100 protein-coding genes and 1 other RNA gene (2 of these 101 running past the window's edge) are annotated in these 115,343 nt (G+C 63.8%); 55 read left to right on the top strand and 46 right to left on the bottom strand.

The window, feature by feature from the left end:
- Positions 1-626, bottom strand: the 5' portion of a protein-coding gene (locus NCR35_RS12015; protein ID WP_250534512.1) for a GlxA family transcriptional regulator. It extends 457 nt beyond the left edge of the window; 626 of the gene's 1,083 nt are visible here — the first part of the coding sequence; it begins with the start codon at positions 624-626; its stop codon lies off the left edge, out of view.
- 281 nt (positions 627-907) lie between these two features.
- Here NCR35_RS12015 and galU point away from each other — a divergent pair, with 281 nt between their 5' ends.
- Positions 908-1,852 carry a UTP--glucose-1-phosphate uridylyltransferase GalU gene (gene galU, locus NCR35_RS12010; RefSeq protein ID WP_250534511.1) on the top strand — a complete coding sequence of 315 codons (945 nt, stop codon included), beginning with the start codon at positions 908-910 and terminating at the stop codon, positions 1,850-1,852.
- 77 nt (positions 1,853-1,929) lie between these two features.
- On the opposite strand, the gene NCR35_RS12005 is transcribed toward galU, so the two are convergent.
- Together NCR35_RS12005 and NCR35_RS12000 are read right to left on the bottom strand one after the other, a co-directional pair.
- Positions 1,930-2,382: a GDP-mannose mannosyl hydrolase gene (locus NCR35_RS12005; protein ID WP_250534721.1), complete on the bottom strand. Its 453-nt coding sequence runs from the start codon at positions 2,380-2,382 to the stop codon at positions 1,930-1,932.
- A gap of 162 nt (positions 2,383-2,544) precedes the next feature.
- A complete protein-coding gene (locus NCR35_RS12000; RefSeq protein ID WP_250534510.1) occupies positions 2,545-4,500 on the bottom strand; it encodes a hypothetical protein in 1,956 nt (651 codons plus the stop codon).
- Between the two features lie 1,145 nt (positions 4,501-5,645).
- Between NCR35_RS12000 and NCR35_RS11995 the strand changes: the two genes are divergently transcribed.
- From NCR35_RS11995 to NCR35_RS11955, 9 genes are all read left to right on the top strand, one after another.
- On the top strand, positions 5,646-6,638 hold the full coding sequence (locus NCR35_RS11995) for a GlxA family transcriptional regulator (RefSeq protein ID WP_250534509.1): 993 nt from the start codon (positions 5,646-5,648) through the stop codon (positions 6,636-6,638).
- Positions 6,639-6,901: 263 nt separating this feature from the next.
- Entirely contained in the window at positions 6,902-8,362 is a 1,461-nt protein-coding gene (locus NCR35_RS11990) for a mannose-1-phosphate guanylyltransferase/mannose-6-phosphate isomerase (RefSeq protein ID WP_250534508.1), read from the top strand.
- A gap of 119 nt (positions 8,363-8,481) precedes the next feature.
- A complete protein-coding gene (locus tag NCR35_RS11985; RefSeq protein WP_250534507.1) occupies positions 8,482-9,861 on the top strand; it encodes an undecaprenyl-phosphate glucose phosphotransferase in 1,380 nt (459 codons plus the stop codon).
- A gap of 50 nt (positions 9,862-9,911) precedes the next feature.
- Positions 9,912-11,066 carry a polysaccharide biosynthesis/export family protein gene (locus NCR35_RS11980; protein ID WP_244849144.1) on the top strand — a complete coding sequence of 385 codons (1,155 nt, stop codon included), beginning with the start codon at positions 9,912-9,914 and terminating at the stop codon, positions 11,064-11,066.
- Positions 11,067-11,168: 102 nt separating this feature from the next.
- Positions 11,169-13,397: a polysaccharide biosynthesis tyrosine autokinase gene (locus NCR35_RS11975; protein WP_250534506.1), complete on the top strand. Its 2,229-nt coding sequence runs from the start codon at positions 11,169-11,171 to the stop codon at positions 13,395-13,397.
- Positions 13,398-13,473: 76 nt separating this feature from the next.
- A complete protein-coding gene (gene gmd, locus NCR35_RS11970) occupies positions 13,474-14,592 on the top strand; it encodes a GDP-mannose 4,6-dehydratase (RefSeq protein ID WP_244847060.1) in 1,119 nt (372 codons plus the stop codon).
- Between the two features lie 3 nt (positions 14,593-14,595).
- Entirely contained in the window at positions 14,596-15,552 is a 957-nt protein-coding gene (locus tag NCR35_RS11965) for a GDP-L-fucose synthase family protein (RefSeq protein ID WP_206466804.1), read from the top strand.
- A 32-nt stretch (positions 15,553-15,584) separates the two neighbouring features.
- A complete protein-coding gene (locus NCR35_RS11960) occupies positions 15,585-16,724 on the top strand; it encodes a glycosyltransferase family 4 protein (RefSeq protein WP_244847059.1) in 1,140 nt (379 codons plus the stop codon).
- 171 nt (positions 16,725-16,895) lie between these two features.
- On the top strand, positions 16,896-18,212 hold the full coding sequence (locus NCR35_RS11955) for a glycosyltransferase WbuB (RefSeq protein ID WP_250534505.1): 1,317 nt from the start codon (positions 16,896-16,898) through the stop codon (positions 18,210-18,212).
- Positions 18,213-18,273: 61 nt separating this feature from the next.
- Here the strand turns inward: NCR35_RS11955 and NCR35_RS11950 are convergent, their stop codons facing one another.
- The gene (locus tag NCR35_RS11950; protein WP_175944728.1) at positions 18,274-18,744 is read right to left on the bottom strand and encodes a hypothetical protein; all 471 of its coding nucleotides are present in this window, start codon (positions 18,742-18,744) and stop codon (positions 18,274-18,276) included.
- A gap of 327 nt (positions 18,745-19,071) precedes the next feature.
- On the opposite strand from NCR35_RS11950, the gene NCR35_RS11945 reads away from it, so the two are divergent.
- The 3 genes from NCR35_RS11945 to NCR35_RS11935 all read left to right on the top strand — a co-directional run bounded on the left by NCR35_RS11945 (position 19,072) and on the right by NCR35_RS11935 (position 22,096).
- Entirely contained in the window at positions 19,072-19,704 is a 633-nt protein-coding gene (locus NCR35_RS11945; RefSeq protein WP_244847055.1) for a DapH/DapD/GlmU-related protein, read from the top strand.
- A 99-nt stretch (positions 19,705-19,803) separates the two neighbouring features.
- Positions 19,804-21,525: an FAD-dependent oxidoreductase gene (locus NCR35_RS11940; protein WP_250534504.1), complete on the top strand. Its 1,722-nt coding sequence runs from the start codon at positions 19,804-19,806 to the stop codon at positions 21,523-21,525.
- A gap of 121 nt (positions 21,526-21,646) precedes the next feature.
- Positions 21,647-22,096 (top strand): hypothetical protein, encoded by a 450-nt coding sequence (locus NCR35_RS11935; RefSeq protein ID WP_250534503.1) that lies wholly within the window; start codon positions 21,647-21,649, stop codon positions 22,094-22,096.
- Here NCR35_RS11935 and NCR35_RS11930 read toward each other — a convergent pair.
- Positions 22,093-23,298 carry a glycosyltransferase gene (locus NCR35_RS11930; RefSeq protein ID WP_250534502.1) on the bottom strand — a complete coding sequence of 402 codons (1,206 nt, stop codon included), beginning with the start codon at positions 23,296-23,298 and terminating at the stop codon, positions 22,093-22,095. The genes NCR35_RS11935 and NCR35_RS11930 overlap by 4 nt on opposite strands.
- 56 nt (positions 23,299-23,354) lie before the next feature.
- Positions 23,355-24,833 (bottom strand): hypothetical protein, encoded by a 1,479-nt coding sequence (locus NCR35_RS11925; RefSeq protein WP_250534501.1) that lies wholly within the window; start codon positions 24,831-24,833, stop codon positions 23,355-23,357.
- A 513-nt stretch (positions 24,834-25,346) separates the two neighbouring features.
- Here NCR35_RS11925 and NCR35_RS11920 point away from each other — a divergent pair.
- Positions 25,347-26,501 carry an acyltransferase family protein gene (locus tag NCR35_RS11920; protein ID WP_244847050.1) on the top strand — a complete coding sequence of 385 codons (1,155 nt, stop codon included), beginning with the start codon at positions 25,347-25,349 and terminating at the stop codon, positions 26,499-26,501.
- Positions 26,502-26,584: 83 nt separating this feature from the next.
- Here the strand turns inward: NCR35_RS11920 and NCR35_RS11915 are convergent, their stop codons facing one another.
- On the bottom strand, positions 26,585-27,766 hold the full coding sequence (locus NCR35_RS11915) for a glycosyltransferase (RefSeq protein WP_250534500.1): 1,182 nt from the start codon (positions 27,764-27,766) through the stop codon (positions 26,585-26,587).
- A 372-nt stretch (positions 27,767-28,138) separates the two neighbouring features.
- Here NCR35_RS11915 and NCR35_RS11910 point away from each other — a divergent pair, with 372 nt between their 5' ends.
- The 3 genes from NCR35_RS11910 (at position 28,139) to NCR35_RS11900 (ending at position 31,280) form a co-directional block, all read left to right on the top strand.
- Entirely contained in the window at positions 28,139-29,386 is a 1,248-nt protein-coding gene (locus tag NCR35_RS11910; RefSeq protein WP_250534499.1) for an oligosaccharide flippase family protein, read from the top strand.
- A gap of 1 nt (position 29,387) precedes the next feature.
- Positions 29,388-30,470 carry a glycosyltransferase gene (locus NCR35_RS11905; RefSeq protein WP_250534498.1) on the top strand — a complete coding sequence of 361 codons (1,083 nt, stop codon included), beginning with the start codon at positions 29,388-29,390 and terminating at the stop codon, positions 30,468-30,470.
- Positions 30,471-30,584: 114 nt separating this feature from the next.
- Complete coding sequence (locus tag NCR35_RS11900; RefSeq protein ID WP_250534497.1) at positions 30,585-31,280, top strand: dienelactone hydrolase family protein; 696 nt, start codon at positions 30,585-30,587, stop codon at positions 31,278-31,280.
- Between the two features lie 58 nt (positions 31,281-31,338).
- On the opposite strand, the gene NCR35_RS11895 is transcribed toward NCR35_RS11900, so the two are convergent.
- From NCR35_RS11895 to NCR35_RS11875, 5 genes are all read right to left on the bottom strand, one after another.
- Positions 31,339-32,448 carry an MraY family glycosyltransferase gene (locus NCR35_RS11895; protein ID WP_250534496.1) on the bottom strand — a complete coding sequence of 370 codons (1,110 nt, stop codon included), beginning with the start codon at positions 32,446-32,448 and terminating at the stop codon, positions 31,339-31,341.
- A gap of 70 nt (positions 32,449-32,518) precedes the next feature.
- Positions 32,519-33,577: a UDP-glucose 4-epimerase GalE gene (gene galE / locus NCR35_RS11890; RefSeq protein ID WP_250534495.1), complete on the bottom strand. Its 1,059-nt coding sequence runs from the start codon at positions 33,575-33,577 to the stop codon at positions 32,519-32,521.
- Between the two features lie 21 nt (positions 33,578-33,598).
- Positions 33,599-34,738, bottom strand: coding sequence for a glycosyltransferase family 4 protein (locus NCR35_RS11885; RefSeq protein ID WP_250534494.1), 1,140 nt, complete (start codon positions 34,736-34,738; stop codon positions 33,599-33,601).
- A gap of 37 nt (positions 34,739-34,775) precedes the next feature.
- Complete coding sequence (locus NCR35_RS11880) at positions 34,776-35,582, bottom strand: glycosyltransferase (RefSeq protein ID WP_250534493.1); 807 nt, start codon at positions 35,580-35,582, stop codon at positions 34,776-34,778.
- The gene (locus NCR35_RS11875) at positions 35,579-36,841 is read right to left on the bottom strand and encodes an oligosaccharide flippase family protein (protein WP_250534492.1); all 1,263 of its coding nucleotides are present in this window, start codon (positions 36,839-36,841) and stop codon (positions 35,579-35,581) included. The genes NCR35_RS11880 and NCR35_RS11875 overlap by 4 nt, the downstream gene beginning before the upstream one ends.
- A 455-nt stretch (positions 36,842-37,296) precedes the next feature.
- On the opposite strand from NCR35_RS11875, the gene NCR35_RS11870 reads away from it, so the two are divergent.
- Entirely contained in the window at positions 37,297-38,697 is a 1,401-nt protein-coding gene (locus NCR35_RS11870; protein ID WP_250534491.1) for a phosphomannomutase/phosphoglucomutase, read from the top strand.
- A gap of 52 nt (positions 38,698-38,749) precedes the next feature.
- Here NCR35_RS11870 and NCR35_RS11865 read toward each other — a convergent pair whose 3' ends face one another.
- Positions 38,750-39,181, bottom strand: a complete 432-nt coding sequence (locus NCR35_RS11865) for a DUF29 domain-containing protein (protein ID WP_250534490.1) — start codon at positions 39,179-39,181, stop codon at positions 38,750-38,752.
- Between the two features lie 180 nt (positions 39,182-39,361).
- Between NCR35_RS11865 and waaC the strand changes: the two genes are divergently transcribed.
- From waaC to NCR35_RS11845, 4 genes are all read left to right on the top strand, one after another.
- Positions 39,362-40,357 carry a lipopolysaccharide heptosyltransferase I gene (waaC, locus tag NCR35_RS11860; protein ID WP_250534489.1) on the top strand — a complete coding sequence of 332 codons (996 nt, stop codon included), beginning with the start codon at positions 39,362-39,364 and terminating at the stop codon, positions 40,355-40,357.
- A 56-nt stretch (positions 40,358-40,413) separates the two neighbouring features.
- Positions 40,414-41,298 carry a Kdo hydroxylase KdoO gene (gene kdoO, locus NCR35_RS11855; RefSeq protein ID WP_250534488.1) on the top strand — a complete coding sequence of 295 codons (885 nt, stop codon included), beginning with the start codon at positions 40,414-40,416 and terminating at the stop codon, positions 41,296-41,298.
- A gap of 50 nt (positions 41,299-41,348) precedes the next feature.
- A complete protein-coding gene (gene waaA, locus NCR35_RS11850; RefSeq protein WP_250534720.1) occupies positions 41,349-42,698 on the top strand; it encodes a lipid IV(A) 3-deoxy-D-manno-octulosonic acid transferase in 1,350 nt (449 codons plus the stop codon).
- A 130-nt stretch (positions 42,699-42,828) separates the two neighbouring features.
- A complete protein-coding gene (locus NCR35_RS11845; protein ID WP_250534487.1) occupies positions 42,829-43,011 on the top strand; it encodes a hypothetical protein in 183 nt (60 codons plus the stop codon).
- An 88-nt stretch (positions 43,012-43,099) separates the two neighbouring features.
- Here the strand turns inward: NCR35_RS11845 and ureG are convergent, their stop codons facing one another.
- The 16 genes from ureG to urtA all read right to left on the bottom strand — a co-directional run bounded on the left by ureG (position 43,100) and on the right by urtA (position 57,192).
- Positions 43,100-43,750: an urease accessory protein UreG gene (ureG, locus tag NCR35_RS11840; protein ID WP_175944705.1), complete on the bottom strand. Its 651-nt coding sequence runs from the start codon at positions 43,748-43,750 to the stop codon at positions 43,100-43,102.
- Between the two features lie 25 nt (positions 43,751-43,775).
- Complete coding sequence (locus NCR35_RS11835) at positions 43,776-44,456, bottom strand: urease accessory protein UreF (protein ID WP_250534719.1); 681 nt, start codon at positions 44,454-44,456, stop codon at positions 43,776-43,778.
- Complete coding sequence (ureE, locus tag NCR35_RS11830) at positions 44,443-45,039, bottom strand: urease accessory protein UreE (RefSeq protein ID WP_250534486.1); 597 nt, start codon at positions 45,037-45,039, stop codon at positions 44,443-44,445. The genes NCR35_RS11835 and ureE overlap by 14 nt, the downstream gene beginning before the upstream one ends.
- Positions 45,040-45,046: 7 nt before the next feature.
- Positions 45,047-46,753, bottom strand: coding sequence for an urease subunit alpha (gene ureC, locus NCR35_RS11825; protein WP_206466785.1), 1,707 nt, complete (start codon positions 46,751-46,753; stop codon positions 45,047-45,049).
- A 16-nt stretch (positions 46,754-46,769) separates the two neighbouring features.
- On the bottom strand, positions 46,770-47,075 hold the full coding sequence (locus NCR35_RS11820; protein ID WP_206466784.1) for an urease subunit beta: 306 nt from the start codon (positions 47,073-47,075) through the stop codon (positions 46,770-46,772).
- 10 nt (positions 47,076-47,085) lie between these two features.
- A complete protein-coding gene (locus NCR35_RS11815; protein ID WP_008342482.1) occupies positions 47,086-47,388 on the bottom strand; it encodes an urease subunit gamma in 303 nt (100 codons plus the stop codon).
- 89 nt (positions 47,389-47,477) lie between these two features.
- Positions 47,478-48,197: an amino acid ABC transporter ATP-binding protein gene (locus NCR35_RS11810; protein WP_250534485.1), complete on the bottom strand. Its 720-nt coding sequence runs from the start codon at positions 48,195-48,197 to the stop codon at positions 47,478-47,480.
- A complete protein-coding gene (locus NCR35_RS11805; RefSeq protein WP_244847024.1) occupies positions 48,184-48,834 on the bottom strand; it encodes an amino acid ABC transporter permease in 651 nt (216 codons plus the stop codon). Before NCR35_RS11805 ends, NCR35_RS11810 begins: the two co-directional genes overlap by 14 nt.
- Positions 48,831-49,520, bottom strand: coding sequence for an amino acid ABC transporter permease (locus tag NCR35_RS11800; RefSeq protein WP_250534484.1), 690 nt, complete (start codon positions 49,518-49,520; stop codon positions 48,831-48,833). Before NCR35_RS11800 ends, NCR35_RS11805 begins: the two co-directional genes overlap by 4 nt.
- A gap of 18 nt (positions 49,521-49,538) precedes the next feature.
- Positions 49,539-50,336, bottom strand: a complete 798-nt coding sequence (locus tag NCR35_RS11795; RefSeq protein ID WP_250534483.1) for a transporter substrate-binding domain-containing protein — start codon at positions 50,334-50,336, stop codon at positions 49,539-49,541.
- Between the two features lie 175 nt (positions 50,337-50,511).
- Positions 50,512-51,372, bottom strand: a complete 861-nt coding sequence (locus tag NCR35_RS11790; protein ID WP_250534482.1) for an urease accessory protein UreD — start codon at positions 51,370-51,372, stop codon at positions 50,512-50,514.
- 29 nt (positions 51,373-51,401) lie between these two features.
- A complete protein-coding gene (gene urtE / locus NCR35_RS11785) occupies positions 51,402-52,094 on the bottom strand; it encodes an urea ABC transporter ATP-binding subunit UrtE (protein ID WP_250534481.1) in 693 nt (230 codons plus the stop codon).
- 15 nt (positions 52,095-52,109) lie between these two features.
- A complete protein-coding gene (gene urtD / locus NCR35_RS11780; RefSeq protein WP_250534479.1) occupies positions 52,110-52,994 on the bottom strand; it encodes an urea ABC transporter ATP-binding protein UrtD in 885 nt (294 codons plus the stop codon).
- A complete protein-coding gene (urtC, locus tag NCR35_RS11775; protein WP_250534478.1) occupies positions 52,991-54,181 on the bottom strand; it encodes an urea ABC transporter permease subunit UrtC in 1,191 nt (396 codons plus the stop codon). Before urtC ends, urtD begins: the two co-directional genes overlap by 4 nt.
- A 3-nt stretch (positions 54,182-54,184) precedes the next feature.
- Positions 54,185-55,801, bottom strand: a complete 1,617-nt coding sequence (gene urtB / locus NCR35_RS11770) for an urea ABC transporter permease subunit UrtB (RefSeq protein ID WP_250534477.1) — start codon at positions 55,799-55,801, stop codon at positions 54,185-54,187.
- An 83-nt stretch (positions 55,802-55,884) separates the two neighbouring features.
- Positions 55,885-57,192, bottom strand: coding sequence for an urea ABC transporter substrate-binding protein (gene urtA, locus NCR35_RS11765; protein WP_250534476.1), 1,308 nt, complete (start codon positions 57,190-57,192; stop codon positions 55,885-55,887).
- 461 nt (positions 57,193-57,653) lie between these two features.
- Here urtA and NCR35_RS11760 point away from each other — a divergent pair, with 461 nt between their 5' ends.
- Positions 57,654-58,034, top strand: a complete 381-nt coding sequence (locus NCR35_RS11760) for an aggregation-promoting factor C-terminal-like domain-containing protein (RefSeq protein ID WP_250534475.1) — start codon at positions 57,654-57,656, stop codon at positions 58,032-58,034.
- Positions 58,035-58,036: 2 nt separating this feature from the next.
- A complete protein-coding gene (locus tag NCR35_RS11755) occupies positions 58,037-58,513 on the top strand; it encodes a hypothetical protein (protein ID WP_250534473.1) in 477 nt (158 codons plus the stop codon).
- Between the two features lie 79 nt (positions 58,514-58,592).
- Here NCR35_RS11755 and NCR35_RS11750 read toward each other — a convergent pair whose 3' ends face one another.
- Together NCR35_RS11750 and NCR35_RS11745 are read right to left on the bottom strand one after the other, a co-directional pair.
- Positions 58,593-59,369: an SDR family oxidoreductase gene (locus NCR35_RS11750; protein WP_250534472.1), complete on the bottom strand. Its 777-nt coding sequence runs from the start codon at positions 59,367-59,369 to the stop codon at positions 58,593-58,595.
- 11 nt (positions 59,370-59,380) lie between these two features.
- On the bottom strand, positions 59,381-60,820 hold the full coding sequence (locus tag NCR35_RS11745) for an aldehyde dehydrogenase family protein (RefSeq protein ID WP_250534718.1): 1,440 nt from the start codon (positions 60,818-60,820) through the stop codon (positions 59,381-59,383).
- Between the two features lie 190 nt (positions 60,821-61,010).
- Between NCR35_RS11745 and ppa the strand changes: the two genes are divergently transcribed.
- Complete coding sequence (ppa, locus tag NCR35_RS11740; protein WP_175944678.1) at positions 61,011-61,538, top strand: inorganic diphosphatase; 528 nt, start codon at positions 61,011-61,013, stop codon at positions 61,536-61,538.
- A 96-nt stretch (positions 61,539-61,634) separates the two neighbouring features.
- Here the strand turns inward: ppa and NCR35_RS11735 are convergent, their stop codons facing one another.
- Positions 61,635-61,919 (bottom strand): GIY-YIG nuclease family protein, encoded by a 285-nt coding sequence (locus NCR35_RS11735; protein WP_250534471.1) that lies wholly within the window; start codon positions 61,917-61,919, stop codon positions 61,635-61,637.
- 149 nt (positions 61,920-62,068) lie between these two features.
- Here NCR35_RS11735 and NCR35_RS11730 point away from each other — a divergent pair, with 149 nt between their 5' ends.
- The 5 genes from NCR35_RS11730 to NCR35_RS11710 all read left to right on the top strand — a co-directional run bounded on the left by NCR35_RS11730 (position 62,069) and on the right by NCR35_RS11710 (position 69,257).
- Entirely contained in the window at positions 62,069-63,211 is a 1,143-nt protein-coding gene (locus NCR35_RS11730) for a GNAT family N-acetyltransferase (RefSeq protein ID WP_250534470.1), read from the top strand.
- A 69-nt stretch (positions 63,212-63,280) separates the two neighbouring features.
- Complete coding sequence (locus NCR35_RS11725) at positions 63,281-65,335, top strand: NAD(+) synthase (RefSeq protein WP_250534469.1); 2,055 nt, start codon at positions 63,281-63,283, stop codon at positions 65,333-65,335.
- 119 nt (positions 65,336-65,454) lie between these two features.
- The gene (glnK, locus tag NCR35_RS11720; protein WP_008342452.1) at positions 65,455-65,793 is read left to right on the top strand and encodes a P-II family nitrogen regulator; all 339 of its coding nucleotides are present in this window, start codon (positions 65,455-65,457) and stop codon (positions 65,791-65,793) included.
- Between the two features lie 117 nt (positions 65,794-65,910).
- Positions 65,911-67,668 carry a cation:proton antiporter gene (locus tag NCR35_RS11715; RefSeq protein ID WP_250534468.1) on the top strand — a complete coding sequence of 586 codons (1,758 nt, stop codon included), beginning with the start codon at positions 65,911-65,913 and terminating at the stop codon, positions 67,666-67,668.
- Positions 67,669-67,817: 149 nt separating this feature from the next.
- Positions 67,818-69,257, top strand: a complete 1,440-nt coding sequence (locus tag NCR35_RS11710) for a gamma-glutamyl-gamma-aminobutyrate hydrolase family protein (protein WP_250534467.1) — start codon at positions 67,818-67,820, stop codon at positions 69,255-69,257.
- Between the two features lie 73 nt (positions 69,258-69,330).
- Here the strand turns inward: NCR35_RS11710 and NCR35_RS11705 are convergent, their stop codons facing one another.
- From NCR35_RS11705 to NCR35_RS11695, 3 genes are all read right to left on the bottom strand, one after another.
- Positions 69,331-70,023 carry a DUF2968 domain-containing protein gene (locus tag NCR35_RS11705; protein ID WP_250534466.1) on the bottom strand — a complete coding sequence of 231 codons (693 nt, stop codon included), beginning with the start codon at positions 70,021-70,023 and terminating at the stop codon, positions 69,331-69,333.
- A gap of 47 nt (positions 70,024-70,070) precedes the next feature.
- Positions 70,071-71,075 carry a hypothetical protein gene (locus NCR35_RS11700; protein WP_250534465.1) on the bottom strand — a complete coding sequence of 335 codons (1,005 nt, stop codon included), beginning with the start codon at positions 71,073-71,075 and terminating at the stop codon, positions 70,071-70,073.
- A 235-nt stretch (positions 71,076-71,310) separates the two neighbouring features.
- Entirely contained in the window at positions 71,311-71,805 is a 495-nt protein-coding gene (locus NCR35_RS11695; RefSeq protein WP_250534464.1) for a GNAT family N-acetyltransferase, read from the bottom strand.
- Positions 71,806-72,017: 212 nt separating this feature from the next.
- On the opposite strand from NCR35_RS11695, the gene NCR35_RS11690 reads away from it, so the two are divergent.
- A complete protein-coding gene (locus tag NCR35_RS11690) occupies positions 72,018-73,313 on the top strand; it encodes an MFS transporter (RefSeq protein WP_248320320.1) in 1,296 nt (431 codons plus the stop codon).
- Between the two features lie 75 nt (positions 73,314-73,388).
- Here NCR35_RS11690 and NCR35_RS11685 read toward each other — a convergent pair whose 3' ends face one another.
- Positions 73,389-75,239, bottom strand: coding sequence for a tetratricopeptide repeat protein (locus NCR35_RS11685; protein WP_250534463.1), 1,851 nt, complete (start codon positions 75,237-75,239; stop codon positions 73,389-73,391).
- 116 nt (positions 75,240-75,355) lie between these two features.
- Here NCR35_RS11685 and NCR35_RS11680 point away from each other — a divergent pair, with 116 nt between their 5' ends.
- Genes NCR35_RS11680 through NCR35_RS11670 form a run of 3 tightly spaced genes read left to right on the top strand, consistent with a single transcriptional unit; the run spans position 75,356 to position 78,549 of the window.
- Complete coding sequence (locus tag NCR35_RS11680; protein ID WP_244847000.1) at positions 75,356-75,706, top strand: ArsR/SmtB family transcription factor; 351 nt, start codon at positions 75,356-75,358, stop codon at positions 75,704-75,706.
- Between the two features lie 25 nt (positions 75,707-75,731).
- Positions 75,732-76,772 (top strand): cation diffusion facilitator family transporter, encoded by a 1,041-nt coding sequence (locus tag NCR35_RS11675; RefSeq protein WP_250534462.1) that lies wholly within the window; start codon positions 75,732-75,734, stop codon positions 76,770-76,772.
- Positions 76,773-76,815: 43 nt separating this feature from the next.
- Positions 76,816-78,549, top strand: a complete 1,734-nt coding sequence (locus tag NCR35_RS11670) for an FAD-dependent monooxygenase (protein WP_250534461.1) — start codon at positions 76,816-76,818, stop codon at positions 78,547-78,549.
- Between the two features lie 83 nt (positions 78,550-78,632).
- Here NCR35_RS11670 and NCR35_RS11665 read toward each other — a convergent pair whose 3' ends face one another.
- Genes NCR35_RS11665 through NCR35_RS11650 form a run of 4 tightly spaced genes read right to left on the bottom strand, consistent with a single transcriptional unit; the run spans position 78,633 to position 83,876 of the window.
- The gene (locus NCR35_RS11665; RefSeq protein ID WP_248320315.1) at positions 78,633-78,878 is read right to left on the bottom strand and encodes a formate dehydrogenase subunit delta; all 246 of its coding nucleotides are present in this window, start codon (positions 78,876-78,878) and stop codon (positions 78,633-78,635) included.
- Positions 78,879-78,881: 3 nt separating this feature from the next.
- Positions 78,882-81,809, bottom strand: coding sequence for a formate dehydrogenase subunit alpha (fdhF, locus tag NCR35_RS11660; protein ID WP_250534460.1), 2,928 nt, complete (start codon positions 81,807-81,809; stop codon positions 78,882-78,884).
- A gap of 28 nt (positions 81,810-81,837) precedes the next feature.
- Positions 81,838-83,394: a formate dehydrogenase beta subunit gene (locus tag NCR35_RS11655; protein WP_250534459.1), complete on the bottom strand. Its 1,557-nt coding sequence runs from the start codon at positions 83,392-83,394 to the stop codon at positions 81,838-81,840.
- Positions 83,391-83,876: an NAD(P)H-dependent oxidoreductase subunit E gene (locus NCR35_RS11650; RefSeq protein WP_250534458.1), complete on the bottom strand. Its 486-nt coding sequence runs from the start codon at positions 83,874-83,876 to the stop codon at positions 83,391-83,393. The genes NCR35_RS11655 and NCR35_RS11650 overlap by 4 nt, the downstream gene beginning before the upstream one ends.
- Positions 83,877-84,002: 126 nt before the next feature.
- On the opposite strand from NCR35_RS11650, the gene NCR35_RS11645 reads away from it, so the two are divergent.
- The 3 genes from NCR35_RS11645 (at position 84,003) to NCR35_RS11635 (ending at position 86,972) form a co-directional block, all read left to right on the top strand.
- Positions 84,003-85,073 carry a substrate-binding domain-containing protein gene (locus NCR35_RS11645; RefSeq protein WP_250534457.1) on the top strand — a complete coding sequence of 357 codons (1,071 nt, stop codon included), beginning with the start codon at positions 84,003-84,005 and terminating at the stop codon, positions 85,071-85,073.
- A 150-nt stretch (positions 85,074-85,223) separates the two neighbouring features.
- Positions 85,224-85,493, top strand: a complete 270-nt coding sequence (locus NCR35_RS11640; protein ID WP_159836746.1) for a hypothetical protein — start codon at positions 85,224-85,226, stop codon at positions 85,491-85,493.
- A 402-nt stretch (positions 85,494-85,895) separates the two neighbouring features.
- Positions 85,896-86,972 (top strand): glycosyltransferase family 4 protein, encoded by a 1,077-nt coding sequence (locus NCR35_RS11635; protein ID WP_250534456.1) that lies wholly within the window; start codon positions 85,896-85,898, stop codon positions 86,970-86,972.
- 436 nt (positions 86,973-87,408) lie between these two features.
- On the opposite strand, the gene NCR35_RS11630 is transcribed toward NCR35_RS11635, so the two are convergent.
- The 5 genes from NCR35_RS11630 to ompA all read right to left on the bottom strand — a co-directional run bounded on the left by NCR35_RS11630 (position 87,409) and on the right by ompA (position 93,138).
- A complete protein-coding gene (locus NCR35_RS11630) occupies positions 87,409-89,823 on the bottom strand; it encodes an FG-GAP-like repeat-containing protein (RefSeq protein ID WP_250534455.1) in 2,415 nt (804 codons plus the stop codon).
- A gap of 554 nt (positions 89,824-90,377) precedes the next feature.
- Positions 90,378-90,735: a transfer-messenger RNA gene (ssrA, locus tag NCR35_RS11625) on the bottom strand.
- 86 nt (positions 90,736-90,821) lie between these two features.
- Positions 90,822-91,586: a phosphoglycolate phosphatase gene (gene gph / locus NCR35_RS11620; protein ID WP_250534454.1), complete on the bottom strand. Its 765-nt coding sequence runs from the start codon at positions 91,584-91,586 to the stop codon at positions 90,822-90,824.
- A 4-nt stretch (positions 91,587-91,590) separates the two neighbouring features.
- On the bottom strand, positions 91,591-92,289 hold the full coding sequence (gene ubiG / locus NCR35_RS11615) for a bifunctional 2-polyprenyl-6-hydroxyphenol methylase/3-demethylubiquinol 3-O-methyltransferase UbiG (RefSeq protein ID WP_250534453.1): 699 nt from the start codon (positions 92,287-92,289) through the stop codon (positions 91,591-91,593).
- Positions 92,290-92,472: 183 nt separating this feature from the next.
- Positions 92,473-93,138 (bottom strand): outer membrane protein OmpA, encoded by a 666-nt coding sequence (gene ompA, locus NCR35_RS11610; RefSeq protein ID WP_159836740.1) that lies wholly within the window; start codon positions 93,136-93,138, stop codon positions 92,473-92,475.
- Positions 93,139-93,799: 661 nt separating this feature from the next.
- Between ompA and gyrA the strand changes: the two genes are divergently transcribed.
- The 16 genes from gyrA (at position 93,800) to cysM (ending at position 111,873) form a co-directional block, all read left to right on the top strand.
- Complete coding sequence (gene gyrA / locus NCR35_RS11605; RefSeq protein WP_250534452.1) at positions 93,800-96,463, top strand: DNA gyrase subunit A; 2,664 nt, start codon at positions 93,800-93,802, stop codon at positions 96,461-96,463.
- A gap of 177 nt (positions 96,464-96,640) precedes the next feature.
- Positions 96,641-97,249 carry a DUF2059 domain-containing protein gene (locus NCR35_RS11600; RefSeq protein WP_159838093.1) on the top strand — a complete coding sequence of 203 codons (609 nt, stop codon included), beginning with the start codon at positions 96,641-96,643 and terminating at the stop codon, positions 97,247-97,249.
- Between the two features lie 181 nt (positions 97,250-97,430).
- Positions 97,431-98,513 (top strand): 3-phosphoserine/phosphohydroxythreonine transaminase, encoded by a 1,083-nt coding sequence (gene serC / locus NCR35_RS11595; RefSeq protein ID WP_250534451.1) that lies wholly within the window; start codon positions 97,431-97,433, stop codon positions 98,511-98,513.
- Positions 98,514-98,557: 44 nt separating this feature from the next.
- Positions 98,558-99,640 (top strand): prephenate dehydratase, encoded by a 1,083-nt coding sequence (gene pheA, locus NCR35_RS11590; protein ID WP_250534450.1) that lies wholly within the window; start codon positions 98,558-98,560, stop codon positions 99,638-99,640.
- A 60-nt stretch (positions 99,641-99,700) separates the two neighbouring features.
- Entirely contained in the window at positions 99,701-100,627 is a 927-nt protein-coding gene (locus tag NCR35_RS11585; RefSeq protein WP_250534449.1) for a prephenate dehydrogenase, read from the top strand.
- Between the two features lie 17 nt (positions 100,628-100,644).
- Positions 100,645-101,949, top strand: coding sequence for a 3-phosphoshikimate 1-carboxyvinyltransferase (gene aroA / locus NCR35_RS11580; protein WP_250534448.1), 1,305 nt, complete (start codon positions 100,645-100,647; stop codon positions 101,947-101,949).
- A gap of 58 nt (positions 101,950-102,007) precedes the next feature.
- Positions 102,008-102,688, top strand: a complete 681-nt coding sequence (gene cmk / locus NCR35_RS11575) for a (d)CMP kinase (protein WP_175944621.1) — start codon at positions 102,008-102,010, stop codon at positions 102,686-102,688.
- Positions 102,689-102,842: 154 nt separating this feature from the next.
- Complete coding sequence (rpsA, locus tag NCR35_RS11570; protein WP_175944619.1) at positions 102,843-104,576, top strand: 30S ribosomal protein S1; 1,734 nt, start codon at positions 102,843-102,845, stop codon at positions 104,574-104,576.
- A gap of 22 nt (positions 104,577-104,598) precedes the next feature.
- Complete coding sequence (locus NCR35_RS11565) at positions 104,599-104,928, top strand: integration host factor subunit beta (RefSeq protein ID WP_008342376.1); 330 nt, start codon at positions 104,599-104,601, stop codon at positions 104,926-104,928.
- A 306-nt stretch (positions 104,929-105,234) separates the two neighbouring features.
- Entirely contained in the window at positions 105,235-105,528 is a 294-nt protein-coding gene (locus NCR35_RS11560; RefSeq protein ID WP_250534717.1) for a LapA family protein, read from the top strand.
- 78 nt (positions 105,529-105,606) lie between these two features.
- Positions 105,607-106,782 carry a lipopolysaccharide assembly protein LapB gene (gene lapB / locus NCR35_RS11555; RefSeq protein ID WP_244846981.1) on the top strand — a complete coding sequence of 392 codons (1,176 nt, stop codon included), beginning with the start codon at positions 105,607-105,609 and terminating at the stop codon, positions 106,780-106,782.
- Positions 106,783-106,857: 75 nt separating this feature from the next.
- Entirely contained in the window at positions 106,858-108,261 is a 1,404-nt protein-coding gene (locus tag NCR35_RS11550; protein ID WP_250534447.1) for a UDP-glucose dehydrogenase family protein, read from the top strand.
- Complete coding sequence (gene rfaE1 / locus NCR35_RS11545; RefSeq protein ID WP_250534446.1) at positions 108,227-109,204, top strand: D-glycero-beta-D-manno-heptose-7-phosphate kinase; 978 nt, start codon at positions 108,227-108,229, stop codon at positions 109,202-109,204. The genes NCR35_RS11550 and rfaE1 overlap by 35 nt, the downstream gene beginning before the upstream one ends.
- Before the next feature lie 6 nt (positions 109,205-109,210).
- On the top strand, positions 109,211-110,203 hold the full coding sequence (gene rfaD / locus NCR35_RS11540; RefSeq protein ID WP_250534445.1) for an ADP-glyceromanno-heptose 6-epimerase: 993 nt from the start codon (positions 109,211-109,213) through the stop codon (positions 110,201-110,203).
- A gap of 74 nt (positions 110,204-110,277) precedes the next feature.
- Complete coding sequence (locus tag NCR35_RS11535; protein ID WP_250534444.1) at positions 110,278-110,682, top strand: ComEA family DNA-binding protein; 405 nt, start codon at positions 110,278-110,280, stop codon at positions 110,680-110,682.
- Positions 110,683-110,970: 288 nt separating this feature from the next.
- Positions 110,971-111,873, top strand: a complete 903-nt coding sequence (gene cysM, locus NCR35_RS11530) for a cysteine synthase CysM (RefSeq protein WP_244846976.1) — start codon at positions 110,971-110,973, stop codon at positions 111,871-111,873.
- Positions 111,874-111,927: 54 nt separating this feature from the next.
- Here cysM and mltB read toward each other — a convergent pair whose 3' ends face one another.
- A complete protein-coding gene (mltB, locus tag NCR35_RS11525) occupies positions 111,928-113,085 on the bottom strand; it encodes a lytic murein transglycosylase B (RefSeq protein ID WP_250534443.1) in 1,158 nt (385 codons plus the stop codon).
- 294 nt (positions 113,086-113,379) lie between these two features.
- Between mltB and NCR35_RS11520 the strand changes: the two genes are divergently transcribed.
- The gene (locus NCR35_RS11520) at positions 113,380-114,303 is read left to right on the top strand and encodes a histone deacetylase family protein (protein ID WP_250534442.1); all 924 of its coding nucleotides are present in this window, start codon (positions 113,380-113,382) and stop codon (positions 114,301-114,303) included.
- Positions 114,304-114,987: 684 nt separating this feature from the next.
- A protein-coding gene (locus tag NCR35_RS11515) for a methionine ABC transporter ATP-binding protein (RefSeq protein ID WP_248320294.1) crosses the window boundary here: on the top strand, positions 114,988-115,343 show its 5' portion. It continues 679 nt past the right edge of the window; 356 of the gene's 1,035 nt are visible here — the first part of the coding sequence; the start codon lies at positions 114,988-114,990; its stop codon lies beyond the right edge, outside the window.

Below are 115,343 nucleotides of genomic sequence, written 5' to 3'. Positions count from 1 at the left end.
AGGGCCGCGGCGATCGGGCCTTTCGGATCGTCGAGCGTGAGCGTCTGCTCGGCGATGCACAGCGCATTCGATAACGCCGGCGACAGCGCCGACGACAATGCCTGCGCGCCCGGCTCTTCGTTGAAATCGAGCGATCGATTTTGCAGCGTCAAATTCGCCGCCGCAAGAATATGCGCGCCTTCGCCGATGGCCTTGATGAACGGAATCTTGGGCGCGACGCGGCCCAACTGCTTTCTCAGGAGCGCGTCCTGGCGAGCCACCCGCGCGCCCGCGCCGCCTGCGATGAAAAGCGCATCGCAGTCGTTCATCCAGCGCGCTTCGATGCTTTCGGTCCAGATGCGCATCGAGCAGCTGCTTGCAATGCTGCCCCCCATGCTTGACACGAACTGCAGCGAATAGTTCGGCGTACGCTGCGGGAAAGCGTGCGGCTCCCCACGTTCGACGCCGGCCGCGGGCAGGCGCACTTCATTCGCGAGCGAAAAGACCTCGGAGATCGAACTGACTTCGACGAGCGAGAAGTCCTCGAAGATCAGAATGCCTATCCGCTTTGCCGTGTCGGCGGACGGCGCATGACGTTCGGGCGAGCGCACCGCTTCGAGCCTGCCCGTACCACTGGCGTACATCATCGACTTTCTCCCTTTTTCCCTTTCATCCCCTTTGTTCGCGAAAGAACGTCGAAAGCGGGAAAAGTAAGCACACATGCGACGCACTATACGCGGCAGCCAACAGTCGCCGCGCCGCCAGTCTGAAAATGACGATGTGTTGGCAGATGATTTCGATATCGGACGAATAAGCTGATGCCACTCGTGTCGTCTGATGAAATCGGGCGATTGCGACTCTACGAAGAGGCGGCCGGTGCTCACACGGCGGCGCGCTGCCTCGTACAACAATTCAACAAGGTGAGCCGATGCTAAAAGTGCGCAAGGCGGTATTTCCGGTGGCGGGCCTCGGCACGCGATTCCTTCCTGCAACGAAGGCGAGCCCGAAGGAAATGCTTCCGGTGGTGGACAAGCCACTGATTCAATACGCGGTCGAAGAAGCGATGGCCGCAGGTATCACCGAGATGATCTTCGTGACCGGGCGCAGCAAGCGCGCGATCGAAGATCACTTCGACAAGTCGTATGAAATCGAAGCCGAGCTCGAAGCGCGTGGCAAGGAAAAGCTGCTCGAACTCGTGCGCGGCATTCTGCCGAGCCATGTGACCTGCATGTACGTGCGTCAGGCCGAAGCGCTCGGTCTCGGCCACGCGGTGCTGTGCGCGGAGAAGCTCGTCGGCGACGAGCCGTTCGCCGTGGTGCTGGCGGACGACCTGCTCGACGGCCAGCCGCCGGTGCTCGCGCAGATGGTCGAGGTGTTCGATCACTACCATTCGTCGGTGATCGGCGTCGAGGAGATCGACCGCAAGGATTCGCGCTCGTACGGCGTGATCGAAGGCAAGCCGTGGGACGACGGCCTCTTCAAGCTCTCGCGCGTGGTCGAAAAGCCGGACCCCGCAGTCGCGCCGTCGAACTTCGGCGTGGTCGGCCGCTATGTGCTGATGCCGCGCATCTTCGAATTCCTGCGTTCGCAGAAGCCGGGCGCAGGCGGCGAAATTCAGTTGACCGATGGAATCGAGACGCTGCTTTCGCAAGAGCAAGTGCTGGCGTACCGGTATCGCGGCAAGCGCTTCGATTGCGGCAGCAAGCTCGGCTATCTGAAGGCGACCGTCGAATTCGCGCTGCGCCACCCCGAAGTGCGCGACGAATTCTCGGAGTATCTGCGCTCGCAGTTCGCACCGGCGCCGGCTCCGGTGATCGAGCCGCTCGAGATCGAATCCGGTGATGCGGAAGACGAACTTCCTGTCGATGCCTAAGCCGTGTTGAATACGCTTCGAGGCGCTGATCGCGCCTCGAAGCGGTTATGCAGTTGCCACGCAGTTACCCCACTCAGTTACCTGAAATACGCCTTCGTGTTCTCATGCACGTCTTCGCGTGCCAGCAGTTCATCCGCGAGTAGCCACTCGTATCCGCTATGCTGATCGAACCGTCCGATCGGCACCGAACCACTCAAGCTCATTGCGTAAGCCAGCACGATGTAATGCGTGCCGAACCCCGGCGTTCCCGCAAAATTGTCGTCGTAGCGATGCTCGAAGACGCCATAGAATCGCGCGGACGATCGCTCCGCACTCGCGACACCCAGTTCGTTATGCACGATGCGCCTGAAGGCCGCATCGAGCGATTCGTCCTTCGCGATCCGTCCGCCCGGAACGAACCACGTTTCCTGCGCGGGCCGGTTACGCCGCTGTCCGACTAGCACCCGCCGGTTGCCGTCGGTCACGATCAGATCGATCGAAACGAGCGGCGCGAGCCGTACCACTGTCATGAAATCCGCTTCGCTCAACATCGCCATTGCGTTGGTCATTTGCTTTAATCGTTATGAATGTTGTTGCCGGTCCCCGCTGAACCGTCTCAGCCCGGCGCGAACAGTGTAGCGTGAGGGTGCATGCGGCAGGCCGCCGCAGCACTGGTATTAAACGACTAAAGATCGCTTAGTCGTGCCATGGACTTATTGGCCGACATAACCCACTGGTTTCGTGACGTTCGCGCGCATGACATCGGCGTTGGTGGAGACGACGTAGACCGGCGCTTCGGTCAGCTTGAGCGCCACGCGGCCGTCGCTATACGGCATCGTCGATGCGTTGCCCATCATGTCGAACACGGTCACCGTTCCGGACTTACCCGGCGCATCCACGGCGAGGCTGTAGTCGACCGCATGCGTCGCGTCGAAACCGTTCGCGCCGGGCCACGACGCGTTGCTGTGCGTCCAGAGCGCCGTGACCACCTTGCCGCCATTGAGCCGCTGGAACGCATACGCATACACGCCCTTGGGCGTGCCGTTGAGATAGCCGAGCGTCGTCGTGCCGTCGATGATGCGCGTCATCGCGGCCACGGCCATCGCGGCCGGCTTTGGGCTGATGAGCTTCTGACCGAATCCGCCTTGCGCGTTGACGAGATCGAAGAACACGCCGTAGCCCACCTCGGGCGGATCGGCGGCATAGAAGACGAAGCTCACGTCCGCGCCTTCGCCGAGCAGCATCAGATGCGTGCGCGCGAGCACTGCGCCCTGCGCGTACAGCACGTTCCAGTTCGGCGTGTTGGGCCCGTACTTGCTGCCGATGTCGTAGCTCACGCCCGTCTCCGTGACGAAGAGCTTCGCGCCCGGCTTCACGACTTCGCTCATCGTGCGGCGCAGTTCGCGCATGGCGGCGGGCATCGCTTTGGCGGCGGTCGCCGGGTTCGCATCGAAGCGTTCCGGCGGATGGGACGGCGACGTGCCCACGTCGTAATAGCCATGCGCACTCACGCCATCCAGATACTTGCCGATGCCGAGCGGCGCGAGACGCTTGAGCCACGCCGCATTCGACGCGAGATTCGAAAGCGTCAGGCCCATCACGACGGCGTTCGGATCGCCCGCGTGAATGGCTTCGTGCGTGGCCTTGTACATCGCGACGAGATTGGCGTCGGAATCGCGCCACGGCAAGCCGCCTTCATAGTCCGGCTCCCACGTCACCTGATAGTAGTTGTGCGACTGTCGCGGGAACCAGCGTTTCTGCACCGCGTTCGATTCTTCGCCGACGCGCTTCATGTAGTCGCGGTACGCATCGAGCGATGCGGGCGCGTAGCTGTGCGTGGTCGTCTTCGTCGGGCTCGCCCATGCGGGAATGCCGTCGAGCTGAATGAGGCGCAACAGATCGCCGGGTTTGAAGAAGGGCGCGAGATTGTCCTTGGATGCATCGAACGTGTTCGGCCCTTTTTCCTCCGTCATGTACCAGTTGCGGTTGTCGTTGACCCACGTGAGGCCGAGGTCCGGATACAGCGGGCGATAGCCGTCGCCCGAGCAGCATCCTTCGCCCGGCTTCAGATACGCCGCGCCCTGGCCGCCGAAGCGATGCTCGTCCGGATGCGCGAACGTCACGGCAGGCAGCGCCGTCGACACGTCCGGCAGCACGCCGAACGTGGCGATGCCGGCGGGCCGCGTGCCGCGCATCGGCAACGCCTGCTTGCCCGATTCGAGCGACGCGCTCACCGCGAAGTAGCCCGACGCGCGAGACCTGCACATGAGCGTGACGGTCGCGGCTCTCGCATCGACGGCGAAGCGGCCGCTTGCCTTCACCGTGTTCCAAGCATCGCGGATCTGCCAGTTCACCGTGTCGGCGGATGAGGCGCGCGTCGTGATCGCAATGCGCAGCGGCGCATCGAGCGGGAACATGCGCGTGCCGTCGCTGCCGGGCGTATCGGCTTCGATGATGGCGGCATTCGCGCTCGTGGCGGCAGCCGCGCTGACCGGCGATCCAGGCCCTTCGCAGCGGAACGTAGGCGTATCGGACGCCGTGCGTTGCACCGCGACGGCGGGCAGTTCGCGCGACGGTGCTTCGTCGGAAGCCGCCTTGTCGCAGCCGGTGATCGTCAAGAGGGCGGCGCTGGCTATGGTCAGGCGACGCATACGCGGATATGGGTTCATGGTACGAACGTTCGGGTGATGAGCGCGGCAAGGCGCGATGTGGGCCAACGATGGCGCGCGCGACCCTGCGCGACCGTGCGCGCACGCACGCGCGGATGCCCTTCGTCCGATGAATGCGTCACGCGAAGAAACACAGGTTCGCTTCGCCGCCGCGCGACAGTTCAGAATTGAAACAGGACATCCGCGACGTCATTAATGCGCTTGGCGAAAATGTCGGAAAACCTGACCGATGAATTCTTGCGCGATGGTCGGCCTTCGAATTCCTTTCGAGCTTGCGCCATCCCTCGTACGAACTCACCGCTTTCACCCGACGATTAGATGCTAACCATGAGCATCGGTATCTAATGCGCTTTCCCTGCGCCGCCGCAAACAACTAGCAATTGGCGGAAATGTCCGAAGGGCGAAGGCCCGCGTGCGCGCTGGTCGCGGGCCTGCGCGCGCGGTCCGCAGCGCAACATCGGCCCCGATTTTAAGCCAGCGGATTATGTCGCTTAATAATTAATCCGCCGGCATTTTAACGAGCGATCGCTTTTAGTTTCCGTTGGAATTATCCAAACGAAGTGGAGTTAATCGATTCTTTGAAATCCCATTAAATGCCTTGCACGGAAATTGGAATCGACATCCAACCGCTTCCCTGCGCATGAACCAGGATTTGCCGATTAGCGCTGTACATCGGCTCGTTGCGTTGTCGACCGATGTTTCACGAATGAATCAGTTTTGCCGGCCGCGAGACATCGCGCAATTAGCCGCAAACCCGCTCAGGGCCGGCCGGAGCGGGTTTGCGGCCGGGTCGGTGTCCCATCGCACAGAAGACTATTTACACCGCATCAAAGAATCGTGTAACCGTTTGTATGAGGAATCGGCAATTCTTTTCCGATCCGCTTTGATAAGCGCGGTCATCCTGATTCGAAGCGGGTTATCAATGTGCGCTCACCCTCATAACCGGACAGGTTTTGTGGTTCAGGCGCGAAAATCAGTCCACAAATAATCTTTGTCTGCTTATTATTCACACCAGCGGACCGATTCCGCCAACGTCTCGTTCCCATCGGTCACGGCAACCCGGCGAAGTTCGGGAAACGCCTTGATGCAACGCAATGGCCGAGTAACTCTTCCGCACCCTGGAAACAAAGCTGCAGAGGATGACCATGCCTTACGCCACACTCGAACCCGCTGTGATGGGTTGGACGCCTCCCTCGACGCGACCGTCGCAGGTCGAGGTCAAACGCATCGCGATACTGCTGTTCGACGGATTCTCGCTTTTGGGCGCGGGAATCGTCGCTGAAGTTTTTCACATGGCAAACGAACTCTCGTCGTTGAAGACGCGCGCCGAATGCACCTATGACGTGCGATTCCTGTCGGTCGAAGGCGGCAACGTGGCCTGCGCCTCGTCGGTACGCGTCTCGACCGACGGACTCGACGCGCGCCATTACGGCGGCTTCGACGCGCTCTTCGTCGCGGGCGGCCGCGGCGCCGAAGAAGCGGCGAAGGACGAGCGCATCGTCGAATGGGTGCGCCGCATGAATTCGAAGACCACGGTCGTCAAGGCGATCTCCGAAGGCCGCAAGGTGCTGGAAGCAGCGGGCATCGGCGGCGATGCTCAGGCGCGCTACGGCAACGCGATGATCCAGCTGCGCGACGACGCGTCCGCCGACGGCGGCGACCGCTATGAGTCGATGAAGGGCGCGCTCATGCTCGTGAAGCGCGATCTCGGCCTCGACGTATCGCGCAGTGTCGCCGAACGCCTGATGCCGGGCTCGGCTGCGAAGCTCGTGTCGATTCTCGGCGACAGCGGCGCGGCCTCCGCGGGCGACAAGATTCGCGCGGCGGCGCGCTGGCTCCAGGACAACTGCGAGCGGCCCATCTCCGTGGTCGATGCCGCGCAGGTCGCCGCCATGAGCGAGCGCAACTTCCTGCGCCGCTTCAAGATCGAGATGGGCATCACGCCATCGGACTATTTGCTTCAGGCACGCCTCGCCGTCACCTGCGCGCTGCTCACCGACTCTGAACTGCCGGTGGACAAGATCGCGCGGCGCAGCGGCATGGGCAACGGCGATAGGCTCGCCAAGATTTTCCGCAAGCGTCTTCTGATCTCGCCGACCGAATACCGGATGCAGAGCCGTCGCGAAGCCAACGGCTAAAGCGCGGCACGGCATGGCAGGAGACAGAAGGTCGAAGGTACAAGAATGCGCGCCGCCTTGTGTGTGATAGCGGACAGGGGTGGCGCAAAGCGTCGAACATTTGGCCGGACCATCTTGGTCCGCGGGCCAATCATTCTCGGGCGGCCAGTGATACACAGCGCCGCGCACACGAACATGCAGGCAGGAGTCCTACGATGAGTAATGAGGCACGCACGGAAGGTGAGGTGATGGTAGGTAGGAGCGGTGAGGAGGCAGGCTCGGCCATGACGGCCGAGCCGTGCCGCCGGATCGTGCCGGTCATTCTCGCCGGCGGCTCGGGCACGCGCCTGTGGCCGATGTCCCGTGAGCAGTTTCCGAAGCAGTTGATCGGCATTGTCGGCCGCGACTCGCTTCTGCAAGCGACCGTTTCGCGCATGAAAGGCTTCAAGGGCGGCTTCGATGTCAGCGCCGAGCCGATCATCGTATGCGGCGAAGAGCATCGCTTCACGACGGAAGAGCAGACGCGCGAAAGCGGCGTGACGGCGCAGATCATCGTCGAGCCCGCGCGCCGCGATACGGCGCCGGCGCTCACGCTCGCCGCGCTCGCCGCATGCAAGGACGGCCGCGACGCGATCATGGTGGCGATGCCCGCCGATCACTCCATCGCGGACATCCCGGCGCTGCATCGCGCGATCGAGATCGCGGCGGGGTACGCGGAGCGCGGCATGATCGCGACGCTCGGCATTCCGCCGACGCGCCCCGATACCGGCTTCGGCTATATCCGTCTCGGCGATGCGCTCGAAGACGGCGCGCATCGGATCCAGCGCTTCGTCGAGAAGCCGGCCGCCGAAGTCGCCGCGCAATACGTCGCAGCGGGCACGTACTGGTGGAACAGCGGCATTTTCGTGGTGCGCGCGAGCGTGTGGCTTGCGGCGCTGCAAGCGCTCAACGCCGACATGCACGCGGCCTGCTGCGCGGCCCTGAGCGAAGGCAAGGAAGACGGCAAGTTCTTCCGTCCGAACGCGGGCGAGTTCGGCCGCGCGCCGTCCGATTCCATCGACTATGCAGTGATGGAGCACATCGGCACGGCGAACGCGCCGTTCGAAGGCGTGGTCGTGCCGCTCGTCGCGGGCTGGTCCGACCTTGGCTCGTGGGACGCCGTGTGGGACGCGATGGACAAGGACGACTCGGGCAACGTGGCGAGCGGCCGCGTGGTGTTCGAAGGCGCGACCTCCAGCTATGCGCGCTCGGAAGGCGGACGCCTCGTCGCTTGCGTGGGCACGACCAACATCATCGTCGTCGAAACGGATGACGCGGTGCTCGTCGCGGACCGTTCGCGCGTGCAGGACATCAAGGGCCTCGTCGCTCGCATCCGCGAACAGCATGCGCCCGAAGCGGACACGCATCGCAAGGTGCGCCGCCCGTGGGGCTTCTACGATTCCATTGAGCATGGCGACCGCTTCCAGGTGAAGCGCATCGTCGTGGCGCCGGGCGCGCGCCTGTCGCTGCAGATGCATCACCACCGCGCGGAACACTGGATCGTCGTGTCCGGCACGGCGCTCGTCACGCGCGGCGAAGAAGAGTTCCTCCTGAGCGAGAACGAATCCACGTTCATTCCGCTCGGCGTGCGCCATCGTCTGGAGAACCCGGGCAAGGTGCCGCTCGAAATGATCGAAGTGCAGTCGGGCAGCTATCTCGGCGAGGACGACATCGTGCGTTTCGACGACAAGTACGGCCGCAACTGAGTAGCGCTTCGGGGGCAGTGAGACAGCTTTCTTGCAACGGCGGGCAACACACCAAGACCGGCATGCGAGGAGGAGACACAGGTAGTTCTTCAGCAAGTTGAATCGTTCGGGGAAGAGACATGCGCGATTTACAAGGGTTGCTCGCGCGCCTGTTCGACGTCGCCATGATCGTCGGCGGCGCGGCGGTGGCGTCGCAGATCAGGTTCGAGTACATAGAGGCACATGCGCATTCGGCAGCGTTCGTCGCGTTCGCGGCGGCGTTTTCGCTTGCGCTGTTTCCGGGCTTCGGCGTCTATGAATCATGGCGCGGCCGCAGCAAGGTGATGCTCGCCTGCCAGGTGTCGCTCGGCTGGCTGGTCGTGCAGGGCTGCGCGCTTGCGCTGATGTTCTCGCTGCACCGCCTCGACTACGTGTCGCGCCTCTGGTTCGCCTACTGGACGGCGGTATCGGGCGGGCTCATGATCGCGGGGCGGCTCGCCATGCACGTCGTGCTGGCGCGCATGCGCAACGCGGGCATGAACCTGCATCAGGTGGCGATCGTGGGTTGCGGCAGGCATGGCAACTCCATCGCGAAGAAGCTGGACCGCGCGAAGAACTCCGGCTTTCGTGTGACCGCCGCGCTGAACGTCGCGCCGGAAGCGGGCCGGCTCAACGCGCGCGTTCCGGTGTACGAAGACTACGACGCGTTCGTGAACTTCGTGCGCACGCAGAACGTGCATGAGGTGTGGCTCGCGTTGCCGCTGTCGGAGGAGCGCACCATCCTGCGCTTCGTGAACGAGTTCCGCGACGATCTCGTCAACGTGCGATTCCTTCCGGATGTGCGCAGTCTCGCGCTCTTCGAAGCGGGCGTGACCGATCTGCTCGGCGAAACGGCGATCAATCTCGTGGCTTCGCCGCTGTCGCAAAGCGCGCTGCTGCAGAAGGAGATCTTCGACCGTCTGTTCGCACTCCTTGCGATCATCGCCGTGTCGCCGTTGCTGATCGCCATCGCCATTGCGATCAAGCTCACGTCGCGCGGACCGGTGTTCTTCAAGCAACGCCGCAAGGGCGCGGATGGCCGCGTCTTCAAGATCTACAAGTTCCGTTCCATGCGTGTGCATACGGAACAGGCCGGCGTGCTTCGCCAGGCCACGCGCAACGATCCGCGCGTGACCCGTGTGGGAGCATTTCTGCGCCGTACCAGCCTCGACGAGCTACCGCAGTTCTTCAACGTTCTGCTCGGCGACATGTCCGTTGTGGGCCCGCGTCCGCACGCACTGGAGCATGACGACCTGTATCAGAAGGTCGTGTCGGGGTATATCCATCGTTACCGGATCAAGCCGGGCATCACCGGCTGGGCCCAGGTCAACGGCTTTCGCGGGGAAACTGATCTGATTGAAAAAATGGAAGGACGCGTCGCTCACGATTTGTACTACCTCGGTAACTGGTCGTTCGGACTCGATATGAGAATCATCGCCGCTACGATCTTCAAGGGACTACGCCACACCAACGCATATTGATGCAGGGGACGACCATCATGCACAACCAACAACAACCGGGCACCACATCCATGGCCGCCAATACGAACGTGTCGGGCGTCTTCCGGCTCTCGAGCCTGGCAGCGGCCGCTTCACTCTGCGTCATCTTCGCGGGCTGCGCGCTCGCACCGGGCATGCACATGGACAAGCCCGCCGCGCTCACCGAAACGTCCAACGACCAGGGCGATCCGGTCACGGCGCAAAACATTCCGATCACGCCGATCGATCTTACGCTCGTGCGCAAGCTGAAGGCCGCGCAGCCGACCAGCTCGGTCGATCCGAACGCGAGCCTCTACGGCAAGGCGCGTGCATACACGCTCGGGCCGGGCGACGTGCTGCAGATCACCGTGTGGGATCACCCGGAACTCGTGGCCGCGGTCGGCCAGCCGCCGCAGCAGACGCGCCCCGCGGATGCCGCGCCCGGCTTCGTGGTCGATGCCGACGGCAACCTGCAATTCCCGTACGTCAACCGCGCGATCCATGTCGCGGGCAAGACCGAATCGCAAGTGCAGCGGGAGCTGTATAACGAGTTGTCCAAAGTATTCGTGAAGCCGCAGCTGACGGTGCGCGTCGCATCGTTCCGTGCGCAACAGGTCTATATCGACGGCGAAGTGCGCACGCCCGGCTCGCAGCAAATCAACGACATTCCGATGACGCTGACGGAAGCTATCGGCCGTGCGGGCGGTTTCGCACCAACGGCGGATCAAAGTCGTGTCACGCTTATCCGTGATGGTGTGACGTATCACATCAACATCGCCGGGATGACCGCGAAGGGCCGCAACCCGGCGGACATCCTGTTGAAGGGCGGCGATGCATTGCGCATCGATTCGCGTGAAGACAACGGCGTGTACGTGATGGGCGAAGTGACGAAGCCGGCAACGGTGATCCCGATGCGCAACGGCAAGCTGACGCTCTCGGATGCGATCTCGCAAGCCGGCAGCTTCAACGCCGAGACGTCGGATCCGAAGGAGCTGTACGTGATCCGCAATGGCCAGACGGACAACCCCGAGGTGTACAAGCTCGATGCGCGTTCCCCGGTGTCCATGCTGCTTGCGAACAGCTTCGAGCTGCAGCCGAAGGACGTGGTCTATGTGGACAACAACGGGCTCGTCCGCTTCAGCCGTGTCCTGAACCTGCTGTTGCCGGCGATCAACGCCGGTCTGACGGCAGCGGTCATCACCAAGTAAAAGCAATAGCAATAGCAAGCATTAGATTCTTGCAGTATGACCGGCGCGCAGGGGCGCGCCGGAGACCTTGTGCGACATTCAAAGAAATAAGCGAGCGAGACCATGGCCATGAACTTTGATGCACGCTACTCGGACGTCTCGACCGGCGACGAGTTGCGATTATCCGACTATCTGGCTGCCGTATTCGGCAACTGGAAACTCGTGACGGTCGTCATGCTCGCGGTGGTCGCGCTGGGGACGGCCTACGCGTTCATCGCGCCGCCGACCTACAAAGCGGACGCCCTCATTCAGGTCGAAGAGACCAACGCGAACAACAACGCCAACGCGAACGTCAACGCGGTGCAAGCCGTGTCGCAGATGTTCGATGCGAAGTCCACCACCGCCGCGCAGATCGAACTGCTGCGTTCGCGCCTCGTCGTCGACGACACGGTGCGCCGCCTGCACCTCGACATCAGCGCCGCGCCGCATTCCCTTCCGGTGATCGGCGGCGCGGTCGGCAGCGTGTTCTCGATGCTGAACGTGACACCGCCCGCGGGCTATCTGTCGCGCTTCGCATGGGGCAACGAACAGATCAGCGTGCCGCTCTTCGACACGCCGAAGGAACTCTACGACCAGAAGTTCACGCTGGTTGCAGGCGAAGACGGCACGTATGCGCTGAACGATCCGGAAGGTGTCGTGGTGCTCACGGGCAAGGTCGGCGAGGAAGCCACCGGCATGACCGCGCACGGCCCGGTCAAGCTGAAGGTGGAGAAGCTCGTGGGCGCGCCTGGCGTGCACTTCGACCTGCAACGCTTCTCGACGCTCACGACCATCGACAACCTGCAGCAGCGTCTGACCGTGGCTGAAACGGCGCTGCAATCGGGCATCATCAGCGTGAGCCTCGAAGGGCGCAATCCGAAGGAAGCGGCGCAGATCGTCAACAACATCGCGAACCGCTACGTGCAGCAGGATGCCGACAAGCGTTCGGCCGAAGCGGAACACACGCTGGCCTTTCTCGATCAGCAGCTGCCTGTCCTGAAGAAGCAGCTCGACGATGCCGAGCAACGCTACAACACGTTCCGCAATCACCAGGGCACGGTGGACCTGAGCGAGGAAAGCCGTCTGTTGCTGCAACAGATCGTCGATAACAAGACCAAGCTCACGGACCTGCAACAGCAGCGCGCCGAACTGTCGCAACGCTTCACGCCGAATCATCCGTCGGTGCAGGCACTGGATGCGCAGATCGCATCGCTGTCGGGCGCGCAGACGCGTCTTGGCAAGAGCGTGTCGACGCTGCCCGATACGGAGCAGACGGCACTGCGTTATCTGCGCGATGTCCGCGTGAACACCGAGCTGTACACGAACCTGCTCAACAGCGCGCAACAGCTTCGCATCGCAAAGGCAGGGCAGATCGGCAACGTGCGCGTGGTGGACTATGCGCAAGCCGCCGACGATCCCGTGCGCCCGAAGCGCCTGCTCGTGATCCTGATCTCGGCTGGCGTGGGCCTCGTGCTCGGCGTGATCGTCGCGTTCATCCGCAAGTCGCTGTACGGCGGCGTGGAGCGTCCGGAAGAGATCGAAAAGCAACTGGGCGTGCGTGTGTTCGCCATCGTGCCGCGCAGCACGCAGCAACTGCGCCTGCAACGCAAGGTCGGCATGCGTCGCGAAGGTCTGCATGTGCTGGCCGCTCAGGCGCCGGAAGATGCAGCGGTGGAAGGCATTCGCGGCCTGCGTACGTCGCTGCAACTGCAAATGGCCGATGCGCGCAACAACGTGGTGATGCTGACGGGCTCGCGTCCGGAAGCGGGCAAGTCGTTCCTGTCGGTGAATCTCGCGACGCTCGTTGCATCCACGAGAAAGCGCGTGCTCCTGATCGATGGCGACATGCGTCGCGGCGACATCCACTCGCACTTCGGCGTGCGTCATTCGCCGGGTCTCTCGGATGTGCTGATGGGCGCAGACGTGTCGAGCGCGATCCTGCACGATGTGCTGCCGGGCGTGGACCTGATCACGAAGGGCTCGCTGCCGTCGCATCCGTCCGAATTGCTCGCCAGCGACCGCCTCGGCGAAGTGCTGGAGCAACTGAAGCAGATGTATGACCTCGTGGTCGTCGATACGCCGCCTGTGCTGGCTGTCACCGACGCAACGGTCATCGGCAAGCACGCGGGAACGAGCCTGCTCGTCGTGCGCCACGGCAAGAATCAGGTGCAGGAAATTGGCGAGACGATGAAGCGCCTGCATCACGGGGGCGTGAGCATGAAGGGCGTGTTGCTTACCGACGTTCCGCAATCGAAGATTTTGATGGGCAGCACCTACGCCGGCTACTACGGCTACGAGAGCATCGCCGAATAAGGCGAGCAATAACAGAAATAACAATGATGGCGCGTCGCCGCGCGCCAACTTCAGACCGCAGAATAAGAGGTTAAACATGGACCGCAAAGTTGCTTTGATCACGGGTATTACGGGGCAAGACGGGTCGTATCTTGCCGAACTGCTGCTCGAGAAGGGTTACGAAGTTCACGGCATCAAGCGCCGTAGCTCGCTCTTCAACACGGACCGCATCGATCATCTGTATCGCGATCCGCACGATCCGGACCAGCGTTTGTTCCTGCATCACGGCGACCTGACCGATTCGACGAGCCTCGTGCGCATCATCCAGCGCGTGATGCCCGACGAAATCTACAACCTGGCAGCGCAGTCGCATGTGGGCGTGTCGTTCGAAGAGCCGGAATACACGGCCAATGCCGACGGTCTCGGCGCGCTGCGCATTCTCGAAGCAATCCGCATTCTCGGCCTCGAAAAGAAGACGCGTTTCTATCAGGCCTCGACGTCCGAGCTCTATGGTCTCGTGCAGGAAATCCCCCAGCGCGAAACCACGCCGTTCTATCCGCGCAGCCCGTATGCCGTGGCGAAGCTCTACGCTTACTGGATCACGGTGAACTACCGCGAAGCGTATGGCATGTACGCCTGCAACGGCATTCTGTTCAACCATGAATCGCCGGTGCGCGGCGAGACGTTCGTGACGCGCAAGATCACGCGCGCCATTGCACGCATGGCGGTGGGCCTTCAAGAAGATCTGTACCTCGGCAATCTGTCCGCCATGCGCGACTGGGGCCATGCGCGCGACTACGTCGAGATGCAGTGGATGATGCTGCAACAGGAACAGGCCGAAGACTTCGTGATCGCCACGGGCGTGCAGTACAGCGTGCGCGAATTCGTGCAGCACGCGGCTGCCGAACTCGGCGTGCACGTTCGCTTCGAAGGCGAGGGCGTGAACGAAGTGGGTATCGTCGATCGTGTCGATAACCGCGACACCAAGTTCAAGCCGGGCCAGGTGATCGTCAAGGTCGATCCGCGCTACTTCCGTCCGACCGAAGTGGAAACGCTGCTCGGCGACCCCACGAAGGCGCACGACAAGCTCGGCTGGAAGCCGTCGACTTCCTTCGAGTCCCTCGTGAAGGAGATGGTCCGCGCGGACTATCAGATCGCCCGTCGCGACGCGCTCGTGACGCTCGCCGGTTTCAAGGCTCTCGAACATCACGAGTAAGCCATGAACAAGCACGCACGTATCTTCGTCGCGGGACACCGCGGCATGGTCGGCTCGGCGCTCGTGCGCCGTCTGAGCGCAGCCGGCTACGACAACATCGTGACGCGCACCAAGGCGCATCTCGATCTGACGGATCAGGGCGGCGTGAACCTCTTCTTCGAAGAAGAGCAGATCGACGTCGTGTTCCTGGCGGCGGCGCGCGTCGGCGGCATTCTCGCCAATTCGACGATGCCCGCCTCGTTCATCTACGAGAACCTCGCCATCGAAACGAACGTGATTCACGCGGCTTGCCGCTGGAACGTTTCGAAGCTCGTGTTCTTCGGGTCTTCCTGCATCTATCCGAAGGCGTGCCCGCAGCCGATCAAGGAGGAGTATCTCCTGCAATCCGCGCTCGAGCCGACCAACGAAGCGTATGCCATCGCGAAGATCGCGGGTCTCAAGATGTGCGAGGCGTACAACCGTCAATACGGCACGCACTTCGTTTCGCTCATGCCGACGAACCTGTACGGCCCGAACGACAACTACGACCTGAAGAGCAGCCACGTGCTGCCCGCGCTCATCCGCAAGGCGCACGAAGCGAAGCTGCGCGGCGACGCGACGCTGCCCGTGTGGGGCACGGGCTCGCCGCGTCGCGAGTTCCTGCATGTGGACGACCTCGCCGATGCAGCGACCTTCCTGATGGAAAGCGACGTCAACGAAGGCGTGTTCAACGTCGGCGTGGGCCACGACCTGACCATCAGCGAACTGGCGCACACGGTATGCCGTGTGGTCGGCTTCGAAGGCGAGCTCGTGTTCGATGCGAGCAAGCCGGACGGCACGCCGCGCAAGCTGCTCGATGTGTCGAAGCTCGAAGGCATGGGCTGGAAGGCGTCGACCGGCCTTGAAGACGGCATTCGCGCGACCTATCGCGACTTCCTCGATCGCTACGCATCCATGCAGCCGGCGCCTGTCGCTGCCTGAAACGCGTGGCATCCAGTCAAGGGAGAATAAAAATGGCTTCAGTGACCATATTTCATAACGTCGTCTGGTCGCGGCACAAGGGGGCGGTGCTGTCGGCGCTGCACAACATCGCGGGGTCCGGTTCCATCCGCTATTCGATGGTGCAGATCGCCGATACGGAGCACGACCGCATCGGCTTCTCCGATGTCGATTACTCGTATCACCGCTATCCGATGACCAAGCTCTACAGCGGCTGCTACGAGGACGTGCCGACGTGGCGCATGACGGTGCGTCTCGTGTGGGAAGTGCTCAAGGCGAAGTCGGATCTCGTGGTTCTTCCCGGTTACCACCGCCCCGAATATTGGGCGATGATGGCAGCGTGCATCGTGACCGGAAAGCGTCGCGCCGTGTTCTGCGATTCGACCGGCCGCGACAATCCGCGCCGCATGTTGACGTCGATTCCGAAGCGCGTGTTCTTTGCCCTGTGCGACGGCTACTTCGCATTCGGCACGCGCAGCCGCGAGTATCTGATGTCGCTCGGCGCGAAGCAGGAGAAGATCTTCATTCCATGCCAGGCCGCCGCGCTGCCGCGCTCGTTCTCGCCGGAGACGGTGGTGGACGATCGCCTGGCGCATCGGCAGGGCAATAAGCCGGTGTTTCTGTTCGTTGGGCGCTTGTCGGCGGAAAAAGGTATCGATACGCTCGTCGATGCGTTCAAGCAGTTGAGAAAGAACGTGCCGAATGCGGAATTGCGCATAGTCGGCACCGGTCCTCTCGGGGATGATCTGAAGAAGCAGGTGGCCGAAGCCGGTCTGCAAGACGCCGTGCATTTCCTGGGCAGCCTTCAGGACGAGCCGCTCTCGCGCGAATATTTCGGCGCCACCTGCATGGTGCTGCCGAGCAAGCGCGAACCGTGGGGTCTCGTGACCAATGAAGCGTTGAGTCACGGTTGCCCGGTGGTCGTGAGCGAGAGTTGCGGCTGCGTGCCGGAGCTGGTGGTCGAGGGCGTGTCGGGCTATTCGTTCCCCGCAGGCGACGTCGCGAGCCTGCATCGGACGATGCTCAAGTCGCTCGAAGCCTTCGCGGATACGGCAGGCGTCGCCAAGCGTTGTACCGATGTGATTCAGCGTTTCGATCCGCCTTCGGCTGCGGCGAACATCGCGCGGGGTTGCGCGCTGTTGCTGACGAATTGACGGTTCGGTGGTTCGTGGGAATCATCAACGGGGGAAACGTCAAGGAGGACGAACGGAAAGGGGAAGGGTGAGACGCCGTCGGGTCGCGGTCTTCGCGTCCCGATGGCTGGCGCTTTGCGGGCGAAAGGGCACGTTCGGGGCTCAGGGCGCGATTGTCGGGCGAGGGACCACATGAGAATACTGATCTACGGGCTGAACTATGCGCCCGAGTTGACGGGAACCGGCAAATACACGGCGGAAATGGCGGAAGCGTTGGCCCAGAACGGGCACGACGTGCGCGTCGTTTGTGCGCCGCCGTACTATCCGGAATGGAAGATCGGCGATGGCTATGCAAGCTGGCGGCATCGCTTCGAAACGCGCAAGGGCGTGCGTCTTTGGCGCGCGCCGTTGTGGGTGCCGAAAAAGCCGAGCGGCGCGAAGCGCATGCTGCATCTCGGCTCGTTTGCGCTGGCGTCGCTGCCTGCGCTCATCGCGCATGCACTGTGGCGTCCGCATGTCGTGATGACGATTGCGCCGAGTTTGATGAACGCGCCGGGCGCGCTCGCGCTCGCCCGTCTGACGGGCGCGCGGTCATGGCTGCATATTCAGGACTTCGAAGTAGACGCCGCGTTCGATCTCGGCCTCTTGAAGAACGCACGCGCGGCGAAGAGCGCGCTCGCATTCGAACGCTGGCTGATGAAGCGGTTCGACGTCGTTTCATCCATCTCGGACAAGATGGTCGAGCGCGCGGTGAAGAAAGGCGTGGCGCCTGCCGACGCCTTCCACTTCCCGAACTGGGTCGATACGACGGCGATCTATCCGATCGACGGTCCGAGCAGTTTCCGCAAGGAACTGGGCATCGGCGAGCACACCAAGGTCGTGCTCTATTCGGGCAACATGGGCGCGAAGCAAGGCCTGGAAGTGCTGGCCGAGGCCGCCGCCGCGCTCGCCGCCCGCGACGATATCGTGTTCGTGTTCTGCGGCAACGGCGCGACCAAGAAGAAGCTGCAGGAACGTTGCGCGGATCTGCCGAACACGCGCTTTCTTTCGTTGCAGCCTATCGAGCGTCTCAACGAGTTGCTGAACCTCGCGGACATTCACGTGTTGCCGCAACGCGGCGACGTGGCCGACCTCGTGATGCCTTCGAAACTCACGGGCATGTTCGCGAGTGCGCGCGCGGTCGTCGCGATGGCGCAGCCGGGCACCGAGCTGTACGAGGCGGTAGCCGGGCGTGGCGTGGTGATTCCGCCCGAGAACGTCGAGGCGTTGACGGACGCCATTAGCATGCTCGTTCGCAATCCGGCGCTGCGCGCGCGCTACGGCGAAGAAGGGCGCCTGTTCGCGCAGGAACGCCTGTCGCCGCAGTCGGTGTTCGCGCGGCTGGAAGAACGCTTGAAGTCGCTGATCGGCGATACGGCCGACACCCGCTTGAGCGATGCCGTCGACATGTCCATCGCGCGCATCGCGGAGCGCGCGCCCATTCTGCCGCAGGTCGAGAAGATCGAGTAGCAGTCTTGCCGGCGATACGGGGCGTCGTTCACGACGCGCCGTATCGCCGCGCGTCGCTTCATCAATAAGGCGATTTGTAGATGTCCCGCGCCCGCGCAGCTTTGGCCGGCGCCTTCAGGCCATTGGCCGTCGGATAGAGCGTGGCCGCCGCGCCTTGCGGCATCAGCATGGCTTTTGCGTCGCCCTGGCGTCCCACGCGCCGCAGCTGCGCGCCGGCGCCCGGATTGCCCACGTATCCGTTCTGTTGCGCAAGCAGCTTGTCCGTCGGCGAGATGCCCTGCGCTGTCTGTGCATTGGTGATCGGGCCGCGCTGGCCGCCTCGGCCGTTGGTCGGCGCGCCGTACGGATCGGCATAGATATCCGGACTCCCAAGCAAATCCATTTCCGACGGCACGCCGCCGCCCGCCTGCTGCTTGCTGATGGCGGCATCGGCGAAGTTGCCCGCATGCGCAACAGACGATGCCGCGAGCGCGCAGGGCCCCAATGCAGCGATGAGAAGCGGCATGAGCGCCGCGCGTAGCTCGTGTTTCATGGTCTCTCCTGGCTGATTACGTTAAGCGTTATACAGAGCGCGCATCGGCTTATCGGTACGCTACGTCACGCGGCGCAATCGTTCGAATGCAGCATAGAGCGATGCATCAGCCGCCAGCGCCAAAAGTCTTGCCGTTACGGCCAACCGTGCCGCACCGCACATGGCGCTTTTTAACGTTCGCTGATAATCGGTTCACCGTATGCAGTCTTGAACGAAGAAGCGAGACGACACGGATGCGCGCACGCAATGCGCGCCGACATACAAGGCCAATAAAGAGTCGCTTGCGCGCCCGGCGCAGCAGGCGGACAGCGAAACGGGCGGGGAACCATGGACAGAGCGATCGACGAGCGAGGCATCGGCGCGGCCAGCAGTGACGGCTTCGACGGCGTGCGCGAGACATCCGCGAGGCGCGGCAAGGTGATCGACCTGTCGCGTGCAGGCCCGGGCAATTTCGTAGCAAAGCGGAGCTTCGTGATCGAGCTCGTATGGTTCTTCGTCGAAGCATGCTTCATCAATAACAAGCTCATACCGGTTTCGTTCGTGCGGGTCGCATTGCTGCGTGCGTTCGGCGCGCGCATCGGCAGAAACTGTCGGATGCCGCATCCCATTCGGGTGAAAGCACCGTGGAATTTGAGTGTCGGCGACAACTGCTGGTTCGGCGTCGATGCATGGATCTATAACCAGACCGATATTCGCATCGGCTCGAATGTCTGCATTTCGCAGGGGACGTTTCTCACGACGGGATCGCACGATGCCGCCGGCAACATGGACTTGCAGGTCGCACCGATCGTGATCGAGGACGGCGTCTGGATCACATCCAGGTGTGTCGTGCAGATGGGCGTCACCATTGGCCGCTCGGCGCTCGTTACGCCGCAGTCGGTGGTGCATCGCTCGCTGGAAGCGGAAGGCGTATACGGCGGTAATCCGGTGCGCTTCATCAGGAAACGCTTCCCGGCGTGAATGGATATTGGCAGTCGAGAGTGCAGTGATCTTGTCGGGACAACACCGAATGCGATCCTGCGACACCGCTTAAGCGTAAAACAAGAAGGAGCACGGGGAATGTTCATTGACAGCCGCAGCCTTGACCAGGGCGCAGTCATAGAGACCACGGTTTGTATCGTCGGCGCGGGCGTGGCGGGGATCACGCTTGCACTGGAACTCGAAAAGCAGGGCATCGACGCGGTGCTGCTCGAAAGCGGCGGATACCGCGCCGATGACGACACACGCGACCTGTATCGCGGCGAAAACGTTGGGGTTCCTTACGAATTCGCCGATGGCTGCCGCAGCCGCTTTCTCGGCGGCAGCAGCAATTGCTGGGGCGGATGGTGCCGGCCGCTCGACCCGTGGGATTTCGAAAAGCGCGACTGGGTGGCCGACAGCGGCTGGCCCTTCGGCCTCGAAGAGCTGCGTCCTTACTACGCGCGCACGCATGCGTTGTTGCAACTCGGCGAGAACAACTTCGACCCGGCCTACTGGGAAGCGGCGGTTCATCGCCCGGACGTGCGGCGTCATCCGTTCCCGAGCGGCAACGTGCGCGACACGATCTCGCAGTTCAGCCCGCCCGTGCGCTTCGGCAAGGTGTATCGCAAGCAACTGCTGGCCGCGAAGAACGTGCGCGTGTTCCTGTTCGCTAACGCGTTGAACATCGATACCGATGGCGACGCGCGTTCAGTCACGAAGATCGATGTCGGCACCCTGTCCGGCCGCCGCTTCGGAATCCGCGCCAAGGTGTTCGTGCTCGCGACGGGCGGCATCGAGAACGCGCGCCTTCTTCTGTCGTCGAACAAAGTGCAGGCAGCAGGCGTCGGCAATCAAAACGACCTCGTCGGCCGCTATTTCATGGACCATCCGCGGATCATGTCGGCGAACGTGCGCTTCAAGAAGGAATGGGCGCGCAACAAGCTCTACGACATCAAGTATCACTATCAGAACAAGGCGGTGTCCGCGCACGGCACGTTCATCTCGTCGCAGTTCGCGCTCACGCAACAAACGCTCGAACGCGAGAAGCTGCTCAACGCGCGCGCATGGTTCTATTCGGTGTTCCGTGGCGAGAACACGAAGGGCTCCGAAGCGCTGATTCGCGCGAAGCAGGCGCTCCTCAAGAAGGATCAGCCCGGCTACAGCATGACCGGCGATGTCATGACCATGCTCGCGCATCCGGTCGATACCGCGTGCTTCGGTCTCGCGCGTCTGTTGCAGCCGCGTCCGCTCATCACCGAAGTGAAGATTCAGACGATCGTCGAAGCCGAGCCTAACCGCGACAGCCGCGTGACGCTGTCCGCGCAGAAGGACTCGCTCGGCATGAATCGCGTGAAGGTGAACTGGCAGGTGACCGAGCTGGTGAAGCGCACGTTCGACCGTACCGTCGCGCATCTCGCGGCGGAACTGCAACGCGGCGGCGTGGCCGACGTGACGCTCGACGAGCCGCTCGAAGGCAAGCCGTGGCCCGCGCAGCTCGAAGGCACGTGGCATCACATGGGCACGACGCGCATGCACGATTCGCCGAAGCAGGGCGTGGTGGATCGCAACCTCAAGATCCACGGCATGAGCAACCTGTATGTGGCGGGCAGCTCCGTGTTCCCGACGGTCGGCGCGAACTTCCCGACCATCACGATCGCCGCGTTGACGTTGAGGCTTGCGGCGCATCTGGGACGCGTCATCAAGGGCGACGACACCATCGGCACGCTCGTCACGTCGTCGGGCACGCCGCTTCGTAACGAGACACCAGCCGAGCTGCCGATGGCGGCTTCGGCAATGCATATGCGGGGAGACCTGGCGTAAAAGCCGGCGTTTGGGGAAAGGGGACGCCGCCGGTCGAACGACCGGCGGCGTTTTCTTTTGGCGAAACGGTCGTCGCTATAATCGCACTCCGTTCCCGCTCATCGCTCATCGCTCATTTGCCGTGAAAAAGCTCACCGTTCTTGCGCTCGCTTCGTTATTGCTCGCTGCATGCTCGTCCGCCGAAAAGGAGGCGCGGCGTGCGGAAGGGTTCTCGTACTCGGAGCGCTCGCTCGATGTGGCGCAGCGCAACGCGACCGTCCCGTGCCGCGACGCCGCGCAATGCGATGCCATGTGGACGCTGACCAAGCGTTATATCGAAGAGAACTCGAATCAGCCGGTGATTCGCGCGGATGCAGTGGCCATCGAGACGGATGTGCCTTCGCGTTCGGGCAAGCCCGTTTATTCGGCGACGCGCGTGGCGAATGGCAATGGCGCGACGATTGCGCTCTACGCGCAATGTCGCGGCATGTATGGCCCGGAACGGGCGCGGGGTTCGGATTACGACGACTGCGCGAGCAAGATCATCGCGGCGCAAAACCGCTTCGCCGCTTACTTACGCTCGGCTCATTAACGTTCGAAGGATGCGGACAGCATGCCTCGCGTGAGGCCGCCGTCGCGCTTGTTGGCCGTTTCACGCAGCACGCGTGCGAGGTCCTTCGACATGGCTTCCACGTGAAAGCGTTGCATGAAGGTGGCGAGCGCCTGTTCGCGCATCGCGGCCGCGGCCTGTGGGTCCATGCGCAACCATGTCGACAGCGCGTCGATGGTCCCCTCGACCGTATCGCTGGCGACGATGCCCGCGCCATCCTCTTGCACTTCGCGCCAGATGTTGACCTTGTCCGAGATCAGCACCGGCAGCTTGGAGCCGAGCGCCTCGGCCACCGCGATGCCGAAGTTCTCCTGATGCGAAGGCAGCGCGAAGGCATCGCTCGTGCGGAACGCGCCCCACTTGAGATCGCCGCTCAGCATGCCCGTCCACGTCACGCGGTCCTCGATGCCCAGTTCCTTCGATAGCGTGCGCAGTTGCGCGGCCCATTCGCTATCGTCGGGGCCGGCCATCACGAGATGCGCGCGGGCGTCGATATCGCGTACGGCTGCGAAAGCCTTGAGCAGCAGGTCGCAGCCCTTCTTTTCATGGATGCGGCCGAGAAACAGAATGGAACGCTTGCCGGCGAGCTGCGGGAATCGCGCCAGGAACGCCTGACGCAGCGCGGTCGAATCGGCAGGCGGCTGGCGCGTGCCGAACGCCACCACTTCTTCCTTCGCGCGATACAGCTTGAACGATTCACGCGCGAGCAGGCGTTCTTCCTGCGTCGTGAAGAGCACGCGTCTCGCATCGCGCAGTACGCGATATTCGGCCCACGGCCAATAGAGGCACTTCTTCAGATGCTTGAGCGGATACGCGCGTTTGAACCACGGATCGAGCATGCCGTGCGGGAACACGTAGTAGGGCACGTCGCTGTCGCGCAATGCCTTCCACGCGCCGAAGCTGTGGTACTGCCAGAGACCGTTGACGATCACCGCATCGAAGCGCGCGGCATGCTCCTGCAGCCACGGCACGAGTCGCGGGCAGAACCCATAGAAGCCGCGCGACGGCCCGAGCGCGTGCAGACGCAACGGAAAGGCGCCGAGATAGGGCGCATCCGGCGCATCGAGCGAGACGACTTCGATTTCATGCCCCATCGCCCGCATGCTGAGGCCGCTTTGCAGCACGCCTTCGGTTGGGCCGCCCGCGCGCGGATCGACAGTGGAAAGCAGATGCAGAATCTTCATGGCGAAACGATCCCCGGTTCGTTAGCGTATTAGGCCCGCTGGCTTTTCGAAGCCTTTTATGCGGACGGTGCGAAGCTGCTCGCTCCCGGCGGCGCGTCATGCCGGCTTTCGCCGTGATGCTCGTGTGCGAGTCCCGGTGCCTGCGCGGGCTTCAGTTCCGGCTGCGGGCCGTACGGACGCCATTCGGGGCGCCAGTCGGCGTGAACATCGTCACGCGTGCGTCCATAAGGCGTCCTGAACGAACGTCGATTCACCGGCTGCGTGCGCATGGCATGAGCGATCCGCGCAAATGCCGCGACGAGCAGACCCAGCGCCACGCCGAATACGATGCCCGAAAAGCGATTGCCGAGCGGATTGCCGCCGACGGAGGTGGCCGGCAGCGAGGCTACGACCAGCAACGCGCGGCCGAGCACCGGCAGATACATCGCGTCGGGCGCGCGATTGCGCCACGAGCGGTACGCCATGGACCCGCGGTAGAGCGCCCACAGCACGGCGGCAGGCAGTGCGATGCCGAAGAGGATGCCGCCCGCGAAGAACTGATAGACCCAGAAGTTATGGCCCGCCGCCCATTCCTTGATCGCGTAGAAGTCCTTCTTCGTGAACTGGCCCGCGAGGTCCGGCAAGTACGTCGGCGAATAGCGATAGTCGTGACCGTAGCCCTTGCCGACGAGAACCGCGAGCGTGTCGGACGTGGTCTGATCGTACTGGTCCTTCATTTCTGCAAGACGCGTGATGGTCGTCGGATCGCGGCCGGATTCGGTGGCTTTCGCGAAATTCAGGCGCTGCGACCAGTGTTCGGCCACACCGGGAAAGAACGCGGCGGACGCGGCGACCATTGCGCCGAGCAGCGAGGCGATCATGATTGCGCGCAGCGCCGCCGTGAAGAGATGCTTGACGGACGGCGCGGCAAGCCACGTCGCATAAGCGAAAAGCAGCACGGTGCCGACGAGCAGACTGCGCGTCACGCTCAACAGCTCGATCACGACGGTCGCAAGAAAGAGCAGCACCGTGAACTTGGTCATGCGCTTGGCGATGACGAACTCATGCAGCAGCAGCCCTTGCAAACAAAGGAACGTGACCGACACGATGCGAAAACGCACGTTCTCCAGCCCGCCGCCCGTGGCCATGCCATAGACGAAGCTGAAGATCAGCGAGGCGATCATCGACCAGTACATCGCGCGTTCGAACTGTTCGAGGCGTTGCGAATCCCACGGACGGCACGCGACGAGATAACCGAGCAGCATCAGCGCGAATGGCAGGATCACGCGCATGTAGTTGCCCGAATCATTGCCCTGGATCATTTGCGTCGCGATACTGCCGACGATGGTCAGCATGAAGAGCGACGTAACCGATGTGCGAAGCCGCGAGCGTTGCGCAAAGCGTGGCGCAATCAGCAATAGCGCAACGCCTGCGAATATCGCGGGAACGGTGAGGAGAATCTGAATGGCTTTGCTGGCCGTTTCCGCACCCTTGAAGTCGAATGCGAGCGGAAGCAGAAATAGCCAGATCCAGACGACGGCGAACTTGTTGCGCATGGCGTTCTCTTTAGATGGCAAAGCTCGTCGAGCTTTACTTCTCGCGGTTGGATCCGCTTCGTGCCCTGGAAGCCTTGAGTCGCGTGTTGTGTGTTTGAATCAGCTTGAGCGACGGTCCCCGGGTACCCCGTATTTGTGGGTCGAATATATCAGCGGCCAAAAGCGCACGCCGTCGCGGCGGCGTTTAGCGACTAGCGTTCGGCGCGAAACGACGGATGCCCATGTGCGCCGCGCCACGCTCGCTCAGGCGCCATTCGCAGCGCGCGAACGGCTATGTTGTCGATGCCGCATAGCGCGCGCCGCGCTGTCCGCCAACGATGCGATTCTGGCGGATCACGCCGCAATTCCCGAACGATTATGGTCATGCCGGCAATTGGCCTTCGCGGGTCAGTGGCGGCATTGACCAAATGACATCCGCGATGCGCGTGCGTGCGCCGATATGAGGACTCCCGGCGGCGAGGCATCCAATACAACAGAAGCAGCATAAGACCATCGCAGAAGGGGGGGAAGGCCATGAGCCTTTTCGGCGCCACACGCATGCCAGGACCCAATCGATCGATCGAGCTCGATTTCATCCGGGGACTCGCCATCATCGCAGTCATGGGGTATCACTTTCACTCATACCCGACGGGCAGCGCGTTCATTGCCGCCATCGAGTATCCGCTCAAGAGCTTCGGACACGAAGGGGTAAATCTCTTCTTCACGCTGAGCGGCTTTCTCGTCGGCGGTCTGTTGCTCAAGCAGTATGCGCAGGAAGGACGCATCGACGCGGCGCGCTTCATCGTACGACGTCTCTTCAAGATCTGGCCCGCGTACTACGCACTGATTCTTTTTCACGTGCTGGTGGGGCGCCATCCGACGAATACGTTCCTCGTGCAGAACCTCACGCACATGCAGAACTATTTCGGTACGTCGATTGCGCAGACGTGGAGCCTAGCAGTGGAAGAGCACTTCTATCTCTTCCTGCCGTTGCTGCTGATCGTCTTCGCGCGGTGGCAGACGCGCATCAACACGATTCTCAGCGTGCTCGCTTCGATCTGCGTGGCGGTGCTGATTGCGCGGACCGTCGCGGTCTATAACGGCGATCTCGACGGCACGTTCTTCTATACGCAATACCGCATCGACAGCCTGTTGTTCGGGGTCATGCTCGCCGCGCTTTATTGGCTGAAGCCTGCGGTATATCGCGGTATCGCAGAGAGAAAGGGCCTGTTGTTGGCCGCCGTCGCGGGGCTCGTGCTGTGGCTCGTGTTCGGCACGCGCAACGTGGAGCTGGATCAAAGCATCGGTTATACCGTGCAGGCCATCGGCTTCTGCGCGCTGATCGTGCTGACGGTCGAGTACTCTGGGCGCATTCGCGAGTCGCGGCTTTATCGGCTGATCGGGTGGATCGGCGTGTATTCCTACGGAATCTACCTGTGGCATTCGCTGGCGCTCGCACCGGGCGATATGCTCATCCGCAAGGCGGCCGCGCTGCATCTTCCGGCGATACCCGCGTGGGGCGTCATCATGGCGGCGCAGTTCGCCATTGCCATCGTGGTGGGTTATGTGACGACGCGTGCGGTGGAGTTCCCGTTCCTGCGCATGCGCGATGCGCTCTTCCCTGCGAAGCGGAAAGTGCAGGCGCAGAACGTGGTGGACGCGGTGGAAGTGGTCGGAAAGCAGGCTTGATGCGAATCAGCCGGTTCCTGCGATGATCGCAGGAACCGGCTTCATGCTTATTGCGTCATGCTCACTGCGTCATGCTCATTGCGTCAGGCGATCGCCTGGCGCAGCGTTTCTTTGAATTGCCCGAGCGTATTGCGCTCCAGCAGATGCCCGGCAGCGACGGGCCGCTTGCGGCGCGCGAGAACATCGTCGAGCGCGCGATTGATCGAGCCCGGCGTGAGATCGTCGATCACCGGTCCCAGCTCGCCCGTGCGACAGAACCAACCGATCAGGCCATCGGCCGTTGCAATGACCGGCTTGCCGAAGCGGAATGCCTGCACGAGCACGCCGCTCATGCCGTAGTGGCCTTTATAGCCGAGCCAGACGACATCGCACGCAGAAAAGAGATCGAGCTCCGTCTCGCTCGAAATGAAGCGGTCCAGCACGATCGGCGCGGGCATGAGCTTGCCGGCGGCTTCGCTCAATAGCGCGCGCACGTCGTTGTCCTGAGCGCCGGCGATCACCAGCTTCGGCGTGTGCACGCCGTCCTTACGCTGCGCCAATGCTTCGATCAGCTCGAAGATGCCCTTGCGGTCGTTGATCGCGCCATAGACGAGCACGTGCATGCCCTTCGAGAGTCCGAGCCTGCGCCTCGCAGCCGATGGCTCCGCAGCATGCGCATCGGGAAACGGATCGGCGAGATAGTCGATGCTCGTTCCGTGCGCATGGCCGCCGTTGCGCTTCCACCAGTCGGGCAGCGTCGGGTCGATGGTCAGGAGTGTCTTCATGCCGCCCACGCGAATGGCACGCGCAAATAGCCGCGACTTCACCGCATTGATAAGAGGCCGGCGCGGCGCGCGCACGCCGACGAGATGATGATGGAAGTTCGAGCGCATGGTGACGCCGACCCACGGCGTATTGCCGAACGGCGAGCGCAGAAACGGCAGCGCGAGCAGAAAGTAGTCGACGTACGGCACGACGACGAGCGCCACCTTGCGGTCGCGGCTCGCTACCGCATAGGCGTGCTTGAAGTTCGCATGCGAACGCATATAGCTGATGGACCCGAGCCCCTTGCGCGTGCCGTGCTCCGGCGGCGCAACGAACGTGATGTTGAGCGCGTCGTTGCCTTGCTCCTGAATCTGCTTCACGAGCGCATGCCCGGCGTTACGCGGCTCAGTGACGATCAGGCAGCGCATGCCCGCTTCCATATAAGCATTCGCGGCCCATTGCGCGTAGCGCCAGCGGTGACCGCTGAAATCAGGCTCGATGATGAGAACGGTATCGTTCATCGTGAAGTGGCATCCGTCATGGTGTTTTCTAATCAGACACGGTGTGTCGTCGAAGATCGAACGTAACACCGCGCCCGCGCATTCAATGGCCATATTTCAGCGCTTATCCGCGTCGCGCGATGTGGTGAAGAACACCAAACGCCATCCGTCAACCCGCGATAACGCGCACCCTTGCCGAATAGTGCTACGCGTTGGCGTCCGCAACCCCGGCGCCCACGCTATTTTTCCCACAGTCGCCTGAAAAGAAGCGCGGCCTCGCGCGTACCTGTCGTTCAGACAGGGTGCGTGGGCGCGACGCGCAAGGTGGACCGCACGCGATACCGACATATCGCGGCGCCACGAATCGAAATACAAGCAGTACGGGGAATGTGAGTGAGATCTGTCCGGCTATCCTTCTTGCCAGCACGCGCGCGGTTCGAGCACGATGCGGCCTTCTGGGTGCTCCTTCAACAAGTGGTCGTGCGCGGCTTCGTCGCGCTGAAGTTTCTGGCCATCGGCCGCATTCTCGGGCCTGAAGCGATCGGCGCGGTCAGCATCGCGCTGCTCGCGGTCGCGATTGCCGAAGCGTTGTCCGATACCGGACTTGCACAGGCCGTCGTGCAGGGACGCGATGCACCCTCGCAAAGCGAGCTCGGCGCGGTATGGGCCACGCTCGCGATGCGCGGTGTAGTGATCGGTCTCTTGATCGCCGCGCTCGCGCCGTTCATGACGAGTCAGTTCCATATGGCCGGCTCTGTCGGGCTGATTCTGCTTGCCGCCGCCTTGCCGATGGTGCGCGGCGTCGCATCGCCTGCGTACTTCACCGTGACGCGGCAGCGCGGCTTTCAGAAGCTCGCGGGCGTGGAGACGTCCGCCGCGTTCACCGACTGCGCTGTCGGCCTCGTATGCGCGTTGTCGGGCGCGGGCGCGTACTCGGTGCTGATCGGCCTCGTCGCGGGTGAGCTTCTCAAGACGACGCTGACGTGGACCGCCATGTCGCCGCGTCCGCCTATCCGCTTCTCGTTCGCGGGCATTTCGCATTACGTGAACTTCAGCCGCTGGATCTGGGCGGGCAGCGTCGTCAATCTTCTGCTGAACCAGTTCGACAAGGTCGTCGTCGCGAAGCTGCTCGGTCCGCTGCAACTGGGCGCCTATCAGATGTCGTCGAAACTCGCGCAAATGCTGCTTGCCGATGCCGCCATCGCGATGTCGCAGTATCTGTTTCCGACTTTCTCGGAGCATCATCGCCGCGATGTCGCGGGGGCGCGCAAGCTCTTTCGCCGCTATCTGCTGCTCGCGGCGGTCGGGCTCACCGTGCTCGTCGTTGCGTTGCGCGTCGCGGCCGAGCCGCTTTTCAATCTCGTGCTCGGGCCCGCGTGGCTGTCGGCGGTGCCGCTCTTTCGCATCTTCGTCATCAACATGGCGATAGGCGCGGTGATCGCGGTGCTCGTGTCGTGGCTGCGCGCGAGCGGCATGCCGAAGGTGGCGACGCATGCGTCCATCGTGCAGGCAGTCGTGCTGTGCGTGACGGTGCCCATCGCCACGCATCTGTGGGGCGTGACGGGCATCGCATGGTCCATGACCGCGGGGCTTGCATCGGCAACGGCGTGGATGCTTTATCGCATCGTCAGGGAGGCTTGAAATGCGCATCGTACATCTCGTCCTGGCACCGCGACTTTCCGGTGCCGAGGTATTGGCCAAAGACCTGGCGATTCACCAGCAAAGAAGCGGCGAAACCGTGGCTATTGCGTCGCTCATGCCGGCGCACGACGACTTCACCGCGCTGCAAGCGGAGCTCGTGGCGAACGGCGTGCAGTGTCTCTTTCCGGACCGCATGCATGGACGCTTCGGCAAGCTGTTGGAACTGCATCGAACGATCCGCGCGTATCAGGCGGACGTGCTCTTCGCGCACGCGACCATTCCCGCGTTCTACGCGCGCATGCTGCCGCTGGCGGTGCCGGTCGTCTATGTGATGCACTCGGCGACCAACGACTTCGAGAGCCGCATGTTCCGGCGCGTCGAGCGCATGCTCTCGCGGCGGGCGCGTGCGGTGATCGCGGTGTCGCCCGCGAATATCGACGATTACGTCGGCGCGGTCGGGCGTCATCCGGCGATGACGCTCATTCCGAACGGCGTCGACATGTCGCGCTTTTCGATGCGTTCCGCGAGCACGACGGGTCACGCATTGAAGCAGATCGTGCAGATCGGGCGCTATACGTCGGTGAAGAATCAGCTTTCGACCGTGCATGCGTTCGAGCAGGTGGTTCAGCGCGTGCCGGATGCGCGGCTGCTGTTGTGCGGCGTGATCGAAGACCCGGCATATCACGCGGCCGTGGGCGATCTGATCGAGAAGCTCGGGCTTTCGAACAACGTGAGCTTGCAAGGTCCGCGTTCGGACGTGGCGGAACTGCTGTTCTCGTCGAATGTGTTTGCCATGCCTTCGCGGTCGGAAGGACACAGCATCGCGTTTCTGGAAGCACTTGCGTCGGGCGTGCCCGTGGTCGCGAGCACGATCCGTCCGTTCAGCTTCGCCGCGGACTTCCCGAGCGTGCGCCTGTGCGATCCCGACGATACGAAAGCCTATGCGGATGCGCTCGTCGTCGCGCTCGGCCAGCCGCGCGCGCACCGGCCGCTCAACGGCCTGACGCTTGCGGACACGGCCGCGCGTTATCTCGCCGTCGCGCGAGATGTGACGCAACGCGTGCCGCGCCCCGCGCCGGCCTGAAGCGGCAAGTTCTACGCGTAGCTGAAAGAACGCAGCGCGCGCCAGCCATTCAATGCTGGCGCGCGCTTCTTTTTTCGCCTATGAAATAGCGTAGTGCCGCTCAATGGAGACACCATGTCCGACATGCTCAGCATCTCGACGCCCGATGGCGATTTCGACGCCTACGTCGCGTACCCAGCGCAAACGCCCGCGCCTGCCATCGTCGTTCTGCAGGAGATCTTCGGCATCAACGGCGACATGCGCGAAACCACCGACGAATACGCGCGACAAGGCTATGTCGCGCTATGTCCTGACCTGTTCTGGCGAATAGAGCCGAATGTGAATCTGACCGATCGCACCGAGGCCGAGTGGCAGCAGGCGATGAAGTACTACAACGCATTCGACCTGAATACGGGCGTCGAGGATATCGCCGCGACCATCGGCTTCGCACGCGGTCTGGGACAGGTGCGGGGCAAGGTGGGATCGGTCGGCTTCTGTCTGGGCGGCCTCTTGTCGTTTCTGACGGCCGCGCGCACCGATATCGACGCAGCCGTCTCGTACTACGGCGGCGGCACGGACCAGCACTTGAGCGAGCTGCCGAAGATCAAGGCGCCCTTGCTCATTCATCTGGCGGAACAGGACGAGTTCATAGATGCCGATGCCCGCAATCGCGTACTGACCGCCGTGCAGGGGCACGCCAACGTCGAGGCGTACACATATCCCGGATGTCATCATGCCTTCGCTCGCAATCATGGCGTGCACTACGATGCCGCGGCGGCGCAACTGGCGAACACGCGCACGGCCGAGTTCTTCGCAAAGCACCTGAAATAAGGCATCAAAACGACAACGCCGCCCGGAAGGAGGCGGCGTTGTGTTCGTGCACAAAGGACTACTTCTTCACCGGATGCGGCCGGCGAAACACCATCCAGCGCGGCACTTTGAAGCGCACGATGCTCACATAGAGCCACACATAAGTGGCCGCGAACACCACGACGAAGCAGAAGAGATGCACCGTATGACGCCAGAAGAGCGTCGCGGGAATCACCGCAATGAGGCACAGCAGCCACAGATAGGGAGACGTCAGCGAGTTACGCCGCGTGAGTTCGCGGGCGTTCTGCACGCCGACGGCCCAGCGCATCAGCCGCTTGTAGACGAGCATATGCAGATGCACGCCGTCCGGAATGCCGGGCGACATGCCGCGAATGAACTTCTTGCGATAGATCGAGAAACACGTCTCGAAGATCGGGTACATGAAGAGCAGCACCGGATACCATGCGGAAACGTCGCGGTTGCGCATGACGAGCAGGATCGCGAGTTCGGCGAGCATGAAGCCGACGAAGTACGCGCCGCCATCGCCCAGAAAGATGAGGCCGGCCGGAAAGTTCCAGATGAAGAAGCCCATCACCGCGCCCATCATGATGAGCGATCCCGACAGCACGACCGGATCATGCACCTGGAACGCCACGTAAGCGAGCGACGCGAACATCATGAACGTGACCATCGACGCGAGGCCGTTGAAGCCGTCGATGATGTTCACCGCGTTGGCGAGCGCCGCCACGGCGAGCACCGTCACCGCGCATGAAATGATTGCGTAGGACAACAGAAAATCGAGCGGCGGCACGCTGATGCGCGTCACGGCGATATCGAGCAGCGCATACGCGAGACCGGCAGCGGCCATCGTGCAGATGAGACGCACGAGCGGCGTCACGCGCTTGGTCAGGTCTTCGAGAAGCCCGGAGAGAAACGCGGGCAAGCCGCACGCGATGATGCCGAGAATGCCGCCCGACACGAGCGGATAACTCCATCGCAATTGCACGGCGGAGGCGGTGAGTCCGCACAGAATGCCGACGCCGCCGATGCGCGGAACGGGCCGCGCATGGAATTTCTGCACGCCGGCGAGATCGGTATCGCCGAGCACGCCTTCCTGCAAGTGCGCAAAGCGCACGATCAACAAGGTCACGAAGAGCGAGACCAGAAAAGCAAGCGCGAAACTAAGCATGAAAGTAGACCAGTTGATGACAGCCGCCCCGCATCGCCGCTAGATCGACGATGCGAGGCTCGGCGCCGCTTTATGCGAACCCTTGCGGATTCTGCGACTGCCAGCGCCAGTGATCGGCACACATGCGCTCGATGCCGTGCTCCGCGCGCCAGCCGAGCAGCTTCTCGGCGGCGGCGGGATCGGCGTAGCACGAGGCCACATCGCCGGGGCGGCGCGGCACGAGTTCGTACGGCACGCGCTTGCCCGAAGCCGCTTCGAACGCCTTCACGACATCCAGCACGCTATAACCGTGGCCGGTGCCGAGATTGACGACGAAACTGCGATCGAGCGAGCGCAGTGCGTCGATGGCCGCAATGTGTCCGCGCGCCAGATCGACCACATGAATATAGTCGCGCACGCCGGTGCCGTCGTGCGTATCGTAATCGCTGCCGAACACGCGCAGCTTGTCCAGCTTGCCGACCGCGACCTGCGCGACATACGGCATCAGGTTGTTCGGAACGCCTGCCGGGTCCTCGCCGATCAATCCGCTTTCATGCGCGCCGACCGGGTTGAAGTAACGCAGCGTCGCAATGCGCCACGACGGATCGGAGACTTCGAGATCGCGCAGAATCTGTTCGGCGATGAGCTTCGACTGACCGTACGGGTTCGTCGCCGAAAGCGGAAAGCTCTCGTCGATGGGCACGCTTTGCGGCACGCCGTACACCGTTGCGGACGAACTGAACACGAAGTTGCGGACGTTCCGTTCACGCATGACGTTGAGCACGGCGAGCAGGCTGCCGATGTTATTGCTGTAATACTCGATCGGCTTCGCGACCGATTCGCCCACGGCTTTCAGCGCCGCGAAATGGATTGCGCCGGTGATCGCGTGTTCGTCGAAAATGCGGTTCAGCGCGGCTTCGTCGCGTGCGTCTTCCTGATAGAACGCGACGCGCTTGCCCGTGATGCGCTCCACGCGGTTCAACGATTCCGCGCGGCTATTGACGAGATTGTCGATGACCGCGACGTCGAAACCCGCGTCGAGCAATTCGACGCACGTATGCGAACCGATGAAGCCCGCGCCGCCCGTCACGAGAATCGTGCCCTTCGTACCTTTTCCAGCGTCGTTCGGCGACATGTTGCCGTTCATCATGTGCTCTCCAGGAAGCGCAAATCAGAGTGAAATGCCGGTAATGGCGTGTATTGTGCTCTTGTATCGTTCGACGACGTTCTTCTCGTCGAATTCGCGAGCGACTTTCTCGCGGCCGCGTTGGGCCATCGCGTCGCGTTCTTCGATCGGCAGCGTCAGCATGCGTTCGAGTTGCTCGGCGAGGCTGTCCGCGCTTTTGACCTCGCACAGCAGGCCGTTTATGCCGTGTTCGACCACCTCGCGGCAGCCGGGGACGTCCGTGGCGACGATCGGGCGGCCCATCGCGGACGCTTCCATCAGCGTGCGCGGCACGCCTTCGCGATACGACGGCAGCACGACGCAATCGGCCGCCGCGACGAGCGGGCGCACATCGTTCGCTTCGCCCAGATACTCGACGATATTCTCACGTTCCCACGCCTCGACGTCCGTGCGGCTGATCGCGCTGGGATTATCCACGCCCACGGGCCCGAGCAATTGAAAACGCGCGTGCGGATAACGCCTGCGCAAACGCCGCGCCGCCTCGACGTATTCGGCGACGCCCTTATCCCACAGCAGCCGCCCGATCAGTATGAACACGAAGTCTTCGCGGCGCGGCAAGGGCACGAGCGAGAAATCATTAAGATCGACGCCTTCTCCGTGCAAACGGCGCGCACGGTCGGGATGCGCGAGCAAGTTCTCATCGACAAAAGCCTGATGATCGTCGCGATTGAGAAACCACACTTCGCGCGGAAAGCGGAACGCGAAGCGATAAAGACGCTTGGCGATCTGCGCGGTGCGGCTCTTCTGAATGAACACGTAGCCGAGGCCCGTCGTCACCGCGATCGACGGCACACGCGCCAGCATTGCTGCAAGCGAGCCGTAGATGTTCGGCTTGATCGTGTAATGAAACACGAGATGCGGGCGCGTCGCGCGATATTCGCGGTACAGCGCCATCATCGTCCTGAGGTCTTCACGCGGGTTCGTGCCCTTGGACGCCACCGGCAGTTCCACGCAACGGCAGCCCATTTCGATGAGCGGCTCGAACGTGCGGTCGCGCGGCGCGATGATCGTGACCTGTGCGCCGCGTTCGGTCAACATGCGCAGCACGCCGCGACGATACGTGTAGATGGCCCACGCCGTGTTGCACACGAGGGCGATGCGTAGGCTGGACTGGGCTTTGTTCATCCGGTGCTTATGGTTGTGTCGCGCGATGCCGCCGGCCTCATGCCGGCGACGATGCCTTGAAGAGCTTCGCCTTGAGTCCGCGCAACGCGCGATAGGGCAGCAGCAAGTGAGCGATGCTTTTCGCGACGCCGATCCAGTCGAACGGATTCGCCGCACGGAAGTAACGCAATTGCAGGCGCAGCGTTGACAGCGATTGTGTCCGGCGCTTGGTCGCGCTGATGCCCGCTTCGTTCAGTTCGTAAAAGAGGCCGAATTCCGGCAGATTCGCGCCGTCGTAGCGCGCCATGAGACGCAGCACCAGATCGAGGTCTTCGGCCGCGCGGTAGTCCGCGCGATAGTTGCCGACTTCGCGCACCGCATCGACACGCAGCATCAGCGACGGATGCGCGAAGCACGAGCGCGCGAGCATGGCGCGGCGGATCGCAGCGGTATCGGTGGGCGGCGTGAGGTCGAAAAGCGGCGCACCGTTCGTCGCGACGACATGCGTCCACATGCCGAGCACCGCCACATGCGGATGCGCCTCCAGATACGCGCGCTGTTTCGCGAGGCGGCCGGGCGTGGCGAGATCGCCTGCATCGATGCGCGCGGCGTAGCGGATGCCGCGTTCAGCGAGCGCGTCGATGCCCGCTTGCAACGCGCGCTCGATGCCGACGTTCCTCGCCATGCGCAGGATCTCGATGTCGAGGCCGTCGATGACAGGCGCGGCGATCGGCGGCGTGCTGCCGTCATCGACGATCAACACGCGCACAGGCGACGCCTCGCGAAACGACGCCAGCGTGCGTTCCACTTCGGCCTGGCCGTTGAACGCGGGCATCAGGATGGCGACATCGGATAGGGCGTTCATGCGCGCAGCCGGAATCGAATGTAGTAGAAGTTGACCGATGCCGCCGCGAGATAACCCGCCGCCAGACCGACAAGCGCGCCGTAGCCGTTGAAGCGGGGAATGGCCCATGCGTTCACCGAGAATGCGACGGCGAGCGCAAGCAGCCACTTCGACAACAGCACGTACCTCGCCTGATACTTCAGCACGACGAGATTGCCGATCGCCTCGATGCCCGCAGGCACCGAGAGCCACACGGCCCAGCGGAAGATGCTCGCCGCGCCCGCATAGTTCGGCCCGAACACGCGCGCGATGATGAACCCCGCGAGCGCATCGAGAACGGCGGCGCCCGCGATCATCAGCGCGGCGGTCATGGCGAAAAGGCGCAACAGGTTGCGCTTCAGGCGCGGCGTTTCCTGCACGCGATACACGAACGCCGGCGCGATGGTCTGCGAGAGCATCAGCGCGAGCGCGATCCAGTTCTCGTTCAACTGTTGCGCGGCCGAATAGAGCCCGAGTTCCGCGAACGACACGCGATGCGCGAGCATCAACCGGTCGAGCTTAAGGAACAGATACATGCAGATGAGCCCGAGCCAGAACACGGTGCCTGCGCTCGCGAAGTGGCGAAAGAGCGTGCGATCGAAGCGCCAGCCGAGCGTGCCGCCATGACGCCGCATGTAATAGACGACGAGCGCCGCGCCGATAACCGCGGCTTCCAGCGCCCATAGCCAGCCGAAGCTCGACGCGCGCGCGGCCATGCGCACGAGCAGATACACGAGCGCCGCCTTGGCGATGGCCGTGAACATGCTCGCGATCAATTGCGGCTTGCTGTAGGTCATGCTTTGCAGCCACGCGTTGATGACGCCGATGAACGGCTCGCGAAACAGCATGGTGACGGCAAGCCCCGCGAGCATCGCGCCGACGAGCGGGTCCACGCCGCCCACCGCGATCCATGCCCACGTCAGCAAGAGCGCGACGACGGACACGCTCATGCGCAGCACGAACGCGCTGCCGAGCACTGCGCCCGTCTCGGCGGGCGGCTTCGCGACGATGGTCGGCACGAGAATCTCCGCGCCGCACACCCATGTGATCGGCGCGATGACGAGCAAGAGCGTGTTCGCGTATTGCCATTTGCCGAATGCATCGGGGCCGAGATAGCGCGCAAGCAGCCCCGAGATGACGATTGCGACGGCAATCTGCGTGAGCCGTTCCAGCCCCAGCCAGACGATGTTGGTGAGCGCGCGGGCGACGTCCGGATTGCCCGAGCGCATGAGCATCTTCATGCTTATCGTCCGCCTGCGAGATCAGGCACGCCGCCTGCTACCGGAACCTGTTCGCTGCGCAATGGCGTGCGGGGAAGCGAATCACCGTGAATGTCGGTGAAGTTTTGTGCGTTTGCGCGCGAACGCGCCTCATTCGTCGGGCAGAAGGCGAAAGAGCGTATAGGCATTGGATTAGAATGAATGCGCAGGCTTGAACCGCGGCGCGCAACGTCGAAGGCGCTGAAAGACAGCGATTATAAGTGCGAACGGAAAGGCTTCCTTCGCACGAGCTTTCAAACTGGCTTGCCTGTTTCGCGATGCTCGAATACACATGCGCAGCATTCGTCATGTCATGCCTCGCAGTCGTTCGCGCGCATGCCGGTGTGGTCGGGCGCGCTCATATCGTCACGACCTGCACGCCCTTATGGCTGCATCGCCGAGAATTCATCAATTAATACAGAAGAGGTAGCCATCTCATGAGCCAAGTATCCCAGTCCATTTTCAAGGCGTACGACATTCGCGGGATCGTCGGCAAGACGGTCGATAGCGATGTCGCGAAGAGCATCGGCCGCGCGTTCGGCAGCGAGATCCGCAAGCAGGGCGGCGACTCGGTCGTCGTCGCGCGCGATGGCCGGCTCTCCGGTCCCGAACTCGTCGGCGCGCTCGCGAACGGCCTGCGCGAAGCGGGCGTCGACGTGATCGATATCGGCATGGTGCCGACGCCCGTCGGCTATTTCGCGGCGAGCGTGCCGCTGCCTTTGCCAACGGGTGAGCGACGCGTGGATTCGTGCACCGTCGTGACGGGCAGCCACAATCCGCCCGATTACAACGGCTTCAAGATGGTCCTGCGCGGCGCGGCCATCTATGGCGAGCAGATTCAGGGCTTGTACCAACGCATCGTCAATGACGACTTCAGCTCGGGCGAAGGCAGCTACACCGAGTTCGACGTATCGCAGATGTATCTCGACCGCATCGTGTCCGACGTGAAGCCGGTGCGCGCGATGAAGATCGTCGTCGATACGGGCAACGGCGTCGCGGGCGGTCTCGCACCGCGTCTTTTCAAGGCGCTCGGCTGCGAGCTGGTCGAACTCTTCACGGACATCGACGGCAACTTCCCGAACCATCACCCGGACCCGGCGCATCCCGAGAATCTGCAGGACGTGATTCGCGCGTTGAAGGAAACGGACGCCGAAGTGGGCTTCGCATTCGATGGCGACGGCGACCGTCTCGGCGTCGTGACGAAGGACGGCCAGGTGATCTACCCCGATCGCCAGTTGATGCTGTTCGCGCAGGAAGTGCTGTCGCGCAACAAGGGCGGCCAGATCATCTATGACGTGAAGTGCACGCGCAATCTCGCGAAGTGGGTGCGCGATCAGGGCGGCGAGCCGGTCATGTGGAAGACGGGCCATTCGCTCGTGAAGGCGAAGCTGCGTGAAACGGGCGCGCCGCTCGCGGGCGAAATGAGCGGACACGTGTTCTTCAAGGACCGCTGGTACGGCTTCGACGACGGCCTGTACACGGGCGCGCGCATGCTCGAAATCCTGTCGCGCGTGGACGATCCGAGCAAGCTGCTCAACGACCTGCCGAATTCGCTCTCGACGCCGGAACTGCAATTGAAGCTGGAAGAGGGCGAGAACTTCGAACTCATTTCGCGCCTGCAGAAATCGGCGAAGTTCGAAGGCGCGGACGACGTGCTGACCATCGACGGTTTGCGCGTCGAGTACCCGGATGGTTTCGGTCTCGCGCGTTCGTCGAATACGACGCCCGTGGTCGTGATGCGTTTCGAAGCGGATAGCGAAGAAGCGTTGAAGCGCATTCAGGAAGACTTCCGCCGCGTGATTCTGGCGGAGAAGGCGGACGCGAAGCTGCCGTTCTGATCGGGGCTTTGCGAAGACGGCGCGATCGGGAGGTCGCGCCGTTTTTGTTTGGTCATTCGGGATAGAACGCGGCCGAGAGAATCTGGTCAGTCGACCACGGAAGTTCTTCCGGAAAGACATCCAAGCCCGTTTCTTCAGCCGCTTTGGACACGGCATCGGCCCATGTACCTAAGAGCCAATCCGGGTCTCGCAACGAAGCGTTCAGACTGGGCGTCTTTTGCAGCGCCACGCCCACGGCGCGGCGCTGTTCCTTGATCGTGCGTTGCGAGCTCGAACCACGGCGTCCCGGCTGAAATTGCCATTTGAGCAGATGCGCCAGCAGCACCGCCATACGGCGCGCTAGATCGCGTTGCTCGCTCTTGCCCACGTCTTCTATTTCCTCTGCGATATGTTCCACGTCAATGGCCGAGAAGTCGCCGGCACGCAGCAGTGCTGCCTGCTCGCGCGCCCAAGCCACGACGTCCTGTTCGTAACGTGTTGCCATGGGGAAGTCCTTTCCTGTTCGAATAGTCGGTTCAGCTTCATGGTCAGCGGGATATTACGGGCTTTTTTGCGGTGGAAGGGCTCGCGAGGCCATGAACCGCCCCGCCTCCCAACCAACCCGCGCTAAAATCCCCGCTCCCGTTTCCTCTTCGTCGCGCGAGCCGCGCCTCTTTCTCACAGCGTGCAAAAGATCCTGATCGTCCGGGTGTCGTCGCTTGGCGACGTCGTTCACAACATGCCGGCCATCGCCGACATTCGCCGCCGCTATCCCGATGCGCAAATCGACTGGCTCGTGGAAGAGAGTTTCGCGAGCCTCGTCGAACTGGTCAGTGGCGTGCGCCGCGCGATTCCGTTTTCGCTCAGACGCTGGCGCAAGGGTTTCGCGTCCGCGGCGAACTGGCGCGAGATCGCCAAGTTCCGGCGTGAACTGGCCGCCGAAAAGTACGATCTCGTCATCGATTGCCAGGGGCTCATCAAGACCGCGTGGGTCGCGAGCTGGGCGCGCGGGCCGCTCGTCGGACTCGCGAATCGCACGGACGGCGCGGGCTTCGAATGGCCCGTGCGCTTCTTCTACGACCGGCGCGTGCCGATCGAGCCGCGCACGCATGTCGTCGAACGTACGCGCCAGCTCGTCGCCGCCGCGCTCGACTTGCCGCGGCCACAGACGACCGATCACATCGACTTCGGCATCGACACGCGCCGCGCCGCGCTCGCCGTGTCCGCGCTCGGGCTGAATCTGCCGGTGCCGTACGTCACGTTCGTGCACGCCACGTCGCGTGCCGACAAGCAATGGCCCGAAGCCGCGTGGATCGAACTGGGACAGGCGCTCGTGACGCGCGGCGCGTCCATCGTCCTGCCGTGGGGCAGCGAGGCCGAGCGCGCGACGAGCGAGAAGCTCGCGAAGGAGTTCGGCGCGGCCGCCATCGTGCCGCCGAAGCTCTCGCTGCCCGCCGTGGTCGGCCTGATCGACGGCGCGGCCGCGACCGTCGGCGTCGACACGGGCCTCGTTCATATTGCCGCAGCGCTGAAGCGGCCGACCGTCGAGTTGTACAATTTCTCGACCGCATGGCGCACAGGCGGTTACTGGTCGCCGAACGTGATCAACCTGGGCGACGCGAGCCGGCATCCGACGCTCTCGGAAGTGAAGGCCGCGCTCGCAGGTTTCGGCCTGCTGTAACGCGTCGGGTCAGTCGCCTTGGCGCCGTGCGCGAGCCAACTCAAGTTCGAGAGCACATGACGGAATCTCAAATCATCGAAGTCGCTTCGTGCAACTGGCAGGGCAAGAACCTGTCGGTGCCGCGCGAGGCGCTGCTTGCCGGCGTGGAAAACGGCAAGGTCCTCTATTTTCCCAATCTGCGCTTTGCAATCGAAGGCGGCGAGCGCGCGCTGCTCGACCCGAAGATAGCGGACCCGAAGCGTAAGAACATCAGCCTCGCGCCCAACGGCGGCGCGCTCAACGGCGTGCTCGGCGACAACGTGATGCAGTCGGCGGTGCGCTCGCTCATCGCGCGGTATCAGGCGAACGCGCGCTCGCTCGTCGACGGCCTCTTTCCCGAATACGACGGCAAGCTGCGCGTCGCGCCGACGAGCCTGCGGCTGCATCAGGTGGAAACGCGCGAAACGTCGTGGCGCAAGGACGATAGCCGCCTGCATGTCGATGCCTTTCCATCGCGCCCCAACTACGGCGAGCGCATCCTGCGCGTCTTCACCAACGTGAACCCTAACGGCACGCCGCGCGTGTGGCGCGTCGGCGAGCCGTTCGAGCAGATGGCGCGGCGCTTCTTGCCCGACATCAAGCCGCAGGCGCCGGGTTCGGCGTGGCTCATGAATCTGCTGCACATCACGAAGAGCAAGCGCAGCGAGTATGACCATCTGATGCTGCACCTGCACGACGCGATGAAGGCCGACCTCGATTATCAGAAGTCCTCCCCGCAGGAAACCATGCCGTTTCCGCCCGGCTCGGTGTGGATCTGTTTCTCCGATCAGACTTCGCACGCGGTGATGTCCGGCCAGTTCATGATGGAGCAGACCTTCTTCCTGCCCGTGAAAGCGATGGCGCGGCCCGATCACGCGCCGCTCGGCATCCTCGAACGGCTCAAGGGCAGGGCGCTCGTTTGAGCGGCGCCCGTTCTGCCGCCTCGGCGCCCGCTGCGCCGCTCTCGGCTGTCGTGCTGAGGGCGATCTATCGCGCGATGTGGTGGATCGTCGCGCCGCTCGCGGTGCTGCGGCTTCTGATCCGCTCGCGCAATGAACGCGGGTATCGCGAGCATATCGGCGAACGCTTCGGACGCGGCCCCGCGCGCCGCGCCGACGATCTCGCGCCGCTTATCTGGGTGCATGCGGTGTCGGTCGGCGAGACGCGCGCCGCGCAGCCGTTGATCGAAGCGTTGATGAAGGCGCACCCCGAAGCGCGTCTGCTCATCACGCACATGACGCCGAGCGGCCGCGCAACGGGCGTCGAGCTGTTCGGCAATCGCGTGATGCGCAGCTATCTTCCGTACGATCTGCCGCATCTCGTGCGGCGTTTTCTGCGCGCGTGGCGGCCGTCGCTCGGCATCGTGATGGAGACGGAAGTCTGGCCGACGCTCATCGACGAATGCCGTCGCGCCGACGTGCCGCTCGTGCTGACGAATGCGCGCATGTCGGAGCGGTCGTATCGGCGGGCGGCGCGCTTTGGGCGTCCGGTGCGCGAAGTGTTCGGCGGCTTCTCGCGCGTGCTCGCGCAGACGCCTTCGGACGCCGAACGGCTCACCGCGCTCGGCGCGCGCAACGTGGCGGTGCTCGGCAATCTCAAGTTCGACATGACCGCGCCGCCCGAGCTCGTGGCGCGCGGGCAGGCATGGCGCGCGGCTATCGGCGAGCGGCCCGTCTGGGTCGCGGCGAGCACGCGCGAAGGCGAGGAATCGCTCGTGCTGCGCGCGTTCGCCGCTTTGAACGTGCCGAACGCGCTGCTCATTCTCGTGCCGCGCCATCCACAACGTTTCGACGAAGTCTCCGCGCTGATCGCGACCGCGGGCATGACGAGCGCGCGCCGTTCCGTGTGGGCGCCGAAGCCCGTGGCGGCGGGATCGGGCGCGGACGTGCCGCCGCCGTTGCCGTCGAGCGTGCAGGTTTTGCTCGGCGATTCGATGGGCGAACTCGGCGCGTACTATGCCGCCGCGGACCTCGCGTTCATCGGCGGAAGTCTGCTGCCGCTCGGCGGGCAGAATCTGATCGAAGCGTGCGCGGCGGGCGTGCCGGTGCTGATCGGGCCGCATACGTTCAACTTCACGCAGGCGACCAACGACGCCATCGCGGCGGGCGCGGCGTTGCGCGTCGATAGTCCGCAGACGCTCGCTCAGGGCTTGCGCGAGCTCTTCAACGACAAGGCGCGCCGCATTGCGATGAGCGCGGCGGCGGCGGCGTTCGCGGCGCGGCATCGCGGGGCGACGGAACGGACGGTGGAAATTCTCGGCGTCATGCTGGAAGAGGAGAGCGGGCGGCTCGGTCAGGCCGACTCTGCGCGGTTCGTGGAATGACGCTTGCGAAACGATGAGTGGATCGATCGCCTATGCAGCAACAGGCATAAAGCGCACGGTCGGTCGGAAACACGCGACCGGCAGACGCAGATCGACCCTTCAACGTTGTGCGAACGAAGAGGACTCCAGCATGAAGACAGCTCCGCCCAGCAGTAAGACCGAGCAGGACGTCAAGGCAGAAAAACAGTCCGGCAAGCCTGCGACGACGAGCAGCAGCAAGCCCGCAAGCGGCCAGCATGCGGCGAATCACACCAAGGCCGGAAAGGACCACGGCGCGGGCGGCGGCGCGAAGCAGCGGCACGGGCCGCGCTGAACTGTTTCGCTGAACTGCTTCGCTGAACTTTGCTAGCCGGAACTGCGCGGCCACCGGCGACATCGTTCGCCGGCTGGCCCCGCGGCATTCAGCCGATGAGCAGGCCCTTCTTTTCGATGAACGCAATCACGCTATCGAGCCCTTCGAGCGCCTTCAGATTGCACATGACGAAGGGCCGCTCGCCACGCATCTTTTTCGCATCCGACGCCATCACGTCCAGATTCGCGCCGACGTAGGGCGCGAGGTCCGTCTTGTTGATGACGAGCAGATCCGACTTCGTGATGCCCGGCCCGCCCTTGCGCGGAATCTTCTCGCCGCCGGCCACGTCGATCACGTAGATGGTCAGGTCCGAGAGTTCGGGGCTGAACGTCGCGGCCAGATTGTCGCCGCCGGATTCGATGAAGACGATATCCGCATCCGGAAAGCGCGACACCATGCGATCCACCGCTTCGAGATTGATCGACGCATCCTCGCGAATCGCGGTATGCGGGCAGCCGCCCGTTTCCACGCCCATGATGCGTTCCGCCGGCAACGCGCCGGCGACGGTCAAAAGACGCTGATCTTCCTTCGTGTAGATGTCGTTGGTGATGGCGACGAGATCGTAGCGATCGCGCATCGCCTTGCAGAGCATTTCGAGCAGCGTCGTCTTGCCGGAGCCGACCGGTCCGCCGACGCCCACGCGCAACGGCGGCAGTTTTTTCGTTCGACGAGCGGCGGCGGAATAAGCGGGAGCGTTCATGCGATTTCGGTTCTAAGCAGAGAAGTTACGAGCGAAAGAGCCGCGAGTATTGCGACTCGTGCCGCGCGGAAAGAATGCCGAGTTGCGGTGCGAATGTGTTGATCTCATCGGGCGATGTAACCAGCGCGCGAGCCACCGCTTCGTCTATCGGCCCACGCAACGCGACGATGATGCGCTGACCCGCGAGTTGACCGAGCGGCACGGCCTTCAACGCGGCGGCCGCCTGATTCTCGACCCAGCTGAACGCATACGCGGCAAGCGCGGCATCGGGCGCGACGTCGTATGCATACGCGGCGAATGCGAACGCCGTCGGTTGCGCGATGGGCTTCATCGCGGCGAGCGTTTCACGGCGCGCCGCATCGCCCCATTCGAGCGATGCGCACAGTTGCGCGAGTGACCATCCCATCTGCTCGGTCTCGCGTCGCAGTTCGGCGGACTCGCGGCTCGCGATGTACTCGTCGTTCGCATGCGCGAGCGATGCTGCGTCGTGTGAGCGCCAGCGTTCCATCTGATGCGCGATGAAAGGCAGTTCGCCGCGGGCAAGCACGTTCGAGAGACCGCTTGCGATCCATTCGCGCGTGGTGTCGGCATCGCGAATGAAGCCGTGTTCGATCGCGGCTTCCAGACCCTGCGAATAACTGAACGCGCCGATAGGCAGTGCCGGCGACGCGAGATGCAACAGCGCAGTAAGCTCAGTCGTGCGCATGACCGTGGTGGTGATGATCGTGCGAATGATCATGGCCACATGACGAATGATCGTGGCCGTGATGCTCGTGCCCATGATGCTCGTGATACACCTTCTGCGCGAGCGCATAGTCTTCGCTGAAGGTTTCGTCATGACCATGCTTGTGACCGCCGCCATACGCGCCGGTCTCCGGCTGGAACGGCTGCGATTCACGCGTCACGGTGGCGCCGAGCCGCGCGACCATGTCTTCGAGCACGGCATCGGCTTCGAGCTTCAGATGATCCGCGTGAATCTCCACAGGCGTGTGCCGATTGCCGAGGTGATAGGCCACGCGCATCAGCGTGAGCGGATTCACCGCGCGCACGACGAGCACGTCTTCGGCCGCTGCGATGATACGCACGAGGCCGCCGTCGTCGGCCACGAGCACATCGTCATTCGCGAGCACGGTGCCGCGCGGCATCACGAGCGCGACTTCCTCGCCGTTATCGAGCGTGGCGGCGAGGCGGCTCTTGCAGCGCGCATCGAAAGCGAGCGTCAGCGTGGGCGCGCGCTTGATGAGCACGGATGCCAGTTTGGCGGTAAGACGTTTGTCGATGGTGCGCATGAGACGATCAGAACAGGAAGTAGCGTTGCGCCATCGGCAGCACGGTGGCGGGATCGCAAGTGAGCAGTTGTCCGTTCGCGATCACCTGATAGGTCTGCGGATCGACGCTGATGGACGGCTGCCATGCATTGTGAATCATGTCGGCCTTCGTCACATTGCGGCAGTTCTTTACGGCGACGACCTGTTTCTTCAGGCCATAACGATCGGTTATACGCGACTCCATCGCGAGTTGCGACACGAACGTGAGCGATGTCTTGCCGAGCGCGCCGCCGCGCGTCGCGAACATCTCGCGGTAATGCACCGGCTGCGGCGTCGGAATGGACGCGTTCGGATCGCCCATTTGCGCGAGCGCGATCATGCCGCCCTTGACGATCATCGCGGGCTTTACGCCGAAGAACGCCGGCTCCCAGAAGACGAGGTCGGCCCACTTGCCCGGCTCGATGGAACCCACTTCATGCGCGATGCCATGCGTGATCGCAGGGTTGATCGTGTACTTCGCGACGTAGCGTTTCGCGCGGAAGTTGTCGTTCCGGGCGTTGTCCTCCGCAAGCGCGCCGCGCTGCACCTTCATCTTGTGCGCCGTCTGCCATGTGCGGATGATGACTTCGCCGACGCGGCCCATTGCCTGCGAGTCGGACGACAACATCGAGAGCGCGCCGAGATCGTGAAGAATGTCCTCGGCCGCGATGGTCTCGCGGCGAATGCGCGACTCCGCGAACGCAATGTCTTCGGCAATCGACGGGTCGAGGTGATGGCACACCATCAGCATGTCGAGATGCTCGTCGAGCGTGTTGACGGTGTAGGGCCGCGTCGGATTGGTGGAAGAGGGCAGCACGTTCGGCTCGCCGCACACCTTGATGATGTCGGGCGCATGACCGCCGCCCGCGCCTTCCGTGTGATACGTGTGGATCGTGCGGCCCTTGAACGCGGCCACCGTCGTTTCGACGAAGCCCGCTTCGTTCAGCGTGTCCGTGTGAATGGCGACTTGCGTGTCGGTATCGTCCGCGACGGAAAGACAGTTGTCGATGGCCGCGGGCGTCGTGCCCCAGTCCTCGTGCAGCTTGAGACCAATGGCGCCCGCCTTCACTTGCTCGATGAGCGGCTCGGGCAGACTCGCGTTGCCCTTGCCGAGAAAGCCGAGGTTCATCGGCCAGCCATCGGCGGCTTGCAGCATGCGTTCCATGTGCCACGGACCCGGCGTGCAGGTCGTCGCGTTCGTGCCCGTCGCGGGGCCGGTGCCGCCGCCGAGCATCGTCGTGACGCCGCTCGCGAGTGCCTCGTCGATCTGCTGCGGGCTGATGAAGTGGATATGCGTATCGATGCCCCCCGCGGTCACGATCATGCCTTCGCCCGCGATCACTTCGGTGGCCGCGCCGATCGCAATGGTCACGTTCGGCTGAATGTCGGGATTGCCCGCCTTGCCGATCGCGAAGATGCGCCCGCTCTTGATGCCGATATCGGCCTTCACGATGCCCCAGTGATCGAGAATGAGCGCATTCGTGATGACGGTATCGACGACATCGGCGGACGTGCGTTGCGACTGGCCCATGCCGTCGCGAATCACCTTGCCGCCGCCGAACTTTACTTCTTCGCCGTACGTGGTGAAGTCCCGTTCGACTTCGATGATGAGATCGGTGTCCGCAAGGCGCACGCGGTCGCCGGTCGTCGGGCCGAACATTTCCGCATATGCGCGGCGGCCGATGCGTAGCGTCATGTCGTTGATGTCCTGATCAGAGTGGGCCCATTACGAGGCCGTTGAAGCCGTACACGTGACGATCGCCCGCGAGCGCAACGAGTTCGACCGTGCGTTCCTGTCCCGGCTCGAAGCGCACGGCGGTGCCCGCCGCGATGTTCAGCCGAAAGCCGCGCGTCTTCTCGCGATCGAAGAGAAGCGCCGTGTTGACTTCGTAGAAGTGATAGTGCGAGCCGACCTGCACGGGCCGGTCGCCGCTGTTCGCGACGACGACGGAGACGGTCTCGCGGCCTGCGTTGAGTTCGTGCTCGCCGTCGTCGATCAGATATTCGCCGGGAATCATCGCGTGCGTCTCAAGGAATGGGATGATGGACGGTCACGAGCTTCGTGCCATCGGGGAAGGTGGCTTCGATCTGTATGTCGGGGATCATCTCGGGCACGCCTTCCATGACGTCGTCACGCGTGAGCAGCGTGGTGCCGTAATGCATGACTTCGGCGACGGTCTTGCCATCGCGTGCGGCTTCCATCAATGCGGCGGAGATGAACGCGACGGCTTCCGGATGATTGAGCTTGAGGCCGCGTGCGCGGCGCCGTTCGGCGAGCAGCGCCGCCGTGAAGATCAGGAGCTTGTCCTTTTCGCGAGGCGTCAGTTTCATGAACTTGTTCTATAGGCGATGGGCTTCGTCATGCTAGCACTTGCTCCCTGTTTCCGGGCCGCTTTGTGAGCGAGCTTTCAGCGGGCTTGTCATTGAATGAAGCGTTGCAGCTCGACGCTCGCGGGCCGCTCGAAGATCTGCTCGGGCGCGCCGGATTCCCACACGCGTCCCTGATGCATGAAGACGACCTTGTCGCTCACGTTGCGCGCAAACCGCATCTCGTGCGTCACCATGATGAGCGTCATGCCATCGCGCGCAAGGTCTTCGACGACGGCCAGTACTTCGCCGACGAGTTCGGGATCGAGCGCCGAGGTGATTTCATCGCACAAGAGCACGCTCGGATTCATCGCCAGCGCGCGCGCAATGGCGACGCGTTGCTGTTGTCCGCCGGATAACTGCTCCGGATAGGCATCGAACTTGTCGCCGAGGCCGACGCGTTCCAGCACCGTATGCGCGGTCGCGCGCGCCTTCGCCTTATGAATCTTCTTGACGACCGTTTGCGCCAGCATCACGTTCTGCCCGGCGGTGAGATGCGGAAAGAGATTGTATTGCTGAAAGACCATGCCGACCTTGAGCCGCAGCGCGCGCAAGTCGGCGCGGCGCGCGTCGATATGCTCGCCGTCGATTTCGATCGAGCCTTCGTCGATGCTTTCGAGGCCATTGAGCGTGCGCAGCAGCGTGCTCTTGCCCGAGCCGCTCTTGCCGATGATGGACACCACTTGCCCGCGCTCGACCGTGAAGTCGATGCCCTTCAGGACCTGATTCGAGCCGAAGTGCTTGTGCAGATTGCGCGTTTCAACGAGCGGCATGCCATTTCCTTTCGAGCGTGCGCGCAAAGCGCGTCAGCGGATAACAGAGAACGAAGTAGATGATCGCGACGAGGCCATACACGAGAAACGGGCGGAACGTCGCGTTCGATATCATCGTGCCGGCCTTCGTGAGTTCGGTGAAGCCGATGATGGAGACGAGCGCCGTATCCTTCACCGCCTGCACGGCGAAGCCGGCAGTCGGCCCGACGGCGATGCGCGTGGCCTGCGGAAGAATCACATGGCGAAGCTGCTCGAAGTAGCTCATTGCAAGGCTCGCGGACGCTTCCCACTGGCCCTTCGGCACCGCTTCGACCGCGCCGCGCCATATCTCCGCGAGATAGGCGCTCGTGAAAAGCGTGAGTCCGACAGTGGCGGCGAGCCACGGCGACACGTCGATGCCGAGCAAGGGCAGCCCGAAGAAAACGAGGAACAGTTGCATCAGAAGCGGCGTGCCCTGGAAAAGCTGAATGTAGCCCTTCACCAGCGTGCGCAGGACTTCGTACTTCGACACGCGCATCACCAGAAGCGCGAAGCCGACGATGCCGCCGAGCACGAACGATACGATCGACAGCACGATGGTCCAGCGCGCGGCCAAGAGTAGGTTCTCGACGATTTGCGTGAAGGTGAATTCGATCATCGCGCGCGGCTTCCGTTGGCGCTTGCGCCGTGCATGAAAAGACGCTTGCCCGCTGCGTTGAGCGCCGTGCGCAGCACGAGCGCGAGCGCCAGATACGAAGCGGTGACGAGAAAGCACGTTTCGAATGCGCGAAAGTTGCGCGACTGGATATAGCTCGCGGCATACGTCAGATCGGGCACGGAAATCTGCGAGACCACGGCGGAGCCGAGCATCGTGATGACGATCTGGCTCGTGAGCGCGGGAAAGACCTTGGCGAGCGCCTGTGGCAGCACGACATGCCGAAAGGCTTCATTGCGCGACATCGCGAGCGATGCGGCCGCTTCGTGATGCCCCTTCGGCACCGCCGCGATGCCCGCCCGAATGATCTCGACGGAATACGCGCCGAGGTTCAACGTCATCGCGATAATGGCCGCGACGTACTCGCTCAGATGAATGCCGAGCGCGGGCAGCCCGAAGAACACGAAGAACAGTTGCACGATGAACGGGGTGTTGCGAATCGCCTCGACATAGCCGCCGACGAGCGAACGCAGCCACGCGCGATCGCTGTCGCGACCGGCTGCGCCAGCCACGCCGAGCGATACGCCAAGCGCGGTCGAGATGGCGGTCAGCGCAAGCGTCGTCGCCGCGCCGCTCGCAAACATGCCCGCGTAGTTCGCGAAGTCGGCGAATTCCAGTTGATAGGCCATGCGATGTAGCGCCTTGCGTTACAGACTGGCAGGCAGCGGCTGGCCGAACCACTTCTTCGACATGGCGTTGAGCGTGCCGTCCTTTTTCGCCTGCGCGATGGTGTCGTCGACCTTGGCCAATAAGCGCGGCTCGTTCTTGTTCATGCCGACGAAGCAGGGCGAATCCTTGATGATGAACTTCGCTTCGGGCCGACGCGGCGGATTCTTCGCAAGGATCGCCGCGGCGACGATATTGCCCGCCGCGATCAACTGAACCTGTCCCGAGAGAAATGCGGAGATGGTCGCGTTGTTGTCTTCGAAGCGTTTGATGGTGGCGTTCGGCGCCATTTGCGACAGCGCAATCTCCTCCAGCGCGCCGCGCGTCGCGCCCACGGTCTTGCCGGTGAGATCGGCCGGACCGCTCACCTTGATGTCGGCGGGACCAAAAACCCCTTGAAAATAGGGCGCATAAGGCGTCGAGAAGTCCAGCACTTTCTCTCGCTCAGGTGTCTTGCCGAGCGACGAGATCACCAGATCGACCTTGTTCGTCGTGAGATACGGAATGCGGTTCGCGCTGTTCACGGGCACGAGCTGGAGTTTGACCTTCATAGACTTGGCGAGCAATGCGGCCATGTCGACGTCATAGCCTTGCGGCTGCATGTCGGCGCCGACCGAGCCGAACGGCGGATAGTCTTCGGGCACGGCCACGCGCAGGGTGCCGCTCTTGGCGATGGTATCGAGCGCGTCGGCGTGTGCCGGCACAGTAAAGGCGAAAAGCGGCGTGAGGGCGACCGCGGCGAGTGCGGTGCGTCGCGCACGGAAGAAGAGCTTCGGCATGAATGATCCTCCAGGCTTTGTGACGGCCGCGTCGCATGCGCGGCTCTTGGAGCCGTGCTCTAAAGCGAGAGCCGTGCCATCGACGCTGAAGCCTTATGCCATATGCGATGCCTGGCTGGTCACGCGGCCTTGCGCACACACGCGGGGCGCGCTCGTGCGCCGTCATGGTGCGTGCTCAAGTGGTCCACAACCTGAGCGGCCGCGCAGCCACGCCATGCACAAGCGGACGAAGCTCGGTCCAGCAATCGGTCAACGCGCGTTGCAGCGGCTCCATCGAACGGCTGATGGCGCGCACGATCAATACGCCCGGCGCCACGCACGATGCCCCCGCGCGCATCTCGTCATCGAACGGCAACTGCGCGGTGAGCGCCTCGGCCAACGCGTCGTCGCATGCGGGTCCGATGGCCCATAGCGTGCCATAGGCGGGATAGCCCGCGAGTCCTTGCGATGCATCGCGCAAGGGATCGCTCGCATCGATCAGCGCGCGCTCGAACCACAGCGTACGTCCATCGCTATATGCGATACGCGACACCGCCCTGATGCGCCCCTGCGTCCAGCGTTCGCCGGCGGCGGCGCGGCCGAGCAGCATCGCATCCCAGCCGATGGCCGTTGCGCCTTCGTCGAGCGTGACATTGAACGCAAGCTCCACGTTCGACGATTCGAACACGATGTTGTTCTGCGGAAGCCAGTCGAGCTTCGCGTGTCGCCCGAGATGAACGTCGATACGCTGTGTCGCGAGCTTGCCGTTCGCCTTGTACCACTTGGTCGCGCCGGGTGTCGTGATGACCGCATGCGTGTCTTCGCCGAGCTTTACATCGACGGATAGGCGATCGCCACCCGCGACGCCGCCCGGCGGATGCACGATCACCGCGTGGCAGATATCGCCTTCGGGATAGAGCGGCCGTTGCACGCGCAGCGGACCTTCATGCTTGCGATGCGCGCATACCGTGCGGTCATGCTGCCGGGCAAAGCCGAGTTCGAGCGTGCCGCGCCAGACATCCGGATGAGCGAGCGCCGCGTGAGATTCGTGATGCATGGAAGCAATGCGTTATGAGCGGTCCACCATCATACGGCGATCAGCTCGCGCACTCCATGCGCATCCATCTCCGATCCCTCGCCGCCCGCAACGATCTCGCCGCGACTCATCACCCAATAATGGTCCGCCAGCTCGCGTGCGAAGTCGTAATACTGCTCGACGAGCAGCACCGTCATGCCCATTTCATCGACGAGCTGGCGCAGCGTTCGGCCGATGTCGCGAATGATGGATGGCTGGATGCCTTCGGTCGGTTCATCGAGAATGAGCAATTGCGGCTGGCTCATCAACGCGCGGCCGATGGCGAGCTGTTGCTGCTGACCACCCGACAGATCGCCGCCGCGCCGATGCTTCATCTCGCGCAGCACGGGGAAAAGCGCATAGATGTGGTCGGGAATCTTCGAAGGCGCCTTGCGGCTCGCGGCGCCGACGAGCAGGTTCTCCTCCACCGTCAGACGCCCGAAGATATCGCGGCCCTGCGGTACATAAGCGAGACCGCTCGCGACGCGCGCATGCGTGGGCATCGACGAGATCTTTGCGCCGCGCCATGTGATGCTGCCGCTTTTAGACGGCACCACGCCCATGAGACAGCGCAGCAGTGTGGTCTTGCCGACGCCGTTACGGCCGAGCAGCACGGTGAGTTTGCCCTCGGGCACCGTCATCTTCACGTCGCGCAGAATGTGACTGCCGCCGTAATACTGATTGAGCGATTCGACTTCGAGCATTGAGTGGTTCCGGTATCAACGGCCAAGATACGATTCGATCACGGCCTCGTCGCGCTTCACGCTATCGAGCGTGCCTTCGGCGAGCACGCTGCCTTCGGCCATGACCGTCACCTTGCCGCTGTCGCCCGCGAGCGCCGCGACGAACTCCATGTCGTGCTCGACCACCATCATCGAACATGAACCCCGTAGCGTGTTCAGCAATTCCGCGAGTTCCATGGTTTCGTGATCGGTCATGCCGGCAGCGGGTTCATCGAGCAAGAGCAGGGCGGGCTGCTGCATGAGCAACATGCCAATTTCGAGGCGCTGCTTTTGTCCATGCGACAACTCGCCGGCAAGCCGCGTCGCCTGATGCTCCAAGCGAATCAGTTCGAGCGTCTCTTCGATGCGCGCCTGCGCCGCGCGATCCAGCCGCGCGCGCAACGACGCGAACCATCGCTTGTCCGTCTTCATCGCGAGTTCGAGGTTCTCCCACACAGGATGATTCTCGAAGACAGTCGGCTTCTGAAACTTGCGGCCGATGCCCGTGCGCGCGATCACGGGCTCGGACATGCGCGTGAGATCGAACGTCTGCCCGAGAAACACGCGGCCGTCGTCGGGCCGCGTCTTGCCGGTGATGACGTCCATCATCGTGGTCTTGCCCGCGCCGTTGGGGCCGATCACGCAGCGCAACTCGCCCACGTCGATGGACAGCGTGAGCTTGTTGAGCGCGCGAAAGCCGTCGAAACTGACGGTCACGTCTTCGAGATAGAGAATCGTTCCATGCGATACATCGATCTCGCCGGGCTTGAGCACATGGCCGAGTCCGGAGTTGACGTTGATGTTCTTGTGCCCCGGCTCATTCACACCGGGCGGCTGAGGAATCGGCGGCAAGTCGACGATCAATGCGTGATAGGCGGTCATTCTGCGGCGCCTCCTTGCGTCTTGCGGCGGGCGAGTCCGATAAGACCCATGATTCCGTTCGGCAACAAGAGCGGCACCAGTGTGAAGATAAGCCCGAGGAAGAAGAGCCAGTATTCCGCGAAATACGCCGTGAAAAAGCTCTTCGCGCCATTGACGGCGAACGCGCCGATGATCGGCCCGATGAGTGTCCCGCGTCCGCCGACCGCGACCCAGATCGCCATTTCGATGGAGTTGGCGGGCGACATCTCGCTCGGATTGATGATGCCGACTTGCGGCACGTACAGCGCGCCCGCGATGCCGCACAGCACGGCCGATACGGTCCAGATGAAGAGCTTGTAGGCGAGCGGGCTATAGCCGAGAAACATGAGCCGCGCTTCGCCATCGCGCACGCCGGTCACCACGCGCCCGAGCTTCGACGTGACGATCCAGCGCGCCACGAGGAACGCGAGCACGAGCACCGCGAACGTGATGAGGAAGAGGACCGTGCGTGTTCCCGCATGCGTGATCGGAAAGCCCGCGATGCGCTTGAAATCCGTGAAGCCGTTATTGCCGCCGAAGCCCGTTTCGTTGCGATAGAAAAGCAGCATCGCGGCGAAGGTCATGGCCTGCGTGATGATCGACAGATACACGCCCTTCACGCGCGAGCGAAACGTGAAGAAGCCGAAGACCCAGGCCAGCACGCCGGGCACGAGCACGACGAGCAAGAGCGCGTACCAGAGATGCTCCGTGCCTTGCCAGTACCACGGCAGCGCGTGCCAGTCGAGAAACACCATGAAGTCCGGCAGATCGCTTTGATACGTGCCTTCGCGTCCGATGGAGCGCATCAGGTACATGCCCATTGCATAGCCGCCGAGCGCGAAGAACAGCGCGTGGCCCAGGCTCAGAATGCCGCAATAACCCCAGACGAGATCGAGTGCGAGCGCGCCGATCGCATAGCACATGAGCTTGCCGACAAGCGTCATCGCGTAAGCCGACAAATGGAACGCGCTCGTTTCCGGCAGCACGAGCGCCGAGAGCGGCACGCAGATGCCCATTGCAACGATGAGCGCCAGCAACGCGAGCCAGCCGTTGCGCGGCAACAGCGCGGCGCGCGGCGGCAGGCCGAGCGCGAAGCCTGCGTGCGCGGCGCTTGCATCCGGTTGCGGCGTGACGTCCAAATTTGCGCTGATGTTGGTCGAGGCGGTCATGGTTCAGGCCTCCGCGCTGCGGCCCTTCAGGGCGAACATGCCCTGCGGACGCTTCTGGATGAACAGCACGATCAGCACGAGCACCGCGATCTTCGCGAGCACCGCGCCCCAGAACGGCTCGATCGCCTTGTTGACGAGACCGAGCCCGAAGCCGCCGATCACGGTGCCCGCGAGCTGGCCTACGCCGCCGAGCACCACGGCCATGAACGAATCGATGATGTAGCTCTGCCCGAGGTCAGGGCCCACGTTGCCGATCTGCGAGAGCGCGCATCCGCCGAGCCCGGCGATGCCCGCGCCGAACGCGAACGCATACGAATCGACGCGCGCGGTCTTCACGCCGACGCACGCGGCCATGCGGCGATTCTGCGTGACGGCGCGCACGAAGAGGCCGAGGCGTGTGCGCGTCAACACGGCCCATGCAATCAGCACCACGGCGAGCGAGAACGCGAGAATCGTCAGGCGGTTATACGGCAGGATCAGGTTCTGCATCACCGCGACGCCGCCGCTCATCCACGAAGGATTCGTGACCTGCACGTTCTGCGCGCCGAAGATCGTTCGCGTCGCTTGAATGAGTATGAGGCTGATGCCGAAGGTCGTCAGCAGCGTTTCGAGCGGCCGCCCATAGAGGTGCTTCAGCACGAGCCTTTCCAGCACGATGCCGACGAGCGCCGCCGCAACGAACGACGCGGGCACCGCGAAGAGCGGATACCAGTTGAACGCCGCGGGCGCGTAATGCTGCACGAGGTTCTGCACGACATAGGTTGCATAAGCGCCGATCATCAGGAATTCGCCGTGCGCCATATTGATGACGCCGATCAGGCCGTACGTGATCGCCAGTCCCAATGCGGCCAGCAGCAGCACGCTGCCGAGCGATAGACCGGCGAACAGCGTGCCCGCGATTTCACTGCGGCGCTGGATGGAGTCGAGGGCTTCGATACCGGTCTGCGCCGCCGCGCGCACGCGTTCATCGGGTTCATTGAAGCTGCCATCGCTCTTCTTCGCGACGATGGGGCGCAGCAACTCATACATGTCGAGGTCATGCCGCGCTGCGACAAGTCGAGCGGCTTCGAGGCGCTTGTTCACATCGGGATCATGCAGCGCGGTCATCGCCCAGAGCGTGTCGAGGCGCTTCTTCAACTCGGCGTCGGTCTCGGCGGCGCGGGCGCGATCGATGAGCGGCTTCATCGACGCGTCAGGGTTCTTCAACAGCGCGGTCACCGCTTCACGGCGCTTGGCCAGGTCCGGCGATGCGAGTTGAAGGCCCGACAGGGCGCCCGCCACTTTCGTGCGCAACTGGTTGTTCAGTGTGATCGCTTGCGCATCGGGCGCTTCCGCGATCTTGCCTGTGATGGCGTCCTTGTTGCCCTCGTCGGTCTGCACATAGACGTGGCCGTTATCGGTGGCGACGAGCGAACCGTCCGCGAGCGCATTGAGGACGGCGACAGAAGGTGCATCCGCATTCGCGATGAGCTTGTCGATGGCGGCGGACTTGGCCTGATAGTCATCGCCTGCAAGCGGCGCGAGTTCGTCGGCGCTAAGCGCGTGCGCGGTGAACGGCGTAAGCGCGATGCACAGCACGAGCATCGCACGCAAGAAGGGAAGCACAACGGAGCCGTTCATAAGGGCCTTTCTGATGAGACTCGAACGGCCGCGCGCAACGTTCGGTCACGCGCGGCCTTGCTTCATGTATCGGTGCCTCAGGCTCAGGCGACACGCACGCGCGAGCGCCGCAAGAACGACGGAATCGAGCTGACGACATCCGGCTTGCCCTGATTGCCCGCGATATAGGGGCTCCACGGCTGCGCGCGAATCGCGGTCTTCGTTTTCCATACGACATTGAACTGACCGTCGCCGCGAATCTCGCCGATCATCACCGGCTTGTGCAGATGATGATTGCCGTCCATCGTGAGCGTGAAGCCCGAAGGCGCGGCGAAGCTCTGGCCGATCATGGCGGTCCGCACCTTGTCCACGTCCGTGCTCTTCGCTTTCTCGACGGCCTGCTTCCACATGTGGATGCCGACGAAGGTCGCTTCCATCGGATCGTTCGTCACGCGCTTGTCGCCGCCCGGCAGGTTCTGCGTCTTCACCCATTCGGCGAACTGTGTCTCGAACTTCTTGTTGTTCGGGTTCTTGACCGACATGAAGTAGTTCCATGCGGCGAGATGGCCGACGAGCGGCTTCGTGTCGATGCCGCGCAGCTCTTCTTCGCCGACGGAGAATGCGACCACCGGCACGTCCGTCGCTTTCAGCCCTTGATTGCCGAGTTCCTTGTAGAACGGAACGTTCGAATCCCCGTTGATCGTCGAGACGACCGTGGTCTTTCCCCCTTGCGAGAAGGTCTTGATGTTCGCGACGATGGTCTGATAGTCGCTATGTCCGAACGGTGTGTAGACCTCCTGAATATCTGCATCCTTGACTCCTTTCGAATGGAGGAAGGCGCGCAGGATCTTGTTGGTCGTGCGCGGGTACACGTAGTCGGTGCCGAGCAGGAAGAAGCGCTTGGCGCTGCCGCCTTCCGGTCCCATCAGATACTCGACAGCGGGAATGGCCTGCTGGTTCGGCGCGGCCCCGGTGTAGAACACGTTGCGCGACATCTCTTCGCCTTCGTACTGCACGGGATAGAAGAGCAGGCCGTTGAGTTCCTCGAACACCGGCAGCACGGACTTGCGCGACACGGACGTCCAGCAACCGAACACGCAGGCGACCTTGTCCTGCGTGAGAAGCTGACGCGCCTTCTCGGCGAACAGCGGCCAGTTGGAAGCGGGATCGACGACGACGGCTTCGAGCTGCCGGCCCATCACGCCGCCGTTCTTGTTGATATCGGCGATGGTCATGAGCGCGGTGTCCTTGAGCGATGTCTCGGAGATCGCCATGGTGCCGGAGAGCGAATGCAGCACGCCGACCTTGATCGGGCCGGTATCGGCAGCTTGCGCTTTGGAGATGGGAAGCTGGCCAGCGAGGGCGAGCGCGCCCGACATGGAACCGAGCTTCAGCAGACTGCGTCGTTTCATTGATGTGTTCCCCTTGCCGATATGTTGTGTCGCTCCGTGCGGAGCAGAGATGAGGCGGGTCTTTTGACGTGGTTGACGGCTGACCGGCGGGGAAGGAATTGCAAGGGGTATGCCAATGGGGGCTTGGATCAAGGCTGGCGGGGGTTTGCGGGGGATGGTGTTGCGCTGGTCTGGTAGGTGCGGATCGGCTCGGGACCCTATTTGGTGCATGCGGCATGGGGCTTGCATTGTTCCGGTGCGGCGGTGTTTTTTCCTGCGCATGCTTTTTTCTGAGCGAGGGTCGGCCGCCTTTCTGTCGCTGGCGGAGCAGGTAGTGGTTCGGACGCGTAGCGATTGGCGTCGACAAAAAGTAGCAAACATCGTGACCTGGGCGCCGTGAGTTTAGTGTTATGGTGCTGCGGCCAGATGATTAGGAAAACAAAATGATTTCAGGACGTCACGGACCGCACGAAGAGAGAACCGTGAAGCATTCGCACGGCCATCGACAGCAGAAGACAAAAAAGCGCGGCTGGCAGGAGAAGCCAGTCAGCGTCGTGCCGTTGCACGTGCAAATGGCGCTCAGAGACGCGATGCGGGAGGAGCATATCGCGGCAGTGGATTTCGATGATCTGCTATGGATCATGGCGCAGGAATCGGCCGGAATCGTTGGCGCCAGGAATGGCGACTCCTCCGCGCGCGGGCTGTTTCAGTTACTTCGGGCGCAGTACAACCTGAACCCGCACGGCGAAGCGTCGTTTGGTATTGCTGTCGAAGAATGCCAGGGCGGGATCCACTATATTTATGGACGCTATCGCACAGCGTCCAATGCTCGCGACTTCTGGAAACGTCATCACTGGTATTGAGCATGCGTCCAGTTCTAAAAGTGGTCGTCGCCTGCGTGCTCATGGCTGCGTCGAGCATCACCCATGCGCGAAAGGTTCCAGCTTTCGAGGACTGCGCAGCCCACGCGCAGTCGACGTCGAGACAGCCGACCTTGAACTTTGCCGATGCTCGAGTGCGCAAGTATCGTAGCGTGCTTCGCGATGCCGCTAAAGGCCGCGCCAACTTCGCGGGCCATTACGTGATTGCGGAGTGGGGCTGCGGTTCTGCTTGTGTCATGGCGGCGGTCATCGACAAGTCCTCAGGACGGGTCACGTCTCTGCCGTTTACCGTGTCTGACTGGCCGGTTGATGTGACAGAGCCACTGGAATATCGCGCGAATAGCTGCCTTGTGATCGTTCGAGGGAGTCGTAACGAAAGCCGTGAGCATGGGACCTATTACTATACGTTCGATGGTGCCAAGTTCCACTTGCTGGCTACGGAGTCCACGCACTCGCACTAGCAGGGCGCTTGCGCAGGCTCACACCGCTGCCGCGCAGCGTGCGATGCAAGCCCGGCACCGTGCACCCCCCACCTAACCCTCAAACACACCTCCCCCCATCCACCTCCAACGCCACCCCCGTAATAAACTCCGCATCATCCGAAGCCAGATAAAGCGCGGCATTCGCAATATCCTGCGGCGTCGACAAGCGCCCGAGCGGAATCGTCGCGAGAAACTTCTGGCGATTCGCCGGCGTATCCTCCATGCCCATGAATTCGGACAGCAACCCTGTCTCGCCCATCACCGGATTGATGCAGTTCACGCGAATGCGGTCCGGGCCCAGTTCCACCGCCAGCGCCTTGCTCGCGACGATCACCGCCGCCTTGCTGCCGTTGTACCAGACGAGGCCGGGACGCGGCCGCACGCCCGCCGTCGATGCAATGTTGATGAACGCACCGCCGCCTTGCTCGCGAAAGTAAGGCACGAACTGCTCGACGCTCCAGTAGATGCTCTTCACGTTCACCGCATACACGCGGTCGAACTCGGCTTCGGTGACATCCAGCACCGGCTTGTTACGGTGCGTCGTGCCCGCATTGTTCACGACCACCTGCACGCTGCCGAAGTCCTGAATCGCGGCATCGAAAAGCGCCTGCCAGTCCTCGCGCTTCGTGACGTCGCCCGTGACCGCGATCGCGCGTCCATGCGTCGCCGATGACGACGACCCGAGCGCGATCTCGCTCGCCACGCGTTCGGCCGCCGGGCCGTTCAGATCGTTGACCACCACGTTCGCCCCTTCACGCGCAAACGTCTTCGCAATGCCTTCGCCGAAACCCGAGCCCGCGCCCGTCACGATCACCGTTTTGCCTTGCAGTCGCATGTCGTCTCCTTTTATCCGTGTTTGATGGCAATAGTCTTGAGCGTCGTGAAGCCATACAGCGCCTCGAAGCCTTTCTCGCGTCCGTGTCCCGAATGCTTGACGCCGCCGAACGGCAGTTCGACGCCGCCGCCCGCGCCATAGTTGTTGATGAACACCTGCCCCGAGCGCACGCGGCGCGCAAGACGCATCTGCCGCGCGCCGTCGCGTGTCCAGATGCCCGCGACGAGGCCGTAGTCCGTGCCGTTCGCGAGCCTGAGCGCGTCGGCTTCGTCGTCGAAGGGCATCGCGGCGAGCACCGGGCCGAACACTTCCTCGCGCGCGAGACGATGCGTCGGCGGCACGTCGCGCAAAAGCGTCGGCGCCTGATAGAAGCCCGCTTCGGGCGCATCGGCGACGACTTCGCCATGCGCGGCCATCGCGATGCCGTCGTGCTGCGCATCGGAGAGAAAGTCCCACACGCGCTGCTGCTGCTTCGCGCTGATGAGCGGGCCGCAGTCCAGATCGAGCTTGCTCGGGCCGACCTTCAGCGCAGCGAACGCCGTTGATAACCGGTCGATGAGCGGCTCGTAAGCCGCGCGCTCGATCAGCACGCGGCTGCCCGCCGAGCAAGTCTGCCCCGCGTTCTGCACGATGGCCGCGACGAGCACGGGCAGGGCGGCGTCGAAATCGGCATCGGCGAAAACGATCTGCGGCGACTTGCCGCCCAGCTCCAGCGTGACGGGCACGTGGTTGTCGGCGGCCATCTTGGTGACGGCCGCGCCCGTCGCGGGGGAGCCCGTGAACGAAATGTGATCGATGCCCGGATGACGCGCGAGCGCCGCGCCCGCTTCGTGGCCGTAGCCGGTGACGATGTTGAGGGCGCCATCGGGCAGGCCCGCTTCGGCGGCGAGTTCGGCGACGCGCAACAGCGAGAGGCACGCGTCCTCGGCGGGCTTCACGACGCACGCGTTGCCGGTGGCGAGCGCCGCGCCGACGCTGCGCCCGAAGATCTGCAGCGGATAGTTCCACGGCACGATGTGCCCGGTGACGCCATGCGGCTCGCGGATGGTGAGCACCGTGAAGCCGGACTGATACGGCAGCGTCTCGCCGTGCAGCTTGTCGGCGGCGCCCGCGTAGAACTCGAAATAGCGCGCGATGCCGGTCGCATCGGCGCGCGCCTGCTTGAGCGGCTTGCCGGTGTCGCGCGCTTCGATCTGCGCGATTTCCTCGTGGCACGCGGCGATCAGCATCGAGAGCCGCGCGAGAATGCGGCCGCGCTCGGCTGCGCTCGTCGCGCCCCAGACGCCGTCGTACGCGGCGCGCGCCGCGCTCACGGCGCGGTCGATGTCCGCGCTCGTGCCGCGCGCAAGCTCCGCGAACACTTGCCCGTCGGATGGATCGACCACGGGAATCGTCTCTCCGCCCGATGCCGCGATCCATCGGTTGCCGATGAAATGCTTCGCTTCCTCCATGCGCGTCTCCTTGTCGGTTCGTTCGCTCACTGTTGGTCGAATCGATTATCACGCACCCGGGCCGCCGGGCGCCTTTGGCTATAATGCCTGAGTGTCTCACCTCGCAGCGCCCGCGTTCCATTCGTGACGCGTCCGAACGCGCCGCACGCAATTTCCCCGTTTCCGAACTCAACTTCTCCAGAGAGTGCTCATGAGCTTCAATAACGTACCTCCCGGCCGTGATCTCCCGCAGGATTTCAACGTCATCATCGAAATTCCCGCGCAAAGCGATCCGGTCAAATACGAAGCGGACAAGGACATGGGCCTGCTCGTCGTCGATCGTTTCATCGGCACCGGCATGCGCTATCCGGCCAACTACGGCTTCATTCCGCAGACGCTGTCGGGCGACGGCGATCCGGTCGACGTGCTCGTCATCACGCCGTATCCGCTGCTCGCGGGTTCGGTGGTGCGCGCGCGTGCGCTCGGCATGCTGCAGATGACCGACGAATCGGGCGTGGACGCCAAGCTGATCGCCGTGCCGCACGACAAGGTCTGCCCGATGACGGCGAATCTCAAGTCCGTGGACGACGTGCCCGAATTCCTGAAGGATCAGATCAAGCACTTCTTCGAGCAATACAAGGCGCTCGAAAAGGGCAAGTGGGTGAAGGTGGAAGGCTGGGCGGGCATCGACGCCGCGCACAAGGAAATCACCGAAGGCATCGCGAATTACAAGAAGTAAGCGCGCAACTTGTCCGCGTTGTGATCAGACGCCGCCGTCCGCTCGCCGGGCGCGCGGCGTTTTGTTTTGATGCGCGGTGCGAAGGTCTGAATGGCGTCAGCCGGCTTCGACGCGCGGCAGCACCGAGTCCAGCGTGCGTTCGCCCGCGATCAACGCGCGCTTCTGCTGCACCGGCAGGCGCTTGACCCAGTACTCGGCGCGCGATGCCTCCGATCTTCCCGCCACCTCGAACGACGCCACGACGCGCAGCGGTTTTTTCGCCCGCGTATAGCGCGCGCCCTTGCCGCTCACGTGCGCGGTGAAGCGCGCTTCGACATCCGTCGCGATGCCGGTGTAGAGACTGCCGTCGTCGCATTCGATCAGATAGAGAAACCACGGCATCGCGTGTTTACATGGCTCAGAGACTTCGATGCCGCGCATTATCGCCGATGCAGACGCGCGAGCACGCCGACGCCTTCGCGCGACTTGCGCGAGAATAGCCGCTTTCGGGCGCGCGAGCGCCCATCGGTCCATTCTGCGAGGGTGCCTGTTTGAATCGCGAGATCGAAATTCATGTGGTCGATACGCTCGACGACATTCCGGCCGACGACTGGAACCGGCTCGCCGGCGACAATCCGTTCGTGCGGCACGGCTTCTTGTCCGCGTTGCAAGAGACGCAATGCGCGGTCAAGCGCACCGGCTGGCGCGCGCATCATCTGATCCTGGAGCGCGGCGGGCAGTTTGCGGGCGCAATGCCGCTTTACCTGAAGTCGCATTCGCGCGGCGAATACGTGTTCGATCACGCGTGGGCCGACGCCTTCGAGCGACACGGCCTGCGCTATTACCCGAAGGCGCTGTCGGCGGTGCCGTTTTCGCCGGTGACCGGGCCGCGGCTCATCGCCGCCGAGCACGAGGACCGCGTGCTGCTGGCGCGCGGCGCGATCGAGCTGACGCGCCGGCTCGACATCTCGTCGCTGCACGTTTTGTTTCCGCATGCGCAGGACATCGAGGCGCTCACGGACGCCGGCTACATGCTGCGCGAGGGCGTGCAGTTCCACTGGGAGAATCTGCCCGGCGACGGTTATGCGAGCTTCGACGCGTTCCTCGCGACGATGAGCCACGACAAGCGCAAGAAGGTGAAGCAGGATCGCCGCCGCGTGATGGAGGCGGGCGTCACGTACACGTGGCTGCGCGGCGCGCAAATCGACGAGCGCGCGCTCGACTTCTTCTATGACTGCTACGAGAACACGTACCGCGAGCACTGGAACGCGCCGTATCTCTCGCGCGAATTCTTCGGCCGGATTCATGCGGATGCGCCCGACAGCATGCTGCTCGTGATCGCCGAAGCGGACGGCCAGCGGCTTGCGTGCGCGCTCAACATGATCGGCGGCGACGTCATGTATGGCCGCTACTGGGGCACGCGCGAGTTTATTTCAGGGCTGCACTTCGAGACGTGCTACATGCAGGGCATCGCGTATTGCATCGAGCACCGGCTCGCGCGCTTCGAAGGCGGCGCGCAGGGCGTGCACAAGATGTCGCGCGGGCTTTTGCCGACGCCGACGTGGTCCGCGCACTGGATCGCGGACGAGCGGTTCCGCGAAGCCATCGCCGATTTTCTCGACGCAGAAACCGAAGCGATGGATCAGCACATCGAAGAGCTCGAAGCGCACACGCCGTTCAGAAAGAAGGGCTAGAACTGCGATAATCGTTGCGGCTCTTCCCACGTCCAAACAACGCTCCACGCGCCGAAGGTAACGACGACCATGAGCAAGAACTTCTTCAATCTGTATAGCCACGACTTCGCGCGCGTCGCGGTCGCGATTCCGAACTGCAAGGTCGCGGACCCCGCTTTCAACGCGGCCGGGACCATCGAACTCGCAAAGCAGGCGGCGGCGCGCGGCGCGGTGCTCGTCGCGTTTCCCGAGCTAGGGTTGTCCGCTTATAGCTGCGACGATCTCTTTCATCAGCGCGCCTTGCTCGACGCGTGCAAGGACGCGCTGCAAAGCATCGTCGATGCATCGAAGTCGCTCAAGGTCGCGATGATCGTCGGCATGCCGCTGCTCATCGAGCACAAGCTCTTCAACTGCGCGGTCGTGATCGCGGACGGCGTCATTCGCGGCGTCGTGCCGAAGAGCTATCTGCCGAACTACGGCGAGTTCTACGAAGCACGGCAGTTCAGCCCCGCCGATGCCGCGACCACGCATACCGTCTCGCTGTGCGGACAGGAAGCGCCCTTCGGCGCGTCGCTGCTGTTCCAGATCAAGAACTTGCCGCTTTTCCGCTTCCACGTCGAGATTTGCGAGGACGTGTGGGTGCCCATTCCGCCGTCGTCGTTCGCGGCGCTCGCGGGCGCGACGGTGCTCGTCAATCTGTCGGCGTCGAATATCGTCGTGGGCAAGTCGGCGTATCGGCATCAGCTGGTCGGGCAGCAGTCCGCGCGCTGTATCGCCGCATATCTCTACACATCGGCGGGCGAGGGCGAATCGACCACGGATCTCGCATGGGACGGGCAGGGCCTGATTTACGAGAACGGCGAGATGCTGGCGGAATCCGAGCGATTCTCGGGCGAGTCGCACATCATCTTCGCCGATGTGGATCTCGAACGCCTCTCGCGCGAACGCATGCGGCAAACCACGTTCGGCCGATCGACGCAGCGGCACGCCGACGAAGTCGCCCAGTTCCGCGTGGTCGAATTCGATTTGCCGGCGCCCGTGGACGGCACCTTGCCGCTCGAACGGCGCGTGCAGCGTTTCCCGTACGTGCCGGCGGATGCCGCCCGCCGCGACGCGCGATGCAACGAGGTCTACAACATCCAGGTGCAGGCGCTGCTGCAACGGCTGCGCTCGTCGGGCATTTCGAAGGTCGTCATCGGCGTGTCCGGCGGACTCGACTCGACGCATGCACTGCTCGTGTGCGCGAAAGCGATGGACCGTCTCGGCCTGCCGCGCTCGAACATCCTCGCCTACACGATGCCGGGCTTCGCGACGAGCGAGCGCACGCTCAGGCAGGCGCGCGAGTTGATGGAAGTGATCGGCTGCACGGCGGAGGAAATCGACATTCGTCCGAGCTGCACGCAGATGCTCGCCGATATCGGCCATCCGCATAGCGAGGACAATCAGCAATACGACATCACGTACGAGAACGTGCAGGCCGGCGAGCGCACGAGCCATCTTTTCAGGCTCGCGAATTTTCATAACGCGATCGTCGTCGGGACGGGCGATCTGAGCGAGCTTGCGCTCGGATGGTGCACGTACGGCGTCGGCGATCACATGTCGCACTACAACGTCAACGCGAGCGTGCCGAAGACGCTCATTACGCATCTGGTGCGGTGGGTCGCGGAGTCGGGCCAGATCGGCGATGCGGGCAGCGACGTGCTGGAGAACGTCCTCGCCACGGACATCAGCCCCGAGCTGATCCCGGGCAAGGCGAGCGGCGCGCTCGAACAGAAGACGGAGAGCGTGATCGGGCCGTACGAGTTGCAGGACTTCAACCTTTACTACACGGTCCGCTTCGGCTTCGCGCCGTCGAAGGTCGCGTTCCTCGCGTTCACGGCATGGCGCGACCGCGAGGCGGGCGCGTGGCCGGAAGGTCCGAACGTCGCGCGCAATCAGTACGGGCTCGCGGATATCCGCAAGAATCTGCGCATCTTCCTCGACCGGTTCTTCCGCACGAGCCAGTTCAAGCGGTCCTGCATACCGAATGCACCTAAAGTAGGCTCGGGTGGCTCGCTTTCGCCGCGCGGCGACTGGCGCGCGCCGAGCGATTCGCAGGCAACGGTGTGGCTCAACGATCTCGAACGCGTGCCGGAGAGCGAGTGAGCGCAAGTCGCGGTTAACCGGGCCGATGACTCGATGAAAGGCGGCTAGAATCGAAGGCATCGGTCGCGCAAGCGACGACACTTTTCCTGAACCGTCTGTTTTCCGAAGCGAGGTCCGCCATGAAACGCATCACCGCCATCATCAAACCGTTCAAGCTCGACGAAGTTCGCGAGGCGCTTGCCGAAGTCGGGCTGACGGGCTTGACGGTCACGGAAGTCAAGGGCTTCGGGCGCCAGAAAGGGCACACCGAGCTCTATCGTGGTGCGGAGTACGTGGTGGACTTCCTGCCGAAGGTGAAGATCGAAGTCGTCGTCGCGAACGATCAGACCGATCAGGTCATCGACGCGATCATCGGCGCGGCGCGCACCGGCAAGATCGGCGACGGCAAGATCTTCGTGGCCGACGTCGAGCGCGTGATCCGCATCCGCACCGGCGAGGAGAACGAAGCGGCGGTCTGATCGTTCCACGCTTCTCGCCTGCCACGCCCGCTCACCGTAGCGGGCGTTTGTTTTCGACGGCGGCGCATCTCCTGCTGTAACATCGACTGCCTATAATCTTCTTGTAAGGATCAGTCGATGCACCACGCGATCGGCTTCATTCAGGATCTCGCCGTCATCATGGCGATCGCGGGCGTCGTGACGGTGCTGTTTCATCGCCTGCGACAGCCGGTCGTGCTGGGCTACATCGTCGCGGGCGTCATCATCGGGCCGTACACGCCGCCGTTCCAACTCATCAACGACGAAGCCACCATTCAGACGCTCGGCGAACTGGGCGTCGTGTTCCTGATGTTTTCGCTCGGGCTCGAATTCAGCCTGCGCAAGCTCTTTCGCGTCGGCGCGACGGCGTTCGTCGCGGCGCTGTCCGAGATCGTGCTGATGATCTGGATCGGCTATGAAATCGGCCGCTGGTTCGGCTGGAGCGCGATGGATTCGCTCTTTCTCGGCGCGATGCTCGCCATCTCGTCGACCACGATCATCGTGAAGGCGCTCTCGGAACTCGGCCTGAAAGGCGAGGGCTTCGCGCAACTCGTGTTCGGTATTTTGATCGTCGAGGACATTCTCGCCATCGCGATGCTCGTGCTGCTGTCGGGCATCGCCCAGACGGGTTCGGTGAGCGCGGGCGTGGCGGCCGTGACGCTCGGCAAGCTGCTGCTCTTCATGACGGTGTCGCTCGTGGTCGGCATCGTGGTGGTGCCCCGCGCGCTCGATTACGTGGCGCGTTCGAAAAGCGACGAGATGCTGCTCGTCACGGTGCTGGGCTTCTGCTTCGGCTTCTGTCTGCTGGTCGTCAAGCTGGATTATTCGATTGCGCTCGGCGCGTTTTTGATCGGCGCGATCATGGCCGAATCGAAGCACCTCGCGCGCATCGAGCATCTGATCGCGCCGGTGCGCGACATGTTCTCCGCGATCTTCTTCGTGACCATCGGGCTCCTGCTCAATCCGTCGGTGCTCGTCGATTACGCGTGGCCGATCGGCGTCATCACGGTGGCGGTGGTGCTCGGCAAGATCGTGTCGTGCGGGCTCGGCAGCTTTCTCGCGGGCAAGGACGGACGCACCGCGATGCGCGTCGGCATGAGCGTCGCGCAGATCGGCGAGTTCTCGTTCATCATCGCGTCGCTCGGGCTGTCGCTGAAAGTGACGAGCAGTTTTCTCTATCCGATCGCGGTGGCCGTCTCCGCGCTGACGACGCTCTCCACGCCGTATCTGATGCGCGCCGCCGATCCGCTCACGCTGCGTCTCGCGCGCGCGATGCCCGCGCCGCTCGCGCACACGTTCGGCGCGTATTCGCAATGGCTCGCGAGCCTCGCGCCCGCCGCCGAGGGCGCGACGCTCGTCGCGATGACGAGGCGCATCGTGCTTCAGATCGCCGTGAATCTGGCGCTCGTCGCAGCGATCTTTCTTGGTGCATCGTATGCGGCGCCGTTTGCGTCGAGCCATCTCGCGCGCTGGCTGGAAACGGACAACGCGCAGCGCGTGGTGTTGTGGAGCGCGGCGCTCGTCATTGCGCTGCCGTTTCTGGTGGCGGTGTATCGCAAGCTGGAATCGCTCGCGCTGCTGCTCGCGGAAGTGAGCGTGCAACCGGCGAAAGCCGGGCGCTTCACGCACGCTATCCGCTCGGCCGTCTCGGGCCTGATTCCGATTGTCGCGATGTTCGGCGTCTTTCTGCTCGTCGCGGCGCTGTCGGGCGGCATCCTCCCGCCGTTCGGCCTGATGCTCGGCGTGCTGCTCTGCGTGGCGCTCCTTTTGACCGTCTTGTGGCGCTGGTGCGTGAAGATCCACGCGACCCTGCAGATCGCGTTGCGCGAGACGCTGCAGGAACCGCGCGATCATTGAGCACGATCACTGAGCACGCTCACTGAGCGCGTGACATCGCTCGCGATAATGTGAGCAAATGTGTGCTGGTTTGCTTCACCGCGTTCGATGGGCGGATAATCGAAGCCTCTCCATTCTCCTAGTGGCGCTTTTGTGCGCCTGACATCGGGATGAGCGAAAAGAACACGTCGAACGACTCGGGCATCACCGGCAATAACGACATTTCCAACGCGGCGGCGTCGCGGGGCGCGGACGCATCCGCCGCCGCGCAGGCGAGCGCGCGCGCATCGACGGATGCGCCTTCGAGCGCGTCCACCGTCGAGCCCGTGGACCGCAACGCGGCGCGGCGCGAAGAGGCGCAGCAAACCGCCCGCGATGCGCGCGCCCCTGTGGCGAGCGCGACCGCTGCGCAGGAAGCCGCGGCTCGCGCGGCAAGTCCGGTCAGTCCGGCGAGTGCGGCGAGTCCGGCACGCGCCGAACGTGTCGACGCCAAGACGAGCCTCGCGCAGAACCTCGAAGCCGCCACCGAAGCCGAGGCGCAAAGCACGCAGGCCGAAGCCGTGCTGCAAGCCGAGGCTGCATTAGAGGCCGAGGCGGAGGTCCAGGCCGAAGCCGCGCTCTCGCGGCCCGCCACCGGGCTGCCTCCGGAATTCACCGCCGCGCCGGATTTCGGCAAGTTCAATCCGCCGCCCATTCCGCCGCAGTCCGCCGCCGAGACGACGGCGGCACAGCCCGCCTATCTGAAGACGTCCGATTCGGCGTGGTCGGTGTTCGGCCGCATCGTCGCGGCGCGGGCGCGGCAAATCTTCGACCGGGCCGGGCAGCGCATCACGCAGCGCACGCTGCGCATCGGCGTCTCGGCGCGCATCTTTCATCCGGAGCCGGGCGCGAAGGGCTTGCGCGGCAAGACGTTGCAGTATCTCGAGGAATCCATCGCGCACTGGGTCATGTCGCGCGACGTGCTGGTGTTCATGATTCCGACGGTCGGTCATCAGGGCATGCTGCATCCGAGCAATATCCGCCTGCGTGACTACGCGAAACATCTCGACGGCTTGCTGCTGCAAGGCGGCGCGGACGTCTCGCCGCAGTCGTACGAGGAAGTGACCACGCGCCCGGAATGGCCCGGCGACCGCGTGCGCGACATGTACGAACTGGAACTGCTGCACGAGTTCGTCGAATCCGGCAAGCCGGTGCTCGGCGTGTGCCGTGGCTGTCAACTGATCAACGTGGCATTCGGCGGGACGCTGTACGGCGACATCGCCACCGACGTCCCGACTGCCGGCATCCACGTCAACGAGCATTACGACCAGCACCGTCACTCCATCCGGTTTCCGGACGGCTCGTCGCTCGTCAACATGTTCCCGAACCAGCGCGAAGCAATCGTCAATTCGATCCACCATCAGGCCGTGCGGACGCTCGGCCGCGATCTGAACATCGAGGCGGTGTCGTCGTCGGACGGGATCATCGAGGCGGTGCGTTATCGCAAGGCGCCGTTCGTAGTCGGCGTGCAGTGGCACCCGGAGTTTCATCGCGCGGGCGGCGACGAACTGCTCGATTGCACGCCGCTTCTCGATACGTTCCTGCGCGTGGCGCGCGAAACGCGGTTCTAGGCGCGCGGTTTCTTCCGTGCAAAAGCACAAGGCCCGCTGCATCGAGCGGGCCTTGTGCTTTTTTTGCTTGCGATCAGCGCAGCGGTGTCGGCGGCGCGGACGTCAGACCTGCCTCGGTCGCGCGCTGAAGCTGCTCGACCTGCTGCTGCAGCGCGCGCAGCTTGCGTTCCGCTTCGAGCTTGTCGGTTTGCAATGCGGCGGATTCCGCTTGCAGCTTCTGCTGACGCTCGGACACCTGCGAGTCCTGCTGCTGCGCGAGCGCGAGATCCGCGGACAAGCGGCTCGCCCGGTTCGACGACACCGCGATCACGCGTTCGAGCAGCGCCGTCTGCGCCTGCAACTGCGCGCGGCGAATTTCGCCGTCCGCGAGTTCGTAGCTCTTGCGCGCGAACTGCGCGTAGAGCGCCTCGGCGCGGCTGGCGTCTTGTGTCTTGACCACGCGCCACAACTGCGTTTCCTGCTGAAGCGCGACGTAGTAGACCATGTCCTTCGGCAGGAAGTAGAGCTTCGCGCCGTAGCTCGCGTTCCGCGTGGCGCGCAATTCGGTGACGCTGCCCGCCTGCACGAGCTCCTGCAATTCGGCCAGATTGCCGGCGGTGGGCGCGGAGCCGTCCGCTTTCACGTTCGACAAGTCCTCGGCGGGCAGTTGCGCGGGCGACGCTTGCGGGGCGTTTGCGACGGGCGCAGCGAACGCGCTGGCGAACGCGCCGAGGACAGACAGAGCGACAGCGAGCGTCGCGGTACGGATAAAACGTGAGTGCTTCATGTTGGCGTGATGCCGATAAGGTTGGCGGGCGGCGCGGGCCGTCCTGACTAGTTCGAGGGGGCGTCGGCCGAACGGTGGTCCGCTCGCGACACGGCGTTGCTGTCGAGCGTCGGCGAGTGCTGAAGCACGGCGTAGAGCGCCTCGACGTTCATCGCGTTGGGCCCGTTCGTCGCGCTGGCGGATGCGTTGTGGCGCGGCTCGCCGGCTCGCGCAATGGTCTGTCTGCCGTGCGCCGTCGCAATGTGGGATGCACGCTTGCCCTGCGCCACCGACGCCACCGACGCCGCCACGCGCGCGTGCGCTTGCCGGCGCGACGTGTTGACCGGCGAGGTCGAAACGGTGCGCGCGACGCTGCGCCACTTCATGCCCGCGTGGCGGACGCCGACATGGGTCTCGACCGGTGGCGCGGCGCTGTTGTCCACGTGCGATGCCGCCTGAAGCGCGCTAGCGGGCGCTGGTTCCGCGGCAACGGCCTTAGCTTCGACGCCTGAAGCCGCGTGCGCGACGATGCGCGTCGTTTCGACCATTGCGGGCGGCGTCGATTGCACGGGAGCCGCCGATGAGAGCGCCGCCGGTTCGTCGCTTGCCGGACGGTGCTGGTAGCCGAAAAGCAGCCACGCGATCAACGCGGCGCACGCAAGGGCGATGGCCGTGCGAAGCGGCTTGTGCGAAGCGGCTGCGCGGCTTTGCTCGGACACTGGCGCGCTGACCGCGATCGGAATGGGCGCCGCGCCGGCTGGCGCTTCCTTGCCATGCGTCGCCTGCGGTTCCGCCGCCTGCATCAGCTGCAGCATCTTCCGGCGAATCTGGTCCTCCGAGAACACGCCCCACAGGCTGGCCGCGCGATACGGCGAGCTCGCGTCCGACAGACGCGCTGCTTCGACGTAAGCGGTCTCGAAGCGCGCCGCGCTGATCGGAACTTCGGAGTCCGAGCGAACGGGGCGCGTAGGCGCGGGCGACCACTCGCGACCGAACGTCAGCGACGGATCGGCGAGGGGGCGCAGCGGCGGCAGGCGCAGCTTGCCTTCGATGGCGATCAGAGGTTCGGTCATGGAGATTCCAGAAGCATGGGGCAGCACGCGGGCAGCACGCGGGACCGGGCCGCGTCCAGGCCCGGAGTGCGTCGCGCCCGGCGATGGACGGGGCTTCGGACGCGTCCTGCGGCAAAGCCGAAGTTGACCCGCGATCATACGAAACGCCCGCGCACCACGCGACAGGATTACTCCGAAAGACGATTTTTTATAGGACCGCTGATTGACGAATGAAGGTGGCTGTGGTTGCGAGTCGTCAGGCAAATGCGCGAACGTAACGAAGACAGACGACATCGACGCCGCCCAGCTTGTCCTCTTCGCGTGCCGAGCGCGTCCAGCCGCGCGATTCGTAGAAGCCGATGGCCGCCGTGTTGGCTTCGAGCACCGACAGATGCATTTGACGCGCGCCGCGCCCTCGCGCCCACGCGGCGGCGGCATCGAGCAGGACGCTGCCCACGCCGCAGCCGCGAAACGCCGGCAACGCGTGCAGATTGTCGATGAGCGCGCTGCCGGTTTCGTCCGGCGTTTCGACGCATACGAAGCCGGCAGGCTCGCCACCCGACTCGGCGATCAGCACGCACCCCGCGCCGCGCGCGATGTCCTTCATGCGCGTCTGCCAGTGTTCCGCTCGTTCATGCGGCAACGCTTCGTCGAGGTAAGCGTCCGGAAGCATGCCGCGATACGCCGATGCCCAGCTTCGCGTGTGCATCGACGCAATCAGCGACGCATCGTGGATTTTTCCTTCGCGCATCGTGATGGTAGTTCGTGTAGGCATACAGTTAGAAAACAGTAAGGCGAAGTTAATGTTAATAGCCGCAAATTGCACGAAGTTTATGCAGCAAATCGGCCGGCAGGCGTTAAGATCGCACTAGACCCACGCTTACAAACAATGTAACGGGTTAACCCTAAGAAATCGGGATTCGCGGCCGAATGCCGCGCGCTCGCCAAGATTCGAGAAAGTTCATGTCCACGACCCACGTTGCACCCGCCAATGAATCGAAGTTCAAGACGGTTTTTCGCGTCGTCAGCGGAAACTTCCTTGAGATGTACGATTTCATGGTTTATGGCTATTACGCCTCGGCTATTGCCAAGACGTACTTCCCGAGCGGCAGCGATTTCGCTTCGCTCATGCTCGCATTGTCCGTCTTCGGCGCGGGCTTTCTGATGCGCCCGGTCGGCGCCATCGTGCTCGGCGCATACATCGACCATCACGGCCGGCGCAAGGGCCTCATTCTCACGCTCACGTTGATGGCGATCGGCACCGCGTGCGTCGCGCTCGTGCCGGGCTACGCGACCATCGGCGCGCTCGCGCCGATCGTCGTGCTTGGCGGGCGGCTGCTGCAAGGCTTCTCGGCGGGCGTGGAACTGGGCGGCGTGTCGGTGTATCTGTCCGAAATCGCGACCAAGGGCAACAAGGGATTCTATTGCTCGTGGCAGTCCGGCAGCCAGCAGGTGGCGGTCGTGTTCGCGGCGCTCATCGGCGTCATCATGAACCGCGCGCTGCCGCCCGAGCAAATGGGCGCGTGGGGCTGGCGCGTGCCGTTCCTGATCGGCTGCCTGATCGTGCCCTTCCTCTTCATCATCCGTCGCTCGCTGCGTGAGACGGACGAGTTCCTCGCGAGAAAGCATCGCCCGGACATGGGCCAGATCGCGCGCTCGATCATGCAGAACTGGCCGATCGTCATCGCCGGCATGGGCATGGTGATCATGACGACGGTGTCGTTCTACATGATCACCGCGTACACGCCGACTTTCGGCAAGGAAGTGCTGAAGCTGTCCGCCATCGACGCGCTCGTCGTCACCGTGTGCGTCGGTCTCTCGAACCTCGTGTGGCTGCCGGTGATGGGCGCGTTGTCCGACCGCATCGGCCGCCGTCCGGTGCTGCTCTTCTTCACCATCGCGACGATTCTCACGTCGTATCCGGCGGTGCAGTGGCTGGTCGCGGACCCGTCGTTCGCGCGCCTTCTGATGGTCGAACTGTGGCTCTCGTTCCTGTACGGCAGCTATAACGGCGCGATGGTCGTGGCGCTCACCGAAGTGATGCCGGTCGAAGTGCGCACCACCGGCTTCTCGATGGCCTACAGCCTCGCGACGACCATCGGCGGCTTCACGCCCGCCATCTCGACGTATCTGATTCACGCGACCGGCAACAAGGCCGCGCCGGGCCTGTGGATGGGTCTCGCCGCCGTGTGCGGACTGATCGCGACGCTCGTGCTGTATCGCTCGTCCGAGGCGCGGAACCAGTACAAGACCGCCTGAGTTCGTTCGGAACCTTCTGCGTAGAACGCCTCGCGTCCGTGTGACGCGAGGCGTTTTTTATTGGCGCGACGGAAATCAGTCGCGCAATGCCGCCGCGACTTGTGCGACCACGCCGTGCCAGTCGCCCGGCGCGCGCTGCCGCACGAGTCGCGCGTTCGGATACCACGCGCTGCGTTCGTCGTCGACGCCCCAGCGCCAGTCGGCCGCAAACGGCAGCATCACCCAGACAGGTTTGCCGAGGGCGCCCGCCAGATGCGCGACCGATGTATCGACGCTCACGACCGCATCGAGCCGGTCGACGATCGCGCCGGTATCGGCGAAGTTTTCGAGCCTTCCTTCGAAGCGATGAATCGACTTGGCCTGCGGATGCGCGAGCAGCACCGCGCGTTCGTCTTCGGTGAGAAACGGCTGCAGCACGATCCAGTCGATGCCTTCCAGCGCGAAGAGCGGCGCGAGCGCCTCGACGGGCGCCGAGCGCGTCTCGCCGGGCTGCAACCGCCCGGACCACGCGATGCCGATCTTGCGCTTCGCCTGGCCGCCCAGCGAGCCGCGCCATTTGCGGCGGTAGTCGGCTGGCACGACGAGATAAGGCGTGCGCGCGGGAAGCGCGTCCGGCGACGTGACGCCGAGCGCGAGCGGCAGGCTCAGGAGCGGGCAGAACGCGTCGGCGGTTGGGAGGGGAGCATCCGCGCGGCTTCTCAGTTCGATGCGCGCCGCATGCGCGGCCGGTGCCAAAAGCGGCACGAGCGCGGGCTGCACTTCCAGCACCAGCTTGCCGACGCGCTTTGCCGCATACGCCGCGAAGCGCACGAACTGCAGCGTGTCGCCGAAGCCCTGCTCCGCGCGCACGAGCAGCGTGCGGCCGGGCAGCGGTTCGCCCCGCCAGCGCGGCAGCGGCGGCGCGTTTTCGCTGCCGGGCGTCTTCAGGCGCCATTCGTATTCGGGCAGGCCGCGTTCGTAGTCGCCGGTGGCGAGGAGCGCGAGCCCGCGATTCAGATGCGCGGCGGGCATCCCGGCATCGAGCCGCAACGCCTGATCGAACGCGCGGATCGCGGCGGCGTGCGCGGCGAGCGCGAGATGCGAATTGCCGAGACACAGCCACGCGACCGCGTATTTCGGATCGAGGCCGACCGCGCGCTCGTAACACTGCACGGCTTCGTCGTGACGATTCAGCTTGGCGAGCGCGTGTCCGAGCCCGAAGTGTCCCGGCGCGAAGCGCGGCTGCAAGCGCACGGTCTTCTCCAGCGAGGGCAGGGCTTCTTCCGGATGGCCGCGCGAATCCAGCAGATTGCCGAGATTGAAATGCGCGGCGACATAGTCCGGCTCCGCGTCGATGGCCGCGCGAAAGTGCGCGATCGCGCCGAGCGGATCGCCGAGCGCGTTCAGCGCCATGCCGAGGTTGTTGTGCGCGCCGGCGTGTCGCGGCCGCAGGGCGAGCGCGCGGCGAAACGCGCGCGCGGCGTCCTCGTGGCGCGACAGCGCCGCCAGCGCGTTGCCGAAGTTGTTCCACGCGGCGGGATCGTTCGGTTGCGCGCGCAGCGCCTTTTCGAAGGCATCCGCGGCGTCTTCGTGGCGGCCGAGCGCCGTGTACGCGTTGCCGAGGTTGTACTGCGCGAGCGGGAAACCGGGCGCGAGCGTGAGCGCATTGCGAAAGCGTTCGATAGCGTCGTCCAGGCGCCCGAGCGCCTTCAGCGCGTTGCCGAGATTGAGCTGCAGGGCGGCGTCCGTCGGGCGCAGATCCACGGCGCGCGCGACGAGCGCCGCGGCCTCTTCGTGCTGTCCCTGTTGATGACGCAGCACGCCGAGATAGTGCAGGGCTTCGACGTGGGAGGGTTCTGCGGCGAGCGCGGCTTGATAGTCGCGTTCCGCTTCGGTCAGGCGGCCGTCACGATGGGCCGCGAAGCCGCGGGCGAATACGGTGTCCATGACGGAGAAATTTTGCAAACCCCGCATTTTCCCACACTGGAAAGCCCCGCTCCGGATTCTTCTGTTGACATGTTGCGACGATGGTAACTAACATGTGAACACCTATTCATATGTTGATGACTCCGTTGGCCTCGTCTCCATTCGCGCTCGGCGGCGCGACTTCCGATGATCGCGTCGTGCCGCTCGCCGACCTGTTCCGTCTGCTCGGCGACCCGACGCGCCTGCGCATCGTGCTCGCCTGCGTCGAGCAGAAGCGCGCCGTCGGCTCCATTGCCGAATCGCTGGGCCTGTCGGGGTCGCTCGTGAGCCACCATTTGCGTTTGTTGCGCGCGGCGCGGATCGTGCGAGCGGAGCGGCAGGGCAAGCAGGTGTTCTACGTGGCCGCGGACCGGCACATCAGCGGCATGCTGGCGGAACTGCTGGAACACGTCGCCGAGCCGCAGTCCGACGCAACCGACATCAACTGACACCGACTCGAACACCGTCACGCTCATGAGCACGCATACGCATCACGAACACGATCACCACGATCACCACGATCACCACGCGCACGACCATCACGCCGCGCACGAAGGCCACAGCCACGGGGCGGGCGGGCATCATCATCACCATCACGCGCCGCAGGCCGGGCAAGGGCGCACGTTCGCGCTCGCGGTCGGGCTGAACCTGCTGATCGTCGTCGTGCAGGCGGTGTACGGTTTGCTCGCGCATTCGACCGCGCTGCTCGCCGACGCCGGCCACAATCTGTCCGACGTGCTCGGCCTGTTGCTCGCGTGGGGCGCGGTATGGCTCGGCACGCGCCGGCCGAGCGCGCGCTACACGTTCGGGCTCGGCAGCTCGTCGATTCTGGCTTCGCTCGCCAATGCCGCGCTGCTCTTGCTGGCATGCGGCGCGATCATCCTCGAAGCCGTTCAGCGCCTCCTGAACCCGGCACCCGTGGCGGGGCTGGACGTGTTCATCGTCGCGATGGTCGGGCTCGTCGTGAACGGCTTCTCCGCGTGGCTCTTCATGCGCGGCAGCAAGGAAGACCTGAACGTGCGCGGCGCGTTCTTGCACATGGCCGCCGATGCCGCCATTTCCGCCGCCGTCGCCGTGAGCGGGCTGGTCATCCTCTACACGGGCTGGAACTGGCTCGACCCGGTGATGAGCATCATCGTGGTGGCGGTCATTCTGTACGGTACCTGGGGACTCGGCCGGGACGCGATGCGTCTCGCGCTCGCCGCGGTGCCGCCCGGCGTCGACACGGCGCGCATTCGCGGCTATCTGTCGGGGCTGCCGGGCGTGCGCGGCGTGCACGATCTGCACGTCTGGGCGCTCTCGACGACGGAGAACGCGCTGACCGTGCACCTCGTCATGCCGCAGGGCCATCCGGGCGATGCCTTCTTGCAGGGCGTCGTCGCCACGCTGCGGCGCGATCACGCGATGCATCACACCACCGTGCAGGTGGATGTCACGGACAGCTCGTCCGAGTGCGTCTTGCAACACCGCAGAACTGTCGGAGCGAACCGCCGCGGGCAACCCGGCGTACACTAGCCGGAGACAAATACCCGCTAAAAACCTGCCGGAGATTCCGTGCATGTTCACGCGCAAGCCGAATCCGAACGACATGCTCGACGTCGCGCCGGTGCTGATCGTCGGCGCCGGACCCACGGGCCTCGCCGCCGCGATGAGCCTCTCGCGCGCTCACGTTCCCGTGCGCCTCATCGACCAGGCGCCGCAGCCTTCGCCGTATTCGCGCGCCATCGGCATTCAGGCGCGCACGCTCGAACTCTTCGAGCAGCATCGCACGGTGGAGCCGTTTCTCGAACTCGGGCATCGGGCGCGCGTCGCCAATCTCTATTCCAACGGCCAGCGCCTCGCGCGTCTCGACTTCGATCCGCTGCAAACGCGCTATCCGTATCTGCTCTTTCTGCCGCAATGCGAGACTGAGCGGCTGCTCGCCGAGCATCTTGCCGAATCGGGCGTGAAGGTCGAGCGCGGCGTCGCGCTGACCGATTTCACGCAGGGCTCGGCGGGCATTCAGGCGACGCTGCGGCATCCCGGCGGACGCGAAGAAACGCTGCGCCCGTCGTACATGATCGCGGCGGACGGCGCGCATAGCATCGTGCGGCACAGGCTCGACATCGGCTTCGAGGGCAAGACCTTCGACCAGACATTCCTGCTCGCCGACGTTCAGGCCGATTACGACTGGCCCGACGACGAATTCCACATCTTCGCGTCGCAAGAAGGGCTCGCCGCGCTCTTTCCGATGGGGGGCGGTCGCGCCCGTCTCATCGGCGATCTCGCGACGCACGAGCCGGCACCCGCCGCCGACGCGCCGAAGAGCGGTCCCGATCTCGACGAATGCCGCGCGCTCGTCGAGCGGCGCGTGCATCATCGCGTGAAGCTGTGGGACCTCGCGTGGTCGTCGTATTTCCGCGTGAACAGCCGCATGGTGGACCGCCTGCGCGTGCAACGCATCTTCCTCGCGGGCGATGCCGCGCACGTGCACAGCCCCGCCGGCGCGCAGGGCATGAACACGGGCATTCAGGAAGCGTTCAACATCGGCTGGAAGATTGCGCGCCTGCTCGCGGGCGGCGCGTCGGACCGCCTGCTCGACACGTACTACGCGGAGCGGCATCCGATCGAGCGCGACGTGCTGCGTCAGACGAGCATGCTCACGCAATTGGCCGAAGCCGGGCACGGCCCGATGAAGCTGATGCGCGAGCACGTCATGCCCGCGCTCGCGGCTATCGGCCCGCTGCGCGACGCGATGCGCCGCACGGTGAGCGAACTGTCGATTAACTATCGCAAGAGCCCGCTCACGCTGGAACGGGTGCTCGATGGCGGACCGCGCGCCGGTGAACGCGCGCCGGATGCGCGCGTGCATGTCGTCGATGGCCCGCTCGGGCGTCTGCCGGGCGTCGGCTGTCTGTACGATCTGCACGATCCCGGTTGCTTCTCGCTCTTTCTGCTCGTCGATCCGACGGGCGAGGACGACATCGCGCTCGCGCCCGCGACCCTCACCGTGGCCCACGCGATGCGCGACAGCAATCTCGACGGCCTCGTGCAGTCCATCGAAGCGATTTTCTCGGACGCGGTGCGCATCTGGCGCATCACGGATACGAGCGGCGACGACGCGCAATCGCTCACCGATCAGTACGGCCGCACGCGGCCGGCGTTCTACCTCGTGCGGCCGGACGGCTATATCGCGGCGCGCGGTCGCGTGCCGGCGGATACCCAGGCGCTCTTGCGTCACTGCGAAACGTGGTTCGGCGCCGAGCGTCCGGAAAGCGGCAAGCGCGCGGCGGGCGAGTACGCCGAAGACTGAGCGGTGAGCGGCAAAAGAAAACGCCCCGATACTGCCGGGGCGCAATGGGCACTACAGAGAGCCCGAATATCTTGAGCGCGGTGTCAGGCGGTCGTCGCCTTCGGCTGTAGATCCGCCTTGTGGAGCGTGAGCGCCTCGCGCAGGATCGGCTCCATCGAGGCGCTTGCCTCCGGGTTATCCAGCGCGGTCAGAATCGCCACGCGCATGCGCGGTTCCCAGAAGCGGCGGATATGATCCGCCACGCCATCGACGGCTTCGGCATGATCCGGCATCGAATCGAAAAACTCGCCGATGCGGTTCGCCATCTCGATCAGATTATCCACGTCCATGTGTCATTTTCCTGAAGTGGTCGCGAGACTGCGCATGTTGAGCAGTTCGAGCTGCTGCGTGCTGAAGCGCGAGTAGTCCTTCTGCCATTGCGACGGCTGCTCCACCGGCAACACCTGCACCGCCGTGACCTTGTATTCGGGGCAGTTGGTCGCCCAGTCGGACGACTCGGTGGTGATGACGTTCGCGCCCGATTCCGGGAAGTGGAACGTCGTATAGACGACGCCCGGCTGCATGCGGTCGGTGATCTTCGCGCGCAGCACCGTCTGTCCGGCGCGAGATTCGATGCCGACCCAGTCGCCCGTCTTGATGCCGCGGTCCTCGGCGTCGTGCGGGTGAATCTCAAGGCGGTCCTCGTCGTGCCAGCGCGAATTTTCGGTGCGCCGCGTCTGCGCGCCGACGTTGTACTGCGACAGAATGCGCCCCGTCGTCAGCAGAAGCGGGTACTTGCGCGTGACCTTCTCCGGCGTCGGCACGAACTTCGTGATGACGAAGCGTCCCTTGCCGCGCACGAACTCGTCGATATGCATCGTCGGCGTGCCGTCGGGCGCCTTCTCGTTGCACGGCCACTGGATGCTGCCCATCTCGTCGAGCTTCTCGTACGAGACGCCGTGGAAGGTCGGCGTGAGGCGCGCGATCTCGTCCATGATTTCGGACGGATGCGTGTAGTTCATCTCGTAGCCGAGCGCGCGGGAAAGCAGGATCGTCACTTCCCAGTCCGAGTAGCCCGCGAGCGGCGGCATGACCTTGCGCACGCGCGAAATGCGGCGTTCGGCGTTGGTGAAAGTGCCGTCCTTTTCGAGGAAGGTCGAGCCCGGCAAGAGCACGTGCGCATACTTTGCGGTCTCGTTCAGGAAAATGTCCTGAACGACGATGCATTCCATCGCCGACAGCGCGCTCGCGACATGCTGCGTGTTCGGGTCCGACTGAACGATGTCCTCGCCCTGGCAATAGAGCCCTAGGAACGTGCCGTGCGTGGCGGCATCGAACATGTTCGGGATGCGTAGGCCCGGCTCCGGTTGCAGCGTCACGTTCCATGCTTCTTCGAAGAGCGCGCGCGTCGCGGCATCGCCGATATGGCGATAACCCGGCAACTCGTGCGGGAACGAGCCCATGTCGCACGAGCCCTGCACGTTGTTCTGGCCGCGCAGCGGATTCACGCCGACGCCTTCGCGGCCGACGTTGGCCGTCGCCATCGCGAGGTTCGCGATGCCCATCACGGTGGTCGAGCCTTGCGCGTGCTCGGTCACGCCGAGCCCGTAGTAGATCGCCGCGTTGCCGCCGGTCGCGTAGATACGCGCGGCTTCGCGCACTTGCTGCGCGGGCACGCCGGTGACCGCTTCCGTCGCCTCGGGCGAGTTCTCTTCGAGCGCGACGAAATCGCGCCATTGCTGGAACGCGCGCGGCTCGCAGCGTTGCGCGATGAACGCTTCGTCGAGCAAGCCTTCGGTGACGATGACATGCGCGAGTGCGTTGACCATCGCGACGTTCGTTCCCGGCCGCAGCGCCAGATGGTGCGACGCCTTCACGTGCGGCGTATCGACGATATCGATGCGGCGCGGATCGATCACGATCAGCGTCGCGCCCTCGCGCACGCGGCGCTTCAGGCGCGAGGCGAAGACCGGATGGCCGTCGGTCGGGTTCGCGCCCATCACCACGATCACGTCCGATTTTTCGATGGACGCGAACGTCTGCGTGCCGGCGGATTCGCCGAGCGTCGTCTTCAGACCGTAGCCCGTCGGCGAATGGCAGACGCGCGCGCAAGTATCGACGTTGTTGTTGCCGAACGCGGCCCGCACGAGCTTCTGCACGAGATACGTCTCTTCGTTCGTGCAGCGCGACGACGTGATGCCGCCGATCGAATCGCGCCCGTACTTGTCCTGAATGCGGCGGAATTCGCTCGCCGCGTAGCTGATCGCTTCGTCCCACGAAACTTCGCGCCACGGATCGGTGATCTTCGCGCGGATCATCGGCTTCGTAATGCGGTCCTTGTGCGTCGCATAGCCCCATGCGAAGCGGCCCTTCACGCACGCGTGGCCTTCGTTCGCCTGGCCGTTCTTGTTCGGCGTCATGCGCACGACGGTGTTGCCCTTCATCTCCGCCTTGAGCGAGCAGCCGACGCCGCAGTACGCGCAGGTCGTCACGACCGAGTGCTCCGCCTGGCCGAGCATGATGACGCTCTTCTCTTGCAGCGTCGCGGTCGGGCACGCGGCGACGCACGCGCCGCACGACACGCATTCCGATTCCATGAACGGCACGTTCTCGCTTGCCGCCACGCGCGATTCGAACCCGCGTCCGGCGATCGTCAGCGCGAACGTGCCCTGCGTTTCCTCGCACGCGCGCACGCAGCGATTGCAGACGATGCACTTCGACGGATCGTAGGTGAAGTACGGGTTCGACTCGTCCTTCTTGTCCTTCAGATGGTTCGCGCCTTCGTAGCCGTAGCGCACTTCGCGCAGGCCGACCACGCCCGCCATGTCCTGCAACTCGCAGTCGCCGTTGGCGGGGCAGGTGAGGCAATCGAGCGGGTGATCGGAGATGTACAACTCCATCACGTTACGCCGCAGCAGTTGCAGCTTGTCGCTTTGCGTGCGCACTTTCATGCCCGCTTCGACAGGCGTCGTGCAGGACGCCGGATAACCGCGCTTGCCTTCGATCTCCACGAGGCACAGACGGCACGAGCCCCACGGTTCCAGCGAATCGGTGGCGCAGAGCTTCGGCACGTTGACGCCCGCTTCGATCGCGGCGCGCATCACCGACGTGCCCGCGGGCACCGTGACCGACTGGCCGTCGATGTCGAGCGTCACGTCGATATCGGCGTGACGCAGCGGCGTGCCGTAGTCGGTCTCGTCGAACGGATCGCGGCGTTGCACCGATGCCGCGCTCTTGCACGCGCAGTTGCCCGAACCGCAGCCGTTGATGGTATTGGACATGTTCTGTGTCTCCGTACTTTTATGCCGCTTATGCCGCTTTCCGTGCAGGCGTGCGGGGCAGGCCGAAGTCTTCGGGGAAATGATCGAGCGCGGAGAGCACCGGGAACGGCGTCATGCCGCCCATCGCGCAGAGCGAGCCGCCGATCATGGTGTCGCAGAGTTCGCGCAGCAGCGTGATCTGCTTGACCGACGTATCGCCTTCGCGGATCTTCGCGATGACTTCCTCGCCGCGCGTCGAACCGATGCGGCAGGGCGTGCACTTGCCGCACGATTCGATCGCGCAGAAGTGCATCGCGTATTGCGCGAGCTCGGCGAGATTCGAGGTGTCGTCGTGAATCACGAGGCCGCCGTGGCCGACCACCGCGCCGACCTTCGCATACTCTTCGTAGTCGAGCGGAATGTCCCACTGACTTTCCGGCAGATACGTGCCGAGCGGGCCGCCCACTTGCACCGCGCGCGCCGGCCGGCCGCTCGCCGTGCCGCCGCCGAAATCGCGGATGAGTTCGCGCAGCGTCACGCCGAACGCGAGTTCGACGAGGCCGCCTTGCTTCACGTTGCCCGCGAGCTGGAATGGCAGCGTGCCGCGCGAGCGGCCCATGCCGTAGTCGCGATAGAACGCCGCGCCCTTCGCGAAGATGATCGGCACGGTTGCGAGGGTAATCACGTTGTTGATGACGGTCGGCTTGCCGTACAACCCGGTGAGCGCCGGCACCGGCGGCTTCGCGCGCACGATGCCGCGCTTGCCTTCGAGCGATTCGAGCAGCGCCGTTTCCTCGCCGCAGACATACGAGCCCGCGCCTTTGGCCACTTCGAGCTCGAACGCGTGCGACGTGCCGAGCACGCTCGCGCCGAGCCATCCGGCTTCGCGCGCGTTCGCGATCGCGCGATTGAGCGTCGCGATCGAATGCGGATACTCGCTGCGGACGTAGATATAGCCTTTGGTCGCGCCGGTCGCGACGCCCGCGATGATCATGCCTTCGATCAGCATGTACGGATCGCTTTCCATCACGAGCCGGTCCGAGAACGTGCCGGAGTCGCCTTCGTCCGCGTTGCAGACGATGTACTTCTGCTCGGCCAGCGCCGCGCGCACCGTCTTCCATTTGATGCCGGCCGGGAACGCCGCGCCGCCGCGCCCGCGCAGGCCGGAATCGACGAGCGCCTCGCAGACCGCGTCGCCGTTCATCTCGAGCACGTTGCGCAGGCCTTGCAGGCCGCCGAGCGACACGTAATCGTCGATGGAGAGCGGGTCCGTGATGCCGATGCGCGCGAAGGTCAGACGCTGCTGCTTCTTCAGATACGGAATGTCGTCGACGATGCCGACGTTCTTCTCGTGCGCGCCGCCTTCGTGGAAGCCTGCATCGAAAAGCGCGGCGATCTCGTCTTCTTCGACGTTCGCGTAGCCGATGCGCCCTTGTGCCGTCTCCACTTCGACGAGCGGTTCCAGATACAAGAGCCCGCGCGAGCCGTTGCGCACGATCTGCACGTCGATGCCGCGTTGTGCTGCTTCGCTCGCAATCGCCTTCGCGATGCGATCGGCGCCGAGCGCGAGCGCCGACGAGTCGCAGGGAACGTAGATGCGCGTCATGCCGTCACCTCGCTGCTTTGCTTCACCGCGTCGTACAGGCGATCGAATTTTTGCGGCGTCACCTTCGCGTGAAGCTCGCCGTTGATGGTCATGGCCGGCGAGAGCGCGCACTGGCCGAGGCAATACACGGATTCGAGTTCCGTGTCCTCTGCATGGCCGCTGTCGAAACGACAGCCGGTGTGCCCTTCGATGTGATCCTTCAGCGCCTCCGTTCCCATACTGCGGCACGCTTCCGCGCGGCATAGCTGCACGGTCACGCGCGCGGGCGGCGCGGAACGGAAGTGATGGTAGTAGGTGATCGTGCCATGCACTTCGGCGCGCGAAAGCGATAAGGTGCGAGCGAGCGGCGCGACGACTTCGGCCGGCACGAAGCCGGTTTCGTCGTGAATGGCGTGCAGGATCGTCATCAAGGTCGCGCCTTGCACGGCGTGACGGCGCACGAGTTCGTCTGCTTCGGCGGCGGACAGCTGCGGTTGCGTCATGGGGTTCCTCCAAGGCTCGGCATATGTTTTATCGGTGCATATATCAGTCGTATAATCGGGGCGCCGAGCCCGTGAAAGAACAATAGGCGTCGTGATATATCTTGGCAATAGGAAAGGACAATACATATGGTCGACGTCGAATGCCGGGCCGAACTGATCCTGCGCGACCCCGATGGCCGCGAAACCAGTCTCAGCGCGGTTGTCCCGCTTTTGCAACTCGTGGCGCAGACGGGCAGCATCGCCAACGCAGCGAGCGCTAAGGGTTTGTCCTATCGTCATGCGTGGGGTCTGCTGCGTGAAATCGAGGCGCGGCTGGGCGGCGCGCTCATCACGAAATCACGCGGGCGCGGATCGGTGCTGTCGGAACTCGGCGAGTCGGTGCTACGTGCGCAGCGTCTTTGCGGCGATCGCCTGGAAGCGCCGTTGCAGGCAGTCGCCACCGATGTCGCCGACGAACTGAATCGCCGGCTCGCGGGCGAAGTATCGAACCTGCGCATTCACGCATCGCACGGCTACGCGGTCGCCACGCTCGTTCGCGCGCTCGGCGAACGGCGCGTGCCGGTGGACATCAAGTACCGCGAGAGCGCGGAAGCGGTGAGGGCGCTCGCGCGCAGCGAATGCGAGCTCGCCGGTTTTCACTTGCCTATCGGCAAGTTCCGCTCGACCTGCGCGGAAATCTATCGACCGTATCTCGATCCGAAGAAGCATCAGCTGATTCGCCTGACGCGGCGCACGCAGGGACTCTTTCTGCCGAAGGGCAACCCCAAGCAGATCAGCGGCTTGCGCGATCTGGCGCGCAACGACGTGCGTTTCGTGAACCGGCAGCCGGGGTCCGGCACGCGCATGCTGCTCGACCTGTCGCTGCGCGGCGTGGGCGTCGATCCGGACGAGATCAATGGTTACGCGTCGACGGAGCTCACGCATTCGGCCATCGCGGCGTTCGTCGCGAGCGGCATGGCCGACCTGGGCTTCGGCGTGCAGCCTGCGGCGCAGCATTTCGGGCTCGATTTCATTCCGGTCATCGACGAGGACTATTTCTTCGCCTGCGAGCGCGCACGGCTCGCCGAAGCGCGGCTCGTGAGCGTGCTCGGGGTGCTGCGCAGCGCGGCGTTCAGCGATAGCGTGGCGCACCTGGGCGGCTACGATCCGCAACGCTGCGGGACGCTGCTGGAAGTCGAGGAGGGGCTTCACGGCTGAATGAGCGCCGATGCGCGAAACGGACGGTAAGACGAATCTCGCCTGTCGAAACCGCCGGCTTGAGCGAATTGCGTTAACCTAGCGGCTTCGGTTTTTCGTTTCAGCGTTTTCTTCTCGTTCCAGACGCGCCTTCGACGCGCGAAAATCGCCATGAAATTCACGTTGCTCGCTTCACTGTCCGCCGCGCTCGTCGCCGGCGCCGTTTATCTCGCTCCCGCCGCGTTCGCGCAGAATTCGCCCGGCATTCCTGGCGGCGTGTTGCAGGACAACTTCCGCATCAACGAGCATCCGCAGATGCCGTTTGCCGCCTCCGCGCCTTCCGACAAGTATCAGCGCGGCACGTCCGCGATGCGCCGCCGTGGCGACAACGGCGACCCCGACGGCTGCAACCTGAAGTGCCCGAAAGACGGCAGCAATTAAAGCTGGATTAAAGCCGGATCAAAGCCGGATCAAAGCCCGACGAATTGCGGCGCGTGCAATGCGCGCCGTCAGCGTGTCTTTCCTTCCATCGCTTTTCGGTTGTATCGCTTCGCGCCATGTGCGCGCCGCCTCATATCGCAGCCATTGAATTCCGCAGCGACCGAAAAACACTACGAGATGGCCGACGTGCCATGCGAGCCAAGGAGTACCTTGATCGACGTGTCATCGAGCGATAGTTCGATGCGCACGGCCGTTTTTTCTCCGATCTAAAAACCATAAAAACAGGAAGTGCTCGGCTGCACGAACCACGCGAGACAGCGTGGGCAAGCGGCGACGGACGCCACGCAACCGTGGGCAGGACGTGGCCCCGAACGCACTTCGGACCACCGAGGGACTGCACGCATGCGAATTCTCCAGGTCATACTGGCGCCTCGCCTTTCGGGGGCGGAAGTTCTCGCCAAGGGCGTCGCGATCGGTCATCAGCGCGCGGGACACAGCGTCTCGATCGCCTCGCTGATGCCCGAGCACGACGACTTCCGACACATCAGCGCAGAGTTGCGCGCGCACGGCGTTTCGTGCGTTTTCCCGGCGAAGAATCCGACGAAGCTGGGCCGGCTGCTGTTTCTGCATCGCGCGATCCGGTCGTTCAAGCCCGACATCATCTTCGCGCACGCGACCATTCCGGCGCTGTACGTGCGCGCGTTGCCGACGCGCGTGCCGATCGTCTGGGTCATGCACTCGGGCGCGAACGACTTCGCCAATGCCGCGCTGATGCGCGCCGAGCGGCTGCTGTCCAACCGCGCGAAGGCGGTGATCGGCGTATCGCAGAAGAACATCGACGACTACGTGAAGGAAGTCGGCCTGCATCCGTCGATGATCGTGGTGCCGAACGGCGTCGATGTCTCGCGCTTCGCCGACGATGCCGGGCCGCGCGTGCCCGCCGCGCACAAGCAGATCGTGCAGATCGGCCGCTATATCCCCGAGAAGAACCAGTTGCAGACGGTCGAAGCCTTCGCGCACGTGGCCTGCGCCGATCGCGATGCGCGGCTTCTGTTATGCGGCGTCGTCGAAAACCTCGACTATCACGCGGCGGTGGTCGAGCGCGTCGCCCAGTTGGGGTTGAAGGATCGCGTGTCGATTCAGGGACCACAGCAGAACGTCGCGCAGATTCTGCGGGCATCGAGCGTGTTCGCCATGCCGTCCAGCTTCGAAGCGCACAGCATCGGCTTTCTGGAGGCGCTGGCGTCCGGCATTCCGGTGGTGGGCAACGCCATTGCGTCGTTCGCGTTCGCGGGCGGTTTCCCGGGCGTGCAACTGCTCGATACGAGCGACACTGCCGCCTATGGCCGCGCGCTTCTCGACGCGCTCTCGCAGCCGCGCGCCACGCGCCCGCTGCAAGGACTGACGCTGCAAAGTACGGCCGACCGGTATCTCGCGATCGCGCGCGATGTGCTGAATTTGCGCGTGGGGCTTGGTTGACGGGCGGGGAACGCGCGGTCCGAAGGGGACGGGGCGGCGCGTTAGAGCGATTCCGAATGCAATTGCGGCACGTCGCGGTGAACTGCGCGTAGGCGTCCGTTGAACGGCAAGCCTTGACGATCACGCGCCGCCCGGATCGAAGGGCGGCGCGCTTTTGTTTGCCGCCTCTCCATCCGGAGCGATTCCGAATACAGTTCCGGCACGTCGCCCCCACTACGCGTCGGCGTTCGGTGAACGGCAAGCCTTGGAGATCACGCATGCTCGGATCGCGAGGGGCGGCGCATTGTTTGTTGCCGCCATAGAAAACGAGCGCCTTCAGCAGAAACGATTCGGAGTACAGACGGGGCAAACTCGGCCAATTCCGCGCGTGGGCCTGAGCGAAACAGCAACGATCAGAGAAGCCAGGCGCCGCCCGATGCACAAGCGCGGCGCGTCGTTATTTGCCGCCCCAGTAAGCGAGCGTCTTCAGCCAGAGCGATTCCGAATACAGCCCCGGCAAGTCGCCCCAGATCTGCACCGGTCCCAGCCTGAACGACGAGTCGACGTCATAGCCGGACAAGCTCGGCGCGCCGCCGGTGTAATAGAACTCCTTGAGAATCGCGTTCGCGCGGTGGAACAGGATCAGCGTGGCGTGATTGTCGTGGTCGTTGCGGCGAATCAGCGCCGGCATGGAATCGGCGTAGGACGTGCCCGGCAGTGTCGCCGTTTCCTCGGCTGGGCCGAACACCTTGCCGCCCTCGATGCCGAAGACGCGCGTGCTGGCCGAGTCCGCACGCGGCGCGAGCACCGCGAGGTCGTCGATGCCGTCGCCGTCGATATCGCCCGCCGCGACTTTCACGGACGCAGCGCGCAGTTGCGGGTACACATTCGTGCGATAGCTGGCTTCGAACGCGGCACCCGTGCTCGCCAGTTGCGAAAGCGCCAACGCGCCGTTCACGTTCTCCATCGCGATGAGTCCCGCCCGCTCCGATCCCGCGACGCGCGCAGGCACGAAGCGGGCGCTCGCGGACAGCGCGGGCGCATTGAGCCAGAGCGCAGGGGCGCTTGCCGTCGCTCCGTTCGATGCGAGCACCCAGAGGTCCAGCCCCGCGTCCTTGCGTTGCTGCGCGATCGCGACGTCGGCGCGGCCGTCGCCATTGAAGTCGCCCGCGACGTATTGCTGCGCGGTGGCAGGCGTCCACTCGGCGCTCGTCTGGAACCACAGGCGCGGCGCTTCGAAGCGCGTGCCCGCGCTTTTCAGCAGCCAGAACGCGGTGCCGCCGTTTCGTGGCGTGACCACCATCAGATCGGCGCGGCCGTCGCCGTCGAAGTCGCCGAGCAGAAAGCGCGCGCTGTCGAAGCAGAGCGTGTCCGCCTCGCAGGTCGGCGCGCTCCCCTGCGGATCGAACGGCACGGCGGTCAGATACCACGGCGCGGCCTGGTCCATGCGCGACATCTCCGCGACCCAGACGTTGAACCCCGGCCCGTCCTTCCGACGCTGCACGTACACGGCGCTGTCGCGGCCCGTGCCGCGCACGTCGCCGAAGAGCGCGCCTTCCTGGCGGGTATCGGTCCACACGGTCTGCGGCGTCGGCGACCAGCGATACTCCGTCGTCAGCAGCGAGCAGCCCCCGGCGGTGACCGCGCCGTTTTTCTCGCCCAGACAGTGATTGAGCGGCGTGTAGACGAAGCCGAAATCCCACGGCGTCCAGCGCTGCGACGCGCTCTTCGCGTTGCACGCTTCTTCGACGAGCCCAGCATCGCGTTCGGCGATGCACGCGTGGGTGGCGGCGTTCACGAGCAGCGCGTCGTTCTTTTCGCCCGGCGTCGCGGGCAACTGTTGCCAGAACCAGTTCTGCGATGCATCGCCCGAGCACGCGCCAAGGCGCGGCGGCCGGCCCGCGCCGCCGGATTGCAGGCATCGGCTCGAATATTCGTTGACGAGTTGAAACGGCCGCAGCTGGAAGTCCGGGCCGGCGTCGTTCGCGCGCGCGCTGCTCCAGTAGCGGCGAGCCACCCAGTTGCCATCCCACATGTATTCGTCGAAGACGTGGCCGGCGTCGTTGCCGTCGACGGAAAAGTAGCTGCCGACGACATCGCGCTTGCGCAGCGTCTCTTCGGCGTCGAGATTCTTGGGCAGGCCGCCGGTCGGGTAGGTGACGTGATAGCCGATCGGCAAATCGCGTTTCAGGCTCTGCGCGACCACGCGCGTGATGCGCGCCGCGTAGATGTGGTCCGGATGCTCCATGAACGCGACGGTGTCCGGATTCAACGTGTAGATGGCGGTGGCCTGCGAGAGAATGGCGCGCACCGTCGCGGATAGGGACGCCCGATCGTACGTGGTCGCATCCGTGCCGTCGGACTGCATCGGATACGTGGTCACCGTCTGGCCGCGATCCCACAGCAGCCCGAGCGGAGCCTTGCCGCCGCGCACGCCGCCGCCCGGCAGGCGGAGTTCGAGCAGCTTGACGCGCGGCTGTCCCGCAAGCACCAGTTGATGCACGGGCTTGCCCGCGAGCATGACGGTCGATTCCTGCCACCGGTCGGGCACGCCCGCCATGCGCGCGTAGGCGAGCTTGGTGCCGGTCTCGCGCAGCAGCACGTAGTCGAACTTGGCGCCGTTCGCGCCGCCGATCAGATGGACGGTGGTCACGCACCAGCCGGCGTCGAGCTTGTCGCTGATGCCGGGATTCACGAACAGCAGATCGTCGTCCAGATGCGCGACCACGGTGACGAGCGTGCCTGCGCGGCAATCGGCGGATGCGGACGCGGCGGCCGCCTGCGCGTATGTCGGAAAGAAGAGGGCGAGCATGGCCCACGCCAACGCGATCACGCTTGTTCGGATGTTCTTGGTGCCGCTTTCTCGATACATGCTTTTCCCGCCACGCGAGCCGGTTCGCCGGATAAAGCAGAAGATTGCCTTCGCGCGCACGGCACGGTCGGTTGCCGAGCGAACACGTATGACGGATACAAGGGCAGTCGGTCAGACGAAAAAAAGCCTCGCCGAATGGCGAGGCTAAAGTACCTGGAATGACTTCCCGTCCACGAGAACGAGAAGCGTGAGAAGCGTAACGTCGCTGCGCTAGGAGAAAAATCGGAGTTGTCGGAGAACCGGCTTTGGATCGGGCCTGCGAACTCGAGTTGTTGACTAAACTCAGTCATGTAAGCGAAACGGAGGCGAATCGTGTCTTGATCGACAGATAGCTGACGCGCAGCAATAGATTCGGACGGCTCCGATACGAACCGCGCACCGCGGCCTCTATTCTGTGGCCCGTAGCTCGCGTCGTCTCTGCCGCAGCTATGTCTCTCAAGGATGTTTGCCCCGCCTCGCGCGGGGCTTTTTTTGCCTGCGCTGAGCGACAGACCCGCACGTGCGCCAAACAAAAAACCCGCGACGCTTGCGCGATCGCGGGTTTCCAAATGGGGTGGTGGAGGCGGCGGGAATCGAACCCGCGTCCAGAAGCGCTCTACGACCAGTTCTACATACTTAGTTCTGTCTTTTGATTTAACCGCAACGACGCGGACGAACACGCTGCGTTACGGCGATTCACTAAATTTTCGATCTTGGCGTCGTGACGCCACCAAGACTTATCTGACGTATATGACCTCTCGCGGTATTGCTACCCTAACCCGTCAGCGAATTAGTGAGAGGACGGCGGCCCTTAGGCTGCCAGTGCGAACGTATCGTCGTTTGCAGTTACGTTTTTCCCATTGATTAACGAGGTGACGGGTCCTCGGTATGCCCTGACCGCTTCACAACCCCTGTCGAAACCAGGTCGCCCCCAAAGCGGAACTGAGATTATCCCACGAAATACTGTATGAGGCGAACGGCGGCTTTTTTCAAGAGCCTCGTCCGCCGCGCACGCGCCGTCACGGGATCTCGCGCAGCAGCAGCTGTAATTCCCCGGTTGATTCGACGACGTGATCCGCATGCCACCGATGCGGCGGGATGTCGTCGCCGCAATAGCCGTACGCGGCGGCGACCGTGATCATGCCGGCGGCGAAGCCCGCTTGCACGTCGCGCAGGTCGTCGCCGACGTAGACGATGCGTTCAGGCGCCACGTCGAGCAAATCCGCGGCGTGCAAGAGCGGCGCGGGATGCGGCTTCGAATGCGGCGTCGTGTCGCCGCACACGAGGCAGCCGGCGCGCGTATCGAGCCCGAGCAGTGCGACGAGCGGCGCGGCGAGGCGCGTCACTTTATTCGTGACGATGCCCCAGCGCACGCCGCGCGCGTCCAGCTCGTCCAGCAATTCGCTGATGCCGGGGAATAGCGTCGTTTCGATGCAGAGGTCGGCCTCGTAATTGGCGAGGAACTCCTCGCGCATCGAGGCGAACTCGTGGTGCTCCGGCCCGATTTCGAACGCGCCGCCGAGCAACCCGCGCGCGCCCGCCGATGCGTACGGCCGCAGCGCCTCCAGCGGACGCATTTCGAGCCCGCGGTCGTGGCGCATCTTGTTGACGGCCGCCACGAGGTCCGGCGCCGTATCGGCGATGGTGCCGTCCAGATCGAACAGCACCGCCTGGCAGAGCCCGAGCGAGCGGCCATCGGCCGCGCGTTGTGGCTGCGGCGTGGGGTCGTCGGGCAGGGGCTTCGTCTCTACGATGCCCGTTTCGTCTTGTTCTTCCGGAGTCATGGCGTCACGCGTCCCGACGGCAAGCCATCATGTAGTTGATGCTCGTGTCGTCGGAAAGGCCGAAGTGCTGCGAGATCGGCCGGTACGTGATGCCCTTGATGTCGACCGGCAAAAGCGACGCCGTACGCGCGAACGTCGCGAGTTCCGAGGGCTTGATGAAGCGCGCGTAGTCGTGCGTGCCGCGTGGCAGCATCCGCGCGATGTACTCGGCGCCGATCACGGCGAAGAGATACGCCTTGGCGTTCCGGTTGAGCGTGGAGAAGAACACCCAGCCGCCGGGTTTGACGAGCGCCGCGCACGCTGCGACGGTGCCAGCGGGGTTCGGCACGTGCTCGAGCATCTCCATGCAGGTCACGACGTCGTACGAGCCCGGCTCGCGCGCGGCGAGCGCCTCCGCCGAGATCTCCTCGTACGCCACCTCGACGCCGCTTTCCAGACTATGCAGATCGGCGACACCGAGCGCGTTGGACGACAGATCGATGCCTTTCACCGTTGCGCCGCGCGTGGCCATCGACTCCGACAAGATACCGCCTCCGCAGCCGATGTCGAGGACACGCTTGCCCATCAGATGCGCATGCGCGTCAATCCAGTCGAGCCGCACCGGGTTCAGCTCGTGCAGCGGCTTGAATTCGGCGTTCGGGTCCCACCAGCGATGCGCGAGATCGCTGAATTTCTGCAGTTCGTGGGGATCGACATTCGTCATGAGGAGGACCTTGGCTAAACGTGAATCGGTAGGGTCGAGTATATAGGCGGTCAACAGGGCGGGCAAAACGCACGGCGCGTTCGGCGGCGGCATTCGGCAAGAAACTTCGTGAATGCGCCGCCGTTGGGCATAAAAAAACCCCCGCCGAGGCGGGGGTTCGAGTCTGCGGCAAGCCGGCAGAACTTACTGTTGCGGCTGACGCGTCGTGCCGACAACTTCGACTTCCACGCGACGATCCGGTGCGAGGCAGGCGATGAGTTGCTTGCGGTTCTTCTGCGTGCAGGAACCCTTCGTGACCGGGTCGCGCTTGCCCTTGCCTTCCGTGTAGATGCGGTTGGCTTCGATGCCCTTGCTGACCAGGTACGCCTTCACAGCTTGCGCACGGCGCAGCGACAGACGGTCGTTGTACTTGTCCGAACCGATGCGGTCCGTGTAACCCGTTGCAACCACGACTTCGAGGTTCAGTGCGCCGATCTTCGATGCGAGATCGTCCAGCGCGGTCTTGCCGGCCGGCTTCAGGACTGCCTTGTCGAAGTCGAACAGGGCGTCGGCCTGGTACGTAACCTTCTGGCTGGTGATAGCCGGTGCGGGCGGCGGCGGCGGAGCAACTGCCGGAGCCGGGGCTTGCGCGACCAGTGCGCCATCGCACTTCGCGTTAGCCGTGGCCGGCGTCCAGAATGCGTCGCGCCAGCACAGTTCGTTCGTGCCGTTCATCCACACATACTCGCCCGTGCCATTCACCCAGTTGTCATTGACGGCTTGTCGCGAGGCCGGCACCGATTGCGCCGAGGCCGATGCAGCCATAACTGCGGTAGCTGCAATGAACGCGAGCTTTGAAAGTTTATTCATATTTCTCCTCTCGAAATTGAGATTACCGCAGGTTTACTGCGAGCCTGTAGACGAAGACAAGTCATACATTGCTCGAAGTATAACATTCCCCTGCGGAACAAAACGCTTTGTATAGACTTCGAGCAGTGTCTAACTTTGTGCGTTGGCATTTTGCCATATCGTTCCCTTGCAACGATAAAAATATCCCCGCACCGAGTTCGGCCGCAACCTTATGTGGTGCCTCCGCAACAAGAAAGGGACAGGAGCCGGCCGCGCGCCACGAAGGCGCCGAGCATGCGCATATCACGTGCCTGAGCGGCTTTTCCCGCACATTTTCATCGCCGCCGCTTCGCCGTTCGCAAAGCGCTGAGGCGGCATGATAGCCCGGCTCGATGACGAATTGACGGAAATCGTTCCCCAGTTTTTGTAAGTAATTGGTACAGCTTCGCCGGGCTCGGAATCCGTCCGAGACCGCTCCTACCGCGCACCAACACTATGTATACGCACGCCGCCGGGCGCAAAGGTGCCGCATGGTAGAATCTCGCGATGCGCTGCGTTCGCAGCGCCGCAGCGTACGCCGGCTACGCGCCTGGCCGGCGCAAGTCGCGCGGCCGGCTGGCGGGTGTCGCGAAACTCACGAACGCGCTGCCGTGTCGCTGCTGCACAGTTCAAGACACGGATAATGGATCAATTCGCCAAAGAGACTCTGCCTATCTCCCTCGAGGAGGAAATGCGCCGTTCGTATCTCGATTACGCGATGAGCGTAATCGTCGGGCGCGCGCTTCCCGATGTCCGCGATGGCCTGAAGCCGGTGCATCGCCGGGCGCTGTACTCGATGCATGAACTGAACAACGACTGGAATCGCGCGTACAAGAAGTCGGCGCGTATCGTCGGCGACGTCATCGGTAAGTACCATCCGCACGGCGACGCCTCGGTGTACGAAACCATCGTCCGCATGGCGCAGCCGTTCTCGCTGCGCTACATGCTCGTGGACGGGCAGGGCAACTTCGGTTCCGTCGACGGCGACAACGCCGCGGCCATGCGCTACACCGAAATTCGCATGGCGAAGATCGGCCACGAGTTGCTCGCCGACATCGACAAGGAAACCGTCGACTTCGGTCCCAACTACGACGGCAGCGAGAACGAACCGCTCGTGCTGCCGGCGCGCATTCCGAATCTGCTGATCAACGGCTCGGCCGGCATCGCGGTCGGCATGGCCACCAACATTCCGCCGCACAACCTGCGCGAAATCGTCGATGCCTGCCTGCACCTGCTGAACAATCCCGAATCGTCGGTCGACGAACTGATCGAGATCGTGCCCGCGCCGGACTTCCCGACCGCCGGCATCATCTATGGCGTGGCCGGCGTGCGCGACGGCTACCGCACCGGGCGCGGGCGCGTCGTCATGCGCGCGGCCACGCACTTCGAAGAAATCGACCGCGGCCAGCGCATGGCCATCATCGTCGACGAAATTCCGTATCAGGTGAACAAGCGCACGCTGCTCGAGCGCATCGCGGAACTCGTCAACGAGAAGAAGATCGAGGGCATCTCCGACATTCGCGACGAATCCGACAAGAGCGGCATGCGCGTCGTGATCGAACTGAAGCGCGGGGAAGTGCCCGAAGTCGTCCTGAACAACCTGTACAAGCAGACGCAGCTTCAGGACACGTTCGGCATGAATCTGGTCGCGCTCGTCGACGGCCAGCCCAAGCTGCTGAATCTGAAGGAAATGCTGGAGTGCTTCCTGTCGCATCGACGGGAAGTGCTGACGCGGCGCACTGTATACGAACTGCGCAAGGCGCGCGACCGCGGTCACGTGCTGGAAGGTCTCGCCGTGGCGCTCGCGAACATCGACGAGTTCATCGCCATCATCAAGGCTGCGCCCACGCCGCCGATCGCGAAGCAAGAGCTGATGAACCGTCCGTGGGATTCGTCGCTCGTTCGCGAAATGCTGACGCGCGCGGAGACGGAAGCCTCGGGCGGGCGCCTCGCGTATCGTCCGGAAGGGCTGAATCCGGCTTACGGTCTGCAGGAAGACGGCCTCTACAAACTGTCGGACGTACAGGCGCAGGAAATTCTGCAGATGCGCCTGCAGCGCTTGACCGGCCTCGAGCAGGACAAGATCGTCGGCGAATACCGCGAGGTCATGGCGCAGATCGCCGACCTGCTCGACATCCTCGCGCGGCCGGAACGCATCCGGCAGATGATCGTGGAAGAACTCGGCCAGGTGCGCGCGGAATTCGGCGACGAGCGCCGTTCGCGCATCGAAATGAACGCGACCGAGCTCAATACCGAAGACCTGATCACGCCGCAGGAAATGGTCGTGACCATGTCGCATGCCGGCTACGTGAAGTCGCAGCCGCTCTCCGAATACCGCGCGCAGAAGCGTGGCGGGCGCGGCAAGCAGGCCACGCAGATGAAGGAAGACGACTGGATCGACACGCTCTTCATCGCGAACACGCACGACCATATGCTGTGCTTCTCGAACCGCGGCCGCGTGTACTGGGTCAAGGTCTACGAAGTGCCGCAAGGCTCGCGCAACTCGCGCGGCCGGCCGATCGTCAACATGTTCCCGTTGCAGGACGGCGAGAAGATCAACGTCGTTCTGCCGATCAAGGAATTCTCTGCGGACAAGTACGTGTTCATGGCCACCGCGCTCGGCACCGTCAAGAAGACGCCGCTCGAAGCGTTCAGCCGTCCGCTCAAGAAGGGCATCATCGCGGTCGGTCTGGATGACGGCGACTACCTGATCGGCGCGGCCATCACCGACGGCGCGCACGACGTCATGCTGTTCTCGGACTCGGGCAAGGCCGTGCGTTTCGACGAAAACGACGTCCGCGCGATGGGCCGCGAAGCGCGCGGCGTGCGCGGCATGCAGCTCGAGGAAGGGCAGCAGGTCATCGCGCTCTTGGTGGCGGGCGGCGAGAACCAGTCGGTGCTGACGGCCACGCAGAACGGCTTCGGCAAGCGCACGCCGATCAACGAGTACACGCGCCACGGCCGCGGGACCAAGGGCATGATCGCGATTCAGACGTCGGAGCGCAACGGCAAGGTGGTCGCCGCGACGCTCGTCGATTCGGAAAGCCAGATCATGCTGATCACCACGGCGGGCGTGCTGATTCGTACGCGCGTGTCCGAAATCCGCGAAATGGGCCGCGCAACCCAAGGTGTTACACTCATCAGCCTTGACGAGGGCACGAAGTTGTCGGGACTGCAGCATATCGCCGAGGCCGAGGCGGATGCCGAACTCGAAGAAGCGGACGCAGCCGATGCCGCCGCGGACGCCGACGCTTCCGCCGCACCGCCCGACGAATCTCAAAATGGCGACGCGGGCGAAGACGCCTGATATTTTTTGTGTCGCCGGTTTCTCGTTATCGCTTTTGAAAGCCTGAATTGGTTAAGCTGCGCGACGTGAGCCTGAGGCCGGCGCTGCGTTTCTCGCATGAGAACGCCAGCGCCGCTCGTGCGGACGTGCAAGGCTCGTCGCGAGTGCTGAACTGAATATTTTTTACAGGGAGTAATGATGCAAGGACGTTTCAAGCAGTGGATGTTGCTGGCCGCTTTCGTGCCGACTTTCGCGATGGCTCAGTCGCTTCAGAACCAGGCGCCGAACCAGGCGGCGGCGCCGGCCGCAGCAGCACCGGTTGATCCGGCCAAGCAAGCTGCGATCAAGGATCTGCTCGACGCAATCGACGCGCAAAAGCTCGTCGGCGCAATCGGCAACAGCGCACAGATGCAAGCGAAGCAGCTCGTGCCGGCGATCCTGTCGGACGCGCTGTCGGAAAACAAGTCGCTGAACGACAAGCAAAAGCAGGCTGCTGTCCCGACGCTGCAGAAGAACGCAGTGCCGAAGCTGGTGGACTCGGCAGGCCAGGTGTTCGCCACGGATAACTTCCGCCAGGACGCCATGAAGGCCCAGTACGACGCTTATGCGAAGTACTACTCGACCGACGAGATCAAGGACCTGACGAACTTCTACAAGAGCCCGACGGGCCGCAAGTTCATTCAGGTGCAAGACCAGGTCGGTCGTGACGTCGTCAACGGTTTGATGCAGAAGTACATGCCGCAAGCCATCAAGGCAACCCGCACGCAAGCGGATCAGGAAGTGGCGAGCGTCAAGCCGGGCAAGTAAGCACGGCGCGACAACCTGGAAACCCGCTACGGGGCGCTGCCCCGCGCGTTGGCGGGTTTTCAGGACAGTGCGATAATGGCTGTTTGTGCGAAAGCGCAAGCAGCCATTTCTTTTTCAGGCGCGCGTCATCCGCTGAACCCAGCGACTCGACCAACGCCGCGCCTGCCATTCGGGATTCCACATGCGCGTGTTCAATTTCTCCGCCGGCCCGGCCGCGATGCCAGAAGAAGTGTTGAGGCAAGCCGCCGACGAAATGCTCGACTGGCACGGTAGCGGCATGAGCGTGATGGAAATGAGCCACCGCGGCGCCGAATTCATGTCGATCCACGAAGCGGCGCTCACCGATCTGCGTGAACTGCTCAAGGTGCCGGCTTCGCATCGCATTCTGTTTCTGCAGGGCGGCGGCATCGGCGAAAACGCCATCGTGCCGATGAATCTGCTCGGCGCGAAGAAGACTGCGGATTTCGTCGTGACGGGTTCGTGGTCGACGAAGTCCCTCAAGGAAGCGGAGAAGTACTGCACGCCGCACATGGCGGCCACGGGCAAGACGGAGCAAGGCTTCACGCGCGTGCCGGCCATCGGCGAATGGAAGCTCTCGGACGATCCCGCCTACGTGCACCTCTGCACGAACGAAACCATCGACGGCGTCGAGGCGTTCGACATTCCCGATCTCGGCGACATTCCGCTCGTCGCGGATGCGTCGTCGCATATCCTTTCGCGTCCGATGGACGTCGCGAAGTTCGGCGTGCTTTTCGCGGGCGCGCAGAAGAACATCGGCATGGCGGGCGTGACGGTGGTGATGGTGCGCGAAGACCTGCTCGACCGCGCGCTGTCCATTTGTCCGTCTGCGTTCGAGTGGAAGACGGTCGCCGAAAACAACTCGATGTTCAACACGCCGCCCACGTACGCCATCTACATGGCCGGGCTCGTCTTCAAGTGGCTGAAGAAGCAGGGCGGCCTCGAGGCGATGGAGGCGCGCAACGTCGAAAAGGCGAAGCTGCTCTATGACACCATCGACGCGAGCGATTTCTACGTCAACAAGGTCGAGCGGCAGAATCGTTCGCGCATGAATGTGCCGTTCTTCCTTGCCGATGAATCGCGCAATACCGATTTCCTGGCCGGCGCCAAAGCGCGCGGGCTACTGCAGCTGAAGGGCCACAAGTCCGTCGGTGGCATGCGGGCATCGATCTACAACGCGGTGCCGGTCGAGGGCGTCAGGGCGCTCGTCGACTATATGAAGGAATTCGAGCGCACGAGCGCGTGAACGCGCCGTCGCTCCTCTAACCGCATTCGCTCAACACGCACCGCATGGACGACGATCTCAATTCAAGACTCAAACCGCTGCGTGAGCGCATCGACGCGCTCGACGCACAACTCATCGCGCTCTTGAACCAGCGCGCTTCCGTGGCGCTCGAAGTGGGCGAGGTAAAGAAGCACTTCAACGCGCCGGTGTTTCGTCCGGAACGTGAGATGCAGGTCATCGCGCGCTTGCAGGCCATGAGCGACGGCCCGCTCGCCGCCGACCACATCAGCGCCATCTGGCGCGAGATCATGGCCGCGAGCCGTGCGCTCGAACAGACGCTGCGCGCCGCGTTCCTCGGGCCGGCCGGCACCTATAGCGAACAGGCGATGTTCGAATACTTCGGACACTCGATCGAAGGCCTGCCGTGCCCGTCCATCGACGAAGTGTTCCGCTCGGTCGAAGCCGGCGCGGCGCAGTACGGCGTGGTGCCCGTCGAGAATTCTGCGGAAGGCGCGGTGTCGCGCACGCTGGATTTGCTGCTGCAAACGCAACTCGTGATCGGCGGCGAACTGGCCCTGCCGATTCATCACAATCTGCTGACGGCGTCCGGCTCGCTGGAAGGCGTGACGCGCGTGTGCGCGCACCCGCAGGCGCTCGCGCAGTGCCAGCGGTGGCTTTCCGCGAACGTGCCGCATCTGGAGCGGCAGGCGGTCTCGAGCAATGCGGAAGCCGCGCGCATGGCCGTGGCGGACCCGACCGTGGCCGCGATCGCCGGCGACCGCGCAGCGACGCATTACGGCTTGGGCGTCGTGTACTCGCTGATTCAGGACGATCCGCACAACCGCACGCGTTTCGTGATTATCGGCAAGCAGCCGTCGGACGCGAGCGGCCACGACCAGACCTCGCTCATCGTGTCTGTCGCGAACGAGCCGGGCGCGGTGTTCAAGCTTCTGGAACCGCTCGCGAAGCACGGCGTCTCGATGACGCGCTTCGAGTCGCGGCCCGCGCGCGTCGGGACGTGGGAGTACTACTTCTACATCGATGTCGAAGGCCATCGCAACGATGCGTCGGTGGCCGCCGCGCTGGAAGAACTCGGGCAAAAGGCCGCGTTTCTCAAGATTCTCGGGTCGTATCCGCGCGCCCGGTAAAATTCGCGCTTTCAGCCGCTCCGTCTTCCGCGTCTTTCGACGCGCTTTTTGCGATGTCCCGTGGCCGCGTTCACTTTCAATAAACTGGTTATTTTCGGCGTCGGCCTGATCGGCGGATCGCTCGCGCGCGCGTTGCGCGAGCGCGCCGGGCTCGCGGGGCGCGTGGTCGGCGTCGGGCGCTCGGCGCAGTCGGTGGCGCGCGCGGTCGAACTCGGCGTGATCGACGAAGCCGCCGCGCTCGACGACGACGCCGCGCTCGCGCGCGCGTTGCACGGCGCCGATATCGTGCTGCTCGCCGCGCCGGTCGCGCAGACGCAGCCGTTGCTCGCGCGCATCGCGCGGTTTCTGGATGCGCAGACGCTCATCACCGACGCGGGCAGCACGAAGAGCGACGTCGTCGCGGCCGCACGGGCGGCGCTTTCCGAACGCGTTGCGCAGTTCGTGCCGGGGCATCCGATTGCCGGGCGCGAGTCGAGCGGCGTAGATGCCGCGTTGCCTGATCTTTACGTCGATCGCAATGTGGTGCTGTGTCCGCTCGCCGAGAACGCGCCCGAAGCCGTCGAGCGCATCGCCGCGATGTGGCGGGCGACCGGCGCGGCGGTGCACACGATGAGCGAGGCGCAGCATGATCGCGTGTTCGCGTCGGTGAGTCATCTGCCGCATGTGCTTTCGTTCGCGCTCGTCGAGCAGATTCTCGAAGCGCCGGACGCGCAACTGAAGTTCTCGTTCGCCGCGGGCGGTTTTCGCGATTTCACGCGCATTGCGGCGTCCAGCCCGGAAATGTGGCGCGACGTGTGTCTGGCAAACCGCGCGGCGCTGCTCGCCGAACTCGACGCCTACACCGACGTCCTCGCGCGGTTTCGCGCGGCCATCGACGCGTCGGACGGCGCGGCGCTCGAAGCGGCGTTCGCGCGCTCGCGCGTGGCGCGCACGGAGTGGCAGGAACGCGGCGGCAAGAAGATTCCCGGCGATTCGCCCACGAAATAAGACACCCAGGAAACAGCATGGAACATCTCGACCTCGGACCCTTCGCGCGCGCGTCCGGCACGGTGCGGCTGCCCGGCTCGAAGAGCATCTCGAACCGCGTGCTGCTGCTCGCGGCACTCTCGACCGGCGAAACGGCGATCACCAATCTGCTCGATTCCGACGACACGCGCGTGATGCTGGCCGCGCTGGAGACGCTCGGCGTGTCGCTTCGGCGCGATGGTGAGCGCGTCATCGTGACGGGCACGGGCGGCGCGTTTCCGTCGAAGTCGGCGGAGCTTTTTCTCGGAAACGCGGGAACGGCGGTGCGTCCGCTGACGGCGGCGCTCGCGGTCAACGGCGGCGAATACCGCGTGCACGGCGTGCCGCGCATGCATGAGCGGCCGATCGGCGATCTCGTCGACGGGCTGCGTCAGATCGGCGCGAAGATCGACTACGAGCAGAACGACGGCTTTCCGCCGCTCAGGATTCACGCGTCGAAAATCGCCGTGGACAAGCCCATTCGCGTGCGCGGCGATGTGTCCAGCCAGTTTCTCACCGCGCTCCTGATGAGCCTGCCGGTTATCGAGGGCCGCAGCGGCCCGGTGACGATCGAAGTCGAAGGCGAGCTCATTTCCAAGCCGTATATCGAGATCACCGTGCGGCTGATGGAACGCTTCGGCGTCACGGTCGAGCGCGATGGCTGGGCGCGCTTCACCGTGCCCGCGGGCGCGTCGTACCGGTCTCCCGGCGCGATCATGGTCGAAGGCGACGCGTCGTCTGCGTCGTATTTCCTGGCGGCGGGCGCCATCGGCCACGGGCCGGTGCGCGTGGAAGGCGTCGGGCGGTCGAGCATTCAGGGCGACGTCGGCTTCGCGGACGCGCTCAATCGCATGGGCGCGAACGTGATGATGGGCGACGACTGGATCGAGGTACGCGGCGTCGAGTCCGACGACGGCAAGCTCGCGCCCATCGACATGGACTTCAACCTGATTCCCGACGCCGCGATGACCATTGCCGTGGCCGCGCTTTTTGCGAACGGCACGACGACGCTGCGCAATATCGCGAGCTGGCGCGTGAAGGAAACCGACCGCATCGCCGCGATGGCGACCGAATTGCGCAAGGTCGGCGCGACGGTCGAAGAGGGCGCGGATTATCTGGTCGTCACGCCGCCGGCGAAGCTCACCGCGAACGCCGCCATCGACACGTACGACGATCACCGCATGGCGATGTGCTTCTCGCTCGTGAGTCTGGGCGGCGTGCCGGTGCGCATCAACGATCCGAAGTGCGTGAACAAGACTTTCCCCGACTATTTCGACCGTTTCGCGACGCTCGTCAGAACCTGAGCCGCGCCATGCCTTCCATCACCAAAACAGCAACAACGGGCCGCAGCGGCCATACGCAATGAAACCGAGCCGTCCATTCGACCCCACTCCAGTCATCACCATCGACGGGCCGACGGCCTCCGGCAAGGGCACGGTCGCGGCGGTCGTCGCGGCCACGCTCGGCTTTCACCTGCTCGACAGCGGCGCGCTGTACCGGCTCGCGGCGCTCGCGAGCGTCCGCTACGGCATCGACAAGGGCGACGCCCCGGCGCTTGCAAACCTCGTCGGCGACCTCCATATCACGTTTCGCGAAGGATGCGCGCAGCTCGACGGCGTCGATGTATCGACCGAAATCCGCGCCGAGGAAATCGGCAATCGCGCGTCCGCTATCGCGGTGCATCCCGAAGTGCGGCAGGCGCTCGTCGCCCGCCAGCGGGCGTTTCGCAAGCGCCCGGGGCTCGTCGCCGACGGCCGCGACATGGGCACGGTCATCTTCCCCGACGCCACGCTGAAGGTCTTCCTGACCGCGAGCGTCGAGGCCCGCGCGGCGAGACGCCATAAGCAATTGATGCAAAAAGGCTTTTCTGCTAATATGGATGACTTGCTGCGCGATTTGCGCGAACGCGACGCCCGCGACATGAACCGGGCAGCCGCGCCGCTCAAGCCCGCGGCGGACGCGAAGACGCTGGACACCTCCGGTTTGTCGATCGATCAAGCGGTCGAGCAGATCATCGGCTGGTACAGCGAAGTGCGCGTGTAGCTGAAAACGTAGTAGATGTGCCGGTTCGCCCGCCGCTCGTGGTCGGCTGCCGGATAGTTGGGTGCTCCGTCATGTGGCGGAGCGTGTGTTAAACCCCTTAACCCCGTACGGCTTCGCGCATCGTCGGCCCTAGGCGGCCATTAGCGCAAAAGCTGTGCAAATATTGATTTTTATGTCCGACCTGCAAACCTCCACCCCGAATAACGAATCTTTCGCGGCTCTGTTCGAAGAGTCGCTGACCAAGCAGGACATGCGCGCCGGCGAAGTGATCTCCGCCGAAGTCGTGCGTGTCGACCACAACTTCGTGGTCGTGAATGCTGGTCTGAAGTCCGAAGCCTATATTCCGCTCGAAGAGTTCCTGAACGACGCGGGTGAAGTGGAAGTGCAGGCGGGCGACTTCGTTTCCGTCGCGATCGACGCGCTGGAAAACGGCTATGGCGACACCATCCTGTCGCGCGACAAGGCGAAGCGTCTGGCTTCGTGGCTGTCGCTGGAAAAAGCGCTGGACAACAACGAGCTCGTCACCGGCACCATCACCGGCAAGGTGAAGGGCGGCATGACCGTGATGGTCAACGGCATCCGCGCGTTCCTGCCGGGTTCGCTCGTGGACACGCGTCCGGTCAAGGACACGACCCCGTACGAAGGCAAGACGCTCGAATTCCGCGTCATCAAGCTCGACCGCAAGCGTAACAACGTCGTGCTGTCGCGCCGCGCCGTGATCGAAGCCACGCAAGGCGAAGAGCGCGCAAAGCTGCTCGAAACGCTGAAGGAAGGCGCGATCGTCGAAGGCGTGGTCAAGAACATCACCGACTACGGCGCGTTCGTGGACCTCGGCGGCATCGACGGCCTGCTGCACATCACCGACATCGCATGGCGTCGCGTGCGTCACCCGTCGGAAGTGCTGTCGGTCGGCCAGGAAGTCACCGCGAAGATCCTCAAGTTCGACCAGGAGAAGAACCGCGTTTCGCTCGGTATCAAGCAACTGGGCGACGATCCGTGGGAAGGCATCTCGCGCCGTTACCCGTCGGGCACGCGTCTGTTCGGTAAGGTCACGAACATCACCGACTACGGCGCATTCGTCGAAGTGGAATCGGGCATCGAAGGCCTCGTCCACGTGTCGGAAATGGACTGGACGAACAAGAACGTTGCACCGTCGAAGGTCGTGCAGCTGGGCGACGAAGTCGAAGTCATGGTTCTCGAAATCGACGAAGACCGCCGCCGTATCAGCCTCGGCATGAAGCAGTGCAAGCCGAATCCGTGGGACGACTTCAGCCGCAACTTCAAGAAGGGCGACAAGCTGCAAGGCGCGATCAAGTCGATCACCGACTTCGGCGTCTTCATCGGTCTGCCGGGCGGCATCGACGGTCTGGTTCACCTGTCGGACCTGTCGTGGTCGGAAACGGGCGAAGAAGCGGTTCGCAAGTACAAGAAGGGCGACGAAGTCGAAGCCGTGGTTCTGGGCATCGACGTCGAGAAGGAGCGCATTTCGCTCGGCATCAAGCAGCTCGAAGGCGATCCGTTCAGCAACTTCGTCGCGATCAACGACAAGGGCGCAATCGTCGACGGCGTCGTGAAGTCGGTCGATCCGAAGGGTGCGGTCGTCACGCTGTCGGGCGAAGTCGAAGGTTACCTGCGCGCTTCGGAAATCGCACAAGACCGCGTGGAAGATGCGCGCAACGTGCTGAAGGAAGGCGACAAGGTCAACGCGATGATAATCAACATCGATCGCAAGTCGCGCGGCATCAACCTGTCGATCAAGGCGAAGGATTCGGCCGAGCAGCAGGAAGCCATGCGCGGCCTGCAAGCTTCGGACTCGAACGCCGCCGCTACCGGCACGACCAACCTCGGCGCGCTGCTGAAGGCCAAGCTCGACGGCCAGAACAGCTAAGCCTTAACGGTACTGCTGCAGTATGACCAAATCGGAATTGGTCGCCCAGTTGGCCTCGCGATTTCCGCAACTTGTCCTCAAGGATGCGGATTTCGCGGTCAAGACGATGCTCGATGCGATGTCGGAGGCGCTTGCCAACGGTCATCGCATCGAAATTCGCGGCTTCGGCAGCTTCGGGCTCAACCGTCGTCCGTCGCGCGTCGGGCGCAATCCCAAGTCGGGTGAAAAAGTGCTGGTGCCGGAGAAATTCGTGCCGCATTTCAAGCCGGGCAAGGAATTGCGCGAACGCGTCGATGGCCGCGCAGGCGAGCCGCTGAAGGCGTCGAATGACGACGATGCGGACGATCTCTGATCGGCGCGCATCGCTACGAATCGTTGCGTGCGCGTGCGCGCAAGTGATTTGCGGCGACGTCCGGCCATGAGGCAATCGACCAGAAAAGCACCCCCTGCGGGTGCTTTTTTTTCGCCCCGACGCGCCGCGCGCCGCGCCTCGCGTTCGGTAACGCACATAGCTCAGCCATTTCGTCGGAGGCATGGGCCGCGCCGGTGCTTCGAAGCAAACGCATCCATTACAATACCGGTCACTTTGACTCGGGTAATCACGTAGGCCGAACGGCGAAGCGACGGCCGCGAGATGCACCGCCATTGCGAGACGTTCATGAAATTCATAGTCTGGCTGATCCGCGTTCTGGTCTTCGTGTTGTTGCTCGTGCTGGCGCTCGCCAACACGCAGCCGGCGACGCTGAATTTCCTCGCAGGCTACGCCTGGCAGGCGCCGCTGATCCTGATCGGCCTGGCGTTCTTCGCAGTAGGCCTGGTCGCCGGGCTCGTTTCGGCTGTGCCGGCGATGCTGCGCTTGCGGATCGAAAACGGGCGATTGAAGCGCGACGTGCGCGCCGCACGGGAAACGCCGCTGGTCAAAGAAGAACCGCCGATGCCGCCGCTCATCTGACACACGCATCGTCCGGGCGGGGGCGCTTGCGCTTGATTCGCCCGAAGCAGACACCTAACCGACTCACCGAACATTCGCATGGATCTAGACTTCTGGTGGCTGCTCGTCATCCCGGTCGCTTTCGCGCTAGGCTGGATGGCATCCCGCTACGACCTGAAAACGCTGTTATCCGAGAATGCGAACTTGCCGCGCTCGTACTTTCGCGGCCTGAATTTCCTGCTCAACGAGCAACACGACAAGGCGATCGACGCGTTCATCGAAGTCGCCAAGCTGGACCCTGAAACCATCGAGCTACACTTCGCGCTCGGCAATCTGTTTCGGCGGCGCGGCGAGACGGACCGCGCGATTCGCGTGCATCAGAACCTGTTGAGCCGCGCGGACCTGCCGGTTGCCGAACGCGATCACGCGCTGTATGAACTGGGGCAGGACTTTCTGAAAGCGGGCCTCTTGGATCGCGCGGAGGAAACGTTTCGGTCGCTGGAAGCCGGCGAATATTCGCTCGGTGCGCAACGTGCGCTGCTCACCATTTACGAGATCGAGAAGGACTGGCCGAAATCCATCACCACGGCCGAGCGCATCGAGAAGATGGGCGCGCCGTCGCTGCATATGGAAATCGCGCATTTCCATTGCGAACTCGCGCAGGAAGCGTTGCAGCGCAAGAATCTGGACGATGCGCGCGCCGAACTCAAGCTCGCGCTGGCGTCGAATCCGGACAACGTCCGCGCCACGATTCTCTCGGGCGACGCCGAAGCCGCTGCCGGAAACGTCGAAGCCGCGATCGCCGTCTGGAAGCGCGTCGAGGCGCAGAACGAAGCGTATTTGCCGCTCGTCGCCGAGAAGCTGATGAAGGCGTACGCCGCGCTCGGGCGCAAGGAAGACGGCGTCGACTTGCTGATCGACTACGCGACGCGCTATCCGTCGAACGATCTGCTGGATGTCGCGTACAAGCATGTCCAGGAACTGCGCGGTCTCGATGCAGCTCACGCGCTCGTGCGCAGGCAAATGGAGATCGCCCCGAATCTCGCGGGCATGACGCGCCTGCTCGAAGCGCAGGAAGCGACCGCCGAGGAGCCGCGCCGGGGCGAACTGCAACTCATGCGCACGCTCGTCAAGCAACGCACCAAGAATTTGCCGCGGTATACATGTCAAACGTGTGGATTCCGCGCGCGCCTGTTTTATTGGCAGTGCCCCGGCTGCAGCGGCTGGGAGACTTACGCGCCACGACGCGTCGAACCGATCACGAGTTCGGCCTGAGTTCGCACACCATCGCGAGCGCGGTGTTTTCGCGCTCATCATCATCGCCGCTATCTTAGAAACCCACGGAGAGCTATGAAAGTTACCATCGTTGGTACGGGTTACGTCGGTCTTGTGACCGGTGCTTGCCTCGCTGAAATCGGCAATGACGTGTTTTGTGTCGACGTCGATCCGCGCAAGATCGAGATCCTCAATAACGGCGGCGTGCCGATTCACGAGCCGGGCCTTCAGGAAATGCTCAAGCGCACCCGGGCAGCAGGGCGCATCCAGTTCTCCACCGACGTGAAGGCGAGCGTCGAGCACGGCGACGTGCAGTTCATCGCGGTCGGCACGCCGCCCGACGAAGACGGCTCGGCCGATTTGCAGTATGTGCTCGCGGCTGCGCGCAACATCGGACGCTATTCGAACGGCTTCAAGGTGATCGTCGACAAATCGACGGTGCCGGTCGGCACGGCGCTGCAAGTCAGGCGCGTCGTGGAAGAAGAGTTGAAGGCTCGCGGGATCGATGTCGCGGACAAGCACGGCTTTTCCGTCGTATCGAATCCCGAATTCCTGAAGGAAGGCGCCGCGGTCGACGACTTCATGCGCCCGGACCGCATCGTGATCGGCATCGACGACGATCAGGCCGGCAACCGCGCGCGCGAAATGATGAAGCGCCTCTACGCGCCGTTCAACCGCAATCACGAACGCACGCTCTACATGGACGTGCGCTCCGCCGAGTTCACGAAGTACGCGGCCAACGCGATGCTCGCCACGCGCATTTCGTTCATGAACGATCTGTCGAATCTGGCGGATGCGGTCGGCGCGGACATCGAATCCGTGCGTCGCGGCATTGGCTCGGACCCGCGCATCGGCTATCACTTCCTGTATGCGGGTTGCGGCTACGGCGGCTCCTGCTTCCCGAAGGACGTGCAGGCGCTCGTGCAGACGGCGCGCGAAAACGGACATCGGCTGCAGATTCTGGAATCGGTCGAAGCGGTCAACAACGCCCAGAAGGAAGTGCTCGTCAACAAGATCGTCAAGCGCATGGGCGAGGACCTGCGCGGCCGCACGTTCGCCGTGTGGGGCCTTGCATTCAAGCCGAATACCGACGACATGCGCGAGGCGTCGAGCCGGCGTCTGATCGCGTCGCTGCTCGAACGCGGCGCGACGGTGCGGGCGTACGATCCTGTCGCCATGGCCGAAGCGCAGCGCGTATTCGCGCTCGATCTCGAAAGCCGCCGCGAGGACATGGAGCGTCTGCACTTCGTGCAAACGCAGCAGGAAGCCTTGACGGGCGCGGACGCGCTTGTCATCGTGACCGAATGGAAGGAATTCAAGAGCCCGGACTTCGGGCACTTGAAGAGCGAGCTGAAGATGCCGGTTATCTTCGACGGCCGCAATTTGTATGAACCGGAAGCGATGGCTGAACTAGGCATCGATTATTTTGCAATAGGACGTCCCCATGTCGAACTCGACGGCAATGGAAGCCGGCAATAGCCCGGCGAATATCCCAGTAGTGCCGCGCGCCCGCATTTCCGCGGCGCGCGTGCTGGTGGTCGGCGATGTCATGCTCGACCGCTACTGGTTCGGCGATGTGAACCGCATCTCGCCCGAGGCGCCCGTGCCGGTCGTGCACGTGCAGAAGAAGGAGGATCGCCTGGGCGGGGCGGCGAACGTCGCGCGCAACGCGGCGGCGCTCGGCGCACAGGCGGGTCTGCTGTGCGTCGTGGGGCATGACGAGCCGGGCGAGCGCATCGTCGAGTTGCTCGGCGAGAGCCGGGTCGCCGCGCACCTCGCGCGCGACCCGGAACTGCTCACGACCATCAAGCTGCGCGTGTTGTCGCGTCAGCAGCAACTGCTGCGCGTCGACTTCGAGAACACGCCGAATCACGAAGTGCTGCGCGCGTGCCTCGAACGCTTCACCGAACTGCTGCCGCAGCACGACGTCATTCTGATGTCGGACTACGCGAAGGGCGGTCTCACGCACGTCACGAAGATGATCGCCGACGCGCGCGAGGCCGGCAAACCCGTGCTCGTCGATCCGAAGGGCGACGACTGGGAGCGTTATCGCGGCGCGACGCTCATCACGCCGAATCGCGCCGAGCTGCGCGAAGTGATCGGCCACTGGAAGTCCGAGGAAGACCTGCACGAGCGCGTGACGAAGCTGCGCGCGGATCTGGATCTCGGCGCGCTGTTGCTCACGCGCTCGGAAGAGGGCATGACGCTCTTCACGGAGAACCAGGTGCTGCACAATTCGGCGGAAGCGCGCGAAGTGTATGATGTGTCGGGCGCGGGCGACACCGTCATCGCAACGGTCGCGACGATGCTCGGCGCAGGCGTGCCGCTCGTCGATTCGATCGTGTATGCGAATCGCGCGGCCGGCATTGTCGTGGGCAAGCTCGGCACGGCGACCGTCGACTACAACGAACTCTTCGCCTGATCTCACATGACTTTCATCGTTACCGGGGCGGCCGGCTTCATCGGCAGCAATATCGTCAAGGCGCTCAACGAGCGCGGCGAGCATCGCGTGATCGCGGTGGACAACCTCACGCGCGCCGACAAGTTCAGGAATCTCGTCGATTGCGAGATCGACGATTACCTCGACAAGACGGAGTTCGTCGAGCGCTTCCGGCGCGGGGACTTCGGCAAGGTGCGCGCGGTGTTCCACGAAGGTGCCTGCTCCGACACGATGGAAACCGACGGCCGCTACATGATGGACAACAACTTCCGGTACAGCCGGGACGTGATGGACATCTGTCTCGCGCAGGGCGCGCAGTTTCTGTACGCGTCGTCGGCGGCGACCTACGGCGGGTCGAGCCGCTTCGTCGAGGAACGCGAAGTCGAAAAGCCGCTCAACGTGTACGGCTACTCGAAGTTCCTCTTCGACCAGGTCGTGCGCCAGGTCTTGCCGAAGGCGGGCAGTCAGATCGTCGGCTTCCGCTATTTCAACGTGTACGGGCCGCGCGAGACGCACAAGGGGCGCATGGCGTCGGTCGCGTTCCACAACTTCAACCAGTTCCGCGCGGAAGGCAAGGTCAAGCTCTTCGGCGAATACAACGGCTATGCGGCGGGCGAGCAGACGCGCGATTTCGTGTCCGTGGAAGACGTGGTGAAGGTCAATCTGCACTTCCTCGATCACCCGGAGAAGTCGGGCATCTTCAATCTCGGCACGGGGCGCGCGCAGCCGTTTAACGACATCGCGTCGACGGTCGTCAACTCGCTTCGCGCGATCGACGGCGAAGCGCCGCTGTCGCTCGCTGAACTCGTGCAGCGCGGGCTGATCGAGTACGTTCCGTTTCCTGACGCGCTGCGCGGCAAGTACCAGTGCTTCACGCAAGCGGACCAGACGCGCCTGCGCGCAGCCGGTTACGAAGCGCCGTTTCTCACCGTTCAGGAAGGCGTCGACCGCTACGTGCGTTGGCTATTCGGCCAGCTATAAACGCGTTCGAAGTCTCTCTACACTGGGTCTCGCGGTCGGCACTGTTCGCCGGCCGGTTCTTCTGGAGACTCAGTATGTTCAAGCAAGCCCTTTCGACCCTCGTTGCGCTCGCGCTCACGCTGTCCATCGGTTCGGCGCTCGCAGCGGTCGATGTCAACACCGCCAATGCCGATGCCTTACGCGGCATCAAGGGCATCGGTCCGGCGAAGGCGAAAGCCATTCTCGATGAACGTCAGGCGCACGGCCCCTTCAAGGATGCGGCCGATCTCAGCTCGCGCGTAAAGGGCATGGGCGGCAAGACGGTGCAACGGCTCACGGCCGAAGGCCTGACCATCGGCACGGCATCGAAGACGGCGGCCGCGGGCACTCCTGCGGCCACCGGCGCCACCGGCGCCACCGGTGCCACCGGCGCCAATGGCGTCAGCGCGACGCCTGTGCTGTCGTCGCAGGCGTCCAAGCCTGTGGTCGTCAAGAAGTAAGCGGTAGGGCGCGCGGCGCGGCTTGTCGGCGGCCGCGCCGCGCGCTGCAACGGGTTTCTTCGCTCCTTCAGCCTTTGGATGTTTGGGCTCCCGCGGTTTGCCTCGCCGCGGGTTTTTTGCATGACGAAAGATGCGCGCTCGGCCGCTCGCGTAGCCATCTGCGCAGGAGGGGCGAGGCGCATCGGGGGAAGCGGTGGGCTACAATCAGTGGACTCCCATATCCATATTCCGGCGAACGCGCGCACCCAGCATGCGCAGTCGTTCCGTCGAACCCGAATCCGGTCCGCTATGGCTTACATGACTATCGAAGACACGATCGGCAATACGCCGCTCGTGCAACTCGTCCGCGTGGTGGACGATGAAATCCGCAGCCGCAACAACGTCGTGCTCGGCAAGCTCGAAGGCAATAACCCGGCCGGCTCGGTGAAAGACCGCCCGGCGCTGTCGATGATCAGGAAAGCTGAAGAGCGCGGCCGCATCAAGCCGGGCGACACGCTGATCGAGGCGACGAGCGGCAACACCGGCATTGCGCTCGCGATGGCAGCAGCCGTGCGCGGCTACAAGATGGTGCTGATCATGCCGGAGGACCTGTCAATCGAGCGTCGTCAGAGCATGGGCGCGTACGGCGCGCAAATCATTCTCACGCCGGTCACGGGCGGCATGGAGTACGCGCGCGATCTCGCCGATCAGATGCAGCGCGACGGTCGCGGCATCATCCTCGATCAGTTCGCGAATCCGGACAATCCGCTCGCGCACTACGAAACCACCGGCCCGGAACTGTGGCGGCAGACCGAAGGACGCATCACGCATTTCGTCTCGTCGATGGGCACCACCGGCACGATCATGGGCGTGTCGCAGTATCTGAAGGAGAAGAACGAGAAGATCGAGATCATCGGCGCGCAGCCAGAAGAGGGCTCGCGCATTCCGGGCATCCGCAAATGGCCGGAAGCGTACTTGCCGAAGATTTTCGATCGCAGCCGCGTGGATCGCGTGGAGAACGTGAGTCAGGCGGCAGCCGAGGCGATGGCGCGGCGGCTCGCGTCGGTGGAAGGCATCTTCGCCGGCATTTCGTCGGGCGGCGCGTGCGAGGTCGCGCTGCGCGTTGCGCGTCAGCTCGAGAACGCGACCATTGTGTTCATCGTCTGCGACCGCGGCGACCGTTATCTGTCGACGGGCGTCTTTCCCGCCTGAGCGCACTCATATCGCGGTCCGCTTGGCACGGCGGACCGCCGATGAGAAGCGAGCTTACTGCGACGCGTCGCCCGCCGCCATGCGCGCCTTGACGGCCTCGCCCAACTGATACACGGCGAGCGCGTAAAAGAAGCTGCGGTTGTAGCGCGTCAGCACATAGAAGTTCTTGAGCCCGAGCGTGTATTCGGTCGCGCGGCCCGGCGTCGGCAGGTCGACGACGGTCAGCGGCGTGGCCGCTTCCGCGCTCAGGTTAAGGGCCGGCTCGGTCAGCAGCATGCCGGCCTTCGTCAACTGCGCGAGCGACCAGTGCGGCTCAGGCTGCCCGTCGGCCGCGGCTTGCGCGATTCCCTGGCTGCCTTCATCGCCCGCAATGCGCCACACGACCGGACGGCCCGGCTCCCAGCCGTTCTGCTTCAGATAATTCGCGACACTGCCGATGGCATCCGCCGGGCTCGTGCGCAAGTCGATGCGGCCGTTGCCATCGAAGTCCACCGCGTACTGCACGATGCTGCTCGGCAGAAACTGCGGAATGCCGATCGCGCCGGTGTACGAGCCGAGCACGGTCGTCGGATCGATTTGCGAATCGCGCGTCCAGACGAGCAGGTCTTCGAGATTCTTGCGGAACGTCGCCTGACGTTCGGCGCGGTTCGGCGTGTTCGGGTAGTCGAACGTGAGCGTGGTCAGCGCGTCGAGCGCGCGGAAATTGCCCATGTACTTGCCGTAGATGGTCTCCACACCGATGATCCCGACGATCACTTCCGGCGGCACGCCGAACTGCGCGGACGCGCGCTGCAACGTGGCCTGATTCGCGCGCCAGAACTTCACGCCGGCGTTGATGCGGATCGGCTCGATGAAACGCGACTGGTACGCGCGCCAGTTCTTGAGCGAAGGCGTAGGCGACGGCAACACCAGCTTCACCGCCGTCGCGGAATAGCTCACGTGATTGAAGAGGTCGTGCAGCGCGGCGGGATCGAAGTCATAGCGCGCGACCATGTCGTTGATGAACGCCTCGACATTCGGGTTGTTCGCGTACCGCTGCGGCACGATCTCTTCTTCGAACACTTGCCCTTGCGGCGTCGCGCTCTGCGGCTGCTGCGACTGCGCAAGCGCACTGTTGCCGCAGACGCCGCCGACTGCGCACAGCAAGGAAGCGATGAACGCGCGCGTCAGCGGCTTGAGAGAGGAATCGAGCGAGGCAAACTGAAAAGTCATGGTGTGCTTGGTGAGCGATTGAGGGCGATGCCGGATGTTCTGCCGTCGCGTGCAGCTACTCGCAACGATTCTTGACCGGGCGCATTGGCCTGCAACGTGCCGTCGGCGCTGGCTGCCGGGGCGTCGGGGCAGTATAACCGACGCCCTGCGCGCGCAATGCCGATGCGGCTCGGCAAGACCCGCCGGGACGGCCGTTTCGAACGGTGTGGTAACTTAACGTCAAATGCGCGGCACAGGATCGCGTATGACGAAAAAAGACGAGACGCGCCGACGACAGCGGCACTGCGAGACATCATGGCCACCGGCTTCTACACCCACCCCGACTGCCTGCAGCACGATAACGGCCAATGGCATCCCGAATGCCCGGCGCGCCTTCAGGCAATCGAAGATCAACTCATCGCGAGCCGTATCGACGCCCTGATCGAGCGCGAAGAAGCGCCGCTCGCCGACGAAGCCGATCTGGCGCGCGTGCACACGCAGGCGCACATCGACTACATCAAGAGCCGCACGCCGGAGCAGGGGCGCAGCGAACTGGACCCGGACACGTCGATGTGTCCGCAGTCGTATCGCGCGGCGTTGCGCGCGGCGGGCGCGGCCATCGCGGCGACCGATGCCGTTATCGAAGGCCGCTACGACAACGCGTTTTGCAGCGTGCGTCCGCCGGGCCATCACGCGGAGCCGGCGCGCGCGATGGGCTTCTGTCTCTTCAACAACGTGGCGATCGCCGCGCGTCATGCGCTGGAAGTGCACGGACTGCAACGCGTTGCGGTCATCGACTTCGACGTGCATCACGGCAATGGCACCGAAGCCGCCTTCACCGGCGACTCGCGCGTGCTGATGTGCAGTTTCTTCCAGCATCCGTTCTATCCGTTCAGCGGCGCGGACAGCCACGCGCCGAACATGGTGAACGTGCCGCTGCCCGCGCGCACGAAGGGCATGGCGGTGCGCGAAGTGATCGACATGATGTGGCTGCCGCGTCTGGAGGATTTCAAGCCGCAGATGCTGTTCGTCTCGGCCGGTTTCGACGCGCACCGTGAGGACGACCTCGGCAACATGGGACTCGTCGAAGACGATTACGCGTGGATCACCGAGCAGATTCGCGCAGTAGCCGAGCGGCATGCAGAAGGGCGCATCGTCAGTTGTCTAGAGGGTGGATACAACCTGTCGGCGCTCGGGCGCAGCGTCGTCGCGCATTTGCGGGCATTGGCGGGAATTTGATGCTGCGCCTCGTGAGTGAGTGCTTCTCGCTAATCAAGGTGCTATTACGATAGAGCACGCAATAAATGTGGACGCGCTCAAGACCATCTCTCCGGTCTGCCCATCCCTACCCGTGAAGGCGGTGATGTAGCCAGTCAGAGGCTGGCCCGGAATGGGGGGCGGCGGACACGAGAATGTCGCCGTCAAGGGGCCTGTGGGAGTTACCGAAATATCTGTCCCTCGCCAGTGGAACGCGGTGGCTGAACCCGAGGCGAGGCCACCACCCCTGGCCGATATGGTGCAGGTGCCGCTTGTTCCGCCCGTGCAGTTCAGCTGTACATAAGCGTCCTGCGTCGCGAATGCTGTAGCCGGCGCAGCCGCTGCAGCGGAAAGTACGACGGCGGCCAGAGAGAAGGCAGCGTTTTTCTTCATTATTTAAGACTCCCTAATAACCGGGCAAATCATAGCGCGGCGGTCATCTCGTAGAAAGCACGTCGTCCTGGTCGGATCATGTGTTGCCAGTCATCGAACGAGGTCAGGACTGACGCGAACCATATGAAACGTAGCAATGACGGCATCAATTTCCATTATTAAGAGAAGTCGGGCCGACACGGTAAAATCGCTGCCTTGAAATTTCAACGAGCCGCGCGGCAGTTCACTTCGGGACCGCAGGTTTCTTCCCCGCAGCCACCGCGTCGCGTTTCCATGATCGACATACGTAACCTCTCCCAGCGTTTCGCGGGACCCCGCGGCTGGGTCGAAGCGCTGCACAACGTCAACTTGACGATTCCCGCCGGCGAAGTGTTCGGCATCATCGGGCGCAGCGGGGCGGGCAAGAGCACGCTGGTGCGCACGCTCAATCTGCTGACGCGGCCGAGCGAAGGCAACGTGATCGTCGACGGACGCGATCTCACGACGCTGCGCCCCGACGACTTGCGCGCCGCGCGCCGCGACATCGGCATGATCTTTCAGCACTTCAACCTGCTGTCGTCGCGCACGGTGTACGGCAACGTTGCGCTGCCACTCGAACTCGCGGGCAAGAAGCGCGCGGAAATCGAAGC

Origin of the sequence: Caballeronia sp. AZ10_KS36, assembly GCF_023631105.1 — a bacterium.
Taxonomy (GTDB): Bacteria; Pseudomonadota; Gammaproteobacteria; order Burkholderiales; family Burkholderiaceae; genus Caballeronia.
The sequence above is the reverse complement of the archived record's forward strand: the minus strand, read 5'-3'. Positions and strand labels throughout refer to the sequence as shown.

Bases quoted from the DNA above. Each gene is read 5' to 3' on its own strand.
- galU (WP_250534511.1), top strand. From the start codon at position 908: ATGCTAAAAGTGCGCAAGGCGGTATTTCCGGTGGCGGGCCTCGGCACG.
- NCR35_RS12005 (WP_250534721.1), bottom strand. From the start codon at position 2,382: ATGTTGAGCGAAGCGGATTTCATGACAGTGGTACGGCTCGCGCCGCTC.
- NCR35_RS12000 (WP_250534510.1), bottom strand. From the start codon at position 4,500: ATGAACCCATATCCGCGTATGCGTCGCCTGACCATAGCCAGCGCCGCC.
- NCR35_RS11995 (WP_250534509.1), top strand. From the start codon at position 5,646: ATGCCTTACGCCACACTCGAACCCGCTGTGATGGGTTGGACGCCTCCC.
- NCR35_RS11990 (WP_250534508.1), top strand. From the start codon at position 6,902: ATGACGGCCGAGCCGTGCCGCCGGATCGTGCCGGTCATTCTCGCCGGC.
- NCR35_RS11985 (WP_250534507.1), top strand. From the start codon at position 8,482: ATGCGCGATTTACAAGGGTTGCTCGCGCGCCTGTTCGACGTCGCCATG.
- NCR35_RS11980 (WP_244849144.1), top strand. From the start codon at position 9,912: ATGGCCGCCAATACGAACGTGTCGGGCGTCTTCCGGCTCTCGAGCCTG.
- NCR35_RS11975 (WP_250534506.1), top strand. From the start codon at position 11,169: ATGGCCATGAACTTTGATGCACGCTACTCGGACGTCTCGACCGGCGAC.
- gmd (WP_244847060.1), top strand. From the start codon at position 13,474: ATGGACCGCAAAGTTGCTTTGATCACGGGTATTACGGGGCAAGACGGG.
- NCR35_RS11965 (WP_206466804.1), top strand. From the start codon at position 14,596: ATGAACAAGCACGCACGTATCTTCGTCGCGGGACACCGCGGCATGGTC.
- NCR35_RS11960 (WP_244847059.1), top strand. From the start codon at position 15,585: ATGGCTTCAGTGACCATATTTCATAACGTCGTCTGGTCGCGGCACAAG.
- NCR35_RS11955 (WP_250534505.1), top strand. From the start codon at position 16,896: ATGAGAATACTGATCTACGGGCTGAACTATGCGCCCGAGTTGACGGGA.
- NCR35_RS11950 (WP_175944728.1), bottom strand. From the start codon at position 18,744: ATGAAACACGAGCTACGCGCGGCGCTCATGCCGCTTCTCATCGCTGCA.
- NCR35_RS11945 (WP_244847055.1), top strand. From the start codon at position 19,072: ATGGACAGAGCGATCGACGAGCGAGGCATCGGCGCGGCCAGCAGTGAC.
- NCR35_RS11940 (WP_250534504.1), top strand. From the start codon at position 19,804: ATGTTCATTGACAGCCGCAGCCTTGACCAGGGCGCAGTCATAGAGACC.
- NCR35_RS11930 (WP_250534502.1), bottom strand. From the start codon at position 23,298: ATGAAGATTCTGCATCTGCTTTCCACTGTCGATCCGCGCGCGGGCGGC.
- NCR35_RS11925 (WP_250534501.1), bottom strand. From the start codon at position 24,833: ATGCGCAACAAGTTCGCCGTCGTCTGGATCTGGCTATTTCTGCTTCCG.
- NCR35_RS11920 (WP_244847050.1), top strand. From the start codon at position 25,347: ATGAGCCTTTTCGGCGCCACACGCATGCCAGGACCCAATCGATCGATC.
- NCR35_RS11915 (WP_250534500.1), bottom strand. From the start codon at position 27,766: ATGAACGATACCGTTCTCATCATCGAGCCTGATTTCAGCGGTCACCGC.
- NCR35_RS11905 (WP_250534498.1), top strand. From the start codon at position 29,388: ATGCGCATCGTACATCTCGTCCTGGCACCGCGACTTTCCGGTGCCGAG.
- NCR35_RS11900 (WP_250534497.1), top strand. From the start codon at position 30,585: ATGTCCGACATGCTCAGCATCTCGACGCCCGATGGCGATTTCGACGCC.
- NCR35_RS11895 (WP_250534496.1), bottom strand. From the start codon at position 32,448: ATGCTTAGTTTCGCGCTTGCTTTTCTGGTCTCGCTCTTCGTGACCTTG.
- galE (WP_250534495.1), bottom strand. From the start codon at position 33,577: ATGATGAACGGCAACATGTCGCCGAACGACGCTGGAAAAGGTACGAAG.
- NCR35_RS11885 (WP_250534494.1), bottom strand. From the start codon at position 34,738: ATGAACAAAGCCCAGTCCAGCCTACGCATCGCCCTCGTGTGCAACACG.
- NCR35_RS11880 (WP_250534493.1), bottom strand. From the start codon at position 35,582: ATGAACGCCCTATCCGATGTCGCCATCCTGATGCCCGCGTTCAACGGC.
- NCR35_RS11875 (WP_250534492.1), bottom strand. From the start codon at position 36,841: ATGAAGATGCTCATGCGCTCGGGCAATCCGGACGTCGCCCGCGCGCTC.
- NCR35_RS11870 (WP_250534491.1), top strand. From the start codon at position 37,297: ATGAGCCAAGTATCCCAGTCCATTTTCAAGGCGTACGACATTCGCGGG.
- NCR35_RS11865 (WP_250534490.1), bottom strand. From the start codon at position 39,181: ATGGCAACACGTTACGAACAGGACGTCGTGGCTTGGGCGCGCGAGCAG.
- kdoO (WP_250534488.1), top strand. From the start codon at position 40,414: ATGACGGAATCTCAAATCATCGAAGTCGCTTCGTGCAACTGGCAGGGC.
- NCR35_RS11845 (WP_250534487.1), top strand. From the start codon at position 42,829: ATGAAGACAGCTCCGCCCAGCAGTAAGACCGAGCAGGACGTCAAGGCA.
- ureG (WP_175944705.1), bottom strand. From the start codon at position 43,750: ATGAACGCTCCCGCTTATTCCGCCGCCGCTCGTCGAACGAAAAAACTG.
- NCR35_RS11835 (WP_250534719.1), bottom strand. From the start codon at position 44,456: ATGCGCACGACTGAGCTTACTGCGCTGTTGCATCTCGCGTCGCCGGCA.
- ureE (WP_250534486.1), bottom strand. From the start codon at position 45,039: ATGCGCACCATCGACAAACGTCTTACCGCCAAACTGGCATCCGTGCTC.
- ureC (WP_206466785.1), bottom strand. From the start codon at position 46,753: ATGACGCTACGCATCGGCCGCCGCGCATATGCGGAAATGTTCGGCCCG.
- NCR35_RS11820 (WP_206466784.1), bottom strand. From the start codon at position 47,075: ATGATTCCCGGCGAATATCTGATCGACGACGGCGAGCACGAACTCAAC.
- NCR35_RS11815 (WP_008342482.1), bottom strand. From the start codon at position 47,388: ATGAAACTGACGCCTCGCGAAAAGGACAAGCTCCTGATCTTCACGGCG.
- NCR35_RS11810 (WP_250534485.1), bottom strand. From the start codon at position 48,197: ATGCCGCTCGTTGAAACGCGCAATCTGCACAAGCACTTCGGCTCGAAT.
- NCR35_RS11805 (WP_244847024.1), bottom strand. From the start codon at position 48,834: ATGATCGAATTCACCTTCACGCAAATCGTCGAGAACCTACTCTTGGCC.
- NCR35_RS11800 (WP_250534484.1), bottom strand. From the start codon at position 49,520: ATGGCCTATCAACTGGAATTCGCCGACTTCGCGAACTACGCGGGCATG.
- NCR35_RS11795 (WP_250534483.1), bottom strand. From the start codon at position 50,336: ATGCCGAAGCTCTTCTTCCGTGCGCGACGCACCGCACTCGCCGCGGTC.
- NCR35_RS11790 (WP_250534482.1), bottom strand. From the start codon at position 51,372: ATGCATCACGAATCTCACGCGGCGCTCGCTCATCCGGATGTCTGGCGC.
- urtE (WP_250534481.1), bottom strand. From the start codon at position 52,094: ATGCTCGAAGTCGAATCGCTCAATCAGTATTACGGCGGCAGTCACATT.
- urtD (WP_250534479.1), bottom strand. From the start codon at position 52,994: ATGACCGCCTATCACGCATTGATCGTCGACTTGCCGCCGATTCCTCAG.
- urtC (WP_250534478.1), bottom strand. From the start codon at position 54,181: ATGACCGCCTCGACCAACATCAGCGCAAATTTGGACGTCACGCCGCAA.
- urtB (WP_250534477.1), bottom strand. From the start codon at position 55,801: ATGAACGGCTCCGTTGTGCTTCCCTTCTTGCGTGCGATGCTCGTGCTG.
- urtA (WP_250534476.1), bottom strand. From the start codon at position 57,192: ATGAAACGACGCAGTCTGCTGAAGCTCGGTTCCATGTCGGGCGCGCTC.
- NCR35_RS11755 (WP_250534473.1), top strand. From the start codon at position 58,037: ATGCGTCCAGTTCTAAAAGTGGTCGTCGCCTGCGTGCTCATGGCTGCG.
- NCR35_RS11750 (WP_250534472.1), bottom strand. From the start codon at position 59,369: ATGCGACTGCAAGGCAAAACGGTGATCGTGACGGGCGCGGGCTCGGGT.
- NCR35_RS11745 (WP_250534718.1), bottom strand. From the start codon at position 60,820: ATGGAGGAAGCGAAGCATTTCATCGGCAACCGATGGATCGCGGCATCG.
- ppa (WP_175944678.1), top strand. From the start codon at position 61,011: ATGAGCTTCAATAACGTACCTCCCGGCCGTGATCTCCCGCAGGATTTC.
- NCR35_RS11735 (WP_250534471.1), bottom strand. From the start codon at position 61,919: ATGCCGTGGTTTCTCTATCTGATCGAATGCGACGACGGCAGTCTCTAC.
- NCR35_RS11725 (WP_250534469.1), top strand. From the start codon at position 63,281: ATGAGCAAGAACTTCTTCAATCTGTATAGCCACGACTTCGCGCGCGTC.
- glnK (WP_008342452.1), top strand. From the start codon at position 65,455: ATGAAACGCATCACCGCCATCATCAAACCGTTCAAGCTCGACGAAGTT.
- NCR35_RS11715 (WP_250534468.1), top strand. From the start codon at position 65,911: ATGCACCACGCGATCGGCTTCATTCAGGATCTCGCCGTCATCATGGCG.
- NCR35_RS11710 (WP_250534467.1), top strand. From the start codon at position 67,818: ATGAGCGAAAAGAACACGTCGAACGACTCGGGCATCACCGGCAATAAC.
- NCR35_RS11705 (WP_250534466.1), bottom strand. From the start codon at position 70,023: ATGAAGCACTCACGTTTTATCCGTACCGCGACGCTCGCTGTCGCTCTG.
- NCR35_RS11700 (WP_250534465.1), bottom strand. From the start codon at position 71,075: ATGACCGAACCTCTGATCGCCATCGAAGGCAAGCTGCGCCTGCCGCCG.
- NCR35_RS11695 (WP_250534464.1), bottom strand. From the start codon at position 71,805: ATGCGCGAAGGAAAAATCCACGATGCGTCGCTGATTGCGTCGATGCAC.
- NCR35_RS11690 (WP_248320320.1), top strand. From the start codon at position 72,018: ATGTCCACGACCCACGTTGCACCCGCCAATGAATCGAAGTTCAAGACG.
- NCR35_RS11685 (WP_250534463.1), bottom strand. From the start codon at position 75,239: ATGGACACCGTATTCGCCCGCGGCTTCGCGGCCCATCGTGACGGCCGC.
- NCR35_RS11680 (WP_244847000.1), top strand. From the start codon at position 75,356: ATGACTCCGTTGGCCTCGTCTCCATTCGCGCTCGGCGGCGCGACTTCC.
- NCR35_RS11675 (WP_250534462.1), top strand. From the start codon at position 75,732: ATGAGCACGCATACGCATCACGAACACGATCACCACGATCACCACGAT.
- NCR35_RS11670 (WP_250534461.1), top strand. From the start codon at position 76,816: ATGTTCACGCGCAAGCCGAATCCGAACGACATGCTCGACGTCGCGCCG.
- NCR35_RS11665 (WP_248320315.1), bottom strand. From the start codon at position 78,878: ATGGACGTGGATAATCTGATCGAGATGGCGAACCGCATCGGCGAGTTT.
- fdhF (WP_250534460.1), bottom strand. From the start codon at position 81,809: ATGTCCAATACCATCAACGGCTGCGGTTCGGGCAACTGCGCGTGCAAG.
- NCR35_RS11655 (WP_250534459.1), bottom strand. From the start codon at position 83,394: ATGACGCGCATCTACGTTCCCTGCGACTCGTCGGCGCTCGCGCTCGGC.
- NCR35_RS11650 (WP_250534458.1), bottom strand. From the start codon at position 83,876: ATGACGCAACCGCAGCTGTCCGCCGCCGAAGCAGACGAACTCGTGCGC.
- NCR35_RS11645 (WP_250534457.1), top strand. From the start codon at position 84,003: ATGGTCGACGTCGAATGCCGGGCCGAACTGATCCTGCGCGACCCCGAT.
- NCR35_RS11640 (WP_159836746.1), top strand. From the start codon at position 85,224: ATGAAATTCACGTTGCTCGCTTCACTGTCCGCCGCGCTCGTCGCCGGC.
- NCR35_RS11635 (WP_250534456.1), top strand. From the start codon at position 85,896: ATGCGAATTCTCCAGGTCATACTGGCGCCTCGCCTTTCGGGGGCGGAA.
- NCR35_RS11630 (WP_250534455.1), bottom strand. From the start codon at position 89,823: ATGTATCGAGAAAGCGGCACCAAGAACATCCGAACAAGCGTGATCGCG.
- gph (WP_250534454.1), bottom strand. From the start codon at position 91,586: ATGACTCCGGAAGAACAAGACGAAACGGGCATCGTAGAGACGAAGCCC.
- ubiG (WP_250534453.1), bottom strand. From the start codon at position 92,289: ATGACGAATGTCGATCCCCACGAACTGCAGAAATTCAGCGATCTCGCG.
- ompA (WP_159836740.1), bottom strand. From the start codon at position 93,138: ATGAATAAACTTTCAAAGCTCGCGTTCATTGCAGCTACCGCAGTTATG.
- gyrA (WP_250534452.1), top strand. From the start codon at position 93,800: ATGGATCAATTCGCCAAAGAGACTCTGCCTATCTCCCTCGAGGAGGAA.
- NCR35_RS11600 (WP_159838093.1), top strand. From the start codon at position 96,641: ATGCAAGGACGTTTCAAGCAGTGGATGTTGCTGGCCGCTTTCGTGCCG.
- serC (WP_250534451.1), top strand. From the start codon at position 97,431: ATGCGCGTGTTCAATTTCTCCGCCGGCCCGGCCGCGATGCCAGAAGAA.
- pheA (WP_250534450.1), top strand. From the start codon at position 98,558: ATGGACGACGATCTCAATTCAAGACTCAAACCGCTGCGTGAGCGCATC.
- aroA (WP_250534448.1), top strand. From the start codon at position 100,645: ATGGAACATCTCGACCTCGGACCCTTCGCGCGCGCGTCCGGCACGGTG.
- cmk (WP_175944621.1), top strand. From the start codon at position 102,008: ATGAAACCGAGCCGTCCATTCGACCCCACTCCAGTCATCACCATCGAC.
- NCR35_RS11565 (WP_008342376.1), top strand. From the start codon at position 104,599: ATGACCAAATCGGAATTGGTCGCCCAGTTGGCCTCGCGATTTCCGCAA.
- NCR35_RS11560 (WP_250534717.1), top strand. From the start codon at position 105,235: ATGAAATTCATAGTCTGGCTGATCCGCGTTCTGGTCTTCGTGTTGTTG.
- lapB (WP_244846981.1), top strand. From the start codon at position 105,607: ATGGATCTAGACTTCTGGTGGCTGCTCGTCATCCCGGTCGCTTTCGCG.
- NCR35_RS11550 (WP_250534447.1), top strand. From the start codon at position 106,858: ATGAAAGTTACCATCGTTGGTACGGGTTACGTCGGTCTTGTGACCGGT.
- rfaE1 (WP_250534446.1), top strand. From the start codon at position 108,227: ATGTCGAACTCGACGGCAATGGAAGCCGGCAATAGCCCGGCGAATATC.
- rfaD (WP_250534445.1), top strand. From the start codon at position 109,211: ATGACTTTCATCGTTACCGGGGCGGCCGGCTTCATCGGCAGCAATATC.
- NCR35_RS11535 (WP_250534444.1), top strand. From the start codon at position 110,278: ATGTTCAAGCAAGCCCTTTCGACCCTCGTTGCGCTCGCGCTCACGCTG.
- cysM (WP_244846976.1), top strand. From the start codon at position 110,971: ATGGCTTACATGACTATCGAAGACACGATCGGCAATACGCCGCTCGTG.
- mltB (WP_250534443.1), bottom strand. From the start codon at position 113,085: ATGACTTTTCAGTTTGCCTCGCTCGATTCCTCTCTCAAGCCGCTGACG.
- NCR35_RS11520 (WP_250534442.1), top strand. From the start codon at position 113,380: ATGGCCACCGGCTTCTACACCCACCCCGACTGCCTGCAGCACGATAAC.